The sequence below is a fragment of the Streptomyces sp. NPDC087270 genome (assembly GCF_044744625.1).
Lineage (GTDB): Bacteria > Actinomycetota > Actinomycetes > Streptomycetales > Streptomycetaceae > Actinacidiphila.
The window spans coordinates 245,766-356,708 of record NZ_JBIUYR010000003.1 but is presented as its reverse complement, the minus strand read 5'-3'; the positions used below and the strand labels follow the sequence as shown (position 1 = coordinate 356,708).

Here is a 110,943-nt window from a genome sequence, read left to right as displayed (position 1 = left end):
GCTGGCCCGGGCCGGCTTCGTGGCCCTCGCCTTCGACGCGGCCCACTGGGGCGACAGCCAGGGCCTGCCCCGCTTCCTGGAGGACCCCGCGCAGCGGGTCGAGGACATCAAGAGCGCCGTCACCTTCCTCAGCGTCCGCGACGAGGTCGACCCCGAGCGGATCGGCGCGCTCGGCATCTGCGCCTCGGGCGGGTACGTCGCCGCGGCGGCCGCGACCGATCACCGGATCAGGGCCGTCGGCACGGTCAGCGCGGCCGACGAGGGGAGCTGGTTCCGCGACGGACTCGGCGGCACCCAGACACCCGGCGAACTCGCGGCGATGCTGGACCTGTCCGCCGCCGCCCGTACCGGCGAGGCACGCGACGGCGAGGTCCGCAGGCAGCAGATCCACCCCGAGGACGAGCCCGAGCGCGGCGCGGTGAAGAAGAGCATCACCCGCCACATCCACGAGGGCTGGGACTACTACCGCACCGAGCGGGCTCATCACCCCCGCACCGAGAACTGGTTCGCGGCGCGCAGCCTGGACCTGCTCACCCAGTTCGACGCGTTCCGGCTGATCGCGCTCATCGCGCCGCGCCCGCTGCTGATGATCGCCGGCACCGAGGCCGTCTCCGACTACTTCACCGTCGGAGCGATCGAGAAGGCGCGCGAGCCCAAGGAGCTGTTCTGGATCGACGGCGCCGACCACGTCGACCTCTACGACCGCGACGAGTACGTCACCCCGGCCGTCGAGAAGCTCACCGGGTTCTTCGCCGAGGCGCTCAAGGCGCCCGGGACCGTGGCGGCGTGACGGCGCCCCCGGAAGGCGGCGGGGTGCGGGCGTGGAGATCGGTGTGGTGGTCGTGGACGGCGCGGTGTTCGTGCGCGCCTCCCGGGGGCCCTCGTCCCGCTGGTTCCGGGCCACCCAGGAAAGGCACCGCGGCGCCGTCCGCGTGGACGGCACCGTACGGCAGGTCGCCTTCGACGTCCCCGCGCGGACGGACGCGCGGCTGACGCGGGCGATCGACGACGCGTACACGCGCAAGTACGGGGACGTCGGCGCGATGAGCGACCGGATGCGGGCGGCCACCGTCCGGATCGCGCCCCTCGGGGACGGGCGGGCCGGCGCGGACGCGGTAGCCGCGGGCTGACGGGCGGTCGGTGCGGGTCGACGGGCTGGCGGGCGGTCGGGCGGGAGTGGGCGGTGCGGGTCGACGGGCTGACGGGCGGTCGGGCGGGAGCGGGCATCGGTCCGCTCCCGCCCGTGGCACGGGCCTCAGAGCTGGGAGCCGCCGCCGTCCACCGCGAGTTCGGCGCCGGTGGTGTACGTGGCGTCGAAGGCGAGGAAGGCGACCGCCCTGGCGACCTCCGCCGGGGTGCCCACGCGCAGCATCGGGATGTCCGCGGCCATCTGGGCCACGGTCGCCTCCACCGCTTCCTTGGGCATCGTCTTCTCCAGGATGCCGGTGTCGATCGGGCCGGGGCTCACCGCGTTGACCCGGACCTTCCGCGGCAGCAGCTCACGGGCCAGGCTGCGGGTCATCGAGCGCAGCGCCGCCTTGCTCGCCGCGTAGGCGCTCAGCGCGGGAAGTCCCAGCACGTTGGCCACGGAGGTGGTCAGCACCACGCCGCTCCCCTCGGCCAGCAGCGGGGCGAGCTTCTGCACCGTGAAGTACGGCCCCTTGGCGTTGATCGTCAGCAACTCATCGAAGAGCTGCTCGCTCGTCGCCTCGAACGGTGCGAAGCCGCTGACCCCGGCATTGGCGAACAGCGCGTCCACCGTGCCGAGTTCGGCCTTCACGCGGTCGGCCAGCGCGTCGATGTCGGACAGCGACGACGCGTCGCTGCGCACCGCGACCGCGTCGCCGCCGAGCTGCTCGCGGGCCGCGTCCAGGGCGTCCTGGCCGCGTCCGGTGACGAGGACCCGGGCGCCCTCACCCACCAGGAGACGGGCGGTGGCCAGCCCCAGCCCGCTGCTGCCCCCGGTGATCACGACGTTCTTTCCTTCGTACCTGCCCATGGCGGACACCCTCTGTTCCAGGAGTCGGTTTCCGGTTCACGTCCCTCCGGGCCGGCCTCGGTGGGGACACGTTCGAGTCAACAGCCGCCCGGGCAGGGGCGTCCAAGACCCGTTTCGCACCACGTCATGCGGAATCCGCATCACGAGTAGGCTGGCGGCATGCCCGACGACGCCCCGCCCGCGGCGGCACCCGGTCCGGACGCCGCCTCCGACCCCGGACCGGACCTCGACCTGCGGCTGGTGCGGTACTTCGTGGTCGTCGCCGAGCATCTGCACTTCGCCAGGGCCGCGCAGGCGCTGCACGTCGCCCAGCCCTCGCTGAGCCGGCAGATCCAGCGGCTGGAGGACACCCTCGGCGTGCGGCTGCTGGACCGCACCACGCAGGGCAGTGCCCTCACCCCGGCCGGAGCGGCTTTCCTGCCGCAGGCGCAGGGGCTCCTCCAGGCCGCGGGCCAGGCGACGCGCACCGCCCGCTCCGCCGCGCGGGCCCACACCATCACCGTCGGATACGTCGAGGACCTCGTCGTCACCGCCGCGGTGCGCGAGCTGCGCCGCCGCTACCCCGAGGCCCACGTCCGCACCCGGCACCTGGACTGGAACGAGACGCGCGCCCTGCCCGACCGCGAGGTCGACGTGCTCGTCGCCCGCACCCCGCTGCCCATCCCGGACGACGGCCTGAGCGTGGGCGTGCTCTACGACGAGCCGCGCGCGCTGCTGGTGCCCGCGGACCACCGCCTGGCCGGCAAGGAGTCGGTCGGCCCGGACGACTTCGCGGGGGAGCCCCTCATCGCCTGCGCCGGAATGGCCGCGGTCTGGACCGCGTTCTGGCGGCTGAACCCGCATCCGGACGGCGGTTCCGCCCCGCTCGGCCCGCTGCTCGCCGAGACCTTCGAGGACAAGCTCGAAGGCGTCGCGGACGGGCGCTCCATCGCCCTGGTGCCCGCCTACGACCGCCGCTGCGCCGACCGGGACGACCTCGCCGTGGTGCCGGTCGACGGGATCGAGCCGTGCCAGGTGGTCGTCGCCACCCGGGCCGGCGACCGTAACCCGCTGGTGGCCGGGTTCCGGGAGGCGGCGGGTCGCCTGATGCGGCCTCCGCGGGGGGAGTTCAGCCGCTCCTGAGCCGGGCGCCGGGCGCCACCGCCGCAGCGGAGCCCGCGTCCGTGTCCGGGGCCGGGGCCGTGCCCGTCGGGTTCTCGGCGAAGGCCGCCACGCGAAGCCGGGCGAACTCCTCGGCCAGGGCCGCCGGCGTCCAGTGCGCGTTCAGGCCGCTGGGGCTGGGCAGCACCCAGACCCGGGTGGTGCCCAGCGTGCGCTCCTGCGGCCCGACCACGGAGTGCTTGTCGGCGAACGCGATCCGGTACGCGGTGACGCCGAGTACCGCGAGCCACCGCGGCCGGTGCCGGGCCACCTTCGCGGTCAGCGCCCGGCCGCCCGCGACCAGTTCCTCCGCGGTCAGCTCGTCGGCCCGCGCGGTCGCCCGCGGCGCCACGTTCGTGAGCCCGAAGCCGAGCGCGAGCACGTCCTCCTGCTCGGCGGGCGCGTACCGGCGCGGGGTGAAACCGGAGGCGTGCAGCGCCGGCCAGAACCGGTTGCCCGGCCGGGCGAAGTGCTCGCCCCGGTACGCCGACATCAACCCCGGGTTGATCCCGCAGAACAGCACGTTGAGCCCCGGCCCGACCACGTCCCGCAGGGTGCGGGTGCGGGCCTGTGCCAGTTCCTCCGGCGTCAGAGGATCGCCCCCGGCCGGTACGCCGCCGCGCGCGGGTACGCCTTGACGACCTCCTCGACCCGGCGCGCGACCTCCGCGACCTGATCGCCCGCGGCGCCGGTGAACGACAGCCGGTCGGCCATCAGCGCGTCCAGCGCGGCCCGGTCCAGCGGGATACGCGGGTCGGCGGCGAGCCGGTCCAGCAGTTCGTTGCGCTCGGTGCCCTGCTCGCGCATGGCCAGCGCCGACGCGACCGCGTTCTCCTTGATCGCCTCGTGCGCGGCCTCCCGGCCCACCCCGGCCCGCACCGCGCCCATCAGCACCTTCGTGGTGGCCAGGAACGGCAGGTAGCGGTCCAGCTCGCGCGAGACGACCGCCGGGAACGCCCCGAACTCGTCGAGCACCGTCAAGAACGTCTCCAGCAGCCCGTCGAACGCGAAGAACGCGTCCGGCAGCGCCACCCGGCGCACCACCGAGCAGGACACGTCGCCTTCGTTCCACTGGTCGCCGGAGAGCTCACCGGTCATCGAGGCGTAGCCGCGCAGCACCACCATCAGGCCGTTGACCCGCTCGCAGGAGCGGGTGTTCATCTTGTGCGGCATCGCCGAGGAGCCGACCTGCCCGGGCTTGAAGCCCTCGGTGACCAGTTCGTGCCCGGCCATCAGCCGGATCGTCTTGGCCAGCGACGAGGGCGCCGCGGCCAGTTGCACCAGCGCGGTCACCGCCTCGTAGTCCAGCGAGCGCGGGTAGACCTGGCCGACGGAGCTGAACGTCCGCGAGAAGCCCAGGTGTTCGGCGACCCGGTGCTCCAGCTCGGCGAGCCGGCCGCTGTCCCCGCCGAGCAGGTCCAGCATGTCCTGCGCGGTGCCGACCGGGCCCTTCACGCCGCGCAGCGGATACCGCGCCAGCAGCTCCTCGACCCGCCCGAACGCCACCAGCAGCTCGTCGGCCGCGGTGGCGAACCGCTTGCCGAGCGTGGTCGCCTGCGCCGCGACGTTGTGCGAGCGGCCCGCCATCACCAGCTCGCCGTACTGCCCGGCGAGCTGGCCGAGCCGGGCGAGCACCGCGACCGTGCGGTCCCGCGCGTGCTCAAGGGACAGCCGGATCTGCAACTGCTCGACGTTCTCGGTCAGGTCGCGCGAGGTCATGCCCTTGTGCACCTGCTCGTGCCCGGCAAGCGCGTTGAACTCCTCGATCCGGGCCTTCACGTCGTGCCGGGTGACCTTCTCGCGCTCCGCGATCGAGTCGAGGTCGACCTGCTCCAGCACCCGCTCGTAGTCCTCGACGGCCCCCGCCGGCACCTCGATGCCCAGGTCCGCCTGGGCGCGCAGCACCGCCAGCCACAGCCGGCGCTCCAGCACCACTTTCTGCTCGGGCGACCACAGCGCGGCCAGCTCCGCGGAGGCATAGCGACCGGCGAGGACATTCGGGATACGCGGCTTGGCTGTCACGTGGGGAGATTCTACTGGTCGCGCGGGGTGTCCCGTACGGTCAGCCCTCGCCGCTCGGGACCGTGCGCGCGGCACCCCGGGCGTAGGACGGAGTGGGCGGCGGGTCGCCGGGCAGGTCGTACGGCAGCAACTCGGCGCGCTTGGGGCTGCGGCCGTCGCCGCTGGACCGCCCGGTCAGGCGGCGGCCGATCCACGGCAGCAGGTGGGCGCGGGTGAAGCGCAGGTCGGACACGCGGCGGGCGGCCCAGCCGGCGCGCACCTCCGGCGGCAGCGGGCTGGTCCACTCCGCCTGCTCGGGCAGGCCGAGCGCCTGCCAGACCGCCTCGGCGACCCGTTCGTGGCCCTCCGCGGTCAGATGCAGCCGGTCCTCGGCCCACATCCGTGCGTCGCCCAGCACCTGTGCCCCGTACAGGTCGACGACGACCGCGCCGTGCGCGGCCGCCAGCGACTCCACGAAGTCGAACAGCTCCACCATCCGCGGCAGGAACCGCGTCGCCACCGGGCCCCGCCTGATCGGGCTGCGCATCAGCACCAGGCGGTCGCAGGCCGGGGCGAGGCGCTGCACGCAGCTCTCCAGCACCTCGCACACCGCCGCCACGTCGCAGCCGGGCCGCAGGACGTCGTTGAGCCCGCCGACCAGCGTGATCACGTCCGGGCGCATCGCGGCCGCCGCGTCCACCTGCTCGTCGGAGATCTGCCGGATCAGCTTGCCGCGCACCGCGAGGTTGGCGTACCGCACGCCCTCGCCGCCCGCTTCCCGGGACGCGGCCGCCAGCCGCGCCGCGAGCAGGTCCGCCCACCCGCGGTACGAACCGTCGGGCAGCAGGTCCGACATGCCCTCGGTGAAGGAGTCCCCGACGGCGACGAGGCTGGAGTACGTGGCTGGCGTCTGCATGGCACGCAGATCCTACCGGCGGGAAACGCGGTGGTGGCGGCGCCCCCGGCGCCGCCGGCGTGTGCCGTCAGCGGATCAGGTACGCGGCGGCGCCCAGCGCGCCGGCCGTCGCCCCGGCGCCGACCACGGCGGCCGCCACGCAGCGCCTTCTGAGGTACTCGTAGCGCTCGCCGTACTCGCCGCGCAGCTCCGCGGCGCGGTCGATGACGCGCCGCAGCGTCTCGCGGGACAGCCGCACCCGGTCGGCGACATAGACCCGTTCGACCTCCTCGCGCTGCGCGGTGGTCAGCCAGGGCAGATGGGCGGTGAAACCGGCAGCCTCGCGGCGCGCCTGCGCCAGCTCCGCGTTCCACAGCAGGTAGCCCTCGATCCGGTCGAGCCCTGAGTGGTCGTTCCTGTCCGCGCCCACGCGTGGGTCCCGTCCGGTCGTCGGCAGCTACTGGTGGGTGTCGCCCCGCGGCACGGTGATGGAGCGGTCGGGCCGGTGCGAGGCGTCGTCGAGGGTCGAGATCTCCGGGTGGTGCAGGTCGAACGCGGGGGACTCGGACCGAATCCGGGGCAGCGTGACGAAGTTGTGCCGCGGCGGCGGGCAGGAGGTCGCCCACTCCAGCGAACGGCCGTAGCCCCACGGGTCGTCGACCCCGACCTTCCTGCCGTACTTCGCGGTCTTCCACACGTTGTAGAGGAACGGCAGCATCGACATGCCGAGCAGGAAGGAACTGATGGTGGAGACCGTGTTGAGCGTGGTGAAGCCGTCGGCCGCGAGGTAGTCCGGGTAGCGGCGCGGCATTCCGATGACGCCCAGCCAGTGCTGGACCAGGAAAGTCCCGTGGAAGCCGAAGAACAGCGTCCAGAAGGTGATTTTGCCGAGCCGCTCGTCGAGCATCTTGCCGGTCATCTTCGGCCACCAGAAATGGAATCCGGCGAACATCGAGAACACCACGGTGCCGAAGACCACGTAGTGGAAGTGCGCGACCACGAAATAGGAGTCCGAGACGTGGAAGTCCAGTGGTGGCGATGCCAGGATGACACCGGTCAGCCCGCCGAAGAGAAACGTGATCAGGAAGCCGATCGACCACAGCATCGGCGTCTCGAAACTCAGTGAGCCCTTCCACATCGTGCCGATCCAGTTGAAGAACTTCACCCCGGTCGGTACCGCGATCAGGAAGGTCATGAACGAGAAGAACGGCAGCAGCACCGAGTCGGTGACGTACATGTGGTGCGCCCACACCGTCACCGAGAGGCCGGCGATGGCGATCGTCGCCGCGACCAGCCCCAGATATCCGAAGATCGGCTTGCGGGAGAAGACCGGGATGATCTCGGTGATGATCCCGAAGAACGGCAACGCGATGATGTAGACCTCGGGGTGGCCGAAGAACCAGAACAGGTGCTGCCACAGGATCGCGCCGCCGTTGGCCGCGTCGAAGACGTGCGCCCCGAACTTCCGGTCGGCCTCCAGGCACAGCAGCGCGGCGGCCAGCACCGGGAAGGCGAAGAGGACCAGCAGCGAGGTGAGCACCACGTTCCAGCAGAAGATCGGCATCCGGAACATGGTCATGCCCGGGGCGCGCATGCAGATGATCGTGGTGATGAAGTTGACGGCGCCGAAGATCGTGCTGAAGCCCGTCATCACCAGGCCCATGATCCACATGTCGGCGCCGATACCGGGCGAGTTGATCGCGTTGTTCAGCGGCGAGTACGCGAACCAGCCGAAGTCGGCCGCGCCCTGCGGGGTGAGGAATCCGCCGACCGCGATCAGCGAGCCGAACAGGTAGAGCCAGTAGGCGAGCATGTTCAGCCGCGGGAAAGCGACATCGGGCGCGCCGATCTGCAGCGGCATGATCCAGTTGGTGAATCCCGAGAACAGCGGTGTCGCGAACAGCAGCAGCATCACGGTGCCGTGCATCGTGAACGCCTGGTTGTACTGTTCCGCGGACAGGAACTGAAGACCGGGGCGGGCGAGTTCGGCCCGCATCAGCAACGCCATGATGCCGCCGATGAGGAAGAAGGCGAACGTCGTCACCAGGTACATCGTGCCGATGGTCTTGTGATCGGTGGTGGTCGCCCAGCTCACGAACACGCTGCCCGGGCGCTTCCGCCTGGCCGGCACCTCGTCCTCGTACGAATCGTCGACGCCGACCGGCTCCGCGGTGCTGCCAGCCGTCACTTCATCACTCCCCGAAATCGACGCCGGCCGGTCATCGGCCGTAGTGGAAGAATGGCAATCCACCAGGTCTTTTCCGAAGCGGCCTCGCCGAGAGGTCAGCCGGGTTGATCAATAATCGGGTAGATCGAAAGTCGGGAATGCGCATTGCGCGGCACGACGGAATTGCCGTGCGCGCCGGTCGGGTGCCCGAGGGTCAGGGCCGGCCCCGCCCCACCAGCTCCTTGAGGACGTCCTCCATGGTGACCAGGCCGACCCCGTGCCCGTCGGCGTCCACGACGGCGGCGAGGTGGGCGCGGCCGGCGCGCATCGCGGTGAGGACGTCGTCGAGCGGGGTGGCCGCGCCGACGCGGGTGATCCGGCGCAGCGCCGACCGGGGGAAGGGCGCGTCGCGCGGCTCGGCGTCGAGCGCGTCCTTGACGTGGAGGTAGCCGAGGACGCGCCCGTCGTCGTCGGCGACCGGGAAGCGGGAGAAGCCGGACCGGGCACTCAGGGCCTCCAGCCCCTCCGCGGTGATGCCGAGCCGGGCGCGTACCACCCGCTCCGGCGGCACCACGATCTCGCCGACCGGCCGCCGCCCCAGCTCCAGCGCGTCCCGCAGCCGCTCGGCGGCCCGTTCGTCCAGCAGCCCGGCGGCGCCCGCGTCCACCACCATCCGCGACAGCTCGTCGTCGGAGAACACCGCGGCGATCTCGGTACGCGGCTCCACCCGCGCCAGCTTCAGCCCCGCGTTGGCGAGCGCGTTGATCGCGAAGATCAGCGGACGCAGCGCCCGGGTGAGCGCGACCAGGGGCGGCCCCAGCAGCAGGGCGGACCGCACCGGGTCGGCGAGCGTGATGTTCTTCGGCACCATCTCCCCGAAGAGCATGTGCAGATAGGTCGCCACTGCCAGCGCGATCACGAACGACACCGGGCGCGCCGCGCCGTCCGGCACGTGCGCGGCATGGAAGAGCGGTTCCAGCAGGTGCTCGATGGCCGGCTCCGCGACGATGCCGAGCACCAGCGTGCAGGCGGTGACGCCGAGCTGTGCGGCGGCCAGCAGCGGCGAGACGTGTTCGAGGCCCCACAGCACCCGCCGCGCCCGCCGGTCGCCCGCCTCGGCGCGCGGCTCGATCTGGTCGCGGCGCACCGAGATCATCGAGAACTCGGCGCCGACGAAGAAGGCGTTCACCACGATGGTGAGCAGGCCCACCACCAGCTGGACGGCGGTCACCGCGCGGCCCCCGTCCCGTCGGCGGCCGTACCGGTAGCGTCGGTGCCGGGCCCGCTCGGCGGGGACACCAGCCGGGCCCGCGCCGCGCGCCGCCCGCTCGCGTCGGTCACCTCGATCCGCCAGCCCTCCACCTCGACCACGTCACCGCGCTCCGGAATCCGCCCGAGCCGCTGCGCGACCAGCCCGGCCAGCGTCTCGTACGGCCCGTCGGGCGCGTGCAGCCCGATCCGCTCCAGCCGGTCCTCGGTGCGGGCCGCGCCGTCCGCGTCGTAGATCCGGCGGCCCAGCGGGTCCTCGCGCAGGAAGAGCAGGTCGGGCGCTTCGAGCGGGTCGTGCTCGTCCCGCACCTCGCCGACCACCTCCTCCACGATGTCCTCCAGCGTGGCGACGCCCGCGGTGCCGCCGTACTCGTCGATCACCACGGCCATCGAGCGGCGGGCGGAGAACCGGTCGAGCAGCCGGTCCACGGCCAGGGAGTGCGGCACCAGCAGCGGCTCGCGCAACAGCTCGGTGACCGGCACCCGGGGCCTGCGGTCGGCGGGGACCGCCAGCACGTCCTTGATGTGCACGGTGCCGATCACCGCGTCGAGGGTGCCGCGGTAGACCGGGAAGCGGGACAGTCCGGTGGCGCGGGTGGCGTTCGCGACGTCCTCGGCGGTGGCGCGCGCCTCCAGGGCGGTCACCTGGACCCGGGGCGTCATCACGTTCTGGGCGGTCAGGTCGGCCAGGCCGATGGTCCGGACGAACAGCTCGGCGGTGTCCGGCTCCAGGGCGCCCGCCTTCGCGGAGTGCCGGGCCAGCGCGCGCAGCTCCTGCGGGCCGCGCGCGGAGGCCAGCTCCTCGGCCGGCTCCAGGCCCATCCGGCGCAGCACCCGGTTGGCGGTGTTGTTCAGGTGCCGGATCAGCGGCCCGAACGCCGTGCTGAACGCGCGCTGCGGGGTCGCGACCGCCTTCGCCACTTCCAGCGGCCGCGAGATCGCCCAGTTCTTCGGCACCAGCTCGCCGATGACCATCAGCGCCACCGTGGACAGCGCGGTGCCCAGCACCAGCGCCAGCGACGCCGCCCCGGACGCGGGCAGCCCCGCGGCCCGCAGCGGCCCGCGCAGCAGCTTCGCGACCGACGACTCGGCCAGCATGCCGATGATCAGCCCGGTGACGGTGATCCCGAGCTGCGCGCCGGACAGCTGCACGGTCAGCGAACGGACCGCGGCCAGCGCGGCCGCCGCCCCGCGCTCCCCGCCCGCCGCCGCGCGCTCCAGCTCGCCGCGCTCGACGGTCGTCAACGAGAACTCCGCGGCGACGAACACACCGCACACGAACGTGAGCAGCAGCGCCACCGCCACCAGGAGCGTTTCGATCATCGGAACACCTCACCCCCCATGATCAACCAGCCCCCGCCCACCCGCACCCACACGAACCCGGCGAAGTGCGCCCGGGTGCCCGATCAAGGGGCGCGGGGAACCGCGCGACAAGCCCCCCTCCGGGGGATCGGTCCGGAACCGACAGTACGGGGCACCCTGGGGGGCCCGCCCACGCCGGGCGCTAGCCCAACCACTTCGTCCAGCGCCGCCACTGCTCCTCCGGCAGGTAGCCGCCGGCCCGCCACGCGTGCTGCGCCCGTTCGTTCGCCTCCAGCACCATCGCGTCGCCGCGCCGCCCCCCGAGCGCGAGGAACCGTTCCTCCGCTGCCTCCAGGAGCGCCCGGGCCACACCCTGCCGGCGGGCATCCGGGTGAACGGCCAGCCGGTACAGATGGCACCGCCACCCGTCGAACCCCGCGATCACCGTCCCCACCAGGGCCCCGTCACGCTCGGCGAGCAGCAGGGCCTCGGGGTCCCGCGTGACCAGCCCGGCCACGCCCGTCTCGTCGTCACTGATGCTGGTGCCCTCCGCGGCCACCTGCCAGAAGGCCAGTACGGCGCCGGCGTCCGCGACCGCTGCCGGCCGTATCCGAAGATCGCTCATGCGCCCCAGCCAACCAGCCCCGCTCGCCGCGCCCCGGAGGATTTCGCGATCCGAGACACGCGGGGGACACGCCGACGGCGCGCCACGGGCCGCGCGGCCCGGGCGATCCCGCAGAGCGCTCTTGCCGCTACTAGCACCCGAGCGCTAGCGTGGACGCATGGCGAAAACCCAGTTGAACGTGCGGGTGGAAGAAGCCACCGCGGAGACGGCGCGGGAACGCGCCTCGCAGCGCGGCATCAGCGTGAACCGCTACATCGAGGAACTCGTCCAGCAGGACGAGGGGGAGAACGGCCGGGCCTTCGTCCAGGCCGCGGCCGACTTCATGAAGCGGTACGAAGCGGTCTTCGACGAGGAGTTCGGCAGCACGCCCCCCACCGGTGAAGGCGCCCGTTGACCCTGCGGATCGACCTCGCCTGGCTGCTGATGGTCGCCGAACACAACACGCCGGGGGACCCGCAGGTCACCGACTGGGGCGCGCTCGTCGCCGCCGTGAGCCGGCACCGCGCCGAGATATTCGGCCGCCCCGTCTACGGAGACGAGCACCTGCGGGCGGCCGCGCTGCTCCAGTTGCTGCTGCACGTCCCGGCCCTGGAGCGGTCCAACGCGCTGTTCGCCACCGCCGTGGCCTACGCCTACCTCGTCGCGGAGGGGCTGAAGGTCACCACCTCGCCCGAGCAGGTCCGCGATCTGGCCCGCCTGGTCAAGGACGGCGGGGTCGGCGTCGACCGGATCGCCCGCGAGCTGCGCGCCTGGACCGGCTGAGGGTGTCGCCGGGGCGCCGATCCGGACCGGGCCGCCAACCCCCGCCCCGCCCTTGCCCCCTACCCCTGCGCGGCGGGCTGCGGAGGCCCGTAGACGTGCGCGAAGGCGGCCGGGTCCCACACGCCGCCCAGCTGCGGCGCGAGCCAGTCACGGGCCGCGGCGCGGAACGCCGTCGGCGACAGGGACGCGGCAGCCTGCGGCAACGCACCCAGCAGCGGCGCCCCCGCCGACTCCGGCAGATCCAGCACGTTGCAGCGCTCGGCCAGGCCCGGCTCGCTCGCCCAACTGCCGATGATCACACCGAGGCAGGTGAGCTTGCGGGCCCGCATCGCCTCCGCGGTCAGCGCCGTCGCGTTCAACGTGCCCAGCCCCGCGGGTGCGACCAGCAGCACGCCCGCGTGCAGCAGCGACGCCGTGTCCGCCAGCGTGGAGCCCTTCTCGTCGTACCGCACCAGCAACCCCCCGGCGCCCTCCACCAGCACCACGTCGTGCACGGCCGAGAGCTTCGCCGCGGCCTCGGCGATCTCCTCCGGGGTCACCGCCGGCCGCCCCGACCGCCGCGCCGCCGTGGCCGGCGCCAACGGCTCCGGGTAGCGCGCCAGTTCCACCGCCGTCACCTCACCGGCCAGCCGCGCGACCTCCGCGGCGTCCCCGGGCTCGCCCTCAAGCACCCCCGTCTGCGCGGGTTTCAGCACCGCCACGCTCAGCCCCTGCGCCAGCGAAGCAGCCGCGACCGCCGCCGTCGCCACCGTCTTGCCCACCTCGGTGCCCGTCCCGGTCACCACAACGATCGCCATACCCGCACTCCCCTCGGAAAGCCCCCAGCATGCCCGCCCACCCCCCACCTCGCACAAACCGAGCCCCCTGTCCCGGGCCCTGGCGACCGGCGCGAAGGCGGCGCGCGCCGGCCCGTAAGCAGCCGGGTGGAGCCGGTCGAGCGGGCCGCGCGCGCTGCTTGCCCGGCAGTTGCGGCTCGTGTTGGATGGCGGCGGTGCGATTCCAAGGTGCGGCGGTGAGAGCCCGCCGGTTCCACCCGTCGCGGTGGGACGAGCCGGTGTGATTCCGGCGCCAAGCGGTGACACCCCGCCACCTCTCGGGCCCGACGCGGGCCCCTGCGCGGTTCTCCCCGCGGCCGGTTGTCGTCCGGCCGCTGACGAGAGGTGGTACGAGTTGTTCACCGGACACATTCACGAGGTCGGCACCGTGGTGGCCGAGGGCCCGGACTTCATCATGGTGCGGGCGCCCGAAGCGGCCAGGTCCGCGACCTGTTCGATCTGCGTGAACGGCGTGGGGCTGACGGTGGCGCCGGTCGCCGGGCAGGACGGTGTCCTGGCGGCGGCCGTGTCGGCCGACACCCGGCGCAGGTCGACGCTCGGCCGTATCCCGCCCCAGACGCGCGTCAACGTCGAGACGCCGTTGCGGCTCGGCGATCCCAGCGGCGGGCACCTGGTCCAGGGCGACGTCGAGGCCGTCGGCAAGGTCGTACGGATCGATGACGACGGCCCGATGCGGCGGATGTGGATCAAGCCGCCCGAGCGGTTCCACGCGCTGGTCACGGCCAAGGTCCAGGTGGCGGTCGACGGGGTCAGCCTCACCGTCGCCGAGGTGGCCCGGGACCGGTTCGCGGTGGCGCTGGTCCCGTTGACGCTCCAGGCCACCACGCTGGCGGACCTGTCCGTGGGGGACCAGGTCAACCTGGAGCCCGACCTGGTCACCCGACTGGCGCGGCGCTGGCCGCAGGACCCGCATCGGGCGGTGTCCGAGGTGGTCGCGGCGCTGCCGTGGGCGGGACGGGTCACCGGCGCCCGGGGCGTGCAGCAGGCAGTGGCGCAACTCGCGGCCGGCGGTGGGGTAGTGATCTGGGACCCGGAACGGGAGTGCGAGGGCGACGTGGTGTTCGCGGGGGCGCGGCTGCGCCCCGAGGCGTTCACCTTCCTGCTCACCCAGGTCTGCGGCCACTCCACGGTGCCGTGCGCGCCCGAGGTGCTGGAGCTCGGCCCGGTGCCGGGCCCCGGCGACCGGCACGGCACCCGGCCGCACGTCCCGGTGGACCTGGCGGCGGCGACCGGCACCGGTGTCTCGGCGGCGGAACGTGCCGCGACCGTACGGCGGTTGGCCGATCCGGAGGCCCGGCCGGCGGACTTCCTGCGGCCCGGGCACGTCTTCCCCCTGGCCGCTCGCCCGGGCGGCCTCGCGGAGCGTGCCGGCCACACGGAAGCCACCGTCGCGCTGTGCACGGCGGCCGGACTGCCGCCGGTGGGCGTCTGCTGCGAGGTCATGAACCACGACGGCACCATGGCCAAGGCCGCCGATCTGGAGATCGCCGCGCTGCGCTGGGGCCTGCCGCTGGTGGACATGGCCGACCTGGCCCGGCACCTGTGAGGCCGGTCAGCGGCCGTGGACTCCACGACGACCCGCGCTTCTTCGCCGGGTGCCGCTCCCTGCGGGAGGCCGGCGCGGGGGCACCCCGGGCGGCCGGGGTGCCCCGGGTTCAGCCGGCGGCGGACGCCGCGACGATGGCCGCACTGATCCGGGCGACGTCCTCGTCCCCGGTGACGTAAGGGGGCATCGCGTAGACGAGGTCGCGGAAGGGCCGCAGCCATACACCCGAGCCGACCGCGGCGCGGGTGGCCGCGTCGATGTCGACGGGGTGGTCGAGCTGGACCACCCCGATCGCGCCGAGCACGCGGACATCGCGCACCCCGGGCAACTCGGCGGCGGGCGCGAGCCCTTCCCGCAGCCCGGCCTCGATCCGTTTGACCTCGGTCGCCCAGTCCTGGGCGAGCAGGACGTCAAGCGACGCGTTCGCCACGGCCGCGGCGAACGGGTTCCCCATGAACGTGGGGCCGTGCGCGAGCACGGGCACCTCGCCGCGCGAGATCCCCTCGGCCACCCGGGAGGTGCACAGGGCCGCGGCGAGGGAGACGTACCCCCCGGTGAGCGCCTTGCCGACGCACATCACGTCGGGCGCGATCCCCGCGTGCTCGGCCGCGAACAGCCGTCCGGTGCGGCCGAACCCGGTGGCGATCTCGTCGAGGACGAGCAGGACGTCGTACTCGTCGCACGCCTCCCGCAGCACCCGCAGGTACGCGGGGGAGTGGAACGCCATCCCGCCCGCGCCCTGGACGACGGGTTCCACCACGACCGCGGCCAGCTCGTCGGCGTGACGCCCGATCAGCTCGCGCAGGTGGGCGGCGTACGCGGCCGACGGCTCCGCGTCGAATCCGGGCGGCGGCGCGTCCGCGAAGACCTGCTCCTGTAGCACACCGGACCATAGATGGTGCATACCGCCATCCGGGTCACATACCGACATCGGCTGCCAGGTGTCGCCGTGGTACCCGCCACGCCAGGTGAGCAGCCGCCGCTTGCCCGGCCGCCCCAGCGAACGCCAGTACTGCAGGCACATCTTGAGCGCCACCTCGACCGACACCGAGCCGGAGTCCGCGAGGAAGACGTGCCGCAACGGCTCCGGAGTGATCTCGACCAGCCGCGCGGCCAGCCGCACCGCAGGCTCGTGGGTGAGCCCGCCGAACATGACGTGGCTCATCCGGTCCAGTTGGGCGTGGGCGGCCTCGTCGAGCACCGGGTGCCGGTAGCCGTGGATCGCCGACCACCAGGACGACATGCCGTCCACGAGCTCGGTCCTGCCCTGGGCGGGCGCGGCGAGCCGCAGTCGTACGCCCGAGGCCGACTCCACCACCAGGGGTTCCTGGCGGCCGGGCATCGGGCCGTAAGGGTGCCAGACGTGCCGCCGGTCCAGGTCCAGCAGCACGTCCACCGGCAGCGGTTCAGGCATTGGGCGGCAGGTCCGTCCCCGCGCCTCGCCGGCGCACGGCGACCAGGTCCGTACGGGGACCCGTGCCCGAACCCGAACCCGAACCCGACGCCGTGCCGGCAGGCTGGCCCGTAGCCGTAGCCGTAGCCGTAGCCGTAGCCGTAGCCGTAGCCGGCTCGCCGTGCTCGCACGATCCGCACGCCGTGTCGTGGGACCCGCAGCCCGAACCGGCCGCCGTGCGCGCCTCGTCGGACCGCCGGTGCGCGGGCAGCGTGGTGGTGTCGGCGCCCTCCACCTCGAAGCCGGCGTCCGCGATCATGTCGAGGTCGGTCTGCCCGGCCTGCCCCTCGCTCGTCAGGTAGTCGCCGAGGAAGATCGAGTTGACCAGGTGCAGCGCGAGCGGCTGCATGCTGCGCAGGTGCACCTCGCGCCCGCCGGCCAGCCGTACCTCCACGTCCGGGCAGACGAACCGCACCATCGCCAGAATCCGCAGGCACCGCTGCGGGGTGAGGTTCCACTCCTTGGCCAGCGGGGTGCCCTCGAACGGGATCAGGAAGTTGACCGGCACCGAGTCCGGGTCAAGCGCCCGCAGCGAGAACACCACGTCCACCAGGTCGGCGTCGCTCTCGCCCATCCCCGCGATCAGCCCCGAACACGCCGACAGCCCCGCCGCCTGGGCCTGCCGCACCGTGTCCACCCGGTCGGCGTAGGTGTGCGTCGTGGTGATGTCCGCGTAGGTGCCCTCGGACGTGTTGAGGTTGTGGTTGTACGCGTCCGCGCCCGCGGCCCGCAGCCGCTCCGCCTGGTCGCCGGAGAGCAGCCCGAGGCAGGCGCAGACCTCCACGCCCTCGTTGCCGTCCTTGATCGCCTCGATGGTCTTCGAGACCCGGTCCACGTCCCGGTCGGTCGGCCCGCGCCCGCTGGCCACCAGGCACACCCGCTTCGCGCCCCCGGACACCCCCGCCGTGGCCGCCGCGACCGCCTCGTCCGGCTTCAGCCAGGTGTACTTGAGGATGTCGGCCTGCGAGCCGAGCCGCTGCGAGCAGTACGAGCAGTCCTCCGGGCAGAGACCGGACTTGAGGTTCACCAGGTAGTTGAGCTTGACCCGGCGACCGAACCACTGCCGGCGCACCCGGCCCGCCGCGGCCACCACGTCCAGCAGTTCGTCGTCGGAGGTCGCGAGCACCGCCAGCGCCTCGTCCCGCGTCGGCGGCTCGCGCCGCAGACCCTTGCCCACCAGTGCCGTCAGCAGATCCATGCCCGCAATCCTCGCGTACGGCGGCGGGCCCGGCCAATGGCGCACCGCACAACATCAGCGGCCGGGTATGTGTGCATCACCACACCCGGTATCGGGCCGCTCACCCAGTACGTTGCTGGCGTGGACAGCACTTCTCAGCAGCACGGACGCGCCGACGGCCCCTTCGGATGGCTCACCGCCCAGGACCGGGTGCGGCGGGCCGCCGGCCTGCGCCGCGAACTGCGGCCCCGGGCGGCCGACTCGCCGCTGCTGGACCTGGCGGGCAACGACTACCTCGGCCTGACCCGGCACCCGGAGGTGGTCCGGGCCGGCGCCGACGCCTGCCTGCGCTGGGGCGCCGGCTCCACCGGCTCCCGGCTGGTCACCGGCAGCACCGCGCTGCACGCCGAACTCGAGGCGGAGCTCGCCGCGTTCACCGGGTTCGAGGCCGCCCTGGTCTTCGCCTCCGGCTACGCCGCCAACCTCGCCGCCATCACCGCGCTCACCGGCCCCGGCACCCTGCTGGTCTCCGACGCGGCCAACCACGCCTCCCTGATCGACGGCTGCCGGCTGTCCAAGGCCAGGACCGAGGTGGTCCGCCACGCCGACCCCGAAGCGGTCCGCAAGGCGCTCGGCGCACGCGACAGCGGCGAGCCGCCCGCCGACGGCGCGGGCGGGAACGCTTTCGTCGTCAGCGACGCGGTCTTCTCCGTCGACGGCGACGCGGCGCCGCTGCCCGAACTGGCCGCCGCCTGCCGCGCGTACGGCGCGGCGCTGCTGCTCGACGACGCGCACGGCCTGGGCGTCATGGGTGACGGCGGCCGGGGCAGCGCCCACGCCGCCGGGCTGGCTGGAGCGCCCGACGTGGTGTGCACCGCCACCCTCTCGAAGTCCTTCGGTGCCCAGGGCGGGGTGGTGCTCGGGCCGGCCGCCGTGATCGAGCACCTCGTCAACGCGGCCCGCACCTTCATCTTCGACACCGGACTGGCCCCCGCCGCCGCGGGCGCCGCGCTGGCCGCGCTGCGGCTGCTGCGACGCGAGCCGGACCGGGCCGCCCGCGCCCGCCAGGTGGCCCGGGACTTCCACCGGTTGCTGACCGGGCGCGACCTGGACGCCACCGCGCCCGACGCGTGCGTGGTGTCCGTGCGCGCACCCTCGCCCGACGACGCCCTCGCCTGGGCCGCGCGCTGCCGGGAGGAGGGCCTGGCGGTCGGCTGCTTCCGCCCGCCGTCCGTGCCGGACGGGGTCTCCCGGCTGCGGCTGACCGCGCGGTGCGACCTGACCGGCCCTCAGGTCCACCGCGCGGTCGACGTCATCGCCCGGGCCGCTCCACCGCGCTGAGCGGCCCGCCGTCGGCCAGATCCCGGACGAAGTCGCTCCACGCCTGCGGGGCGAAGAGCAGCGCGGGCCCGCGTACGTCCTTGGAGTCACGGACCGCGGTCAGACCCGAGGGGAGCCTGGCGGCCTCCACGCAGTTGTTCGCCGCGGTGCTGTGACTGCTGCGCCGCCAACTAGCGCCGCCGAGCGTCTCGCTGGAGGAAATAAAACGGGGCAGCGTTGTCATGAAACCTCCTTACGAATGCTGTTGATCATTTCAGCCGACTCCTCCCGGTGAAGAGCGCGGCCACTCAATCGGGCGAACGCTGCTCCGTACGCCGCGATGTCCTCTTTCCGATCGACGTAGAGACTACTCGTCAAATGGTCGACAACCACCACGTCGAGATCGGCAATGCGCGGAAATGAGAAGATGACGAAAGAATTCGTCACTCCTTGGTGTCCGCCGGCCGCGAACGGGAGCACTTGCAGACGCACCTGGGGCAGCTCCATCGCCTCGCGCAGCCGCAGCAGTTGCTCGGCCATCACCTCCGGGCCGCCCACCCACCGCCGCAGCACCGACTCGTCGAGCACCGCCCACAGCTCCAGCGGCCGGTCCTGGCGCAGGACCGCCTGCCTGGCTATCCGGACGTCAACGAGCGCGTCCACCTCGCGCTCGGTGAGCTGGGGCATCACGTCGCGGGTCAGCGCGCGGGCGTACGCCGGGGTCTGGAGCAGTCCGGGCACCACGCTGTTCTCCATCGAGCGGGCCCGGCTGGCACCCGTCTCCAGGGTGATGAAGTCGCGGTACTCCGGCGGCAGCACGTCGCGGAAGTCGTGCCACCAGCCGCGCTGGTAGCCGCGGCCGGCGAGCGTCGCCAGCAGGTCGCGCAGGTCGCCGTCGCGTACCGCGTACACGCTCAGCAGCACATCCACGTCCTCGGGGCGCACGCTGCTGCGGCCGGTCTCGATCCGGCTGACCTTCGACTGGTGCCAGCCGGCCAGCCGGGCCGCTTCCCCGCTGGTCAGTCCGGCCAGATCGCGCAGCCGGCGCAGCTCCTCGCCGAGCCGGCGCCGGCGTACGGCCGGGACTCGTTCCATGATGTTTCGCGCCTCCTGGGCTGAAGTGGTGCAGTCGTCGTCCGTCGCGAACACTGCGATACGACAGTGTGCCGACCAAATGCGTTCTCACGTAGCAGAGTTCACCGTTTTGAGCGACAGATATATGCATAGCGCGCTCTCCGGTCCTAATGGCGGCACGATGGATGACACTCTGGCGCGAATCAGCCGCATCCGGACCCGGCACGTACGGACTCCTCCGTGCGCGCCGGCGTCCGGACCCGGCGAGAAAGGGAACAGCGTCACCATGGCTGACCTTCAGGAAGCATCCGTCACCCTGCCGAGTGACCCCGTAGCGGTGTCCGCGGCGCGGGCCTACGTGTGCGCACGGCTCGCCGAGTGGGGGCTGCCGCCCGACGCGCCGACCCTGGACTCCGTACGTCTGGTCGTCTCCGAACTCGCCACCAACGCGGTGCTGCACACCTCCGGCCTGTCACCCAACTTCACCGTGGACATCCGTTTGGAGCACAGCGAGCACTTGCACATCGGCGTCACCGATTCGCACCCGCGCTGGCCGCAGCGCCTGCCCGGCGCCGTCCAGCAGGACAACGGGCGCGGCATGGCGATCGTCCGCCACCTCGTGGCCGAGTCCGGCGGCACGTTGCGGATCATCCCGACCTGCGACGGCGGCAAGACGGTCTGGATCATGATCCCCTGGGCGATCCCCGTGCTCTGACCAGCCGCCCCGGGCCGTCGGCGCGCGCCTCACGCGCCGTTCCGGTCTGCGGCCGGCGGGGCCTGCAGGTACGGGTACGGGTACGGGTCCGGCGGCAGCGGGTCCGGGGCCGGCAGCAGCAGAGCCTCGGCGCCGACCGGGGTGAAACCCGCGGCCAGGAAGGCGCGCAGGCTCGCCGCGTTGCCCGGGGCGATCTGCGCCCACACCGGGGCGCCGTCCGGCACCAGATGGCGCGCGGCCACGGCCAGCGACCGCCCGAGACCCCTGCCGCGGGCCCGGGGTTCGACCTCCACGGCCGCCTCCCATCGGCCGGCCACACCGCGGCCCAGCAGCAGCGTCGCGCCGGGGACGGTCCAGGCGCGCACGCCGTCACGGTGCCGCAGCGCGCGCACGATCCGGGGGTGCGAGCGGTCGTGGGTCTCCACGAGCGCGGGGCCGGGCGGCGGACCCGGCAGCGGACCCGCCACGGCGAGGACGTCGATGTTGTTGACCTGGCGGCCGGTGCGGGCCGTGAGCGCGCTCAGGAACGGCGGGTTGAGCGGCGCGGACAGGTCACCGGCCGGCAGCAGGTCCCGCAGGGCAACCCCGGGGTCCTCCCGGTCGTCCGGCCCGGCGTCCACGTCCGCGAACACCACGCTGTGCGCGGTGAACGCGATCACCCCGGCATCCCGGGGCGACGGCTGCGGCACGAACGCGACGGTGCCGTCGGGCGGCGGGAAGGCGCCGCGCGCGACATCGGCGAGCAGGCGGGCGAGTTCGGTGGGGCGGGCCATCCCCGCATTCTCGCCCCCGGCGGGGGAGCGGTCCCCGGCAGGTCCCCGGCAGGTCCCTGGCAGGTCCCCGGCGGGGGACCGCTCCCGCGCGGCGAGGCGCCGGGGCGTCAATGCCGCGCTGACTTCACGTCAACTCCGTTCTGAAACAGCACCGGTACGGGTTCGCCGACGTGCGGACGCGCCTACGATCGGGTGACGTTCATCGGTCCCGGCTTCCGTGACCGGCACGCTACGTCCATGATCATGAACCGAGTCCGGTCGCTCGCCGCGGCAGGCGCGCTGACCCTCACCGCCGTTCTCGCCACCCAGACGTCCTCCGGTGCGGCGACGGCGGCTCCGACCCGGGCTCCCGAAGCGCCCGCGGCCGCCGCGGACTTCTGCCCCGTCGTCCACGACCCGCTCTTCGCCGCCGCCGACCGCAGCGTCGACGTCCACCGCATCGTCCCCGACCCGCCGAGCTACCGCCGCACCTGCGGCGAGCTGTACCGCGCGGACGGGCGGGCGCCGGCCGTGGTCTTCCACGAGGGCTTCCAGCCGAAGGCCCCGCAGGACGGGCAGTACGACCTGGCCGCCTACGTCGAGGTCAACCAGCCGTCGCCGTACGTCAGCACCAGCTACGACCACGACCTCTACAAGCAGTGGAAGTCCGCGTACAACTACTACATCGACGCACCCGGCGGGATCGACGTCAACGCCACGATCGGCGACACCCACAAGTGGGCCGACCAGCACGAAGTGGCCTTCGCCGGCGGCATCGACCGCCGCTTCGTCGTCGGTGCCTGCCCGGTGGACAAGGCGACCAAGAGCGAGGTCCTCTCCGGCTGCGTGCGCAACCCCTTCTACACCCCCTGGCGTCTCGTCCCGGCCCCCGAGCCCCAGGGCCCGGAGCTCCTCCCGGCGAACTGACCGGGGCGCCCGCGCCGTATACCCCGCGTGGGTATACGGTCGGGGTGGCCGCGGCGTGGCGGCCGGTTGGTCCGGCGGCTGCGTGGCGCAGGACGTCGAGCGGGAAGGGAACTGGTGATGGCAGGCGTGGGGGTGGCCGGTCGGCGGGGTATCGCCCGGCTCCTGCTGGCCTGCGCCATTCTGGCCGGCCTGTTCCTCATGCACGGCGCCCCGTCAACCGCCGCCGAAGGGTGCCACGGTGACGTGACGTCGCCCGCCGCCATGCCCGCGGATGATGGCGGGCCGATGGCGGTTCGCGGAGCCGCGACGGCGCCGCGCTCCGGCGGTGCCGTCGACCACGGCGCGCGGGCGGCGGCGCCGGTCGCGGCACACGGGGAGAAGTGCGTGTCCACCCCTGCCCGCGCGCGCGGCCCGCTGCCGGTGAACGCGTCCGCGGCCGTTGGCACGGTGGCCGCCGTACCGGTGTTGGTCGGTCGTGCCGCACCGGTCGGCCGCAGGTGGCGGCGCGGGCCGCCGACGGGCGGGCGCGACCTGCTGCTTCGGGTGGGCGTCGCGCGGACCTGAGCAGGCCGTGCCGGAACGGCGGTTGTGCCGGTTCCGGCGACGCGTCCTGCTCGCTCCGCGCGCCCGTCGTGGCGCGCCCCTCCGGAAAGAACCTCCCGATGTCCTCCTTCCTCCGTCCCTTCGCACACCACCGCGCGCTCTTCGCGGCCGGCGCGGCCGCCGTACTCGCGCTGGCGCTCGCCGGGTGCGGCTCCTCCGGCGACGCCGCCTCGGCCCCGGCCGGATCGACGGCCCCGTCCACGGCTGCCGCGACGCCCTCGTCCGTCGGTTCCGCCCACGACGGCCCGACCATGCCCGGCATGGACCACATGGCCGGCGGCGACGGCCTGTCCGCCGCCATGGACGGCTACCAGCTGACCAGCGCGACCAGGACGCTCCCGGCGGGCCGGCCGGGCGCCTACCGGTTCACGGTCACCGGGCCGGACGGCAGGCCGGTCACCGACTTCGCGGTCGACCAGACCAAGCGCCTGCACTTCTACGCCGTCCGCTCGGACCTGACGGGCTTCCAGCACCTCCATCCGGTCATGGCGGCCGACGGGACGTGGACCGCGGACCTGGCCGAGTTGAAGCCCGGCGCCTGGCGGATGTTCGCGTCCTTCACGCCCGGCAGCGGCCCGGGCAAGGGCACGGCGTTCGTCCTGTCCCGCACTGTCGCCGTGCCGGGGCCGGCCACCATGGCGGCGCTCCCCGCGCCCGCGCCGTCGGTACGGGTGGACGGCTACACCGTCGCCGTCGCAGGCGGGTTGATGGCCGGGATGGAGCATCCGCTCACCGTCACGATCACCAAGGCGGGCAAGCCCGTCACCGACCTACAGCCGTATCTGGACTCGTACGCCCACCTGACCGCCTTCCACCAGGGCGACGGCGCGTTCGCGCACCTGCACCCGACCGCGCGGGTGGACGGTGACCACGGCGGGCCGCAGCTCTCCTTCCACGCGGAACTTCCCTCGGCCGGCGACTGGCGGCTCTTCCTGCAGTTCCGGACCGCCGGCACCCTGCACACCGCCGCACTGACGCTCGACGTCGGCTGAACCGGTGGGGGCCGCCCGGGTGGCGGCCCCCACCCGCGCCTCCGGGCCGCCCCGCGACCTCGCACCGGCCCGCCCTCCAAGGAGCACCCGGCAGGGAAGGTTTCGTCCATGCACGCCGTACTGCACGCGCTGTCCATCACGGGCTCCATGACGTGGGAGATCACCTGGGCACTGATCCTGGGCTTCGCCCTGTCCGCCGTCGTCCAGGCGATCATCCGCAAGTCCACGGTGGTCGCGCTGCTCGGCGACGACCGCCCCCGCACCCTCGCCGTCGCCACCGGCCTGGGAGTCGCCTCCTCGTCCTGCTCCTACGCGGCGGTGGCGCTGGCGCGCTCGCTGTTCCGCAAGGGCGCCGACTTCACCGCCGCGATGGCCTTCGAGATCGCCTCCACCAACCTCGTCGTCGAACTCGGCGTGATCCTCGCGCTGCTGATGGGCTGGCAGTTCACGCTGGCCGAGTTCATCGGCGGCCCCGTCATGATCATCCTGCTCGCCGTGCTGTTCCGGCTGTTCCTGCGCGACCGGCTGCTGCGCCAGGCCCGCGAGCAGGCCGAGCGCGGCGTGGCCGGGTCGATGGAGGGCCACGCCGCGATGGACATGTCCGTACGGACGGAGGGCTCGTTCGCCCGCCGGCTGCTGTCCCGCGAGGGCGTCACCGCCACCGCCCACGTGTTCGTCATGGAATGGGCGGCGATCCTGCGCGACCTGGTCGTGGGGCTGCTCATCGCCGGCGCGATCGCGGCCTGGGTGCCGGACTCCTTCTGGCGGGCCTTCTTCTTCTCCGGCCACCCGCTGGCGTCCAAGCTGTGGGGACCGCTGATCGGGCCGCTCGTCGCGGTCGCGTCGTTCGTCTGCTCCATCGGCAACGTGCCGTTGGCGGTGGTGCTGTGGAAGGGCGGCATCAGCTTCGGCGGGGTGGTCGCGTTCATCTTCGCCGACCTGCTGATCCTGCCGATCCTGAACATCTACCGGAAGTACTACGGCGCACGCATGGCCCTGTTCATCCTCGGCACCTTCTACCTCGCCATGGCCGTCGCGGGATACGTCGTCGAACTCCTCTTCGGCGGCCTCGGCCTGATCCCCGACCAGGCCGACGCGAGGATCCCCATGCAGGGCGTCAGATGGAACTACACCTCCTTCCTCAACATCGCCTTCCTCGTCCTGGCCGCCGCCCTCCTGGTGCGCTTCTTCCGGACCGGCGGCGCCGGGATGCTCCGCATGATGGGCGGCGCCCCCGACGCCGATGACGCCGAGCACGCGGATCACGCCGGGCACGGGTGACGGGGAAGGCGCTCAGAGCGGTCCGGGCACCCTGCCCGGGTGGGTCCGCGCGTCCGGCCCCGCCTCGCCGGGCTACTGGGGGGCCGACTGCCCGCGGCACGCCGCCGTCGGCGACACCGGCCGTACCCTCACCGGCATTGCGGCCCTCCTCGCCGTGGCCGTGGCCGGGGGAGCGACGGCGGCCTGGCGGGTGTCCCGCGGGTGGGGCCGGGCCACGGCGATGTGACGAGGCGTCAGCGGGTGGAGCCGTAGGGGCGCGGCGGGCAGGGGCGGGCGCGTGGTTCGGGCCCGGGCGCGGACCTGAGCGCGGACCTGGGCTCGGACGGAGCCTCGCGCCGCCGTGGAGGGTGCCCGGGGCCCGGCCCGCGTCGACCGTCGGGGGCGCGGTGCGCGTGCGGTCGAGTGCCCGGCCGCCGGGCGGCGTCAGTTCACCCGTCCGTACCAGACGCCGCTGGTCCAGATGTGTTCGAGCCGGACCGTGCTGCCGGTCTTCGGCGCGTGCCAGATGTTGCCGTCGCCCGCGTAGATCCCCACGTGGTAGACCGAGGCGCCGGACGAGCCGCTGTGGAAGAAGACCAGGTCGCCCGCCCGGCGGGAACCCGCCGAGATGTGCGTGGTGCGGTTGTACTGGGCGGCGGCGGTGCGCGGCAGTTGCTCGCCCGCCTGCTTGAACGAGTACAGCGTCAGCCCCGAGCAGTCGAAGCGGTACGGCCCGGTGGCCCCCCACTGGTAGGGCGAGCCCTTCTTCGACGCGGCGATGCTCAACGCCCTGGCGGCCATGGTGGCGGCGTCGGCCCGCTGGGCGTTGCCCGGCAGCAGGATCGGGACGGCGACGGCCGCTGCGGTGAGCAGAGAGGCGGCTCCGAGCCGCGAGAGCCGGGAAGTGGCCGGCCGAAAGCAGATGCGGTTGGGCGTGCACATGCGCGACCCTTCGTCATCAGCCTGCGAAGGATGACCTGTCGGGTTCGGGCTGGCGAAGATGCCCGGCCGCATGCAAGCGGCTTCACCCCAAGGGTGCTCCGGCGCCCGCCGGAGACCGGTGGGCGCCGGAGCGACCCGTCGTGCTGGGTCCTCCGCTCCTGCCGTTGCACTCGTGTCGACCTGGCATCCGCGCGTCGGCAGGACTGGGCATCCGCACGGACCGCCCCGCCACGGCGGCGGGGGCTTGTCGTCACCACGGATGGTTACGCACACGACGGGGCGGCGCCGGGACAGAAACGCGCGATGTGACCTTCATCACATTGCATCCAGCCGGGTGAACCGCCGCCCCCGCGAGCCGCTCACGTACCCCCGCCGTACCCCCTGAACTGCGCCGACCGGTACCGGCGAAGTCGCAGTCCAGCCGACACGCGCAATCGCGCACCCGTTTGCCACGAGAACTTCCGATACGCCAATGGGCTGATGAGACCGGCGGTCGTGTCGCGGAAAACGGTGACACGCGGTGACGGCGGGCGGGTTCGGCCGGGTGCGCGCGACCGCGCCTCCGCGGTGCGGCCCGACCGCGCCTCCGCGGTGCTGCCTCCTCCGTGGCGCCGCCGACGGTGCGGCCCGACCACGCGCCGCTGACGGCGTGCTGCCGCGGTCTACGCCGACGGGCCGCCGCTGCCACCCGGGTCCGCCGCCGGCTCGGGCGCCACCGCGACCCGCGCGGCCCGCCGCTCCCCGTCCAGTACCCGCAGGGCGCGGCCGAGGGTGGCGTGGTGCAGGTCCGTCTCGCCGCGCAGGTGCATCACCGTGAGCGCGTCCCGCATCGCCAACGCCCGGCTGACGAGTGCCTGCGCGGCCCGGAGCGCCGAGTAGGTGTCAGTGGTGCGGGAGGGGTTGATCCGGCCGAGCAGGTCGACCAGTTCCAGGTAGCAGTCGATGAGTTCGCCCTCGGAGCGCGTGAGGGCGGGCAGCGGCGGGAGTTCGGGCGCCACGCCGGTTCACCGCGGGCCGGTGCCGCGCGAACCGTTGCCGCCCTTGCGGCTGGTGGTCAGCGCGTCGGCCAGCCCGTACGCGACCGCCGCATTCGCGTCGAAGATCGTGTCGCGTTCGAGGTCGGCGGAGACCCGCTCGGCCGGCTGACCGGTGTGCCGCACCAGCAGGGCCTCCAACTGATCGCGGGTGCGCAGCATTTCGTTGGCCTGGATCTCCAGGTCCGAGGTGTCGCCCCGCACCACGTCGCCGAGCGAGGGCTGGTGGATGAGGATGCGGGCCCCCGGTGTGATCATCCGCTTGCCCGGTGCGCCCGCCGCCAGCAGCACCGCGGCCGCCGACGCGGCCTGCCCGATGCAGACCGTCGCCACGTCGCAGGTGACGAACTGCATCGTGTCGTAGATGGCGGTCATCGACGAAAAGGAGCCGCCGGGGGAGTTGATGTAGAGGTTGATGTCCTGGTCGGGCGAGGCGCTCTCCAGATGGATGAGTTGGGCCATCACGTCGTTGGCCGAGGTGTCGTCGACCTGCGTGCCCAGGAAGACGATGCGCTCCTGGAGCAGCTTGGAGTACGGGTCCATCGTGCGGACGCCGTTGCTGCTGCGCTCGGTGAACTCGGGCAGCACGTAACGGGCCGTGGGTGCCAGGGGAGAGGCGGACGCCAGGTGCGTCATGAAGCTCGGGGTCGCGGGCGTCGGGTGGTCGGTCATCGCACACCTCCGTCGGTGCCGCGTCGGCGCCCGCCGGCTCGGCCGCCGGTTCCGGGGTGGGAGCGGGGGCGGAGACCGGCGCGGACATCGGTCGCGGCATCAATCCGTCAGGTCAAAATGTACAGGACGTACATCTCGTTATGATGGGGAGCATGACCCATGACGTCCCGGTGACACAAGCCCGCGCGCAGCTCGCCGAACTGATCAACCGCGTGGTCTACGGCGGCGAGCAGGTGGTGCTGACCCGGCACGGCAAGCCCCTGGTCGGCCTGGTCTCCGCCGCTGACCTGCAACGACTGCGGGAACTCGACGAGCAGGCCGAGGAGCAGGTGATCAGTACGGTCTCCACGCTGGGCGGCCGCGCGTCCGCCACGGGCGAACGCCACCGGTTCGGCATCGCCGCCGAGCACCGCGGCCCCCAGCCGGGCGACCGCCGCCCGTAACAGCTGTTAACGCGTTCGAAACCGCGCCGAACTAGCCTCACGGGCCCGGAGACTGTGAGGTGCGGCTGTGCGGTTGACCCCCCATGAGCAGGAGCGGCTGCTGATCCATGTGGCCGCCGACGTGGCCGAGCGCAGGCGCGCCCGCGGGCTGCGGCTCAACCACCCCGAGGCGGTCGCGCTGATCACCGCGCACATCCTCGAAGGCGCCCGCGACGGGCGGCGGGTGGCCGAGCTGATGGCGTCCGGGCGGACCGTGCTCAGCCGGGCGGACGTCATGGACGGCATCGCCGAGATGATCCCCGAGGTGCAGGTCGAGGCCACCTTCCCCGACGGCACCAAGCTCGTCACCGTCCACCAGCCGATCGTCTGAGGGGCGGTGCCCGTGATCCCCGGAGAGATCCTGACTGCTGCCGGTGCCGTGCCGCTCAACGTCGGCCGCCCGGTCACCCGGCTCACCGTGCTCAACGCCGCCGACCGGCCGGTACAGGTCGGCTCCCACTACCACTTCGCCGAGGCCAACCCGGCGCTGCGCTTCGACCGCGCCGCCGCTCGCGGCCTGCGGCTGAACATCGCGGCGGGCACCGCCGTCCGGTTCGAGCCGGGCATCCCGGTCGAGGTCGAGCTGGTGCCCGTCGCCGGGCAGCGCGTCGTGGCCGGACTGCGCGGCGAGACTGCCGGGCCCTTGGACGAGCAGAGCGGAGCCGCCGGTGCCTGAACTGTCCCGGGCCGTATACGCCGACCTCTACGGACCCACCGCCGGCGACCGTATCCGCCTCGCCGACACCGACCTCCTGATCGAGGTCGAACGCGACCTCGCGGGCGGGCCCGGCACCTCCGACCACCCCGGCACCGCGGGCGACGAGGCGGTCTTCGGCGGCGGCAAGGTCATCCGCGAGTCGATGGGCCAGGGCCGTGCCACCCGCGCCGAGGGCGCCCCCGACACCGTGATCACCGGCGCCGTCGTGCTGGACCACTGGGGCGTGGTCAAGGCGGACGTCGGCATCCGCGGCGGCCGGATCACCGCGCTCGGCAAGGCGGGCAACCCGGAGACGATGGACGGGGTCCACCCCGACCTGGTCATCGGCCCCGACACCGAGATCATCGCGGGCAACGGCGCCATCCTGACCGCCGGAACCATCGACGCGCACGTCCACTTCATCTCGCCGACCCTGATCGACCAGGCACTCGCCTCTGGTGTCACCACCCTCGTCGGGGGCGGCACCGGCCCGGCCGAGGGCACCAAGGCGACCACCATCACCCCCGGCGGCTGGCACCTGGCCCGGATGTTCGCCGCTCTGGAGGCGTACCCGGTCAACATCGGGCTGCTCGGCAAGGGCAACACCGTCAACCAGCCGGCCATGCACCAGCAGTTGCGGGACGGCGCGGTCGGCTTCAAGATCCACGAGGACTGGGGCGCGACGCCGGCCGCGATCGACGCGTGCCTGCGCGTGTGCGAGCGCAGCGGCGCCCAACTCGCCATCCACACCGACACGTTGAACGAAGCGGGGTTCGTCGAGGACACCCTCGCCGCGATCGCCGGACGCGGCGTGCACGCCTACCACACGGAGGGCGCGGGCGGCGGGCACGCACCCGACATCATCACCGTCGTCTCGCAGCCGCACGTGCTGCCGTCCTCCACCAACCCGACCCGCCCGCACACCGTCAACACCGTCGAGGAGCACCTCGACATGCTGATGGTCTGCCACCACCTCAACCCGGCCGTCCCGGAGGACCTCGCGTTCGCCGAGTCCCGCATCCGACCCTCCACGATCGCCGCCGAGGACGTGCTGCACGACCTCGGCGCCATCAGCATCATCAGCTCCGACTCCCAGGCGATGGGCCGGATCGGCGAGATCGCGACGCGCACCTGGCAGACCGCACACGTGATGAAGCGCCGCCGCGGCGCCCTGCCCGGCGACGGCCCCGCCGACAACCACCGCGCGCGCCGCTACGTCGCCAAGTACACGATCAACCCCGCCATCGCCCAGGGCCTCGACGCGGAGATCGGCTCGGTGGAAGCGGGCAAGCTCGCCGACCTGGTGCTGTGGCAGCCCGCGTTCTTCGGGGTCAAGCCGCAACTGGTCATCAAGGGCGGCCAGATCGCCTACGCGCAGATGGGAGACGCCAACGCGTCGATCCCCACCCCGCAACCCGTGCTGCCCCGGCCGATGTTCGGCGGCGTCGGCGCCGCGCCCGCCGCGAACTCCGTCAACTTCGTCACCCAGGCGGCCATCGACGACGCGCTGCCCGAACGCCTCGGCCTGGCCAAGCCGTTCACCGCCACCCGCGGCACCCGCGCCGTCACCAAGGCCGACCTCCGGGAGAACGACGCGCTGCCCCGGGTCGAGGTCGACGCCGACACGTTCACGGTGCGGATCGACGGGGAGACGGTGGAACCCGCGCCCGCCGTCGAACTTCCCATGGCCCAGCGGTACTTCCTCTTCTGAGGCATGATGGCGACGGAATCCGCAACCGGCGGCTGTGACGGTCCCGACCGTTCTGACGGTCCGATCGGCGCTGACGGTCCCGGCGCGCGCGCCGCGCTGCTGCTGCTCGCCGACGGCCGCTTCCCGGCCGGCGGCCACGCCCACTCGGGCGGTGTCGAGGCGGCCGTGGCCGAGGGGAGGGTACGGGACGCGGGTACGCTCGCGGACTTCTGCAGGGGCCGGTTGCACACCACAGGACTGGTCGCCGCCGCACTGGCCGCGGCGGCGACCGCCGGGGCCGATCCGCTCGGCCTCGACGAGGCGGCCGACGCGCGGACGCCCTCCGCGGCGCTGCGGGCGGTCTCCCGGCGGCTGGGCCGCCAACTCCTGCGGGCCGTACGGGCCGTGTGGCCCGCGCCCGCGCTGGACGAACTCGCCGCGGCGCGCCCGCGCGGCGCGCACCAGCCGGTCGTGCTCGGGCTCGCCGCCGCGGCGGCGGGGCTGCGGCCGGCCGATGCCGCGCAGGCCGCCGCGTACGACTGCGTCAGCACGCCCGCGTTCGCCGCGGTGCGGTTGCTCGGGCTCGATCCGTTTCACGCGGTACGCGTTCTGGGGCGGCTCGGGAACGAGGTGGACGCGGTGGCGGGCGCCGCGGAGGAGGCCGCCCGCCGAGCCTTGCGGGAGGGGCTCGGCGCCCTTCCCGCCGCTTCCTCGCCCCTCCTGGACCTCGGCGCGGAGGCGCATGTCACGTGGCCCGTGCGGCTCTTCGCGTCATGAGAGCGACGGTGGGGGTGCCGGGTCCGCCCGGGCTGCCCGGTGCCGCGGGTACCCGGACCTTTCGCCGGCGGGTGGCTGGTCGCGCGGTTCCCCGCGCTCCCGCGTCGCCGCACCGCGGGGGCGGATGGGTGTGCGGTGGTGCTCGTTCCTCTCGGGGCGGGCCGGTGACGAGTGGAGGAGAGGTCGGCATGCACGTGGATCATCCTGAGGTGTTTCCGGAGCGGTATACGGCGTCGGTGGAGGCGGGAGCGGGGGAGCGGGCGCTGCGGGTGGGGTTCGGAGGGCCGGTGGGGTCGGGGAAGACGGCGACCGTGGCGGCGTTGTGCCGGGCACTGCGCGACTTCGTGGCGATCGGGGTGGTGACGAACGACATCTACACCCGGGAGGACGCGGAGTTCCTGGTGCGGGAGGCGGTGCTGCCCGCCGAGCGCATCGTGGCGGTGGAGACGGGGGCGTGTCCGCACACCGCGATCAGGGACGACATCTCGGCGAACCTTGAGGCGGTCGAGGAGTTGGAGGAGGCGGTCGGCCCACTGGATCTGGTGCTGGTGGAGTCGGGCGGCGACAACCTGACGGCGACCTTCTCGCGCGGCCTGGTGGACGCGCAGGTGTTCGTGATCGACGTGGCGGGTGGCGACGACATCCCCAGGAAGGGCGGTCCGGGGTTGACCACCGCCGACCTGCTGGTGGTGAACAAGACGGACCTGGCCCCGTACGTCGGCGCGGACCTGGACCGGATGGCGGCCGACGCGGCGGCGCAACGCGGGGAACTGCCGGTGGTGTTCACCTCCGTGAAGAAGCCCGGCGGCGTGGACCCGATCGCCGCGTGGGTCGGCGAGCGCCTGGCCGCGTGGGCGGCGGTCCGTACGTGACGGCGGCGCCGACGGCGGTGGCGGACACGGCGGATTCGGCAGCCCCGGCGGACACGGCAGGCACCACGGATACGGCCGCGCGCGGAGTGACCGCCGTCGCGCGGATGCGGGCGGTGCCGGACGGGCGCGGCGGCACCGTGCTGCCGCTGCTGGCCGGGGACGGGCCGCTGGCGCTGCGCAGGACCGGGCCGCCCGGGGGAACCGGCGCCCACGTCACCGTGGTGGGGGCGATGACGGCTCCGCTCGGCGGCGACCGGCTGCGGATCGAGGCCGAGGCGGCGGCGGGCGCGCGGCTGACCGTCGGCGCGTCGGCGGCCACCGTGTCGCTGCCCGGCCGGGGCGGCGAACAGGCCCGCTACGACGTACGGCTCACGGTCGGCGCGGGCGCCGAACTGCGCTGGCTGCCGGAGCCGTTGATCGCCGCCCGCGGCAGCGACCTGACGATGACCACCCGGGCCCGACTCGCCCCGGGCGCACGGCTGGTGCTGCGGGAGGAACAGGTCCTCGGCCGCCACGACGAGCCGAGCGGCCGCCTCGCCGCCCGCCTCACCGTCGAGTACGAAGGGCGCCCGCTGCTCGACCAGGAACTGTCCTTCGGCCCGGGCACCGCACCCGGATGGGACGGCCCCGCCGTGCTCGGCGGCCACCGCGCGGTCGGCCAACTCCTCCTGGTGGCACCGGACCTGGGCGACCACGCGGCCGAACTCGCCGATGTGCCGGCGGAGTACGGCCGCGCCGCCCTCACCGCGCTGGCCGGACCCGCCCTGCTCGTCACCGCGATCGCCCCGGACGGCCGGCACCTGCGCACCCTGCTCGACGGCTACCTGCGGCGGTTCAGCGCCACGTGAACGCCACTCGAGCCCCGGTCGACCGCGGGCGGACCGTAGCCGCGCCGCGCGTCGCGACCGTCAGCCCGCGGCGGGCTGCTCGGCCGCCGGCTCCCCCGCGATCGGCTCGGTACGCGGCGCGGCCACCCGGACGTAGTCCTTCGTGCTCAGCGCCAGCGAGCAGTCCAGCCGGGCCGCGTTGAAGTAGATCTCGTCGTGGACCAACAGCCCGGGATCGACGACCAGTTCGAGCTTCTCGTCGAAGGAGAACGGCAGCACGGTGCCGCTCACGCTCCCGGCCAGCCGCTCGGCGATGTCCCGCGACGCGAACGACACGTACGTGCCCGACAGCAGCGCCTTCACCGCGCCCAGGTCCACCCGCCGGTCGCCCGGCACCACGGCGAGGACATAACGCGTCACCTTCTTGCCCACCTTGACCATCACCACGATGCACTTCGCCGCCTGCGCAAGGGAGTTGCCGCGCAGCGCGCTCACCACCTCGGTGGCGCCCTCCGGTTCGTGGTCGATGGTGCGGTACTGCGCGCCCTGCTCGTCCAGCAGCGCGATCAACCGGTCGTAGGTCTCGTGGGTTTCGAGGGTCCCGGACCCGTCGCCCGCCTCGTGGGTATCCTGCCGCTGCGTGTCCTGCTCGCTCATGTCCCCGCTCGCTGTGCTCGTGGTGTGGTGGTGCTCGTGATGGTGGTGCGGGCGCGTCGTCACGCGAACTCGGCCGTGAACGCCGCCCGGGTGGGGGAGTCCTCGCGCCGGTCCAGCACGGCGAAGACCGCCTCGTCGACGGAGTCGGCGAACCGCCCGCCCGGACCGAGCAGCGCCGCGAAGGCACCGGCGACCACGGCCGGGTCGTTCCGGAACACCCCGCAGCCCCACGCCCCGAGCACCAGACGCCGGTAGCCGTTCGCGACGGCCACCTCCAGCACCCGCTCGGCACGTGCCGCCAGCGCCGGCCCGACCTCCCGCACCCGCTCGGGCATCGTACGCGCGATCACGCCCGCGTTCGGCGCGGGGCAGGTGAGGAAACCCGCGAGGTACGGCCGGGCGAGCAGCGCGCCCGAGTCGGCGCGGAAGACCGGCACACCGGGGGAGTGGATGACCCGGTCGCTGTAGAAGGTGTCGCGGACCTCGCGGTGGTGGGCGTAGAACTCCGGGGCGCGCAGCAGGCAGTGGTACAGCGCGGAGGCGCGGCACAGCGCCTCCTCCTGCGCCTGGGCGCCGTTGACGTAGCCGCCGCCGGGGTTGCGGGCGGACGCGAAGTTGAGCACCGCGACCGCGCCGCCGCCCTCGGCCACCAGCCGCCGGGTCGCCTGGGTGCTGCCCTCCGACGTGACCGTGCAGCGGGTGCCGGTGCCTGTGCCGGTGCCGCGGGCCGCCGTGTCCGGCACCTCGACCGGCTCGGGCCCGTACATCCTGGTGCCGTCGGCGGCCCGCGCCACCGGCTCGGCCAGGTCCACCCATCGGCCGTCCGGCCCGGGGTAACCGCCCTCGGTCACGATCCGTTCGTTCTCGTGGGCGATGTTCCGCAGTCGTGCGCTCATGCCCCGGCACGGTACGGTCAAAGCCCGCTCCCGCGCGATCCGTTATCGGGTGTCCCGGGACCAGGGCGAGGACGCGGGGGGCGAGCGTTTCGGCCGTCACGCGATACGGCGGGCCGCCGCCTTGCACCCTTCGCAAGACGCGATATAGCGTGAGTGGTGTTCCGTTCCGTCCCCCAGGAGGTCCCTCGTGTCCGAACGGTCGCCACGGCAGTCGCACGGGTCGGACGGTGCGGCTGACGACGCGCACCTGCGGGTCTCGGACGACGAGCGGGACCACACGGCCGCCCTGCTCGGCGACGCGCTGGCCGCCGGCCGGATCGACGTCGGCGAGCACGCCGAGCGGCTGGAGGCGGTGTACGCCGCGCGCACCCGCGGCGAACTCGTCCCGATCACCGCGGACCTGCCCGCCCTCACGCCCGGCGTGTCCCCGACCGAACCCGGCGACAGCGCGCCCATCGAGGCGCTGTTCGCCAAGGTGCGGCGCTCGGGGCCGTGGCCCGTGCCGCCGTACACCGTCGCCCGCGCCCGCTTCGGCGCGATCGTGATCGACCTGCGGCAGGCGATGTTCACCCGCCGTGAGGTGGTGATCGAGGCCGGGTCGTTCTTCGGCAAGGTCGAGATCCTGGTCCCGGACAACGCCAACGTCTACGACACCGGGTCGGCGCTGTTCGGGAAGCGGTCCCAGGTCGGGAGCCGCGAGGGCAAGGAGGACGACGGTCCGGTGGTGCGGATCACCGGGCGCTCGGTGTTCGGCCATGTCCGGGTGATGCGCGGCTCGAAGTGGGCCTGGTGGATCGGCCACCAGATGGGCGGTCACGTGGAGGAGCGCATGGAGCACATGACCCGGCACATGGAGGCGCGGATGGAGCACATGAGCCGCCATATGGAGCGTATGGGGAACATGGGCCGCCACATGGACGGTCGGAGGGGTCGTGGCAGCGGCCGCGACCGCGACGCGTGAGCGCCTGAACCCGTGAGCGCCTGAACGTGCGGCCGCCGGTGCCCCGGGTGTCCCGGGCCACCGGCCAAGGCGGAGGGCCCACCCGCCGCACAGCCTCGCCGCCGCACCACACGACCGCGCCCCACCGATCCCCGCCGCTGACCTACGCGCTCAACTCCGCTGCGCCAGCCAGGCGTTCTCCGCCGCGTAGTCGAACCACTCGTCGCCCTCGTCCGACAGCCGTGCGGGCAGCGGGAACCGCTCCTTCCAGTCGTGCTCCTCCAACTCCCGGGCGAGCCAGGCCACCGTCTCCGGCAGCGAGTCCTCGTACGTGGTGACGGCGCGGTAGCCCAACTCCCGTTCTGCGGCGGACATGTCCAGCACCATCGGGTGCGGCAGCCCCCACGGGTGGTTGCCCACGGTCGGCGCCGGAGGCGGGCCGTCGACCAGCACCGTCTCGGTGGTACGGCCCAGCACCGCGTCGATCGCGGCACCGATCTCCGCGACCGTCGGCACCCGCGGGTCACCCGCGTTCAGCACCCGGGAGCCGGGCGTGCGCGCGGCCAGCCGGACCAGCTCGGTGATGTTCGACGCGTGCACCGGGTGGAAGCGGCTGCTGCCCCCGTACGGCAGCACCCGCACCGTGCGCCCGTCCAACGCCCGCTTCACGAAGTACAGTTCGCGCGGCAGCGGGCTGTGGGTGCCGTGGATCGCGCCGGCCCGCAGCAGCGTGCTGGGCAGTTCGCCGCCGGCCGCGAGCAGCGTCTGCTCCAGCTCCACCTTGCGGGTGCCGTACGTCGCCGGACCGGCGTCGACCGTCGTCCACGTCTCGGGCAGCGGCACCGGAAAGCGCGGCGAGCCGTCCGGCTCGTCCTGGGTGTCGAAGCTGCGGTCCTGCTCGTCCTTGTACACGGCGGCGCTGGAGATCACCACCGCCGACCCGATCCGGTCGGCGAGGGAGAGCAACTGCCGTGCGTGGTGCGCGTCGTAGGCGACGCAGTCCAGCAGCACGTCGCAACCGTCACCCAGCGCGGCGGCCAGCGCGGCCGTGTCGGCGCGGTCCACCCGGACCGTGCGGACACCGGGCGGCCACCCCGCGTCGGTGCCGCCGCCGCGCGAGGCCGCCGTCACCTGCCAGCCGTCCGAGGCGAGCGCCTGTACCGCCTGCCGGCCGATCTGCCCTGATGCTCCGAGGACGAACGCAGTTCCTGTCATGCCGCGACGCTACGGCCGCCGGGCCCGGGCGGACCAGGGCGTTTCGCCGTACGCGGATTCGCCCTCGGCGCAACCCGCCCGGACCGGCCCGCACCGGCCCGCACCCGCTCGCGCCCGCACGCGACGCACCGGCGGGCGTCCGGTCGGATGCCCGCCCCGGCATCGCCCCGGCATCGGAACCGGCATCCGCCCCCGCATCCGCGCCGGCGTCCAGGCCGTCACCCGGTCGCGCGCCGTGGAAATCGCGGTGCGCCGGCCCGCTGGGCTGCCTACAGTGGAAAGCGCCGCGAAGCGCAGCACGGGCATACTTCCGCTCATAACGGGGAGGTCGCGGGTTCGACTCCCGCCCGGCCCACCATCCAGGGCCGGTAGCTCAGTGGTAGAGCACCACAGAACGCCCGTGCGACAGGAACTCGCGGCACCCGTCCGGGTCCACCCGCCGGTCCGTCGTACGCCCCCACCCGCACCGCCCTCGGCGGCTTCGTGCTGCCCGGCCGCGGTCGCGCCGGGGGACCGTCACGACATCACGACACCATGCGATGACATCACGTCAGGAGACGCGCACCATGAGCAAGTTCGCCGCGCGCCGCCGCGCGCCCACCGGCCCGGTGGCCACCACCGGCCGCACCCGCACGCACGAAGGCGGCGCCGGCTTCACCCGGGACGCCAAGAGCGACCTCTTCCTCCTCGCTGCGGCCAACATGGTCGGCGAGGACAGCTTCTACGAGTCCGCGGGCGACCGCGACGACCGCTTCCGCCGGCTGGTCCATGCCGCCACCAGGACCGACCCCGACTGGGTGGCTCGCTTCGTGCCCTACCTGCGCCGGGAGTTGAACATGCGCTCGGCCGCCGTCGTGGTCGCCGCCGAGTCCGCGCTGGCCCGCCGGGCCGGCACCGACGTCGAACCGACCGTGTCCGTACGGACCTTGGTCGACTCCGCGCTGCTGCGCGCCGACGAGCCCGCCGAGTTCCTCGCGTACTGGAAGGCCCGCACCGGCAAGGTCACCCTGCCCGGCGGTGTGCAGCGCGGTCTCGCCGACGCCGTCGCCCGCCTCTACACCGAGCGGGCCGCCCTGAAGTACGACGGGGTGGCCGCGGCCTGGCGGATGGCCGACGTGGTGGCGCTCGCCAAGCCGCGCCCGGCCGGCCCCTGGCAGGCCGACCTGTTCGACTACCTCGCCGACCGGCGCTGGAAGCGCGACAGCGTCCGGGTCACGGACCGGCTGCCGGTGCTCACCGCCTACCGGGCGGCCATGGCGATGCCGGTGGCCGAGCGGCGCGCGTACTTCCTCGCGGACCCGGCGCGGCTGGGGGCGGCCGGGATGACGTGGGAGCAGCTCTCCTCGCTCGGCGCGATGGACGCCGCCGCCTGGACCGCGATCCTGCCGCGGATGGGGCTGATGGCGCTCACCCGCAACCTGCGCAACCTCGACGAGGCCGGCGTGCCCGACCACGTCGCCGAGCAGGTCGCGGCGCGGCTCGCCGACCCCGTGCAGGTGCGCCGCTCCCGGCAGTTCCCGTACCGCTTCCTGTCCGCGTACCGCACCGCGCCGTCGCTGCGGTGGGGCCCGGCGCTGGAGCGGGCGCTGCTCGCCTCGACCGCGAACGTGCCGGCGCTGCCCGGCCGCACGCTGGTGCTGGTCGACACGTCGGCGTCGATGCGGCAGCCGGTCGCGGAACGCAGCCTGGTCCGGCACGTGGACGTGGGCGCGCTGTTCGCGGTCGCGCTCGCCGCGCGGGGCTGCGAGGTCGACCTGGCCGGTTTCGCCACCGGCGTGTTCGGCCACCGGCTGCGGCGCGGAGGCAGCGTGCTGCGGCAGGCCGACGAGTTCTGCGCGCGGGTCGGCGAGGTCGGGCACGGCACCGAGACGGTCACCGCGCTCAAGACCGCGTACCGGCGGCACGACCGGGTGGTGCTCTTCTCGGACATGCAGGCGTTCGCCCATCCCGGCACCGGCGCGTGCGGCGTGACCGTGTCGACGGCGGTGCCCGCCGCGGTGCCTGTGTTCGGCGTGAACACCGCGGGGTACGCCCCCGCGGCGCTGGACACGGCGACGCCGAACCGGTACGAGATCGGGGGGTTCTCGGACAAGCTGTTCACGATGGTCGACCTGCTCAGCCGCGGCCGCGACGCCACGTGGCCGTGGGAGCGGTAAGGAGGGCCCCTGACCCGCCCGGGTGGCCCGTTCCGCCGGTTCAGGGACCACCTGTCCGTGTGGGCTGGTCGCGCGGTTCCCCGCGCCCCTGTGCCGGTGCGGCTCTCTCCGAGGGAGGACGCCGAGCCGGGAGGGTCAGGGGTGCCCTGGTCCGTGGGCGGTGCGGCGGGGCGTGAGGATGGCGGCGGCCGGCTACCGCTCCCGGTCCGCCGCCTGCCCCTGCCCGTCCCCGAGGCGAGCGGTCCGCCCGGGGTCGGGCGCCGCCATGTCCGCCGCGTCCGCGTCGTAGTGCTCGAACCACGGCAGTCCCGCCGAGGCGTAGGCCGCCCGGTCCACCGGCGAGGCGGGCGCCGGCTCCCCGGTGATCCGCCGCCATTGCGCCGCCGTCGCCAGATGTACGAACACCCGGCCGGAGGGCTCGCGTTCCCAGTCGTCCAGCGGTCGAGGGTCCCGGTAGACCTCCTGCCGCATCCGGCCGCCCGCGCCCAGGCCCGGCGCGGTCACGGCAGGCCCCGCCGGCTCGCCGGGCCCGGCCTCCGCCGCGAGCGGCACCCCCGGCGCCGGCCCGAACCGGCCCGGCCGCGCCCCGCCGACCTCGCCCCACCCCGCCACATCGCGCCCGCGCACCGCTCGCGCCCGCTGCGCGGCCTGCCACCGTGCCCGCACCCGGGCCCGTAGCTCGAAGACCTGCAACTGCACGCCGACCCAGTCCTCCGAGGCGGGTCCGCGGGGCGCTGTGACCGTCCCCGGCTCCGGCGGCACCGCGACGAGCTGGCGGATCGTGCCCCGCCCGGAGTTGATCCCGTCCAGCCACGGCTGGCGCGGCAGCACCACGTAGTTCTGCGGGTCCTGCGCCAGCTGGTCGCTCCACGGCCGCCCCGACACCGCGCACACCTGGCCCACCCCCACCTGGAGGGCGACCGGCGCCGACGCGGAGAAACTCAGCCACACCGCCTCGCGCTGGAAGACCGGCAGCAGCACCCCGCCGTGGCCGAGCCACTGGTCAGGCGCCTGATCCGGGTAGTCCGCGACCCACCTCAGCGGGAAGCCGCCGAGCCCCGGCGGCAGTGGATGGGTACCGGTCTCCGGCAGCCGCAGCGTCCGCATGAACCGTACGGTGGCCCCGCCGGGCAGCTCGAGCGCCCCCTCCGAGACCCGCACCTGTCCGCCCATCCACGGGCCCCCCTTCGGTCAACCGCGACTGCGCGCCTGCAGTGACGCCAGGTAGGCGTTGTACGCGACGAGCTCCGCATCCCCGTTGCGGTCGGCGGCCCGGTCGGTGCGGCGCGCCTGCCGTTTCTCGGAGGTGTACCACTGGAACAGCAGGGCCACCAGCACGACCACCGACGGGATCTCGCTGAACGCCCAGGCGATACCACCAGCGGCGGTCTGGTCGCTGAGCGGGTGCACGCCCAGCGAGGCCGGCGGGTGCTTGAAGGTGGTGACCATCGGCTGGCTCGCCATCATCAGCGCGATCCCGAAGAACGCGTGGAACGGCATCCCCGCGAACAGCTCCAGCATCCGCATCACATAGCCCGGCCGGTGCGGCCCGGGGTCGACACCCATGATCGGCCAGAAGAACACCAGGCCGACCGCGAGGAAGTGCACCATCATCGCGATGTGCCCGGTCTGGCTGCGCATCAGGCTGTCGAAGATCGGCGTGAAGTACAGCCCGTACAGGCTCGCCACGAAAAGCGGGATGGTGAACGCCGGGTGGGTGACCACCCGCATCAGGCGGCTGTGCAGCAGCTTCACCAGCAGCTCGCGCGGGCCGGTGCGGCCGTTCCCGGCGGTCGGCAGCGCCCGCAGCGCCAGGGTCACCGGCGCGCCCAGCAGCAGCAGGATCGGCGAGAGCATGCTGAGCACCATGTGCTGCACCATGTGCACGCTGAACATCGCCATGCCGTAGTCGTTGAGCTTGGTGCACATCGTGAGGCCGACGGTCAGCACGCCGACCACGAAGGAGATCGTGCGGCTCGGTGCCCACCGGTCGCCGCGCGCCCGCAGCCGGATCACCCCCCAGCCGTACAGCGCGAGCAGCACCACGCACAGCACCAGGAAGAACGGGTCACCGCCGAAGGCCAGCCCGCGGCCGAGCGTGAACGGCGGAAGGTCCGCGTCCATGCCCGGCATTCCCGGCATGGCCAGCAAGGCCGAACCGCCGTGATCCATCTGTCACTCCTTCACCCGATGTGCCCGCACCAGACTAGAACCGCCCCCGGTCGTCGATCCGACCGGGGGCGTCAACAGCGGGTCGCGGCGGGCGGCCGCGGCGTGTTCAGGAGGACAGGCGGGGCGTACGGCTCACAGCACGCACTCGGCCTCGGTGTACCGCTCGGCCGGCACCGTCTTGAGGTGCTCGACCGCCTCCGACAGCGGCACCAGGTTGATGTCGGTGCCGCGCAGCGCCGTCATCATGCCGAACCGGCCGTGGTGCACCGCTTCCACCGCGTGCCAGCCGAAGCGGGTGGCGAGCACCCGGTCGTACGCCGTGGGGGTGCCACCGCGCTGCACGTGGCCGAGGATCACCGGGCGCGCCTCCTTGCCCAGCCGCTCCTCCAACTCCACCGAGAGCTGGTTGGCCACACCGGTGAACCGCTCGTGTCCGTAGACGTCGGTCGCGCCGGAGGTGAAGTCCATCGTGCCCTCGCGGGGCTTGGCGCCCTCGGAGACCACCACGATCGCGAACTTCTTGCCCGCCTCGAACCGCTTGCCGACCACGTCGGTCAGCTCCTGCACGTCGAACGGCCGCTCCGGCACCACGATCGCGTGCGCGCCGGCCGCCATGCCCGAGTGCAGCGCGATCCACCCGGTGTGCCGGCCCATGACCTCCACGATCAGCACCCGCTGGTGCGACTCCGCGGTGGTCTTCAGCCGGTCCAGCGCCTCGGTGGCGACGGTCACGGCGGTGTCGAAGCCGAAGGTGACGTCGGTGGAGGAGATGTCGTTGTCGATCGTCTTCGGCACGCCCACGATCGGCAGGCCCGCGTCCGACAGCAGCCGGGCCGCCTTGAGGGTGCCCTCACCACCTATCGGGATGATCGCGTCCAGGCCGAGGTCGGCGACATGGCCGCGGGCCTGCTCCACCCCGCCGCGCAGATGCGCCGGCTGCACCCGGGACGAGCCCAGGATGGTGCCGCCGCGGGCCAGGATGCCGCTGACGGCGTCGAGGTCGAGCTTGCGGTAGTCGCATTCGAGCAGGCCCTTCCACCCGTCGTGGAAGCCGATGACCTCGTCACCGTGGTCGACCACGGCGCGGTGCACCACGGACCGGATGACGGCGTTCAGCCCGGGGCAGTCGCCGCCGCTGGTCAGGACACCAATACGCATCGCTCGCTACTCCTGCAACTCAACCGGACGGCCGGACCCCGTCGTCCGGATGGATCGGGCCCAGCTTACCGATCGCGCCGTCCACGCCTCCACGGCGACCGCACTTCGGACACCTGACGATTACCCCAACAGCAGGTCACCTCCGCACAGCGTGACGGTGCCGGACCGCTGCCGGCTCCGGCACCGCCCGCGGTACGGGTCAGGCGGGTTGCACGGCCGCGGCGATCCGCTCCTCGCGGAGCGCGTCGTACCACTGGTCGTCGACCGGCGGCAGCGCGTTGACGTCCAGCGCCAGCTTGATCAGCAGATCGGCGATGTGCGGGTTGCGGGCCATCACCGGGCCGTGCATGTACGTGCCGAACACCGTGTCGTTGAACGCCCCTTCGGTGCCGTCGCCGGTGCCGTTGCCGCGGCCGACCCGGGTGCGGGCGAACGGGCGGGCGGCCGGGCCGAGGTGCGTGACGCCCTGGTGGTTCTCGAACCCGGTCAGCGGCGGCAGCCCCAACTGCGGGTCGATGTCCGCCAGCACGTCGCCGACGCAGCGCTCGCCCTCGCCACGCGTGCTCACCACGTCCAGCAGTCCCAGGCCCGCCTCGGGCCGGCCCAGGTCGTTGACGAACTCGTGGCCGAGGATCTGGTAGCCCGCGCACACCGAGAAGACGATCGCGCCGTTGGCCACCGCCCGGTTCAGCCCGCCGTCACGGCGCAGCCGCTCGGCCGCCAGCCGCTGCGGGCGGTCCTCACCCCCGCCGATCAGGTAGATGTCGCCGGAGGTCGGGATCGGCTGGTCGGAGCGGACGTCGACCCGGGTGACCGGCACCCGGCGCTGCTGCGCCCGCCGCTCCACCACCAGCGCGTTGCCCTGGTCGCCGTAGGTGCTGAGCAGGTCGGGGTAGACCCACACCAGGCGCAGGCTGGAATCACTCATGCGTGCTTCTCCTCGGGTCCGTCGGGATCGGGCCTGGGGCCGGGCCTGCGGCGACCACGGGTCGTCCGCGGGGCCCGCCTGCCCGTTCAGTTTCCGACCTTGCGGCGCAGGTCCTGGAACGCGGTGTAGTTGGCGATCGCCTCGATCCGGCCGGGCGGCGCGTTGCGCACCGCCTCGTCCAGGTCGGCGCAGACCCGGAACTGCAGTCCGGCCACCTCCAGCCGCACCGCCAGGTCCAGCCGGCGGTCACCGAGCACCATGATCGGGTGCCCGGCCAGCCGGGTGTAGTCCACGTCCCACAGCCAGGAGGTGTCGGTGCCGTCGGCGCCGCGCGCGTTCACCGACAGGATCACCGGCGCCGGCGGCTGGTCGATCAGCGAGAACGTCTCCAGCCAGCCCGCCGGGTTCTTCGCCAGCAGCAGCCGCACCTGGCGCTGCTGGTAGGTGACCACGTCGTAGCGCCCGGCGACCGCCTGCACCTTGTACATCCGCTCCAGCGCGACCTTGGGGTCGATGCCGAAGGCCGCGGCGACCGCGGTGGACACCGCCGCGTTGGACTTGTTGGCGCGGCCGGGCAGCTGGAGGTGGATCGGCCACGCGACGCCGTACGGATCGACCACGTGGTCGCCGGACAGCCCCCACGTCGGGGTCGGGCGGCGGAAACCGCACTCGGAGCAGAACCAGTCGTCGGAGGGGCGCTGGAGCACCCCGCCGCAGGACGGGCACGACCAGGCGTCGTCCTTCCACTCCTGGCCGGCGGCCACCCACACCACGGTCGGGCTCGACGACGCGGCCCACACGATCAGCGGGTCGTCGGCGTTGGCGACGACGATCGCCTCGGAACCGGCCAGCCCCTCGCGCCACTTCTCGGCGAGCATCCGGGTCTCGGCGGCCCGGTCCAGCTGGTCCCGGGAGAGGTTGAGCAGCGCGATCGCCTTCGGGGTGGTGTCCCGCGCCACGCCCGCGAGGTACTTCTCGTCCACCTCGATCACGCCGAACCTGGCGTCGGAGCCGCCGGCCAGCGCCGACGTGATGCCGGCGGGCATGTTCGCGCCCAGCGCGTTCGAGACCACGGGGCCGCCCGCGCGCAGCGCCTCGGCGAGCAACCGGGTCGTCGTGGTCTTGCCGTTGGTGGCCGACACCAGTACGACGTCCAGGTGGCGGGCGAGGCGCGCGAGCAGGTCGGGGTCGAACCTCAGCGCGACCTTGCCGCCGATCACCGATCCACTGCCCTTGCCTGCGGCGCGGGAGACCGCCGCCGCGGCCCTGCCCGCCGTCACGGCGAGCTTCGCCCGCGGCGTCAGCGGCTCAGAGTTGCCTGCCATCGTGGGTGCTTCCTCCTCGACTTCGGCCGAGCTGGCCAGGCCCAGCCTATCGACTTCCGGATGGGGGAGACGACCGCCGCGACGGTCGACGCCGCAGCCCGGCCGCGGGCCGGCGTGCGCTGGCCACGGAAGGCGTGCACCCGTAAGTGGGTGCTGAGGGCGCCTCCCAGGCGAAGCGTTGGGGGCGGAACCGCGCGCTGGCCCACCACCGCGAGGTGGTCCCTGGACGGACGGGACCGGGCGGCCCGGGGGCAGGGGCGCGAGGAACGGCGCGCTGGCCCACCCGCCGGCGGGTGGTCCCTGGACGGACGGGACCGGGTAGCCCGGGGGGTCAGGGGCGCCCTACAGTCCGCGGCTGCCGGCGCGGTCACCCGCGAGGGTGAGCCGACCCCACAGCAAATCCGCCAGGGTCCGCACGAGTTCGTCCCGGGAGCAGGGCCGCTCGCCCAGCCACCAGTCGCCGGCGGCGTACATCATCCCGACGATCCCGTGCCCCCACACGCGCGCGACCTGCCGGGTGTCGGGCCCGAGGTCGAGCCGCTCGGCGATCACGTCGCCGAGGTCCTCGCCCATCCGCCGCAGCAGCGGCACCTGGTGGCGGCCGACGTCGAACCCCTTCTCTCCGTCGGCCGCGGGCGTCTCCGCCGGGTGCATGAGGAACCGGTAGACCTGCGGCCGGGTCTCGATCGCGGACAGGTACGCGTGCAAGGTGGCCTCGACCCGGTCGCGACGGTCCCCGGGGGAGTCCAGCGCAGTGCGCAACGTCGCCAGCAGCGCGTCGGTGTGCCGCTTGGCCAGTGCCCGGTACAGCCCGGACTTGTCACCGAAGTGCCGGTAGAGGATCGGCTTGGTGATGCCCGCCTCCGCGGCGATCGCGTTCATCGACGCCTCGGGGCCCTCGCGCAGCACCACGCGTTCGGCGGCCTCCAGCAGTTCGGTACGGCGGCGCTCGGTGGCGGTCCGCTGATCCTGCCGATGCCCGGTGTCCACCGTGCGCCTCCCGGTCGTTCGCCGCGCTCGTGTGTCACCGGGCGCCATGGGTCAACTGCTCGTCTGCACTGCTCGTGTACTGCAGCTTTATGCGCGCAACGTAACACCCCCGGGGCACTCCACGGCTCGGCGCTCGGTGAGTTGACATTCCCTACCGCACGGTAACAGACTGCTGTTACCGCAAGTAACCAGTACGTGGAGGGGACCATGGGCGACTTCACGCTCGAACTCAACGACGAACAGCAGTCCGTGCGCGAATGGATTCACGGTTTCGCCGCCGACGTGATGCGCCCGGCCGCCGCCGAGTGGGACGAGCGCGAGGAGACGCCCTGGCCCATCATCCAGGAGGCCGCCAAGATAGGGCTGTACTCGCTGGATTTCTACGCCCAGCAGTTCTTCGACCCGACCGGCCTGGGCATCCCCATGACCATGGAGGAGCTGTTCTGGGGTGACGCGGGCATCGCGCTGTCCATCGTCGGCACCGGCCTGGCCGCCGTCGGGGTGCTCGCCAACGGCACCGAGGAGCAGATCGGCACCTGGGTGCCGCAGATGTACGGGGACGCCGCCGACGTGAAGGTGGCCGCCTTCTGCTCCTCCGAGCCGGACGCCGGCTCCGACGTCGGCTCGATGCGCACCCGCGCGGTCTACGACCAGGCCACCGACGAGTGGGTGCTCAACGGCACCAAGACCTGGGCCACCAACGGCGGCATCGCCAACGTGCACGTGGTGGTGGCCGTGGTCGACCCGGAACTCGGCACCAAGGGCCACGCCTCCTTCATCGTGCCGCCCGGCACCCCCGGCCTGTCCCAGGGGCAGAAGTTCAAGAAGCACGGCATCCGCGCCTCGCACACCGCCGAGGTCGTACTGGAGGACGTCCGCGTGCCCGGCGACTGCCTGCTCGGCGGCAAGGAGAAGCTCGACGAGCGGCTGGCCCGCGCCCGTCAGCGGGCGAAGTCCGGCGACGGTGCGGAGAGGGTGAAGAACGCGGCGATGGCCACGTTCGAGGCGTCCCGCCCGGCGGTCGGCGCGATGGCGGTCGGCACCGCGCGCGCTGCCTACGACTACGCCCTCGAATACGCCAAGACCCGCGAGCAGTTCGGCCGCCCGATCATCGACAACCAGGGCGTCGCGTTCCAACTCGCCGATATGCGCACGCAGATCGACGCGGCGCGGCTGCTGGTGTGGCGGGCGTCCTGGATGGCCACCGCCGGCCGCCCGTTCACCTCGGCGGAGGGCTCCATGTCCAAGCTGTTCGCCAGCGAGACCGCGAAGAAGGTCACGGCGCAGGCGATCCAGATCCTCGGGGGCAACGGCTACACCCGGGAGTACCCGGTGGAGCGGATGCACCGGGACAGCGCGATCTACACGATTTTCGAGGGGACCAGCGAGATCCAGCGGCTCGTCATAGCCCGCACCCTCGCAGGGGTGCCGATCCGCTGAGGGCGCTGCCTGGGGTGCGGGACCCCCCGGGCTGGGCGGTACTGAGAGCAGAGGGACCTTGCGGTCCGCGGTGGCTGGTCGCGCAGTTCCCCGCGCCCCTTGGAGTACTGCGGCTCCCTCCGCGTCAACCACGGGGGAGCCGCACATATCAAGGGGCGCGGGGAACTGCGCGACCAGCCACCCACCGACCGCAAGGTCCCTTGGCACACGGACCGGGGGCACCCCGGTGGGACAGGGCCCGGCCGCCCGCAGGGGCTAGTCGCGGTAGCCGCGGAGGAGGAACCAGCCCAGGAACGCGGCGCCGACGACCGACACCACGATGAACGTGCGCATCACCGGCCCGGGTCCGGGGGACTGGTTGACCGCCAGGGTGGTGAGCACGTGGTGGATCTGCATGGCGACTCCTTCAGCTCGACGCCTCAGCGTAGCCCCGGGCGGTGCCGCGACCGCCGAGTGGGGTGCGGACGGCGGGGCGTGGCGCCGGGAGCGTGACCGCGGACACGTCGCGGACCCTGCCGGACCCTCACACCGGGGGCGCGGGGTCTGGTTCAATAGGGGCATGGCCAGCATCACTGACCCCGGGACAGGTCGCGACGACCTCGAGCCCTTCTGGCCGTCCCGGCAGGAGCACCACTTCGACCGCTGGTGTTGCCGCGCGATCCCCGCGCGGAACCACGTCGCCCGCTGACCTCGCACCGCTTCCGGCCCCAGCGCCGGTTGCCGTCGGCAGCACGTTTCCGGTCCCGCGCACGACGGAGTCCTCCCGACCCATCGCGCGAAAGAGCCGAAACCATGTCGAACGTCTCGCACATCCCGTCCGCACCCGCCGCCGTACCCGCGCCGCCCGCCTCCCGGCAGCGGCTGCGCGCGGTGCGGCCCGACGAGGTCCCGCCCGCCCCCGACTTCCTTCCGCCCGGCGCCACTTGGCTGCCCGCGCCCGGGCATGTGCTGCCCGCGGTGGCCGGTGGTGCCCCGATGGTCGGCTACCTGGTGCTGGTCCCGGCCGACCGGGCCCGCGCCGATCAGCCGGTGCCGGCCGCCGACCCGTACCAGTACGCCGTCGAGCCGGTCGTCGAGACCGTGGTGGAGCAGCAGCGGGGCGGGCCGGCGCTGCCCGTCGCGCCGGTGCTCATAGACGGCGAGCGCCGCACCGCCGCCGTCGACGGCCGCCCGCTGGACCTGACCTACCTGGAGTTCGAGTTGCTCGCCCACCTGGTCGCGCACCCGCACCGGGTGCACTCCCGCGACCAGCTCGTCACCACCGTGTGGGGATACGGCCACGTCGGGGACGGCCGCACCGTGGACGTCCACATCGCCCGGCTGCGGCGGAAGTTGGGCGCCGAGCACCGCGGCAGCATCGTGACCGTCCGCCGGGTCGGCTACAAGTACGCGCCCGCCCAGGCCGCCCGCTGAGGGAGGCCGAGGGGGCGGACCGGGCATGCCGGTCGGGTCCCGGTCGCACGCCCGCGTGCGACCGGGGTCATGGCGAGGGGGCTACGGCACGACCGTGACCGGCCAGCGGCCGGACTTCACCAGGCGCACCGCGACCGAGCCGACCAGCCGGTGCCCGGCCCGCTCCGAGGCGCCGACCACGACCGCGTCGGCGGTGAGCTGGTCGGCGGCCATCGCCAGGCCGTTGTAGGGGTCGCCGCGGAAGGTGTGGAACTCCCAGCGCACCGTGAAGGTCCCGCGCATCCGCTCCACCGAGTCGCGGATGTCGGCGAGGAGCTGCTCCGCGATCCCGGTGTCCGCCTCCGACACCGGCACGCCGAGCGCGGCGCCGCCGGCGATGTAGGGCTGCACGTACACGAGTGCGAGCAGGGCGTGCTGCCGGCGGGCCAGACCACCGGCGTACGCCGCGGCCCGCCAGGAGGAATCCGAGCCGTCGAGCCCGGCGACGATCACTTTCGGTCCGTCGGTGCCGCGCTCGAAACGTGCCGGCAACTTCTGCTCTTCCACCAGGTCAGGCTATCGGTCCTCGGCACCGCTTGATCACCCCCGTGCACGCAGCGTTCTCACTCGATTGGTCCCATTGCCACGACATGGGCGGTTTTGCGGGGCACGCTGTGGAAGAGGAGTGAAGCAGGCGACCGCCCGTCCGGCGCACGAACCGTCCATCGGTCCGCGCCCGCGCACGGCAGCCGCCCACGCCGCTACCGGGGAGGTTTTGCGATGCCTTGCGTGTCCACGAACGTGTTCGTGCGGCGTACACCGACGGAGGTCTTCGACTTTCTCGCCGACGCCCGCAACCTCGCCCTGTGGAGCTCGGGGGTGTCCTCGGTCGCGTCGGCGTACGTACAGCCGGGGGTCAACGCGGTCTACCGCTACCGATTCCCGGGCCGGCGCCGGTTCCACCGGCTGGTCTGCGCCGACTACGAGCCCGGTCGCCGGATAGCGTTCCGCGGTCAGCGGATGTGGGGCCCGCTGGGCACCCAGGTCCCGCTCTACGGCTTCGACCTGCTGCCGCACGCCGACGGCACGCTGGTGCGGCTGTCGGTGACCAGCTCGCTGAGTGCGGGGCTCGCCCTGTTCGCGCCCCTGGTGGCGATGGCGTGGCGGCGCGACCTGCCCGCCGACGGTCTGAAGTTCCGGGACCTGCTGGGCGAGGACCGCCCCGCCGCCGAGGCGCTGCCCACGGCCGCGGCCGGAGCGGGTGCGGCCGGAGCGGGCGCGGAGGCCGGTGCGGGCGCGGAGGCCGGTGCGGGCGCCGGGGCCGAGGTGGCCGCCGACGCGCAGGCCGACGACGCCTCGGTGCCGGCCGCGACCCCCATGCGGACCTCGCCGACCCCCCGTGGATTCGACTACGCTCATTGAGTGTTAAACTAAGTTTGTGATCGGGAGCGCCTGACGTGCGCGCCGGATCACCTCGTGACTGCCCCGGCCTGGTCCCCCCGTCCCGGCCGGGGCGCTTTCATGTCCGGCGTTCCACCGGCCGGCCCGCCGCCGTCAGCGCCGTGAACGCCTGCGCGACCACCATCAGCCAGGCCACGTCCCCGTCGATGGTCCCGGTGCGCGGCAGGGCGGCCGCCGTCAACGCCGCCCGCCGCGGCGGCGGTTGGAGCCCCGCGCGGCGCGCCTCCACGGCCGCCGCCAGCGCCGCCGCCTCGGTCACCGCGTCCGACGACGCACAGCCGGGCGGCAGCGCCGCCACCGCGGCCTGACCCGACACGGCAGGCGCCCCGGCCGCGCCCCGCTCGGCCAGCCAGGCCCGGACGTCGGCCGGATAGTAAGGCCGCAGCGACAGCCGGCCGTCGTGGATCTCGATCACCCGCCGGTACAGCGCGAACTGCATGTCCCGCAGCGCCGGCTTCCCGGTGCGGCGCCGACCCGCCTTCGACGGCCGCAGCGCGATTCCCGGGTGCGCCTCGTACAGCGCCGACCACAGCGGCTCCAGCGCCCGGTACGCACGCGCGGCGCGCACCAGCCGCACCGGCGCGGCCAGCACCCGGCGCCACGTGGTGGCGGTCGCCCCGCCCACCGCGAGCAGCACGCAGGCCACCGCGAGCGCCGCCGACCCGAAGTCCTCCGCGGTGTCCTGCCGGCCCCAGCGCAGGACGTGCGCGGCGTCCGGGAGCAGCAGCAGCGTCCACAGCGCCCCGACCGCGCCGCTCGCCTGCATCAGCCGCAGCCCGGTGCGCAGCGCGCTGGGCGGCATCCGGCGGGCGTGGCGGCCCAGCAGCGTGGTGAACAGCGCCAGGCAGCGCAGCGAGTACACCACGAACAGCAGGTCGTAGCCGGCCAGCAGCCAGCGGTCCGAGGTGCCGTCCACGAACCCGGTGCCGCCCTGGTCGCGCAGGCCCGCCGGGAGGAAGAGCGCGGCCATGGCGACGGCCGTGGCCAGCGCCTGCCAGGTCAGCCGCCGCTGCGTGCCGTGTCCCGGCTCGCCCAGCGCCCGGGCGATCAGCGCCAGCGCGGTCAGCGCGCACATCTTCAGCTCGGCGCCGAGCAGCACCCCCGCCCTCGGCACCGGCGCGAACCGGTCCAGCGCCGCCACCGAGGCCGGGGCCAGCACCAGCAGCGCCGCGCCCATCGACATCGCGAACCAGCCGATGTACCGCATCGCGGGGTCGGGCTCGCCGCGCCGGGCGACCACCATCCGGTAGCAGGCGAACGCGATCAGCAGGCCGCCTGCGCCGTACGTCCCGGTGTCAACCACGCGCCCCGCCCCGGGCGGGCGGCGCGCCGAACATCGACCCCAGCCGGCGCTGCTGGCCCTCCGCGAGCTGCGGCGTGTCCGCCTCGCGCGCGACGCGCGAGCAGATCAGCGACGCCAGTAACTCCGCCTCGTGCTCCTGCGGCTCGCTGTAGACGGTCCGGCCCAGCACCCGGCGGACCAGGGCGTCGGGCAGGTGGGGGAGCAGCGCCCGCGACCCCGGCGGGACATCGCGGCCCCCGGCCCCGGGGACGGGCTCGACCCGGTCGTGCCCGCACACCAGGTGGGCCGCCTCGTGCAGCAGGATGTGCCGCTGGTGCAGCGTGCTGGTGTCCGTGGCGTAGACGATGCAGTCGGCCTGGTCGGTGACCATCAGCAGCCCGCACGGCAGGTTCGGCAACGCGTCGACCGGGATCAGCTCGATCGGCCGGCCGCGCCGCGCGGCGAGCCGGGCGATCAGCGCCAGCTCGTCGAACGGTCTGGGCAGCACGGTGTCGCCCATGGCCTGCCGGTACTTGTCCCACAGCACGCCGTGTGTGGTTGCCCGCGCTCTCACGTGCATCACCCCCATCGCCACCGGCGACCGCCGCTCGCGCGACGCCGATGCCCGACGCCGCGCACTGACCGGAACTCCGGGACCCCCGGCGCCGGTGCCGGGACCCCCGCGTCCCGGCACCGAACGGTCCCGCCTGTCCGGAACCCTGCTTCCCTCGGGTCCCGTCTCGCTCGGTTTCCTTCGAACCCCTGTTGCCTCGGGCCCCGGAACCCCCGCGTCCCGGACCCCGCCCGCCGCACTCCCTGACGATGCGGAACGGCCCCGCGCTACGGCGAGTTCCGCTCGGCCTCGCGTTTGGCGATCAGATCGATCATGTCGCTGATGGTGCCCATGCCTTCCGGCGAGAGGTTCACCGCCCGCAGGGCGACACTGCGCACTCCGGCGTCCCGCAGGGCGCCGAGCAGCTCCAGTTCGGCGGCGATCCGCGCGCCCTGCTCGTCGTCGAAGAAGTACGCGACCGGAATCTGGAAGAACTGCGCGAGCGCCTCCAGATGGCGCTTGGTCGGATTGGTCCGCCGCCCGGTGCGCAACTGCCACAGGTAGGTGGTCGAGAAGCTCTCCCCGGTCGCCTCCCGGCAGGCCCGCGCGACTTCCTCGTGGGTGTACGCCTCGCGGTCCGGCCTGCGCACCACGCGGAAGAGCGCGTCGATCTTCTCCGCCAGGGTCGCCGCCCCGGGCGCCGCCCCGTCCCCGTCAACCATGTGTTGATTCCACCGCCCCCGCCGTGAACCGGAACCTCATCGTATAGGTGTGGAGCGGCAGTTGGCACTGCCGAGCGGACTCCTTCCGGAGCCGTGGGACCGGCACCCGTCGGCGCCCGCGCCCGGCTCGGTCAGTACCGCAGTACCGCCGCGATGTGACCGGAGTCCGCGAGGTGCCCGTCGGGGACGAACCGCACCCGCGCCCCGGTGTCCAGCGCCTGCTCGGCGATCTCGTCCACGATGTCGTCGCGCGCGCCGTGCTCCTCCGCAGCGGCCGGCACCAGGTGCTCACCGTCGTCCCTGACCGTGGTCCGGTAGCCGTCCTCGATCGCCACCAGCGAGGCGCGGCCCTCGGTCACCGACTGCCACACCTCGTCCACGCCGCCGGCGAACTCCTTGCGGCCGCGGGCCCGGTCCAGGTCGTCCAGCACGGCCGCCACCGCCCGCTCGTCGCGCTCCCGGTCGGCGTCGGCGACCGCCCTGGCCAGCGCCTCGCCCGGGCCCTGGGCCAGACCGCCGTGTCCGACGTGCGCCACCGCGTCCCTGGCCACCGGCCCGACCTCGTCCAGCGCGCTGATCGCCTCCGGCTCGCCGACCAGGTACAGCGGCCGCGGGTCGGCCGCCTGCGCCGCCGCCACGGCCTCGGTGACCTCCCGCAGGAAGACCCGGGTGTCCTCGTCGTTGAAGATGCTCGGGGTGTCCCCGATCCGCTCCTGCCGCTCCGGGTCGAAGTCGATCGGGGCCCGCCGCACCGGGAAGGGCCCCTTCTCCTGCCGCGGCGTGTGCTGCCGCCCGCCGCTCCACATCGTGGCCACGTCCGCGGACAGCGCCAGCACCCGGAACGGCTGGTTCGCCGCGTAGGCCGCCACCAGGTTGCGGGTCAGGAACGTCTGCGCCAGCAGCACCCGCTCCGGCACCGACCGCTCCAGCGACCACACGTGGTGCTCGCCGGGCGCGGCGAAGATCGCCAGCCCCTCCTCCGCGTACACCAGGTCCACCTCGGCCAGCGCCTGGTCGAGCTGGCCGATCACGTCGATCCGGTCCGCCCTGGCCACCTCCGGGTCGCTGTGCACCGCGTTCTTCGCCTCCTCCAGGAGGTTGCGCAGCCGTACGGCGTCCTGCGCGTTGTCCGGCTCGCGCCGGTGGGTGGGCAGCAGCACCGAGACCGCCGGGTACTTGCGGGGCCGGCGCAGTTCGGCGAGCGCGGCAGGAGTCAGCGGCTGGTGCATGGAGGGCATGGGCGGACCTTTCCGGCGGCTGGCGAAGACGCGGGCGGCGACGGAGCGCGTGGGACGCGCGCGGGGCCGGAGCGGGCGGACACGTACGGCTGGGGGCGTGCGGTCGCGCCGTCAGCCGCGGACGCGGCCCCCGAACCGTCTGGTCGTCTTGCGGTTGTCTTCCACTTCTGTCCTTTCCTGGATATATCAATCAGTCGACTTCCGCAGCCCAGCGGACTCGCCGACCAGCCCGTCCTCGGCCCAGGCCACCGCGTCCGCCCGGCTCCCGCGCACTTCCGCGCCCGTCGTCAGCTCGCCGTGCCCGTACGGCTCCGCGCCGGTCACCACGCACACCCGGTGCCCGGCGGCGGTGACCCGCGCCAGCGCCGCCGTCAGCATCGTCCGGGCCGTCGGCCGTACCCACATCACCTCGGCGAGGTCCAGCACCAGCCACCCCGGGCGGTCCGGCGCCACCGACGCCAGCGCGTACAGCACCCGCTCCACCGCCGTGAAGTCCAGCTCGCCGCGCGCGGCCACCAGCGCGATCCGCCGCGCCTCGCGCGCCAGCAGCTCCCGCTCCTGCGGCGGGCGGTCCGTGGCGGGGGGCCAGTGCTCCGCCGTCGTGCACGCCGTGACCGTGGCCGGGCCCGGCGCGGGTGGTTGCATCAGGTGCAGCCCGAGCCGCCGGGACACCTCGCGCAGCGCCGCCACCGCCCGCACCGGGCTGCCGGTGGGGTCCAGCGGCGGGCTGTAGCAGGCGAGCCCGAACCGGCCCGGACTCGCCGCCGCCAGCCCGCCCGACACGCCGCTCTTGGCCGGCAGCCCGACCCGTACCAGCCAGTCGCCGGCCGCGTCGTACATCCCGCAGGTCGCCATCACCGCCAGCACCTGCACCGCGACCCGCTCGGGCACCACGGTCCTTCCGGTCACCGGGTTGACGCCGCCGGTGGCCAGCGTCGCCGCCATCACGGCCAGGTCCACGGTGTTCACCCGGACCGCGCACTGCCGGAAGTACGTCTCCACCGCGGCGCGCGGCTCGGTGCGCAGCGAGCCGGCGGCGTGCATCAGGTAGGCCAGGGCGCGGTTGCGGTCGCCGGTCGCGGACTCCGAGCGGTACACCTCCTCGTCGACCTCCAGCCGGTGCCCGGCGAACGCGCTCAGGCCCTCCAGCACCCGCGCGAACCGCTCCTCCGGGCTGTCCGCCGGGACCAGGTCGGTGGTCGCGATCGCACCCGCGTTGATCATCGGGTTCGCCGGGCGCCCGGTGCCGCGCTCCAGGCTGATCGCGTTGAACGCGTCGCCGCTCGGCTCGTTGCCCACCCAGCGGTGGATCTCGTCGAGCCCCAGCTCCGCCAGCGCCAGCGCGTACACGAAGGGCTTGGCGACCGACTGGATCGAGAACGGCACCTGGGAGCGCCCGGCCTGGTAGCGGTGTCCGTCCATGCTCACCAGCGCCAGCCCGAAGTCGTCCGGATCGGCGAGCGCGAGCTTGGGGATGTACGACGCGACCTCGCCGTCCGTGACCGGCAGGAACTGCCCGTGCACCTCGGCGAGGCCCGCGCTGATCACGTCGAACGGAGCCGTGTCGACCATGCGTCCATGCTTGGCGCGGCGTGGGCGGTCCGCAACGCGGGAGAGCGGGCACCGGGGGAGCGGCGGCCGACCCCTGCCCGTGACGCCCACAGCGCGGTGTGCCAAGCTGCCCAGCGCGAGGGGGAGGCGTTGCGATTGACGGGGCGGGAACCGGGAACAGGCGCGAGCGGCACGGGATCGGGCGGGGGCCGAGTGGCCCTGGCCGTCATCGTGGTGGCGGGCATCGGCGTGGCGGCCCTGCTGCTGCGCCCCGACAGCCTGACGGACAGCCGGGGCCGCGGGCCGCTGGGCGGCAACGCAGCCGCGTTCGGCGTCGCGGTCCTGTGGCTGGTGGCCGCGATCGCGGCCAACAGGCGCTACCGCGAGCGGTTCAGCCCGTACGACGAGCACCGCACCGCCACCCAGCAGCGGCTGGCGGACGTCGTCCGCCACACCCTGATGATCGCGCCGGCCGCCGTGCCCGTGCTGCTGCTCGCCCTGCACGACTTCCGGACCGGCCCCGGTCTGGACTACCGGCCCGGGCGGCCGCGCTCGTTCCAGACCGTGCCGCCCCGCACGGTGAAGCCCTCCCACGTCTCGTCCGACAAGGGGTCGCTGCACATCCCTGGCTGGCTGCTGCACCTCGCGGTCGGCCTGCTGATCGCCGTCGCCGTCGCCGCGGTCGCCTATGCCGTCCGGTACCTGCTGCGGATGCTGCGGCGGGTCGAACACACGGCGCCCAGCGGCGTCTTCAGCGTCGTGGCGGACGACGAGGAACTCCTCGCCCAGGCCGTGCGCTCCGGCCGACGCGCGCTGCTCGACAACGACGACGCCCGGGCCGCGGTGATCGCCTGCTACGTGGCGATGGAGACCTCGCTCGCCGCGTCCGGGGTCGCCCGGCGCGCCTCGGACAGCCCGCAGGACCTGCTGGAGCGGGCCGCGGCGGGCGGTCTGCCGGCCGGCCCGGCCGCAGGCGAGCTGACCGAACTGTTCCGCGAGGCCCGCTACTCCACCCACCCCATGGACGACGGCCACCGCCGGAGGGCCTCCGACGCGCTGTCCGAGATCGCCGCACAGCTCGAACGGCGGGCCGACGGCACGGACGGCACCGAAGGGTCGGCCGAGGCCGCCGGGGCGGGGGCCGCCTCGTGACCCGCGCACCCGACGCCCGGTCGGCCCCCCATGCCCCCGAGGCCGACCCCTCCGACCGGCCGGCGTCCTCGCGCACCGTGGTCGGTGCCCTCGTCGCGGGCAGTGTCCTCGCGGTCGCGCTGGTCGCCCTCACGGACGGCGTCGCGGCGGCCGGCACCGCGCTGGTGCTGCTCGCCGTCGTCGCGCTCGTCGCCGCCCGCTACGTCGCCGGCGGCGACGCCCAGGACAGCGGCTACCGCAGGGCCGTCCGGCTGCTGAACAGCCGCGCCCCCGCGCTCGGCGAGTGGCAGCGGATCGTGGACCACTCGCTCGGCGAGAAGGGGGCCGTGCACTTCGCCACCACGCTGCGGCCGCAACTCCAGCGGGTCTTCGCGGCCCGGCTGGCCGAGAAGCACGGCATCGACCCGGAGCGCGCCCCGCAGCGGGCCGCCGCGCTGGTCGGCGCCGACCTGTGGCCGTGGATCGACCTGAACCAGCCGCCGCCGGAGCCCGAACTGCCGGAGCCCGTGCTCGCCGCGCTGCTGGACCGGCTCGAAGCGCTGTGACCTGCCGCCGCGGTCCACACGTTCCCGCCCGCCGCCCCCGGCCCCGCCCGCTCGCCCCCGAGCGGGCCGCCCCGTCCGCCGAGTCCACCCCCGTCCGCCCTGTTCGCCCAGCCTTCGCGAAGTGAGGAATGTCGTTGTGAGTAGTGAGAAATCGTCCGTCCAGGACGCTGTGACGCTGTCGCCGCAACAGGCCGGGGCACGGGCGGCCGAGGTGCTGGACGAGGTGCGGGGCGCGGTGGTGGGCAAGCCGGAGCCGCTGGCGCTGGTGATGCTGGGCATCCTGGCCGGCGGGCACGTGCTGATCGAGGACCTGCCGGGCCTGGGCAAGACGCTGCTGGCACGCTCCTTCGCGACCGTGCTGGGGCTGGACTTCCGGCGTATCCAGTTCACCCCCGACCTGCTGCCGTCCGACGTGACCGGGGCGCCGTTCTACGACCAGCGGTCGGGCGAGATGGTGTTCCGGGCCGGGCCGGTCTTCACCCACCTGCTGCTGGCCGACGAGGTGAACCGGACCCCGCCGAAGACGCAGGCGGCGCTGCTGGAGGCGATGGCCGAGTCGCAGGTCTCCGTGGACGGCAGCACCCGGGCGCTGCCCGACCCGTTCGTGGTGGTGGCGACCGCGAACCCGATCGAGTACGAGGGGACGTACACCCTCCCCGAGGCGCAGCTGGACCGCTTCCTGCTGCGGGTGCGGATGGGATACCTGCCCGCGGACGACGAGGTCGGCATGCTGCGGGCCCGGGTGGCGCGCGCGGCGCCGGAGGCCCGGCTGCGGCCGCTGTCGGGTCCGGCCGAGGTGCTGGCGATGCGGACCGCGGTGGAGCACGTCGAGGTCGACGACGACCTGCTGGAGTACGTGGTGGCGCTGGTGGGCGCGACCCGGGCGCACCAGCACGTGCAGGTGGGCGCGTCGCCGCGTGGCGGCCTGGCACTGGTGCAACTGGCGCGCGCCCGCGCGGTGATGGCGCTGCGGGACTACGCGACGCCGGAGGACGTGAAGTCGGTCGCGGTGGCGGCGCTGGCACACCGCGTGACGCTGAAGCCCGAGCTGTGGGTGCGGCAGATCGACGCGGACGAGGTGATCCGGGAGATCGTCGCGACCGTGCCCGCGCCGCAGACGCTGCCCCGAGCCACCGCCTCGTCATGACCGGGTCGGCGCCGCCCGGCGGCCCGCCCGCGCCCGGCCCCACCCGCACCACCGGCACCGGGGCCCGTATGGACCCGTCGGACCGGCGCGCGCGGGCCGTCGAACGCGCCCTGGGCGGCAGGGCGCAGGCAGGGGAGGGCGCCGCCACCCACGCGCCGCCCGAGCCGCCGCACGGCTGGCGGGTCGGCGAACGCGCCCTGGGCTGGAGCACCGTGGCCGTGGTCGGCCTGGCGGCCGCCCTGGTCAGCGGGCACGCGTGGGTGCTCGCGCTCGCCGCGATCCCGCTGACGCTGCTCGCGTTGTCCCTGCCGCTCGGCCCCCGCCCGGGGCGGGTCGAGACCACCGTGCGGGTGGCCGCGCGGCGCTGCTTCGAGGGCGAGCAGGTCGTCGCCAGGATCGCGGTGGCCCATGACGGCACCGTCGGCCGGCTCGACCCCGGGGTCATGCTCGGCCCGGGGGTGCGGTTGGACGCGCTTGTCGTGGGTGGGGCCCATCTGGAACTGCGGTTCACCGCTGAGCGGTGGGGGCGGTGGACGTTGGGCACGGTGGATGTCGATCTCTATGACGCGGGGGGTGTGGCGCGGCGGACGGTGCGGGTGGATCTGGGTGAGGTGGCGGTCTTTCCGTTGCCGGCGGCGGCGGGGCTGACGCCGATTCCGGTGCGGTTGCCGACCCGGCTGGGGGAGCACGCGTCGCCGCAGCGGGGGGAGGGGATCGAGGTGATCGGGGTGCATCCGTATGTGCGTGGGGAGCGGCAGCGGCGGATCAACTGGCCGGCGACGACGCGGCGCGGGTCGCTGCAACTGCATCAGTTCGCGGCGGAGCGGGCCGCTGACACCGTGGTGATGCTCGATGTGCTGGGTGACATCCGTGATCCGGTGACGGGTCTGTCGTCGTTGGACGAGACGTTCCGTGCGGCGGCCGGGCTGGTCCGGGCGTATTTGCGGACGCACGACCGGGTCGGGGTGGTCGCGGTCGGCGGGACCACGCGGTGGCTGCAACCCGGCAGCGGCGACGCCTACTTCTACCGGATCGTGGAGAGCGTGCTGGAGGTCCGCAAGGACTTCGCCCACCGGGGCGCGGGACCGATCCGGCTGGCCCCGCGCGCGCTGCCCGAGGGCGCGCTGGTCTACGTCTTCACCCCGCTCACCGACCAGCGCATCCTCGACGCGCTGCACCAGATCCGGGCCGGCGCCAACCCGATGGTCGTCGTGGAGATCCCCTCCGGCGACCCGCAGGTCGAACCCGGCGACGACCACGCGGCCATGGCGCTGCGGCTGTGGCGGGCCAACCGCCAGGCGATCCGGTTCGCGCTGATCGAGCGCGGCATCGCGCTGATCGCCCACCAGCCGGGCCAGACCCTCGACCTGGCGCTGGCGCCGCTGCTGCGCACCCGCATCCACGGAGGTTCCCGATGAGCCGTATGGCGGGCGGCCCGCGTGTCGCCCGGCTCGCCGTCCGCTGCGTGGGCACCGCGCTCGTGGTGGCCGCCTGCAACCCGCCGGCCGCCGTGCACGGTTCCAAGCTGATGGTGGCGCTGGTGGTGGCGGCCGCGGTCCTGGGCTGGTGGGCGAGCCCGATGGTCGACGAGCGGCCCGCGCAGACCTCGATGCGCTGGCCGGCGCTCGCGGCCCGACGCCGCTGCACCATCCTGGCCGCCGCCTCGATCGTCATCGCCGCCATGACCGACCCGCCGGTGTGGCTCGGCGCGTGCGTCGGCGCCCTGCTGCTGGCCTACCTGCTGCTCACCGACGCCTGGACCACCGGCGCCACCGCCCCCACCGGGCGCCCCGAGCCCGGTACCGCGCTGGTGACGGCGGCCGCCTGCGCGCTGGTCTTCCTCGCCGCGGAAGCGCCGCTGGCGCACACCTCGTGGGCCCGGCTGGTCGCCGCGCCGGCCGTCGCCGCGACCACCACCTGCCTGGCGCTGGCCCTGCGCCACCGCGGCGCGGCGGCCGACCGCGCCGGAGCGGCCGAGCACGACGGGGCAGGCGGTCCGGGCAGTCCGGGCAGTCCGGGCCGTACGGGTGGGGCGGGCGGGGGCCCGGTCGCCGGCCGGTAGCAGGGCCGGCGCGGCCGCCGCGACTGGAGCGGTTCAGCGCGCGGCCCCCCGCTCGTCAAGTGCCCCCTCTGTCATGTCGTGTTCGGCGTGCTTTACCGTTTGATCCGCGCCGTCCTTTGGCGCCGACGGACCAGCAGGCAGGGGAGTACGCATGAAGGACATCACGCCGGTCGCCGACGGCTGGGAGCTGCGCCTTCCCGACCGCGGCAGCGTGCCCGCGCAGGTGCCCGGCTGCGTGCACACCGACCTGATGGCCGCCGGGGTGATCCCCGACCCGTATCTCGACCGCAACGAGACCGAGGTGGCCTGGGTCGGCCGCGCGGACTGGACGTACGAAACGGCGCTGCCGCCGCTCGACGGGCCCGGCCACGAGCGCACCGACCTGGTCTTCGACGGGCTCGACACCGTCGCCGAGGTGCGGCTCGGCGGGCGCGTGCTCGGCACCACCCGCAACATGCACCGCGGCTACCGCTTCGACGTCACCGGCCGGCCGGACGCCACCGGCGGCACCCCGCTGGCCGTCGCCTTCACCTCCGCCTACACCGAGGCCGAACGGGTCCGCGCCCTGGTCGGCGACCGGCCGAACGCCTACCCCGAGCCGTTCCAGTACCTGCGCAAGATGGCCTGCTCGTTCGGCTGGGACTGGGGGCCGACGCTGGTCACCGCCGGGATCTGGAAGCAGGTGCGCGTCGAGCGCTGGTCCACCGCCCGGCTCGCCCGGGTGATCCCGCTGGCCACCGTCGACGCGGGCACCGGCCGGGTCGAGGCGCGGATCGACCTGGAACGCACCCCCTCCGGTACGGCCCGGCCGCTGACCGTACGGCTGCGGGTCGGCGACACCGTCACCGAGACCACCGCCGCGCCCGGCACCGACCACCTCACGGTCGCCTGCGACGTGCCCGACGCCCGGCTGTGGTGGCCGCGCGGCTACGGCGAACAGCCGCTGTACGACTGCGAGGTGACCGTCCTGGACGGCGTCGACCCGCTCGACGCGTGGCAGCGGCGGATCGGCTTCCGCACCGTCGAGCTGGACACCGCGCCCGACGCGCACGGATCGGCGTTCACCCTGGTGGTGAACGGCACCGCGCTCTTCGCGCGCGGCGTGAACTGGATTCCCGACGACGTCTTCCCCAGCCGGATCGACGCGCGGCGCTACCGGACCCGGCTGGAGCAGGCCGTCGACGCGGGCGTGGACCTGGTCCGGGTGTGGGGCGGCGGGATCTACGAGAGCGACGACTTCTACGACGCCTGCGACGAGTTGGGGCTGCTGGTCTGGCAGGACTTCCTCTTCGCGTGCGCGGCCTACCCCGAGGAGCAGCCGCTGCGCGCCGAGGTCGAGGCGGAGGCGCGGGAGAACGTGGCCCGGCTCGCCCCGCACCCCTCGCTGGTGCTGTGGAACGGCAACAACGAGAACCTGTGGGGCTTCCGCGACTGGGAGTGGGAGCCGGAACTGGCCACCGACTCCTGGGGCGAGGGCTACTACCTCGGCGTGCTGCCGCGGATCGTGGCCGAGACCGACCCGACCCGCCCGTACTGGCCCGGCAGCCCCTGGTCCGGCTCCTGGCAGCACCACCCCAACGACCCCGACCACGGCACCGCCCACTCCTGGGACGTGTGGAACCGCACCGACTACACCGAATACCGCGACAGCGTCCCGCGCTTCGTCGCCGAGTTCGGCTGGCAGGCCCCGCCCGCCCACGCCACCGTCCGCCGCGCGATCGGCGACGAGCCGCTCGCACCCGACTCGCCCGGCATGCTGCACCACCAGAAGGCCGGCGACGGCAACGGCAAGCTCGAACGGGGCCTGGCCCGCCACTTCCCGGTCCCGGCCGACTTCGACACCTGGCACTACCTCACCCAGGTCAACCAGGCCAGGGCCGTCGCCACCGGCGTCGAGCACTGGCGCTCGCACTGGCCGCGCTGCGCCGGCACGATCGTCTGGCAGCTCAACGACTGCTGGCCGGTGACCTCGTGGGCCGCGATCGACGGCGACGGCCGGCCCAAGCCGCTCCACCACGAGCTGAAGCGGCTCTACGCCGACCGGCTGCTGACCTTCCAGGAGCGGGACGGCGCCCTGGTGCTCGCCGTGGTCAACCAGGCCGGGCAGGGGTGGTCCGGCGCAGTGCTGCTGCGCCGCGTCTCGGTCGACGGCGAGGTGCTCGCCGAGGCCCGGCTGCCGTTCACCGCGGCCGCCCGCACCGTTACCGAGCTCCCGGTCCCCGAGCAGCTCCGGCCCGCGGCCGGCAGCACGACGCAACTCCTCACCGCCGATGCCGATGCGGATGCGGGCTCCGGCGCCGACGGGCTGCGCGCGTACTGGTTCCCCGCCCGCGACAAGGACTTCGCGTACCCGCGGCCGCGCTGGGACCTGGAGTTGGCCGTCCGCGGGGACGGCGCCGGCGGCCCGGAGGGGGCCGCGCCCGCGGTCGAGATCACCGTCACCGCCCGCACGCTGCTGCGCGACCTGCTGCTGCAAGCAGACCGGCTCGGCCCGGCCGCGACCGCCGACCGCGGCCTGACCACGCTGCTGCCCGGCGAGCGCGCCACCATCACCGTGCACGGCTGGCCGCACCCCACCGCCGAGGCCGCGACCGCCGCCCTGCACACCGTCAACGCGGCGGTCGTACGGTAGACGGTCGTACGGCAGGCGGTCGTACGGTAAGTTGAGCGCGGCGCCGCAGCGCGCCCCGCGACGAGCCGAGGAGGTGGGACCGATCAACCGCAGCACCGCACACCGGTCGCTCCCACCGTACGGCCGCGCGCACTGACGTCGACGTCACGCGGCGCCGGCACGGCCGGGGGAGCGCAGCACGCTTCCCGAAAGGCACCCCACGCATGTCGGAACCCCTCGCCCGCTCCCCGCGACCGCTGTGGCCGCACACCGACGACGTCGTCACCGCACTGCGCACCGCCGGGTGCGTCTTCGCCGAGGAAGAGGCGAGCCTGCTCCTTGCGGCCGCCCGGACCCCGGACGAGCTGACCGCGATGGTGGCGCGGCGCGCCGGCGGGCTGCCCCTCGAACACGTCGTCGGCTGGGCCGAGTTCGCGGGGCTGCGGATCGAGGTCGACGCCGGCGTGTTCGTGCCGCGCCGGCGTACCGAGTTCCTCGTCACCCGCGCCGCCGCCCTCCTGCGCCCGGGCGCGGTGGTGCTGGACCTGTGCTGCGGGTCCGGGGCGGTCGGCGCCGCGCTCGCCGCGGCCGTGCCCGGGGTGGAACTGCACGCGGCCGACCTCGACCCCGCGGCCGTACGGTGCGCCCGCCGCAACCTCGCGGGCGCGGGCGGGCGGGTGTACGAAGGCGACCTCTTCGCGCCGCTCCCCGCCGGCCTGCGCGGGCGGGTGGACGTGCTCGCCGCCAACGTCCCCTACGTCCCCACCGGCGACATCCCCCTCCTCCCGTCCGAGGCGCGCGACCACGAGGCGCCGCTCGCGCTCGACGGCGGCGCCGACGGGCTCGACCTCCTGCGCCGCGTCGCCCGCTCCGCCCGCGCCTGGCTCGCCCCCGGCGGCACGCTGCTCTCCGAGACCAGCGAGCCGCAGGTTCCCCCCGCCCTGCGGGCCCTGCGCGGCGCCGGCTTCACCGCGACCACGGCCCACGACCCCGACCTGGACGCCACGGTCCTGATGGCGACCCGGGAGTAGCCCCGCGGGGCGCCTTCGTGCGGTCCACGCCTCCCCCGGCAGGACACCACGCGGAAGGCGGAGGGCCCGGCCGGCAGCTTCTCACGGGACGGCGCGGCCGCGTGGCGGCAGCGCGTTCACCCCTCCAGATCCTTGCGCAGCCGAGCGAGCCCGTCCCGGATACGGGGCTTCACGGTGCCGACGGGGACACCCAGGCGTTCCGCCACTTCCGGATGCCGCTCGCCGCCGCTCGTCCAGCTTGAGAAGGGCGGCGGGACACCTGGCCCCGGCGAGTCCCTACGGGCGTGCGCTTGCGCCGGCTTCGACGGTCTCGGGTCGGGGGAGGCGGCCGGCGGGGTGGCCGGGGATGCCGATCAGGGCGTCGCGCGTGTCAGGGTGCTGTGCCAGGTGGGTGGTCGTAGCGGGGTCGGTGCGGCTGAGGAACGCGAGGTGCCTGATCGCGTGGGTCGCGACATGGTCGGTGGCAAGGCGTGGGGGAGTGGGACGGCCAGGTCGGGCCGCGTGAGCGATCGTGTCGGGCGGGGCCACCGCTGTCGCGGGGCGGCTCGGCTCGGGGTCCGGGTGGACGAGGTAGGTCAGGACGATGTGTCCTTCGTCGGTGGCCCGCCAACTGGTGGAGTGCACGAGGTGGTTGTCGTCGTCCTCGTCGAGACACGCGAGTCCGCGGGCGGTGTCGTCGGGATCGGCCCGATGTTCGAGGCGGCCGAGGAGTCGGCGGTAGACGAGTCCTTCGACCGGGTCGTGCCGCAGCACGAGGGCCTCGACGAGGACCGGTGGCGATGCAACGTGAGGAGCGGGCGCGTCCCGTCTGACAGGACCTTTGGTGTCGTGCATGAGGAGCTCCGCCTTCGCGTTCGGGCGACGCAGTGGTGCCGGGTGTCGCGGCCGTGCGCAGTTCGACGGGGCGCGCTGAGGCCGCGACATGACCTTATTGCGCAGTATGTGCAGTGGCATGTCGAGAGCCCCGGGACGTCACCCGTACGACGGCGGAGTGGAGTGGGGAGAGGCGGGTCTCGGCCGTTCGTCCTCGGTGAGCCGCCACGTGGTGAGTTCGGCGCCGTCGCGGATCTCGACGCCTCCGGCGGCAAAAGCCGCGCGCAGGCGGTCGGCGAGTTCGTAGGCGCCCTGGGATCGCAGGGATCGGCGCAGCTCCAGAAGGGGGCCGAGGACCCGGGCCAGGGTGCGGCCGGGTTCGCTCATGCCCTGCTGGGCGGCCGGGCCGAGCTGCCGGATCATGCCGCGAAGAACGGTCCGGGCCCACTGCGTGCCGCCCTCGTCCTCCTCGGTGTCGGCGGACCACTCGGCGATCACCGCGTCCAGGTCGAGCACCGCCTCGATCATGCCTGCGGCGTCTCCGACCCCGTGCGCGGTGTCGAAGCGGGCCTCGGCCGCGCCGACGGCTTCCTGGAGGGTCACGGGCGAGGGTACGGGTTGCGCCGACGGTCGATCGCCGGCCTCGTGCGGGCCGGGTACGGATATGGGCACGGCCGTGCCGCCGGCAACGAGTTCACGCAGGTCGTCCAGCGTGAAGTTCGTGCCGGCGGGGACCGTGGTGCTGATGCCGCCGCGGCGTACGGTCAGGACGCCGTGTCCCCATACGCGCGCTCGGCGGTGCGCCAGGTCGATGACGAGCGCGGTGTGCTCGTCGATGCCGAGGACGGCGCTGCCGTCGGGGAGTTGGCGTTCCATCGCGGTGAGGCGGGTCTCGCTCAGATAGCAGTAGCGGGTGTCGTGGGTGCGGCCCTCGGCGTTGTCGTAGTGCGGGATCACGGTGACCGGAAGGCCGAGAGGGCCGAGCAGGTCGAGTCCGCTCAGCCACCGCGGCGGGTGCCCGGCCTTGTAGATCTCGTACACCGGCAACGCGGCGAGCCCCACGGTGCAGGCTGCCGCGGATGCCATCACCGTGACGCCGTGGCCCCGGCGTACCCGTTCGACGAAGACCTCGGCGAGACCCTGCGCCTCCCATCGGCCGAGTGCGTAGGAGGGACTGCCGGGACCGCTGAAGACCCAGTCGGCCCTGCGCACGTGGTCGCGAGCGGCGTCCGGGCCTGCATGCGCCGAGGCGCCCGCCGGGGCGTCGTCGGGAAGCACGACGGTGGCCAGGCCCACGCTGCGCTGGAAGTACTCGCGGGCGCGGGCGGAGATGTCGTCGCGGTTGACCTGGAACCCGTAGGGCGTCTCCAGGATCAGGGCGTCCGGGTCGGCGGGCAGCAGGGCGGCGAGTTCCCGATGCAGCGTCACCATCGTGGGGCTGGTCTCGCCGGAGCCCATCAGCGCGAGAATCCCGTGTCCGGTCGTCGGCATGACCTCACCCCCTGGACGATGCGGGAACGCGGTCTCGGGACATCGATGCCGGACCTCACGCTCCCGCGGCGCCGCTATGCGTACCCCCGGTGCGCCGTGTCCATCCGTTGAGGGCCGCATACGGCCGGAACCGGACTGCGGCCGGGCGCCGCAGCGGTCGGGAAGGCGCTTGGGGGCTTACGGAGTTCAGGGGGTGCGAACGGTCCGGGCGGACAGGTGAGCGGGCGCGCCACCGAGCCTGGTGTAGAGGTCCGTCCACTGGCGGTCGGCGTCGGTGGGGGGTTTGCCGTCGCAGAACGCCTTGGTGCCGTTGGCGGTGTAGTAGTGCATGAGTTGGAGGACGGAGATGGTGTCGGCGTGGGCGCCCGCCGTGTAGGGGAGCGCGGGTTGCTTGGTCTGGTGCACCCGGCAGGTGGGGGAGGGGGTGGCGGTCTGGGCGTCCAGCGGTCCGGTCGTGGGGCCTGCGCAGGCGCTGAGGGCGGCCGCGGCGAAGACGGTGGTGAGAGCGGCGGCGAGCGGGCGGCGGATCATGTCGTGCTCCCGTTTGGTCAGAGGACGGTCGGCAGGCTGCGTGCCATCAGTCCGAGGCCGACGACAAGGACGAGTGCGGCGGTCAGCACCGCGGTGTGCGGGGCGATACGGCGGGCAAGGGCGAATATCGGCCGGTCACTGAGGCCGCCCAACCGGCCGCCGAGCCGTACGAGGAGGAGGCCGACGCCGGTGAGGGTGGCTGCCATGCCGAGGCCGTAGGCCACGACGAGTCCGGCGCCGAAGGCCGTCCGGCCCAGCGCGATGGCACCCAGGAGGACGACCAGGGCCGAGGGGCTCGGAACGAGTCCGCCGGCGATGCCGAGACCGACCAGGCCGCGGGTGGTGAAGGGTTGGGCGCCGGAGGGGGTCGGTGCGTGGCTGTGGTGGTGTCCGAACAGGCCATGCCGGTGCGGTTTTCCGTGTCCGTGATCGTGGGCGTGGCCCACACCGTGGTCGTGGTCCTGCTCATGATGGTCGTGGTCGTGGTCGTGGTCGTGGTCGTGGGGACGGTCGTGTGCGTGGTGGCCCGCGGTGCCGTGCACGTGGTCGTGGCTGTGAGGCGGGGCGTCCTGGGCAGTGGTGGCGACCGCGGCCGGACCGCTCGCGCCGACGAGCGCGGGTTGGGGCAGGTCCGTTGCCGCCGCGTCGTCGAGTGAGGAGCGGGCCTGGTTGCGGGCGCGCTTCGTCGCGTCGAGGAGGAGGCCCGCGCCGACGACGGCGACCAGCGCGCCGCTGGCGACGCCGAGCCAGTTCAGGACGGTGTCGCCTGCCAGTGAGGAGAAGGTGGTGAGGCACAGGCCGATGATGAGGACGCCGGCGGTGTGGGTGGCGGTCACGGTCGCGCCGACGGTGATGGCGTCGCGGGTCCGCCCGCGCTTGCCGGCGAGGTAGGCGGCCATGACGGTCTTGCCGTGTCCGGGCAGCAGGGCATGTCCCGCGCCCAGGACGATGGAGAGCAGGACGGCCAGGAGACCGACGGGGACGGTGAGGCGCCGGGCCCCTGTCAGTGCGGTGAGGTGCTGGGAGAGTGCCTCGACCCGTGCGGTCAGGCCACCGCTGTGGACGGAGGGGCCGCTTCCGGCGGTGGTCGACGTGCCCTCTCCGTTGACCGCCGTGAACTGTGCGGTGATGTCGCCGCGGGGGGTGGCGAGCAGGTCGCGCGGATAGTGTCGCAGTTCGTCGGAGTCCGACTTCCGGGGGACGGTGGACTGCCGCAGGTGGGTGCCGGCGCCTGTCGCGGTGATCTCGTTCCACCCGACGCGGCTGGTGTCGGCGCCGGTGGCGACGCGCAGTGTGACCGGACCGGCCGTCAGGTTCAACGGGGCGTGCAGGCGGCATTCGAGCCGGCTGGTATGCAGACCTGCCTGGCCCGGACGGTAGGCGAACGTGGCGGAGGCCGCCGTCCAGTTCAAGCGCGTCGGGGCGGTGACCTTGAGCTTGCGTGCGGTCTCGGCGCAGCGGGCGGCTGCCCACGCCGAACGCTCCGCCGCGCTCTGCTTTCCGTCGCCGTTGCTGTCGACGCTCGGGGCGGCCTGGAGCGTGGGGATCTCGGCGGTGTCGGTCACCGCGAGGACGTCGACGCGGTCGGGGCGCAGCGTGAACCCGGTGTAGTGGTTGATCGAGAAGTTCCCCAGCGGGTGGGCCTGAGCGGCGGGCGCGGCTGCCGCGAGCAGCCACGTGACGCCGGCAGCGGTGGCCGCCACCCGGCAGGCGAGCGGGCGCTTCGTCATGAGATGGCCTCCTGGAGCAGCGGGGGAGCTCAGTGCGTGCGGCCTGTCACCGTGCTCAGGGCGTGGCCGGACATTCGGCCTGGTCCGCTGGCACCGTGGGCGTCGCCATCGGACGCCGACCGTCGAGGGCAGGGGACAACGCAGTGAGTGATGACCGGATGCGGGGTTCCCACGCCGTGGCATCGCACTCCGATCACCCACGCGGCCCTGCCGGACGACCCGGTCGGCCCCATGCATGGCCTGTTCGCGCCGACCGCACGGCTCTCGGACGCCGCCCGCGGGGCCCTGGCCCGTGGGCCACGGGCGCCGCCCGAGCGCGCGGGGCTCGGCCGGGCTCTCCCCCCGTGTGCGCTAACACCGCCTGCCTGGTGGTCGTATCTGCCTCTACCTTGCAACAAGGAGCTTCGTGCCCTGACACCAGCGCGCCCCTGCGGACGAAAGACGAGCGCCGATGGCCGCCACCGCACCCCCCGCCCCGCCCACCGCAGCTTCTCCCTCGCGTCTCGCCCGCTTGGCGCGCCTGATGACCCGCCCCGAGTGGGGACGTCTGGCCGCGATGGGAAGCTTCATCGCGGGCCTGCACATCGTGGGCTGGTTCACGCTCGTCGCGGTGGTGGCGCCCGGGCACTACAGCGCGGGCGGGCAGTCCTTCGGTCTGGGCATCGGTGTCACCGCCTACGCGCTCGGTATGCGGCACGCCTTCGACGCCGACCACATCGCGGCCATCGACAACACCACCCGCAAGCTGATGGGTCAGGGCCGGCGCCCGCTGTCGGTGGGCTTCTGGTTCTCCCTCGGCCACTCCAGCATCGTCTTCGGCCTCACCCTCCTGCTCTCCTTCGGGGTGAAATCCCTGGCCGGGCCGCTGCAGGACGACTCATCGACGCTCCACACGGTCACCGGCCTGGTCGGGACCGCGGTCTCGGGAACGTTCCTGTATGCCATCGCCGCGGTGAACCTCGTGGTGCTGGTGGGGATCTGGAAGGTCCTGCGGAGGATGCGGGCGGGGCAACTGGACGAGCAGGCGCTGGAAGAGCAACTCGACAAGCGGGGCCTGCTGAACCGGCTGCTCGGCCGGGTGATGAGGTCGATCGACAAGCCCTGGCAGATGTACCCCGTCGGGCTCCTCTTCGGCCTCGGCTTCGACACCGCCACCGAAGTCGCGCTGCTGGTCCTGGCCGGCTCGGGCGCGGCCACCGGCCTGCCCTGGTACGCCATCCTGTGCCTGCCCGTGCTGTTCGCCGCAGGTATGAGCCTGCTGGACACCATCGACGGATCGTTCATGAACTTCGCCTACGGCTGGGCGTTCTCCCAACCGGTCCGCAAGATCTACTACAACCTCACCATCACCGGGCTGTCGGTGGCCGTCGCCCTGGTGATCGGCACCATCGAACTCCTCGCGCTGCTCGCCGACAAGCTGGCCCTGCACGGCGGCTTCTGGTCCTGGGTCTCCTCGCTGAATCTCAACACGGTCGGTTTCGTCGTGGTCGGCCTGTTCGCCGTGGCGTGGGCCGGCGCGCTGCTGGTGTGGAGGTTCGCGCACATCGAGAAGCGATGGACCGCCGCGATCCCGGTGACCGCACCGCAGGCGCAGGATGCCGAGTGAACGCCGGCCCACCGAGGCCGCGTGCTCGGTCGGTGCCGGCGCCACCCGCATGGACCCGATACCGCGGGGAACGCCCCCCCGTTCGGCGGCGACGGATTGCGACCCCCGATCGCCCGTGGTGCCTTTACATGGAGCTTAAGCCGCACAACGAGCGGGTCCTCGAGTAGCCGCCGCCCACGGGCGGCGCGGCCGTGAGGGTTTCCGTGTGGGGCTTCGAGCGTCTCTGCTCTCCGCCGCCGCGCTCCGGGAAGGGGCACGGCCTGCCCCGAACGGATGACCCATGCATCGTCCCCGCCTGCCGCGCCGCAGAATATTCGCCCGGCCCGCTGAGCGTGTGCTCGCGACCATCGGCTCCCTGACCCTGCTGAGCGCCGCTGCCGTCGCCGGTCTCACCCCGGGCGTCAGCTCCGCCTCCAGCCACCGCGAGGCGCCGCTGATCGCCGGTGACCCGAAGGCCGACAACACCGACGTGTACGCGTTCACCAGCCCGGACAACCCCGACACGGTGACCATGGTGGCGAACTGGATTCCGTTCGAGGAGCCCAACGGCGGCCCGAACTTCTACCCGTTCGCGAACGACGCCCACTACAACATCAAGATCGACAGTGACGGCGACGGCAAGGCCGACACCACCTACACCTGGTCCTTCACCGACCACCTGCGCGACGGCCAGAACCAGTTCCTCTACAACACCGGCGTCGTCAACAACCTCGACGACCCGACGCTGAACTTCCGCCAGACGTACACCCTGACGGAGACCGACGCCCACGGCGACACCCGCACGATCCTGAAGGACGCGCCCGCGGCACCGTCGAACGTCGGCAAGGCGTCGATGCCCGACTATGCGTCGCTGCGCAAGCAGGCCACCGTCGCGCTGCCGGGCGGCGGCCGGACCTACGCCGGCCAGGCGGCCGACCCGTTCTTCCTCGACCTGCGGATCTTCGACCTGCTGTACGGCGGCAACCTCAAGGAGACCGGCCACAACACGCTCGCCGGCTACAACGTCAACACCATCGCGCTCCAGGTCCCCAAGAAGGACCTGGCGCTGAACCACAACGCCACCCGCAATCCGGTGATCGGCGTCTGGTCCACCACCGACCGGCAGGGCGCGGAAGTCGCCTCGTCGGCGGGCAAGGGCAGCGAAGGCACCGCCTCCCACGGCAGCGCCTCCCAACGCACCGCCAACTCCGGCGCGGACGACGCCGTCAACGCCGACGCGCCGGCCAAGGCGCTGCCCGGCAAGGACGGTGCGACGGGCTGGCACCAGGTCTCCCGGCTCGGCAACCCGCTGGTCAACGAGGTGGTCGTCCCGCTGAACTACAAGGACGCCTTCAACACCCTCAACCCTGACCAGGACCACACGGTGACGCCGGTCGTGAACGCGGTGAAGAACCCGATCGTGCCGAAGCTCATCCAGAGCATCTACGGCATCCCGGCGCCCGCCACCCCCCGCAACGACCTGGTGGAGATCTTCCTGACCGGTGTCTGCAAGGCGTGCGGGCCGATCAAGGCCGACCTCAACTCGCAGCTGCTCAACGCCGACGTGAACAAGGCCAATTTCACCCCGTCCGAGGAACTGCGGCTGAACATGTCCGTCCCGCCGACCGCCGCGCCCAACCGGCTCGGCGTGCTCGGCCAGGACCTCGGCGGTTTCCCCAACGGCCGTCGGCTGAACGACGACGTCGTCGACATCGAGTTGCAGGCCCTCGAAGGCGCTGCGCAGACCGGCAAGATCGTTCCCGGACTGGCCTCCGGTGACGGGGTCAACACCCCCTACCGTCAGCCCGGGTCCACCTTCCCGTACGTGGCGCTGCCCAACACTGCTGCGGTGAACCAGGCTGACTCCGTGCAGCCCGGTGGCGGCGTCGGCGCCGGCTTCGGCGGCACCGCCTTCAAGGGCGGCTTCCCGATCGTGCCCGTGACCGCCCTGGGCGGCGGCTCCCTGCTGGCCGCGGCCGGCGTCCTGGCCCTGCGCCGGCGGCGTACGAGCCGGGTGTGACCAGCCCCGCCGACACCGGCCGTCCGTCCTCCGCACCGGAGGGCGGACGGCCCCGGCGCGGGCTGACCCTGCCGCTGACCGCCGCCGCGCTGGCGGTGACCGCCGGACTGGTCCTGACCGCGGTCGGTACCTGGGGGCTCGTCTCCCGGCCCCGTCCGCGGGCCGCGCCGGACATAGGAGCACTGCCCGCCCTGCCGACCGCGGGCGCGGCCGCACCGGCACCGTCCGCCGCGCCGCCCACCCGTATCCGGATCGCCGAGATAGCCCTCGACGACCCGCTCACCCGGCTCGACGTCCAGCAGGACGGCCACCTCGCCGCACCCCAGCAGCCCAGCCAGGTCGGATGGTGGAGTGACGGGCCCCGGCCCGGCGACCAGGGCGCCGCGGTGATCGTCGGCCACGTCGACTCCACGACCGGCCCGGCCGCCTTCTACAACATCTCCTCGCTGCGCCCCGGGGACGCGATCACCGTCGACCGCGCGGACCACACCCGCGTCGCGTTCACCGTCCGTGCCCTGCGGCTCTACGACAAGGACCACTTCCCCGACAGCCAGGTCTACGCACTGACCGGCGCCCCCGCCCTGCGCCTGATCACCTGCGGCGGCTCCTACGACCACGCGCAGGGCGGATACCGCGACAACGTCGTCGTCTACGCCACCCTCGCCGGCCGCGCCGCCACTTCCTCGCCCCACCCGACGGCCCCCACCACACCCACCCGGAGCAGGAATTGACCACGTCGCCTCGCAGGCGCCCCTCGCGGCGCCGCACCGTACTGGCCGCCGGATTCACCACCGCCCTGGGAGTCGGGCTGTTCCTCGCCGGTGGCGTGGGACTGGCCCCCTGGCCCGCCGCGCCGACCGGTCACGGAGCGGCCCCCGCCGCCGAGGCAGGGGCGGCAGCCTCTCCGGCCGATCCCCTCGCCGCCGACATCACCGGCATCCAGACCCACCTGCGCCAGACCCCGGACGACGCCGTCGCGCTCGCCACTCTCGGCCTCGACTACGTCCAGCAGGCCAAGGCCACCGCCGACCCGACGTACTACCCCAAGGCCGAAGGCGTCCTCAAACGGTCACTGGCCCTGCAGTCCGCGGGGAACTTCACCGCGATGGGTGGCATGGCCGCCCTCGAAGCCGGCCGCCACCACTTCACCCAGGCACTGACCTGGTCACAACGGGCTCTCGCCGCCAACCCGTACAACTCCTCGCTCTACGGCACACTCGCCGACGCCTACACCCAACTCGGCCGGTACTCCGACGCCGCGGACGCCGTCCAGCACATGGTCGACATCCGGCCCGGATCGCCCTCCCTGTCCCGCGCCTCCTACGTCGCGGAACTGAACGGCGACATCCCCACCGCCCGGACCGACATGCAACGTGCCCTCGACGACTCCGCAGGCCCCGCCGACCAGGCATTCGCCTACTACTATTTGGGCGAACTCGCCTTCAACAACGGTGACCCGGCCACCGAACTCCACCAGGCGGAGACCGGCCTGCGGATCGCCCCCACCTACACCGCCCTCCTCCAGGCCAAAGCCCGAGCCGAAACCGCTCTCGGCAAGACCGGCGCGGCCATCACCGACCTCACCGAGGCCGTGGGACGGGTTCCCCAGCCCGAGTACATCCTCCAACTCGGCGAGCTCTACCAGTCCCTCGGCCGCACCCGGCAGGCCGAACAGCAGTACCAGGTCTTCCGTGCCGAACAGAAACTCTTCAGCACCAACGGCGTCGCCCTCGACTCCGACGCCGCCCTCTTCGAAGCCGACCACGGCAACGCCGCGCAAGCCCTCACCATCGCCCGACAAGGCATCAAGACCCGCCCCTTCATGGATACCTACGACGCCCTGGCCTGGGCCCTGCACGTCAACGGCCAGGACACCGAAGCCCTCGCAGAATCCGACCAGGCCCTCGCCCAAGGCACCCGCAACGCCCTCTTCCACTACCACCGCGCGATGATCCACCGATCCCTCGGAGACAACGCCTCAGCCCGCGACGACCTCACCCAAGCCCTCGCCATCAACTCCCACTTCAGCCCCCTGCTCGCCCCCAAAGCACGGGCCGCCCTCGCAACCCTGAAGTGACCGGAGCGGCAAAGCCGGAGTCCCGCAGCGGTAGGCGACACGTGGAAGGCGCAGTCGGGGGCAGCTCCGGAGGCACGCGCCGGACGGGTGGGGCCGCACCCGCTCGGAGCGGACGGCTGCGCCGGGACGGCAGCACGCCGTACTGGTCGGAGCTCGTGCATCCGGCGGCGCCACGTTGCTGATCGCCGCAGCGATGTAGGCGCGTGGGACGTGGGCGGGACGGCCGAGCGGCGTCGAGGACATCGAAGCGGAGGCGGAGGAGTCGGCGGGCGCGCCGATCGCGGTGGCATTGCGGCCAGGTCGGCTCCGGCGGACAGGGCCCACCCCGTCACACGGGCGATGACACCGGTCTCGATCAGCCCGCCGACGCGAGCCCGGGTGGCTCGTCGTAGTCAGAGTGCAGGGGAGCGAGGTACGCGGAACCGCCGGACGTGGCGGGCCGGCTCGGGGCTACGGCAGGATCTTGATCGCGCTGGACCAGTTCAGGCCGAGCCGGTCCTGGAGCGTCATGTGCAGGAACTGGAACGCCTCCAGTTCCTGGGCCCGGCGCAGGGGGCCGGCGTCGACGGGGCGCAGGCCGCCGCTGCTGACGAGTTCGGTGACGGCGGACCGCGCCGCGTCGTCGTCCGTCGCGATGAAGACGTCCAGGGGCAGCCCGCCCACCTCGCCCGCCACCAGCGCGGTCGAGAAGGTCGTGTTGAACGCCTTGACGAAGCGGGCCCGCGGCGCCTCGGCCGCGATCAGGGAGACGGCGGCCTCGCCGGGCGGGGTGACGAGCGAGTCGAAGGTGGAGAAGTCCACGGGGTTGCAGATGTCCACCACGACCTTGCCCGCGAGGGCCTGTGCGTGCTCGCGGGCCACGCTCTTCGCCGCCTCGAACGGCACGGCGAGCACGACGATGTCGGCGCCGTCCAGCGCGTCGAAGTCGGCGCCGCTCGCACCCCCGCCGAGGTCGGCGGCGAGAGCGTCCGCCTTGGCCCGGGTGTTGTCCACGAGGCGGACCCGATGGCCGCCCGCCAGGGCGCGCGTGCCGATGCCGCGGGCCATCTTGCCCGCGCCGACGATCGTGATCTCCATGGGTGCCTCTTTCCTTGTGAAGGGCGCCGGGCCGCGGCCGGTCCGGTCAGCGCGGGCGGCGCCGCGCCGCGGGTCGATCGGGGAGCGGTACGGTCCGGTGACGCTGCCCGGGTACTCGACTCCCCGTCCGCGGAGGGGCGTTCAGGTCGCTGCGCGGCCCTCGGGCGGCGCCGGCAGCAGGTCGATACCGCCGGGCACGGCCAAGACGCGCCGGGCGATGCGCGTACCACCGGCGCCGGGTGGTGCCGCGCTGCTCCGGCGCCGGCCCGGTGGGTCGTGCTCCGGAAGGCCGAGGCCGGGGTGTCGGGGCGGGGATTTCGCGGACGCGACCTGGGACGTCGGCGCCCCTGCCATCCTGCGGGAGGCCGCGGACGCCCGCATCCGGAGCGGCGACTCGGCGTGACCGGCGGAGCGCCGTATCCAGGGCGGCGAGTGTGTGCGCCCGGGGCCTGGGGCCTGGGGCCGCGACAGGGCCGACGCCCTCCGGTTCGCGTCAGCCTCGGCAGGTCGGGATCGGCCGTCGCTCCCACCGGTCACCAGCGGTCACTCGGTCACCAGCGGTCACGCGCGGGCCCTCTGTCACGCGCGTGGGTCGGACGGACGGTGGCGGGTCAGTAGATCATCCGGAGGATCACCCCGGCCAGGTCGTCCAGGGCGCGTTCCCGTTCGGCCTCGGGCAGTTCGACGATCTCCGCGAGCCTGTGGTCGCGCACGACCGACACCATGCGTGCGAGTACGGCGGCGTCGATGCCTTCGGGGGCGTGCCCGGCAGTCCGGTCGCGCCGGATCTTCTCCGCGACGCCGTCCACGAACCGCTGCTTCGCGCGGCCCATGAGCTCTTCCATCGGGGGGTAGCCGCCGGCGAACCCGCTGGGCATGGCGCAGGCGAGGACCCTGCTGTTCTCCTGCCATATCCCGGCCACTCGCCGGAGCTGTTCGCCCAGCTCGTCCGGGCTGGGACCCCCGCTGCCGAACCACACGTGGGTCTGGCCGAGGCGTTCCCACACCTGGTCCATCAGCGCGGCGAGCACCGCCTGCTTGGTCGGGAAGTAGAAGTAGAAGCTGGTCCGGGAGATGCCGGCCGCGGCGGCGATCTCGTCGATGGTGATGTCGGCCATCGAGCGCTCGCCGACCAGGCGCCGCGTCGCGTCGAGAATCCGCTCCTCGCGCAACTCGCCCTTGCTCGGCCGGCCGCGCCGCCTGGCCGGACGGACGCCGGTGTCTGATGCCATGCCCCGATCCTAGCCTCCCGTCCTGTGTTGTCGACGGGCGTCGGCAATAATCGACATCCGTCGAGTCCGCGCGTTACTGTGCTCCCCATGCCTGATGAACGAACCTCGGCCGGAGTCGAACCCGCGGTCCCGGCGCGCCTTGTCGTCGTGACCATGGCGGCGGCGGTCTTCCTTCTCTCCATGATCCAGACGCTCGTGGTCCCGGTGCTGCCGGAGATCGGTACGCAACTGGGCGCGTCGGCCACCGCCGTCGGGTGGGTCACCACCTCGACCATGCTCACCGCCTCCGCCGTGACGCCCCTGCTGGGCCGGCTCGGCGACGTCTTCGGGCACCGCCGGGTGATCCTCGCGGCGCTGGTCGTGACGCTGGCCGGCAGCATCCTGGCGGCGGTCACGCACAGCATCGAGCTGCTGATCGCCGGGCGCGTCCTGCAGGGCGCGAGCTTCGGGCTCTTCCCCCTCGCGATCAGCGTCCTGCGCCAGGCGCTGCCGAAGGAGAAGCTGACCGGCGCGATGGCCGTCACCGCCTCCGCGCTGGGCGTCGGCAGTGGGATCGCCCTCGTCGCGACCGGCCTGCTGACACAAGGCGGCGCCGACTACCGGCGGATCTTCTGGCTCTGCGTCGGCATGACCGTGGTGGTGCTCGTCCTCTCCGCGATCGCGATCCCGAGGCTGCCCGGCCAGGGCGGCCGGGTCGACTACCGCGGGGCCGCGGTCCTGGGCGTCGGGCTCGTCTGCCTGCTCCTGCCGCTGTCCCAGGGGCACGCGTGGGGCTGGGGCTCGGCAAAGGTCATCGGGCTCTTCGTCGCCGCGGTCGTCATCCTGGCCGGCTTCATCGTCCTGCAGCGCCGTACCCGCGAACCCCTCGTCGCGTTCGCCCTGCTGGTCCGCCGGCCCGTCCTCGCGACCAACCTGGCCGCGCTGTGCATCGGCTTCGCGATGTTCAGCGTCTTCCTCGGGATCACCTACTTCGTGGAGACCCCGGACGCGGTCGCCGGGTACGGCTTCACCGCGTCGATCCTGCGCACCAGCGTCGTCTTCATGCTCCCCGGCGCGATCGTCTCGATGTTCACCGGACCGCTGGCCGGCCGTCTCGTCGCCCGAATAGGCCCGCGACTGGTCCTGCTGCTGGCCTGCGTCATCGGACTGGTCGGCATGGCGCTGCTGGCCGTGCTCCACGACACGACCGCCGAGGTCATCGTCGGAGTCATCATCTGCAACGCGGCCATCGCCGTCGCGTACGCGTCGATGCCGACGCTCCTGGTCGTGAACGTGGGCCCGCACGAGACCGGGGTCGCCAACTCGATCAACTCCATCATGCGCACCGTGGGCGGCGCCATCGGCAGCGCGCTCGTCGTCACGATCCTCGCGAGCCAGGTCGCCACCCACCGCCTGCCCACCGGGCCGGTCTCGCTCCCCACCGAGAGCGCCTTCGTCTGGACCTTCGGCCTGGGCGGTGCCTTCTTCCTGCTCGCCGCGCTGCTGGCCCTCTTCGGCATCCCCCGCACCAGCAGCAGCCGGCTCACCCCCACCGAGGAACGCGAGGAGGAGGCGCTGAGCCTCGCCGGCGAGTTCGCGTCCTCCTCGATCGACCTGCGCGAGGCATCCCCCGAGCGCGGCTGATCCGTCGATCGGCGGCGCCCGCGCGTCCCGACGGTCCCCCTCTCCTCCCCGGGGCCGCTGAGCCGGATCGACCGCTTCTTCGTGTTCCGGGAGCAGCGCTCCGCGCGCGGGATCGTCCGGCGGTTCGGGGCGGCGGTCGACTCGCCGATCGACCCGTTCAACCGGCACCCACACCGCCGTGACTTCGTCCTGTGGGTGCCGCCGTCGACGCGGGCGGTCGGCGGGTTCTTCGCCGCCGCTGGCGGCGGGAGCCGGCGCACGCCCGCAAGGAGGCGGTGGCGTGCGGGGACCACGTGATGTCGACGTTGATCTACATCGTCGGGGTGCGGGCCTCGGAGCTGTGCCTGATGCGGATGAAGGACCTGCGCCGCCGGTTGGGCCCTCGGAGCGCCTGGCCCGGGATCTGGCGGCGGGCCGAGTCCGGCGCGGCCGGCGGTGACGACCTCGACGCCGCGGAAGGCGCTGCACACCGCGGCCGCGCACTACCTGTCGGGGCCGGTGGCTGGGCTCAAGGCACGCCTGGTCGCGTCGCAGAACGCGAACGGGGACCTGCCCGAGTTCCGCGCCCCGGCACTCGCCCGGCACTCGCCCGGCACTCGCCCGGCACTCGCCCGGCACTCGCCCGGCTCTCGGCCCGGCACGAGGAGATCGTCCATCTTCGAGCCACGCTCACTCAGGCCCGGCCGGTGACGCGACCACCAGCCGCCCGGACCACCGTGATCGGCTCGTGCGGCTGACGTCCGGCGCGGTCACCGAGCAGACACACCGCGCGGCAGCGCGAGCACTCGCGCGCTCGGGTCCGGCGCGTCCGGGTCCCGAACTCGATCAGTGATCAGGAAGTCGGCGAGCTCGAATGCTGCGGCGTGCTCGTTCTCGGTCAGCAGGAACGTCCCTCCGACCTCGTCAGCCTCCCATCCGTGGGCCAGCGCGTATTCGACGACCGCCCGCACATCGCGGGAGGTCGGATGGGCGCCGTCCGTCGCGCAGGCGCCCCAGGGCCCCGACGGGGTCTTCGACAGCAGGTCCACCTGCAGCACTCGGCCGTTCTTCCCGGAGCCCCACACACGCAAGCGGATGACCCGGTGGCAGTCGCCATCGCCCGGCACATGGCCGATCGTGGCTGTCCACGCGCATCTGCGGTTGCCGACACGCAACACGCGCAGTCTCGTCTTCACGCCGTCCTCCCCGCCTCGGAATACCCAAGGACGCACGATGCATCCAGGCACACGGGCAGCGCCAGCGAATATCCCCACGGCACCGGCGACGGTTGCGTCTCCGGAAGTGGTGTGGCGGGTCGGACCCGATCCGGGGGTTTGTCCCGGTGTTCGGGTTGGCGTCCGCATGGAAAGGCGGCCACCGGCTGATCTTCGAGGTGTGTCCAAGTTCCTCACCCTTGGAGTCGTTGCGGACATCCATGACAGCCATGGCCGCACCCTGGCCATGGCCGCACCCTGGCCACGCCGCACCCTGGCCACGCCGCACCCTGGCCACGCCGCACCCTGGTCGCGCCGACGATTCAGCCGGCCTTCGCCGGCACGGCCCCGACAGCCCGAGGGGCGAGCCCGTCGCCCGTCCCCGCGCTTCGGTCGCTCTGCCCGGCCTTCACCGAGGGAGGCTTGCGCGCGGTATCGCGCGGTGCAGGACGCGTCGGCGGTGGCCGGGGCGTGGTGCGGGCGCCGCCGTGACCCCCGCGGTGGGGTCGGAAGCGGGCGGCGAGGGGCGGGCACATGGGCGGGCTCGCTCCAGCATGCGTGCCCGTTACGTCCGTTCTAGCCTGGGAACGGCTGCGCGGGGTCTCCGGGTGCCGGGCTGAAGCCCACCGTGAAGGGCCCGAGGAGCGCCGAGGAGCGCCGAGGAGCGGCGCGGAGTATCGCGGGCCGGCGGACTGGCTCGATCTCTGGAGGACTTGATGCGTGCCGCTGTTGCGACAGGAGTTCACGAACCGCTCGCCCTCACCACGCGTGACGTCCCCGAACCCGGACCCGGCGAGCTGCTGGTGAAGGTCACCGCGTGCGGCATCTGCTACTCGGATCTGAACCTGCTCAAGGGCGAGTACCCGTTCGCCGCGTTCCCGGTCGTCCCCGGGCACGAGATCAGCGGGGTGGTGGCGGAGCTCGGCCCGGGGGTGAGCTGGCCCGAGGTCGGGACCGCCGTGGGGGGCCAGTTCCTCCACGACTCGGACGGCCACTGCGACTACTGTGCGCGCGGCGAGCCGATCCTGTGCCCGCGCAAGCGGATCACGGGGGTGGTGGTCGACGGCGGGTACGCCGAGTACACCGTCCTCAAGGAGAGGTTCGCCACGCCCCTTCCGGCCGGCCTCGACCCGATCGCCGCCGCACCCCTGATGTGCGCGGGTCTGACCGCCTTCAACGGCCTGCGGCAGGGCGGGGCGACCGCCTCGTCGAGGGTCGCCGTGGTCGGTGCCGGCGGCATCGGCGCCCTGGCGATCCGCTACGCCGTGGCGATGGGCGCCCGCGTCGCGGTGGTCGCACGATCGCGGCGCGGTGAGGACGCCGCCAAGGCACTGGGCGCGGAGCTGTTCGTCGCCACCGACGACCAGGACCCCGGCGAGACCCTGCGGGCGTGGGACGGCGGCGCGGACGTCGTCCTGAACGCGGCTCCCTCCAACGCGCCCGCCGTCGCGGCGATGAGCGGGCTGGCGCCCGACGGCACGCTCGTGCTGTGCGGCTACAACACGGAACCCTTCTCCCCGCCCGCCCAGTTGATGATCCTCAACCGGCTGCACATCGTGGCGAACCCGTCCGGCTCGCCCCACGACCTGCGGGACACCCTGGCGTTCTCCGTACAGCACGGCATCCTCCCCGAGATCAGCACCGTCGACCTCGAACAGGCGCCGTCCGTGCTCGACGCGATGGACGCGGGCACCGCCCACGGGCGCGGCGTCATCACCTTCGCCTGACCGCGCTCTCGACATTCGTATCGGCCGCACCGACGTCCTGGCGGGCGGGCCCCGAAATCGCTTCGCCCGCGCTCGGCCCGTCCGGTACGGTCGCGGGGTTGATTTCCGCCGGGCGCCCACGGGTGGGCGAGAGGGTTCCCCGGCGTTTCCCCCGCGGTTCCCTGGCTGAGAGCAGGTTGCGTGATGGCGTGTCGTATCGGTGAACTCGTGCTGGGTTGCCGCGACCCCGAGGTGCTGGCGCGGTTCTGGTGCGAGGTCCTGGACTTCGTCGTGCTCGACCGCGAGGACGACGGCTCGGTGGAGATCGGGCCGCGCGAAGGGTTCGGCGGTCCGCAGCCGACGATCTTCCTCAGCCGCAGGGACGAGCCGGAGCCGGGGAAGTCCCGGCTGCACATCGACGTCAACGCCACCGACCGGGACCAGGACGCCGAGCTCGAACGCCTGCTGGGGCTGGGCGCGCGCCCGGCCGACATCGGCCAGACGGGGGAGGAGTCGTGGCATGTCCTGACCGACCCCGAGGGCAATGAGTTCTGCCTGCTCAAGGCTCGCCTCAACCCCCTGTGAGGCTCGTGGGTCCCGCCCCGGCACCAGGTGCCCGGCGCCCGCACGTCAGCCGGGGAGCCGCCGAGACGAGGGACGGACCTGGACCCCTGCCGCGCGTGCCCGGTCGGTCCAGCTCCCGGGCGGGCCGCCGACGACGGTGACCGGCACACCTTGCCGCAGGAACTGAAGGATCAGCGGCCATGCCAGGCCCGCCAGGATCGGCGCGCTGCCTTCGAGCGTGCGGGCCCACGCGTCGAGATCGATCGTGACCCCGCCCTGCGCGGGGGCGTCGGCATGGCCCGGATCGGCCTGGTCCGGATCGGCCTGGTCCGGTTCGGTGGGGCTCGGATCGGTGGGGCTCGGTTCGGCCGCGCTCGGTTCGGCCGCGTGGCCGCTCTCCAGCAGAAGGCGCCGGTTGGCCGCAAGGAAGTCGACGGGACGCCGCGAGCCACTTCCCGTGCCGCCGGCGAGGGCTCCGGCAACGGCTCGGCCGGCGCTGTGGGTGACGCGCGCCAGGTCGTCGAGGGTCGGTGCCATGAAGTACCCGTCGATGTCGCTGTCGAGGATGTGGCTGATGGGGCCCCGGAAGTCGGCGCCGTAGCTGTCGTCGGTGAACTCGGTGGCGAGGATGCGCGCTTGGGGGAACTGCCGGCGCAGGTGGCCGAGGAGCTGGGCGCTTGCGGGTGGGATGAGCACGATGTCGGCATCCGGTCCGGCGTGGCGGATGTCCAGGAGGATGTGACCGGGACCGAGGCGCTGGGCGAGGGCGTCGCGGACGCGCGGCTTGAGCGCGATGGCGGTGACGACGATGATCGGCCCGCCTTCCGTGGCCTCTCCGACCAACTCCTCGCCCCGGGTGTCCGCTCGGCTCTTGGGGACGGGAAGGGCGGGCTCGCCGGGCGCGGCGAGGGTGGTGGGCGTGGCGGGCGACTTCGGCCGGACGCTTTCGGACCCGCCCGCGTGGTCCTGCTGCCGGTCGGAAGCCATGGCACACAAGACGCGTGGAGCGACAGGGCCGGTTCCGTGAGTGAGCGCCCGGCGACGGCCCGGCCGGGGACGGTCAACCGGTCCGGGGTACCGGTACGGGTCCCGGCTGGGCGGTCGCGCCGGCGAGCAGGGCCTGGTGCGGGAGGGCGAGCCGGCCGTCGGGAGTGGTGAACCCCGCACTGAGCAGATCGAAGTGCCGTTTGATCTCCGCCCGGGTCGCGGCCGGTTGGGCGGCGATGAGGTGACCGGTGAAGCCGACGCCCGACGCCGCGCCCTGCCACCACTGCCCGGCGGAGGTCAGATGATCCCAGGCGAGGGTGCGGCAGGACGGGTGGGCGAGGCCGGCGGCCGGCAGGAGGTCCAGCAGGCCCCGCTCGGTGCGCGGGAAGTCGGTCTCGGGCGGCAGCACCGCTCGGTGGGGTGGGCGCCGCACGCCGGCGGCCTCGGTCGCCCGTCCCAGCAGGGCCTGCCCGCTCCCGGCCGGCACGCACCACACCGTCACCGCGATCCGGCCGCCCGGCCGGGTCACCCGGTTCAGCTCGGCCAGCGCGCGCCGCGGCCGGCCGACGTGGTCCAGCACGAAGTTGGCGGTCACCGCGTCGAAGGTGCCGTCGGCGAAGGGCAGGACCGGCAGTTCGGCGACACGGACGTCGGCCGCCGGCACCGCCTGCGCGGTGAGCTCGACCATGCCCGGTTCGGCGTCGACGGCCGTGATCCGCGCGCCCCTTGCGTACGCCGCCGCGGCGACGTTCCCCGACCCGGTGCCGACATCCAGCAGATGGACGCCGGGACCGGCCCCGACGGCGTCGAGCAGGTCCCCGATCGGATACGCGCACACCGCCGCGAAGGACTCCGCGTACGCGACGGCCCGCCCCGACCAGATCGAGCGCCCGCTCTCGTCGAACCCGCTCCCGTCGAACCCGGTCACCGCGGCATCAACCCCCCTGGGACCCGGCACCTCGCGGCCGGGATCTGACCGTAGCGGACCTGCCGGTCCGGCTGCCACGCCCTATTCCGCGGGGGTGTCCGTGGCACGCAGCCCGGTGGACCACTTCTCCTCGATGTTGCCGAACTTCCAGACGGTCAGGGCGACGGCCCAGGTGAGGAAGAACAGGCCGACGATGACATAGCCGACGATGTTGAGGTCGAGCCCGCCGACCCAGTCCCAGAAGGCGCCGTGGAGGTTCGCCTTGTCGGCGACGAGGCCGAGGAGTTCGACGGTGCCGATGATGAGGGCGACGGCGACGGACAGGCCGGTGATGGTGAGGTTGTAGTAGACCTTGCGGACCGGCTTGGAGAACGCCCACTCGTAGGCGAAGTTCATGAACGAGCCGTCGATGGTGTCGAGCAGGCACATCCCGGCGGCGAAGAGGACGGGCAGGCAGAGGATCGCGTACCAGGGCAGGCCCGAGGCGGCGCCGGAGCCGGCCAGCACGAGCAGCGCGATCTCGGTGGCGGTGTCGAAGCCCAGGCCGAAGAGCAGGCCGATCGGGTACATCTGCCAGGGGCTGGTGACCGACTTCATCAGGCGGCCGAGCAGGCGGTTCATGAAGCCGCGGTTGTTGAGCTGGTCCTCCAGCGCGGCCTCGTCGAACTCGCCGTGCCGCATCCGCCGGAAGACCTTCCAGATCCCGGCCAGGATCAGCAGGTTGACCAGCGCGATGGCGTACAGGAACGTGCCCGAGACGGTGGTGCCGACCCAGCCGGTGACGTTGTGCAGGCCGGAGTTGTCCTGCTCGACCGGGTTGGCGAGCGACTTGATGCCGATGGAGAGCAGGAAGGCCAGCGCGAAGACGATCGAGGAGTGGCCGAGGGAGAACCAGAAGCCCACCGACAGCGGCCGCTTGCCCTCGCCCATCAGCTTGCGGGTGGTGTTGTCGATGGCCGCGATGTGGTCGGCGTCGAAGGCGTGCCGCATCCCGAGCGTGTAGGCGGTCACCCCGATGCCGACACCGAACACCCCGGTGCCGGTCTTGTAGTGGTGCGGTGCGACGATCACGGCGAGGGTGAACCAGCCGATGACGTGGAGCGCCACGATGAACGCGGCCATGCCGCCCAACCGGGTCCATTCGGCGCGCGACATCGACGCCGATATCCGGTGCAGGCGGGACACCGGAGCGGAGGGGGCCTCGATGGTGGAACTCAACGTGGGGTCCTTTGCGAGGGGACGGGGACTTCTCAACGCGACACGTTACTTGTTGCGACTCGCTTGCAACAAGCGGGCGTCGGCGTCCTCCCATCGCTCCGACCAGGCTCATCCCGGGCGCACGGGGACACGCGAGAGCGCACAGTCCCCGCACAACGCGCCCGCGTGCCCGGGCGCCGCCCGGTAGATCAGGCAGCAGCTGTTGCGCCGGAACCCGCCACCGGGGGTACGCCGTCCGCTCCCGCGCAAGCGTCCGCGCTCCAGCAGCAGCCCGGTCAGCGCCTCGGCCCGCGCGGCGGCGTCCGGGCGCGCGGCGGCGATCATCCGCGCCGCGCCGTTCACCGCGGACGCGGTGTTGCCGCGCAGGACGTGCGGCGACACGCGGAACCCCGCGCACGCCGACTCGACCTCGCGCACGGCGCCCTCGCACACCGCGGCGGAGAACCGGTCGGCGAGCGCCGCGAGGTCCGCGCCCGTACCGACGTCCGGGACCGTACCGAGGTCAGCGCCCGTACCGAGGGCCGCGACGCCCGTACGATCCGCGGCCGTCCCGGGCATGTGGTCCGTCCCGGGCGGCAGCGGCAACGGCAACGCCAGCGGGTACGGTCCGCCGAGCGCGGGCCGCCAGCGCAGATCGGCCAGCCGCACCCGCCCGGGCGCCCGCCCGTACAGCACCGCCAGCGCCAGGTACGGGGACAGCAGCCGCGCCACCAGGCCGAGATGGACCACCGACGCGGCCACCCGTTCCTCGACCGCCTCCGCCGGCTGCCCGCCGCCCGCCGCCAGCACCCCCCGTACGGCGGCCACCCGCGCGGCCAGCGCCCCGCTTCCGTCGGCCGGGTCGGCCGGGTCGGCGAGTTCGGCCATCGACCGCCACGGGCCGGGGCCCTCGCCGGCCGCCTCGGCCCTCCCAGCCGCCTGGACCGGCTCGACCGCCTTGATCGCCTCGACCGCGAAGAACGGCCCCAGCTCCGCCAGGGCCGCCCTCACGTCATCGTCGTTCACCGCGCCACCATGTCACCGAAGGGCCGGGTGGCCGTGCGCGGCGCGCGCCGTCACGCCTCCACCGGGTCGGTCCGGGGCGCCCGGACGGCCCGGCCGGCCGGCGCCGGGCTCAGCACCCGCTCCGCCAGCGGCCCGAAGACCAGCCCGATCGCCGACCAGAGCAGCAACTGCGCGGCCACCGAGTAGAACCGGAACTTGAACAGCACGTCCGCCGGGAAGCCCGGGTAGACGATCCGGCCGTGCGGGTCGGTGAGCGGCACCGGTGTCTCGGTGCCGTGGTTGCCGTACTGCTCGCGGTTGGTGGCGAGATGGCCCAGCGCCGGCAGCAGGCCGATCACCACGCCGATCACGACCAGGAAGGCCGCGCCGGCGAGCAGCGTGGCGTTCCACGTGCCGAACCGCTCCTGGAGCCGCCGTCCCAGCCACACCGCCAGGGCGAGCAGCGTGATCGAGCAGACCACCATGATCAGGTAGAGCCCGGTGCGGGCCTTGATGGTGTCCTCGTGCCCGATCGCCGGCGGGTTCGCCGGGTACTTCACGAACGGCACCAGGTAGAAGCCGAGGAAGCCGCCGCCGGCCACCAGCAGTGCCAGGGTGCGCGGCCGGACGTTGCCGACCCGGCCCAGGCACACCGTGTACACCACCGCGAAGATGGCGCCCATCGCGGCGCCGAAGAGGATCAGCCCCACGCCGATACCGACGTCGGCCTGCACGGTGCGGCTGAACAGGTCGGGGCCGGCCGGGGAGACCGGCAGGCCCGCGGCCTTGTCGAGGGCGTTCTGCGCCGCGTCCCGCCCGCTCTCGTAGTCGATCGCCTTGTTGATCTGCGGTTCGGCGAAGATCCGGGCGAAGACGAACGCGAGCAGCCCCGCGATCGCGCCGGCGAGCACGCCGCGCAGTATGAGTCGCTTCTCCATGTCGAGTTGTCCGCCTGCCGTGAGGGCCGTCAGTGGCAGGGGAAACCGAGGAAGTGCCGCGCGTCGTGCACGAACTCGTGGATGTGCATGTCCCTGCCGAACACGGAGACCGCGCCCTGGTCGACGCCGATGAAGTAGTACACGGCGAGCGCGAGGATCGTGGTGCCGGCCAGCCAGAGCACGGCCTTGGAGACGGGCAGGACGACCGGCGTGGCGTCGGACGACGTGTGGGTGGACAGAGAACTCACGGTGGTGCCTCCTTCGGGGATGCTGCGTCCCTCGGTCATATGGGGCTTCGTGACGGCGAAGTGTCTGACTTCCCGGAACGCCCCTGGAGGCGACCGGGTACACAGTGGCGCGACCGCGCCGGATTCCCACCGGCTTCCTCACACCTTCACGAACCATCAGCGTACGGGCGTAGGAATGTGCACGTCAACGCATGTCACGTGCCCTTCGCCACACCGCGGTCCGGCTGCTCCCGGTCCGGATACGGCAGCCGGGGACCCGCCGTCAGCTCGCCGACCAGCGACGCCACTTGATCGACTTCGATCAGGAAGCCGTCGTGCCCGTACGGCGAGCGGACCGTCCGCATCCGGTCCGCGCCCGCGATGCCCGCCGCCAACTCCCGCTGCTGCGCGAGCGGATAGAGCCGGTCGGAGTCCACCCCGGCCACCAGCGTCGGCGCCGTCACGCGGCGCAGCGCCGCCGCGGTGCCGCCCCGCCCCCGCCCGACGTCGTGCGCGTTCATCGCCTCGGTCAGCACCACGTAGCTGCCCGCGTCGAACCTGCGGACCAGCTTGTCCGCGTGGTGGTCGAGATACGACTCGACCGCGTACCGGCCGCCGTGCCAGGGGCGTTCGGCGTGCTGCGCGGCGCGGCCGAACCGCTCCCGCAGCTCGGGCTCGCTGCGGTAGGTCAGGTGCGCCAGCCGCCGGGCCTGCCCGAGCCCGGCGTGCGGGCCGCCGCCGGGGGCCGCGTCGTGGTAGTCGCCGCCGTGCCAGCCCGGGTCCGCCCTGATCGCCCGGAGCTGCACCGACGCCCACCCGATCTGCTCGGCGCTCGCCGCCGCCGGGCAGGCGAGCAGCAGCAGCGACCCGACCCGCTCCGGCCGGCCCACCGCCCACTCCAGCGCCCGCATCCCGCCCATCGACCCGCCGACCACCAGCGCCCACCGCTCGACGCCCAGCGCGTCCGCCAGGGACGTCTCCGCCGCGACCTGGTCGCGCTGGGTCAGGAACGGGAAGGCACTGCCCCACCGGCGGCCGTCCGGCCGCGCGGACGCCGGTCCGGTGCTGCCCTGGCAGCCGCCCAGGACGTTCGGCGCCACCACGAAGAAGCGGTCGGTGTCCAGCGCGAGGCCGGGCCCGACCAGCCCGTCCCACCACCCGGCGGTCGGATGGCCGGGTCCGGCCGGACCCGCGACATGGCTGTCACCGGTCAGCGCGTGCAGCACCAGCACCGCGTTCGACGCGTCGGGCGCGAGGCGCCCCCACGTCTCGTACGCCAGTCGCACGCCCGGCAGTTCACCGCCCGCCTCCAGCGGCAGCGGGTCGGAGAGCGGGTGCCAGCGGCGCCGCCCGGGCGGGTCCCCCGGCCGCCACGCCCCGGAGGCGGGCGGCAGGGGGACCTCCGCGGCCGTGCGCCCCGGCACGGTCAGGACGCGGCCTTGGCCGCGCGGAACCCGGCGTCCAGATCCGCCTTGAGGTCCGCGACGTTCTCGATGCCGACCGACAGCCGGACCAGGCCGGCCGAGGTGCCGGTGGCCGCCAACTGCTCCTCGTCCAGCTGGCTGTGCGTGGTGGAGGCCGGGTGGATGATCAGGCTGCGCACGTCGCCGATGTTCGCCAGATGGCTGAAGAGCCGCACCGCGTCCACGAAGCGCTTGCCTGCCTCCGCTCCGTCGCGCAGCTCGAAGGCGAGGACCGCGCCCGCGCCGCGCGGCAGGTAGCGCTGCCCGGCTTCGTACCAGGCGCTGGACGGCAGGCCCGGGTAGTGCACCACCGCGACCTCGTCGCGTGCCTGGAGCCACTCCGCGAGCTCCTGCGCGTTCGCGGAGTGCCGCTCCAGCCGCAGCGACAGCGTCTCGACGCCCTGGAGCAGCAGGAACGCCGAGTGCGGCGACAGCGCGGGACCCAGGTCGCGCAGCAACTGCACGCGCAGCTTGATCGCGTACGCCCCCGGGCCGAGCGCCGGCCAGTACTCCAACCCGTGGTAGCTCGGGTCGGGCGTGCTGAAGTCGGGGAAGCGGTCGGCGTGCGCCCCGAAGTCGAAGGTGCCGCCGTCGACGACCACCCCGGCGATGGTGGTGCCGTGGCCGCCGAGGAACTTCGTCGCGGAGTGCACCACGATGTCCGCGCCGTGCCGCAGCGGCTGGAGCAGGTACGGCGTCGGCACCGTGTTGTCCACGATCAGCGGCACCCCCTCGGCGTGCGCCGCGTCCGCCACCGCCCGCACGTCCAGCACGTTCCCGCGCGGGTTGCCCAGCGTCTCGGCGAAGAACGCCTTCGTGTTCGGCCGCACCGCCGCACGCCACGCCTCGACGTCGTCCGGGTCGACGAACGACACCTCGATCCCGAACCGCGGCAGCGTGTGCTTGAACAGGTTGTACGTCCCGCCGTAGAGCGACGCGCCCGCCACCACGTGGTCGCCGGCACTCGCCAGCGTCAGGATCGCCAGCGTCTCCGCGGCCTGCCCCGACGCCAGCGCCACCGCGGCGACCCCGCCCTCCAGCGCGGCGATCCGCTGCTCGAACACGTCCTGGGTGGGGTTGTGGATGCGGGTGTAGATGTTCCCCGGCTCCGCCAGCGCGAACAGGTCCGCGGCATGTCGGGTGTCGCGGAACACGAACGACGACGTCTGGTAGATCGGCACCGCCCGCGCCCCCGTCGTCGGGTCGGGAACGGCCCCCGAGTGCACCTGCTTCGTCTCGAACGACCAGTTCGGCTCCTCCTGCGCCGTGGCGGCCGCGGTCTCGGGCGTGTGCCCGGCGGTGACGGAGTCGACGGGCTGTTGCTCGGTCATGGCTCTCCCAGGTGCTGTCGTGCGTGCGGTGTCACTGCGGGTGTGGCGTGTGGTGCGTGGTGTGAGACGTGCGGCGTGGGTGTGGCGCGGTCGATGGTGCGGGGCGCGGGGGCGGCCTTGCGCGGCGGCGGTGACGGCCGGCCGCTGGACGTACGCGGCTCCTCGCGGGCGCCCCGGGTGCGTACCGAGGGCGGGGGAGGGGCGCGGAAGAAGGACGCGGTCGGCTGCCGGGCGGCGGCGCGGAGGCGTCAGTGCGCGCCGGGACAGCCCGTGCTCGTGACACGCGCGTAGTCCACGTGGCGGCGCCTCACCAACGGGGTCATGGCGCCATGGAAGCACGGCCCCACCCGGGTGTCCCGGCCCCGGCGAAGGCTTAACACGCCGTTGGTATTCGCCGCGCCGGGGCCGTGGCACGATGTCCGGATCTGTGGGGAGCAGGTCGCCACGGCCATGGCGGGCGGACGGGTTCGAGCCGATCCTGGAGGAGTGGCGGCCGGGACCCCGGCCGTATCCGGAGGACCGGCGAACCGGCAGGCCGGCCGATCGAAGAACTGCGCAGGTGACACCGATGACGACCGAGGCTCTCGAGCAGACAGGCGTCCGCTTCCCCGACACCGCCCTGGCCCGCGAGGCCACCGAACTGGTCCGCGACACCGCGACCGAGCTGATCTACCACCACTCCCGGCGGGTCTACTGCTTCGGCAGTCTCCAGGGCCGCCGCCGCGACCTGAGCTTCGACCCCGAACTGCTCTACGTCGCCGCGATGTTCCACGACCTCGGCCTCGGCGAGCGGTTCCACGACAGCGGCCGCCGCTTCGAGGTCGACAGCGCCGACGAGGCCCGCCGGTTCCTGCACGCCCACGGCGTCCCCGAGGACAGCGTCCGCCGGGTGTGGACCGCGATCGCCCTGCACACCACGCCCGGCATCCCGGAGCACATGGAGCCCGAAGTCGCGCTGACCACCGCGGGCGTGGAGTACGACGTGCTCGGCATCGGCTACCGCGACATCAGCGACGCCGACCGCGCCGCGATCGTCGCGCTGCACCCCCGCCCCGACTTCAAGCGCCGCATCCTCGCCGCCTTCACCGAGGGCATCCGCCCCAAGCCGGAGACCACCTTCGGCAACGTCAAGGCCGACGTGCTGGCCGCGTACGTCCCCGGTTTCGAGCGCGGCGACTTCGTCACCACGATCCTCGACTCGCCGTGGCCGGAGTGAGGCCGATGACGCGAATCCCGGGGGCGCCCGGAACCCCGGGTGCGCCCGGAACGGCGGGGACTACGGGCCGGGCCGCCGCGCGCCCCCGCCACCTGGTCGCCGTGCTCGCCTTCGACCAGGTGCAACTCCTCGACGTCACCGGCCCGGTCGAGGTCTTCACCACCGCCAACGCCCACGGCGCCCGCTACGACGTACGGATCGTCAGCGCGGCGGGCGCCGACGTACGCACCTCCGCGGGCGTGCGGATCGGCGCCGACAGCGCGGCCGACACGCTCCCCGGCCGGCTCGGCACCCTCGTCGTCCCCGGCCGCGCCGACTGGCGGCAGGCCGTCGGCGACCCCGCGCTGACCGGCACCGTCGAGGCGCTCGCGGCCCGCTCCGGCCGGGTCGCCTCGGTCTGCGCGGGCGCGTTCCTGCTCGCCGAGGCGGGCCTGCTCGACGGCCGGCGCGCGGCGACCCACTGGCAGCTCGCGGCCGAACTGGCCGCCGCCTACCCGCGGGTGTCCGTCGAGCCCGACCCGCTCTTCGTCCGCGACGGGCGGGTGACCACGTCGGCGGGCGTCACCGCTGGCATCGACCTCGCGCTCGCGCTGGTCGAGGAGGACCACGGCGCCGACCTGGCCAGGGCCGTCGCCCGGCAGCTCGTGGTGTTCATGGCCAGGCCGGCCGGGCAGTCCCAGTTCAGCGCCCGGCTGGTGCCGCGCGAGGCCCGGCACCCGGCGCTGTGCCAGGTCATGGACGCGGTGGGCGCCGACCCCGCCGCGGCCCACCGCATGGACGACCTCGCCCGCGCCGCCGGGGTCAGCCCCCGCCACCTCGGCCGGCTCTTCCGCGCGGAGACCGGACTGAGCCCCGGGCAGTACGCGGAGTCCGTCCGCCTGGAAGCGGCCCAGGCCCTGCTGGAGGCGGGCAACGACGCCGTGGACACCGTTGCCGAGCAGGCCGGGTTCGGCTCGGCGGAGTCCATGCGCCGTGCGTTCCAGCAGTCCCTGGGGGTGGCCCCGACGACCTACCGGGCGCGCTTCCGCAGCACCGCCCGCGTCCTCGACCCCGCGCCCTGAGCCGTACCGCCCCCGACGGCCGTACGGCTCAGGGCGCGGGGCATCAACCGATCGGTGGACGGCCGCGTCCACCCATCGCGCCCGCGCCCCGCCCCGGTGGTCGATCCGCCCGCCCGCGCCGCGGCGGGAGGCTTCTCCACGACGGCGAACACGCGCCGTCCACCGGGGAAGAACCCGACGGGAAGAGGCGCACGGCATGACGGTCATCGAGGTCGACGGGCTCCACAAGCGCTACGGCGACGTCACCGCCGTGCACGACGTCTCGTTCACGGTCGAACAGGGCGAGATCTTCGGCATTCTCGGCCCGAACGGCGCCGGCAAGACCACCACCGTCGAGTGCCTGTCGGGCCTGCGGGTCCCGGACGGCGGCACCGTGTCCGTACTCGGCCACGACCCGGCCCGCGCGCGCGACGCGCTCCGCCAGGTGCTCGGCGTCCAACTCCAGGAGAGCGGGCTGCCGGAGAGGCTCACCGTCCGCGAGATCCTCGACCTGTTCGCGTCGTTCCACCGGCGGCCCGCCGACATCGGCGAGCTGCTGGACCGGCTCGGCCTGCGCGCCAAGGCGGACGCCCGCTACAAGAAGCTCTCCGGCGGCCAGAAGCAGCGCCTCGCGATCGCGCTGGCGATGGTCGGCAGCCCCCGGGCGGTCATCCTCGACGAGCTGACCACCGGCCTGGACCCGCACGCCCGCCGCACCACCTGGGACCTGGTCGAGCAGGTCCGGGCGTCCGGCGTCACCGTCGTCCTGGTCACCCACTTCATGGAGGAGGCCGAGCGGCTGTGCGACCGGGTCGCACTGATCGACGCCGGCCGGGTCGTGGCCGTCGACACCCCGGCGGGGCTGGCCGCGCGCGGCGACCGGACCCAGCGGATGCGCTTCCGGCCCTCGACGGGCTTCGACGAGGCCCTGGTGCGTGAACTGCCCGAGGTGAGCACCCTGACCTGGCACGGCTCGCAGGTCGAGATCACCGGCGACGGCAATCTCGTGCTCGCCGTCACCTCGCTGCTCGCCCGGCGGCACATCATCGCCGCGGACCTGCGGGTGGAGCAGGCGACCCTCGATGACGCGTTCATCGCGCTCACCGGTGACGACAGCGGGGCGTAGGCCCGTATCCGCCCGGCCCCTCCCGCGCCGGGCCGCCCTGGCCCGTAGGCCGCCGTCCCGCATCCCCGTATCCTCCGCGCCGCCACAGACAAGGACACCCCGATGAGCGCCAGCGCACCCACCGCACCGTCCGCACCCGCCGTTCCGCGCATGACCCGCCAGGGCTTCCGCGCGCTGACCGCCACCCAGGCCAGGCTGCTGCTCCGCGAGCCGGCCGCCGTGTTCTGGCTGCTCTTCCCGCTGGGCATGGTGATCCTCTTCGGCAACATCCCCGCCTTCAGGACCGACTCCGACTCCCTGGGCGGCAGGAGCGTCATCGACGTCTACGTGCCGACCATCGCCGCGATGGTGCCCCTCTTCCTCGGCTGCGTCATGCTGCCGATGAACATGGCGAGCCTGCGCGAGAAGGGCATCCTGCGGCGGCTGTCGGTCAGCCCGGTGCCGGTCGCCGGGATGCTCGCCGCGCTGCTCACGGTCATGGCCGCGCTGATCACGGTCGGCGTCGCGCTGATCATCGCCGTCGGCCGGCTCGCCTTCCACGTCAGGCCGCCGTCCGACATCGGCGCCGTGATCGCGTCCTTCGTCCTCGGCAGCACCGCGGTCCTCGCCCTCGGCCTGGTGGTCGCCGCGCTGGCGCCCACCGCCGGCGCCGCCAGCGGCTCGGGCGTGCCCGTCATGGTGCTGAACTTCTTCTTCAGCGGCCTGTACTTCCCCGTCGCGCAGATGCCGCACGCGCTGCGGGAGATCGGCGGCTACGTCCCCTTCGGCGCGGTGATGGCGGCGTGGTCCGGTGAAGGGGCCCTGTGGCAGCACCTGTTGGTGCTGGCCGGGTACACCGTGGCCGGCAGCGCGGTGGCGGTCCGCGCCTTCCGTTGGGAATGATGAGCCGGTGAACGCGGAGCGGACAGCGCGCAGTACCGGCTCGGAGCCGCCCCACGGCATCCCGCGGGCGCCCGCCCCCGTGCGGGTGCGCCCGCCGGCCGCACCCGGCGGCGAGCAGGCGAAGGACGAGCGCTTCCAGCAGCTCCAGCACTACCTGCCCTACGGCGGGCTCGCGGTCTCGCTGGTGCTGGCGGTCGGCCTGGGGCCCTACCGCGCGCTGTACATCGGGGTGGCGGTGGTCCTGTCGGCGGGCGCCGCGCTGTGGCTGCGGTTCATGGACGTGCCGTACCCGACGCCCGCCGCGCGCCAGGGCCGGGCGATCGTCTTCTACGCCGGACTGATGGCCTTCATCGTGGGCCTGATCCTGCTCAACCCGTTCTTCGGCTTCTTCGGCTTCACCGGCTATCTCCAAGCGGCCCTGCTGCCCCGGTGGTTGCGGCCGCCGGCCATCGCGGTCAACGCGGCGGCGATGGCCCTCAGCCAGGTCGGCGGCGTCCGCAACCTGCACGGCGAGGGCGTCGCCGCGTACGTCGGGCTGGTCCTGGTCAACATGCTCGTCGCCGGTGCCATCACCTACCAGGGCATCGAGGAGGACCAGCGCAGCCGGCGGCGGGCCAGGATGATCGACGAGCTGGCCGAGGCCAACCGGCGGCTGCGCGAGACGATGGCCGAGAACGCCGGTCTGCACGCCCAACTGGTCACCCAGGCGCGGGAGGCCGGCATCCTCGACGAGCGGCAGCGGATGGCCGGCGAGATCCACGACACCATCGCGCAGGGCCTGACCGGCATCGTCACCCAGCTGGAGGCCGCCGACCGGTTCGACGCCGACCCGCAGCGCCGCACCCGGCACCTGGAACTGGCCCGGCGGCTGGCCCGGGAGTCGCTGGCCGAGGCCCGCCGCTCGGTGCAGGCGCTGCGGCCCGGTCCGCTGGACACCGCCGCCCACCTGCCCGGCGCCCTCGGCGACCTCGCCGAGCAGTGGACCCAGACCTCCGGGATCGCGGTCCGCTTCGAGGTCACCGGCGACGCCGTACCGCTGCCGCCCGCGCTGGAGGTCGCGCTGTTCCGCACCGCCCAGGAGGGCCTGGCGAACATCGCCAAGCACGCCGGAGCGTCCCGGGCCGGGATGACCCTCTCCTACACCCACGAGGTCGTCGTCCTCGACGTCCTCGACGACGGCACCGGTTTCGACGCCGCCGCGTGCGAGCGGGCCGAGCCGCGCGCCGACGGCCACGGCTTCGGGCTCACCGCGATGCGGCAGCGGCTGCGCCAGGTCGGCGGCTCCCTGGCGATCGAGAGCGCGCCGGGCGACGGGACGGTGCTCAGCGCCGGCGTGCCGGCGGTGCCCCTGGCGCCCGGCTCCGCCGACCGTGCTGCCGGCTCCGCCGACCCCGCCCCGGGCTCCGCCGACCGTGCCCCGGGCTCCGCCGACTCCGCCCCGGGCCCCGCCGACCGGGCCCCCGGCTCCGCCGACCGTGCGACGCCGGACAGCCACACGGTCCCCGAGCGGCCCGGCCCGACCGGCCCGACCAGTCCCAACGGCCCGTCCCGTACCGGCGCCGGACGCCCGGCGATCATGGAGAATGGCGTGTGACCATTCGCCTGCTCGTCGCCGACGACCACCCCGTCGTACGTGACGGCCTGCGCGGTGTCTTCGACGGTGACCCGGACTTCGAGGTCGCCGGCGAGGCCGCGGACGGGGCCGAGGCCGTGGACCGGGCGCTCGCGCTCGGCGTGGACGTGGTGCTGATGGACCTGCGGATGCCGCGGATGGGCGGCGTCGAGGCGATCGGGCTGCTGCGCGAGCGCGCCCCCGCCGTCCACGTGCTGGTGCTCACCACGTACGACAGCGACGCCGACGTGCTGCCCGCGATCGAGGCGGGCGCCACCGGCTACCTGCTCAAGGACGCGCCGCGGGACGAACTCGTCCGTGCCGTGCGCGCCGCCCACCAGGGCCATCCCGTGCTCGCCCCCACCGTCGCGCAGAAGCTCATCGGCCGGGTCCGCGAACCCGCCACGCCCGCCGGGACGCTCACCGACCGCGAGCTGGAGGTGCTGCGCCTGGTCGCCGCGGGCACGACCAACCGGGAGGCGGCCCGGCAGCTGTTCATCAGCGAGGCCACCGTCAAGACGCACCTGCTGCACCTCTACGCGAAGCTCGGCGTGCGCGATCGCGCCGCCGCGGTCGCAGCCGCCTACCGGACCGGGCTGCTCAGCTGATCCGACGACGCCCGGCGGACGACACCCGGCGGAGCGCTCACCCGCCGAGGCGGTCGGTGAGCTGGTCGGCGAGGGCGGTGAGGGCCGGCCCGAGCGGGAGGTCGAGCCGCAGCGCCGCCAGGTCGTCACCCCGGGTGGGGCCTTGGTTGACGATGGCCACCGGCGTGCCGTGCTTCGCCGCGTGGCGGGCGAACCGCAGGCCCGACATCACCGTGAGCGAGGAGCCGACGACGAGCAGGAGCGAGGCGGCGTCGACCAGGCCGTAGCAGCGCTCCACCCGGGGCAGCGGCACCTTCTCCCCGAAGAACACCACGTCGGGCTTGAGGACGCCGCTGCCGCACGCGGTGCAGGCCACCGTGCGGAACGCGTCGATGTGCTCGGCCGGCAGCTCGGCGTCGCCGTCGGCGACGATCCGCGCGGACATCGCCCGGAACCCGGGGTTCGCCGCGTCCAGCCGCCCCGCCAGCTCCTCCCGCGAGCCGCGGGCGCCGCAGTCCAGGCAGACCACCGCGTGCAGAGTGCCGTGCAGCTCCACCGCGTCCGGTGTACCCGCGGCGGCGTGCAGCCCGTCGACGTTCTGCGTGATCACGCCCGACACCAGCCCGGCGGCCACCAGGCGGGTCACCGCCCGATGGCCCGCGTTGGGCCGGGCCCCGGAGATCGAGGGCCAGCCGAGATGGCTGCGCGCCCAGTAACGGCGGCGGCTGCCGGCGCTGCCGGTGAACTCCTGGTACGTCATCGGGTCGCCGCGCCGGCGCCGGCCGGTCTCGCCGCGGTAGTCGGGGATGCCCGACTCCGTGGACAGGCCGGCGCCGCTCAGCACCACGACCCGGCCGGGCCCGACCAGCGGAAGGAGCGCGTCGGCGAGCGCCGCCGGGCCGGACGCGGCTCCCGCGGTGCCGGGGGAGCCGGGCCGGTCCGCCGCGCTCCGTTCCAGGGGGCCGGCGCCGATGTCCACGCCAGCAGGGTACGTCCCCCGGGAGGCGGAACCGGACGATCCGCGGGAGAATGGAGTAATGCCCCTGGGGAGGTGTGTGCCCATGGACGAATATCCCGCTGTTTACGAACTGGTCTTCCAGGCCCCGGCCGTCGAGGACGACGTCGTCGTCGTACACCGCACCGACGCCTCGGGCGCGGGTGGCTACCCCGTCTACGAGGACGACACCGGCATCGTCCGCGCCGAGATCAGCGGCGAGGGCGAGGTCCGGATGATGGCCAGCGGCGGCCACCAGCAACCGGTGCCGCCGCACGCGGTCCGAGCGGCCTGAGCCGCCACGGGACGGCCGGGCGGGACGCGGCGACGGCGCCGCGCCCCACCCGGCCGTCGATCGTGCGGCGGCCGATCGCGAGCCCGTGGCCGCGGGGCAGCTCTCCCGCCCGGGGAGCCCGCCGCCCGCCGCCCGATGTGCCCCGCCGGGAACCCGCGCTCAGGAGCCGGGGCCGGCGCCGTCCACCAGGACCGCGCGGTCGCGCGCGGCCACCACGGCCGCGGACAGGCTCTCGATGTCGTAGGCGCCGTGGTGCCGGCGGCCGTTGATGAAGAACGTCGGCGTGCCCGACACCCCGCTGAGGTCGGCCGACTCCACGTCCCGCGCGACCCGGGCCGCACCCTTGCGGGCCTTGAGCGCGTGCCGGAACTTCTCCAGGTCCAGGCCGAGCCCGTCGGCGTGCCGGATCAGATCCTTGACGCCCAGCTCGTCCTGAGTGGTGATCAGCAGGTCGCGCATCTGCCAGAACCCGCCCTGAAGCGCGGCCGCTTCGGAGGCCTCCGCGGCGAGTTGGGCGTGCGGGTGCACATCGGTCAGCGGCAGGTGGCGCCAGACGTAGCGCACGTCGCCGAAGTCGGCGAGCAGCTCGCGCACCACGCTCTCGGCCTGCCCGCAGTAGGGGCACTCGAAGTCGCCGTACTCCACCACGGTCACCGGGGAGTCCAGCGGGCCGCGGACGTGGTCGTGGTCGGGATCGACCGGCTCGGCCAGGTCGACCACCGACTGCGCGGTGCCCAGCAGCGCCCGGGCCCGCCGCGCCTCGGGCAGCCGGGAGGTCACCAGCGCCACCATGGAGGTGCTCAGCATCGCGAAGACCACGGCGCTCAGCACGCCGATCTTCGCCTCGTCCAGTTCCCGCCCGGAGAACGCCAGCGTCGCGATCAGCAGGGACACCGTGAAGCCGATGCCGGCGATCGTGCCGCCGCCGGTCACCGCCGCCCAGCCGACCGGCGGGCGCATCCGGCCGCGGCTGAGCCGGGTGGCCAGCGCCGTGGAACCCACGATGCCGATCGGCTTGCCGATGCCGTAGCCGAGCAGGATGCCCAGCGTGATCGGGGAGGTGTACGCCTGCGACAGCAGCGAGCCGTTGATCTCGATGCCGGCGTTGGCGAGGGCGAAGAGCGGCACGATCGCGTAGCTGGACCAGGGGTGCCACAGCCGCTGCAGGCGGTCGTTGGGGGACAGCGCCGAGGCCAGGCCCAGCCGCGCCTCCCGCTCCAGCTCGGGCGTGGGCTGCTCGCGGAAGGACCGGAACAGGCCGCTGGCCCGCTCCAGGGCGTCGCGGGGCGCCGGGTACGCGAACGCCAGCAGGCCGATGATCAGACCGACGACCACCGGGTCCACTCCGGAGTGCACGAACGCCGTCCACGCCGCGATCCCGAGCACCGCGTACGGCCCGCCGCGCCGTACCCCGGCCCGCCGGATCGCCGCCGTCAGCAGCAGGAACCCGATGCCGACCGCCAGCGGCGTCCACGAGATGTGCTCGCTGTAGGCGACCGCGATCACCGCCAGCGCCACGAAGTCGTCGACCACGGCGACGGTCAGGATGAAGGTGTGCAGCCGGCGCGGGAAGCGCGAACCGAGCAGGGCGAGCATGCCCAGCGCGAACGCGGTGTCGGTGGACATCGCGGTGCCCCAGCCGTGCCCGGAGTGGCCGCCGGAGTTCACCGCGAGGTAGATCGCCACCGGCACGATCATGCCGCTGACCCCGGCCAGCAGCGGCAGGGCGATCCTGCGCCGGTCGCGCAGCTCGCCCATGTCGAACTCGCGCCGCGCCTCCAGCCCCACCACCAGGAAGAACAGCGTCATCAGGCCGCTGTTGACCCACTCGCGCAGGTCCAGGTCGACGCCGTGGCCGCCCCACTGCACCGACAGCCGGGTCGCCCACGCCGACGCGTAGTCGCCCGGCGCCACGTTCACCCACACCAGCGCCGCGACCGTCGCCGCCAGCAGGACCGCGGCGCTGCCGGTCTCGGTGCGGATGTACGCCCAGGGCGATGCCGTGCTGTCGCGGTCCCGCTCGCTCTGGTCCTCTTCGGTCCGGTCCGACGAGGGAGCCGTGAAGCCCCGGAACATCCAGCCTCCTACCGTGTGCGCTGCTCTTCCCCGCTGCCTGCCCTCACCCTGGCATGGCTGGGTGCCGCCGGGCACGCCGAAACCGCGGACCTTGCCGCGCCGTCGCGTCCTGTGTCGTAGTCTCCCGAACCGGGAGGGTGCGCCGATCATTCCAGCCGCCCGCCCGGCGCGGGACCTGTACGGCGGGCACGGCGGAGGGGACGGGCATGACGACGGGGACGGGCATGACGACGGGGACCGGTACGGCGGACGAGCAGCACACCGTCGAACTCAGCGCGGGCACGCTGGCCTACGGGGACACCGGCGGTGACGGGCCGGTGGTGGTCCTGCTGCACGGCCTCGCCCAGGACGGCAGCGTGTGGCGGAAGGTCGTCGACGACCTGCGCACCGACCACCGCTGCCTGACCCCGACGCTGCCCGAGGGGAGTCACCGCACTGCGATGCGCCCGGACGCGGACCTGTCGCCGCGGGCGGTCGCCGCGCTCGCCGCGGAGTTCCTGGACCGGCTCGACCTGCGCGACGTCACCCTCGCCGAGGTCGACTCCGGCCGCGCCCAGCAGGTGGCCGCCTTCCACGGCGAACGGATCGCCCGGCTGGTGCTGGTCTCCTGCGAGGCGTTCGAGAACTACCCGCCCGGCCTACCCGGCAAGATGATCACTCTTGCGGCGCACATCCCCGGCGCCCTGCACGCCGTGGTGCGGATGATGGCGGCCCGGCCGCTGCGCCGCTCCACCGCGGGTCTGGGGGTGCTGAGCAAGTACCCGGTGCCGGACGAGATCATCGACGGCTGGATGCGCCCGCTGCTGACCGATCCGGCCATCCGCGCGGACCTGCGCCGCTACCTGCTCGGGGCGCGCCGCGGGGAGATGGCGGAGGCCGCCGAGGCGCTGCGCGGCTTCGACCGGCCGGCGCTGGTGGTGTGGGCGGCCGAGGACCGGATGATGCCGCTCGCGCACGGCCGCCGACTGGCCGAACTCCTGCCGCAGGGCAGCCTGTTGGAGGTCGCCGACGCCCGCACGCTGGTCCCCGAGGACCAGCCCGGGCTGCTCGCCGGCGCGCTGCGCGACTTCGTGGCGACGACCGGCTGACGGCTGCGGCCGAACGGCGTACGAACGGGACGGAAGACGGCGCCGGGAAGCCCGTCTGCGGCTGGAACCGCGGGGGCGCGGCACGCGTATTCCGTAACGACCATCGGTGATCCCGGGAGGGCCCCAGGTGGGAGGATGGTCACGGTCGGAATTCGCACAACCACGACGACAAGGGGGCGGCCGGAGATGGCACCGGACGATGCCGTGATCGGCTGCACGGGGGAACTGCTGATCGGCACGCGCGGACCCGCCGGTCCCGGCGAGGTCCTGGTGCGGGTCAGAGGCGGCTCCGAAGCCTTTCTCGCCTGGTCGGACGAACCCTTGCCCAAGGGTGCGACCGTGCTTGTGGTGGAATCCCGCGGCAGCCGCCAGGTCGATGTCATCGAGTGGCTCGACGGGCTCGACGGATCGGCCGGCTGACCGCGCTCATGAAGGACCGGCTGAGCCGCGCGACATGAAGGAGACTATGGATGTTGGGATACCGCGTACCCGCGCCGGATGAGGCGATGCTGATCTCGGGTGGTCGCCGAGGGCTGGGAGGTGCGCCCTTCCGTGTCGTGACCGGGCACGGGAAGTTCGTGTTGCCGGTTTTCCGCAAGACCCGGTTCCTGACCCTCGCGCTGTGCGAGGCGGAGGTCGCCGAGACCTGCGTGACCCGGCAGGGCATCGCGCTGACGGTGAAGGCGGTCATCGCGTTCAAGGTCGGCAACGACCACGAGAGCATCGTCAACGCCGGCCAGCGCTTCCTGTCCGACCAGGACCAGATGTCGGTCCTCACCGGGCGGATCTTCGCCGGCCATCTGCGGTCGATCATCGGGTCGATGACGGTCGAGGAGATCGTCACCGAGCGGCAGAAGCTCGCCAAGGAGGTACTGGAGACCTCCAAGTCGGAGATGGGCAAGATCGGCCTCACCGTCGACTCGCTCCAGATCCAGTCGATCGACGACGGCGCGACCGGGTACATCGACGCGATGTCGGCGCCGCACAAGGCCGCCATCCAGCGGCAGGCGCAGATCGCCCAGGCGCAGGCCACCCAGGCGTCGGTCGAGGCGCAGCAGGTCGCGGCGCGGAACCAGGCGGAGTACGCCCGGCAGACCGCGGTCGTGCAGGCCGAGTACAGCGCCGAGGTGGACCGGGCCCAGGCCCAGGCCGCCCAGGCGGGGCCGCTGGCCCAGGCGCACGCCCAGCAGGAGGTGCTCGCCGCGCAGACCGAACTGGCGCTGCGCGCGGCCGAACTGCGCCAGCAGCAGCTGGTCGCGGAGATCGTCAAGCCGGCCGAGGCCGAGGCCGAGCGGATCAGGGTGCTGGCGGTGGCCGACGCCGAGCGGATGCGTATCCAGGCCGCCGCGGCGGCGTCGCACGACCGGGTCGCGCTGGACCGGATGCTCATCGACCAGCTCCCGCAGATCGTCAAGGAGGCGTCGGCGGGTCTGTCGGGCGCGAACGTCAACGTGCTCAACGGCGCCGACGGCCTCAGCGAGATCGCGGCGGGCCTGGTCAGCCAGGGCCTCACCATCCTCGACTCGGTCCGCAAGAACCTCGGCGGCGAGCAGAACGGCGAGGCGCCCGGCACCGGGCTGACCCTGCGCGGGCACGTCGGCGGCAAGGACAGGCGCGACAGCTCCTCCGACGGGCCGGTCGACATCGACTGACCGCGTTCTTGAGGCAGCGCCCGTCCGGCCCTTCTCCGTGGGGGCGGGCGGGCGCTGCGCTGTCCGGGCGCGCGGTGTCGTCCGGCTGCGCGGTGCCATTTGGGTGCGCGGTGCCTTCCGGGCGCCCGGCGTGGGGGTTAGGAGGTTTGTGCGGGTTTCACGGGGTATGCGGCTGACGTACGGATCTTCCCGTGAACCGCGCGATCGGATGGAGCGCCGCCATGGCGACCGCTACCCACACCAACCCGCACGTGGCCGACGAGGGGCTGAGCATCGCCGGGGACGCCCGGCCCCGGCCCGGCGAGACGCCACCGGCGGAGTCCGGGGTCTCGGACCTGGACGGCCCGGAGCGCGAACCGCTCAGCCGCGGCTGGGGCGCGCTGCCGATCACCCTGATCATGGTGGTGGTGGCACTGTTCGTGGCCGGGCTGCTCGGGTGGGCCGTGCAGATGATCTTCTGGCCGTCGAGCTGAGGTCGAGCTGACGTCGCGCTGAGGTTCCGACCGGGTCAGTCCGCGAGCGGCGACCGGCGCTGCGACGGGGGCAGCAGCAGCACTTCGAGCGCCGCGGCGCAGGCCCGGGCGCGGGCGACGAACCAGGGCAGCCGGGCGTCGGTGAGCACGTCGGGCGTCGAGCGCACCGCCAGCGCGGCGTGCGCGTGGCCGCCCGCGTCCAGGACGGGCACCGCCGCGGTGCGCACCCCGTAGGCCGACTCGCCGTCGTTGAGCGCGTATCCGGCCGTCCGCGCCCGCTCCAACTCGGCCCGCAGCGCGTCCAGTCCGGTGATCGTCCGGTCGGTGTGCGCACGCAGCGGGGGCAGGGCGGCCAGGTCGCGTTCGCCCGGACGCGCCCACGCCAGGAGCACCTTGCCGAGCGCGGTGGAGTGCAGCGGGCGGCGCAGGCCCAGGCCCGCCGCCGGGTTCACCGAGCCGCCGACCAGGATCACCGCGTGGTCGCCGCTGCGGATCGCCAGGTCCGCCGTGGTGCCCGTGGCCCTTGCCAGCGCGTCGAGTTCGGGCACCGCGCGGTGCATGCCCCGCTGGTGCAGGGAGAGTTGGCCGAGTTCGGCGACGGAGGGACCGAGCCGGTAGCGGGCGGTGTGCTCGTCCTGCTCCAGGAAGCCGGCCGCGACCAGGGTGCGGGCCAGCCGGTGGGCGGTGGACGCCGACAGCTCCATCCGGCGGGCGAGTTGGGAGGCGCTGAGTTCCCCCGCGTTGTCCCGGAAGCAGTGCAGCAGCCGGAGTGCGCGGGTGACCGCCTGCGCTCCCGGGGGCGCGTCGGCAGGCTTCGTGCGCGCATCCGTCGTCATGGCCCTAAGCATGCGGAGGCTGCCACCATCTGGCAACTGTTGCCAGAACATTGCGCCACGTCTCCGGCTGTGAACTCTCGCCCACAAGCGCGTCCCACATCATGGGAAGTGTTGCCCGCGGCCGAGGGTGTGTGCCAGCCTCCGTTGCAGACCGCACGCCACGCACCAGGAACGGAAGGGAGCACCCCGTGATGACCACGTCCGGCCTGCTCAGCCCCTTCCACCAGACCCTGTGCGCACGGCTTTACCTGGACCTCGGCCGGTCCCGCGGCGCCAGCTGTCGCTGACCGCACCGACACCGCCGCACCGGCGGGACGTCCCGCGTTGCGGTGTCCCCTCCGCGTACGGCCACCGGCCGCACCACCACCATCCCGGCACCGCCGCCCGCGGTCCGCACCCCGCGTCCCCCGCCCCGCCCCCGCACGCCGCATCCCCGCGCCCAACTGCCGCCTGGAGCACCCATGTCCGAGCCGGACGAGATCTGGTTCACCCGCTGCCCCGTCCCCACCGCCACCGGCATCGCCGCCGACCGCGGCACCCTGGCCGCCGAGTTCGCCCCCGACGGTATCGCCGTGCGCTCGCTGCGCGACGCCGCCGACGACGAGCGCAGCGACGGCCTGCCCCGCAGCCACTTCACCCACGAACTGACCGCGCTGTTCCGCGAGGGCGGCAACGTCCCGGCGCTGTGGGCGCGTTCACGCGGCGAGGCGACCAGGGTGATCGCGCTGACCTGGATCGAGGAGCGGCAGTCCATCCTGGTCCGCGCGGACAGCGACCTGCGCACCCCCGAGCAGTTGCGCGGCCGGCGGCTGGCCGTCCCGCGCCATGACATCGCGATCGACTTCTGGCGGGCCATGGCGCTGCACGGCCACGCCGGAGCCCTCGGACTGGCCGGGCTGACCCTGGACGACGCGCGGCTCGTCGAGGTGCCCGGGGTCCGGCAGGGCCAGTGGGAGGGGGAGCTGGCGGCGCTGCGGGACGGCCGGGTCGACGCGGTCTACGTCAAGGGCGCGGTGGCCGTCGAGACCGCCCGCCGCTACGGCGCCGAGGTCGCGATCGACCTGGACGCGGTCCCCGACCGCCGCAGCCGGGTGAACAACGGCACACCCCGGCCGATCACCGTCCACCAACGGCTGTTGGACGAGCGGCCCGAGCTCGTGACGCGCTTCCTCGCCGTGCTGCTCGACGCCGCCGAGTGGGCCGCGGCCCACCCCGGCGACCTGGCCCGCATCCTCGGCGCCGAGACCGGGGCCGGCCCCGACGGGGTGGCCGACGCCTACCGCGCGGGCACCGCCGGCAGCCTCGGACTCGACCTGAGCGAGGAGCGGCTGACGCTGCTGGCCGAGCAGGAGCGGTTCCTTTACGCGCACGGCTTCCTGCCCGAACCGGTCGACGTCGCCGGCTGGGCGGACCACGAACCCCTGCGCCGGGCCCGCGAGTTGCGCGCCGCCCGGGCCGCGACCGCCGCCGAAACCACTGCCGTGGAAACCACTGCCACCGCGCCCACCCCCGGCACCTCGCACGCACCCGCCGCCCCGCAGCCGTCCGGCACGCGGAGCCCGGCCGCCGGGTCCCATGCCGTCGCGCCGGCCGCCGGCACCGCCTCCGCCACCCCCTGAACCCGCGCCGACCACGGCCCGCCACTTCCTGGAGACCTTCCGTGAACGTCCGTCAACTAGCCCTCGCCACCACCTCCCTGTTCGCCGCGCTGGCCCTGGCCGCCTGCTCCTCGTCCTCCACCGGCTCGGCCCGCGCCGACGCCGGCGGCAGCGGCGCGACCATCACCGTCCGCATCCCCGACGGCGGCAACTCCGGAGTGCTCGCCCTCGGACGCAAGGACGGCTCGCTCGCCAAGGCCCTGGCCAAGGTGCACGCCAAGGTGGCCTGGACCGGCACCGCCGGCGCGTTCGCCCCCGCCGCACAGGAACTCGACGCCAACGCCCTGGACTTCGCCGAGGGCTCCATCACCTCCGCGATCGCCGCACTGGCCCAGACACCCGGCTTCAAGCTCTTCTCCGCCGTCGACCCCGACGAGCTGGGCGAAGGCATCCTGGTGAAGAAGAACTCCGACATCAAGAGCGTCAGCGACCTGGTCGGCAAGAAGGTCGCCGTCTGGCACGGCGGTACCAGCGAGTACCTGCTGCTCAAGGCCCTCCAGCAGGCGCACATCCCGGCCGACAAGGTCAAGCGGGTCTACCTCCAGCCCAACCAGATCGGCCCGGTCTTCAACTCCGGCCAGGTGGACGCCTGGTCGACGTGGGCGACGTACTCCATCCCGGCCCTCGCCAACTCCGGCGCGCGCTTCCTGACCACCGGCGGCCAGGTCGGCTCGGACAACTACGCCGTCTGGGCGGTCCGCAACAGCTTCGCCACCCAGCACCCGGAGGTCGTCAAGGCGCTCTACGACTACCTGCACGACGCCGGACTGAAGCAGCAGCAGAACCCCGAGGCGTACCTCAACGTCAAGACCGACTCCGGCCCGGAGGCCGTCACCCCCGCCCAGCGGGCGGTCGAACTGCCCATCGACAAGGCGCTCGGCACCGCGCAGCCGATCGGCGCGACCCAGCTGGCGCACTTCGCCACCGTCGCGCAGTTCTTCGCCGACCAGAAGATCACCAAGGGTGTCTTCGACGTCAAGCCGTACGTGATCGACATCGACAAGACCGCTGCGAGCGCCAAGTGAGCGGCGTGGCCATCGGCACGTCCACGGACCCGGCGGCACCCGGGCTGGTCGCACCGCGCCCGAAGGTGGTCCGGCCGCGGCCGCGCGCACTGAGCCTGGGGCTGCGGCTGCTCGGCCCGGTGGCACTGGTGCTGGTCTGGATCTGGGCCTCCGCCTCGGGCACGCTCAGCCCGTCGCTGCTGGCCTCACCGCGCCAGGTGCTCTCCGCGTTCAAGGAGTTGTGGACCAGCGGCCAACTCGGCGACGCGCTGTCCGTCTCGCTGACCCGGGCCGGCCTCGGCCTGCTGATCGGCGCGTCGGCCGGGCTGGTGCTCGGCGTGCTGACCGGGTTCTCCCGGCTCGGCGAGGAACTGCTCGACTCCTCCATGCAGTTGCTGCGCACCATCCCGTTCCTGTCCCTGGTCCCGCTGTTCATGGTCTGGTTCGGCATCGGCGAGACCGCCCGGGTGGTGCTGATCGCGGTGGCGACCAGCTTCCCGATGTACGTCTCGGCCGCCGGCGGGGTGCGCAACACCGACCGGAAGCTGGTGGAGGCCATGCGCAGCTTCGGCATGGGCCGGCTGGCGCTGGTCCGCGAGGTGGTGCTCCCCGGCGCGCTGCCCGCGCTGCTGTCCGGGCTGCGGCTGTCGATGACCCTCAGCGTGATCGCCCTGATCGCGGCCGAGGAGATCAACTCCACCGCCGGCATCGGCTACCTCATGTCGACGGCGCAGGAGTACAGCCGCACCGACATCCTCACCGTCTGCATCCTCATCTACGCCCTGATCGGGCTGGTCGCGGACGGCAGCGCCCGGCTGCTGGAACGGCTGCTCATGCCCTGGCGCACTCAGGGGGCCGCACGATGAGCGAGACCCTCGCGGGCGCCGTCGGCGCCCACGCAAACCACGACCGCAGCCACGACCGCAGCCAGGACCCCGGCCACGCCCAGGTCCAGGCCGACGCCGACACCGAGGCGCAGGACCGTACCGGCGCCCAGGACCGCACCGGCGGTCGGGCCGCCGTCCGCATCCGCGGGCTGCGCCGCACCTTCGGCACCCGGCATGTGCTCGACGGCCTCGATCTGGACATCGCCCAGGGCGAGTTCCTGGCCCTGCTCGGCGCCAGCGGCACCGGGAAGACCACCCTGCTGCGGATCATCGGCGCCCTGGACCGGCACGACGAGGGCACCGTGCTGGTCCCGGAGTCGCGGACCGTCGTCTTCCAGGAGCCGCGCCTGGTGCCGTCCAAGAAGGTGCTGGCCAACGTCACCGTCGCCCTGCCGCGCGGCACCCGCACCAAGGAGACCGGCCGGCGCGCCCTTGCCGAGGTCGGCCTTGACCGGCACGCCGACGCCTGGCCGGCCACCCTGTCCGGTGGCGAGGCCCAACGCGTGGCGCTGGCAAGGGCGTTGATCCGCGAGCCGGAACTCCTGCTGCTGGACGAGCCGTTCGCGGCCCTGGACGCGCTGACCCGGCTGCGGATGCACGACCTGGTCGGCGAGTTGTGCCGCCGTCACCAGCCCGCCGTGCTGCTCGTCACCCACGACGTCGACGAGGCGATCCGCCTGGCCGACCGGGTGGCCGTCCTGCGCGACGGCCGGCTGGCGTCCGACGAGCGGATCGCCATCGACCACCCGCGCGACAGCGCCGACCCGCGGTTCGCCGCCCTGCGCACCCGGCTGCTCGCCGAACTCGGCGTGGGGCACGGCCGGTCCGCCGCCGGGCCCGGCGCGCCGGCCACGGGGGAGCACCCCGCCGGCAAGCACCTCGACCCCGGCGCCGACCCGGGCGCCACTTCCGGCCCGGCCCCCGTGACAGGCCCCGCCGACGCCCGCACCACCGCACCCACGACCGGTTCCACCACCCCCGAGGAGTCCTCCGCATGACCGTCAACATCGGCGTCCACCAGGCCAATCCGTCGCTGTACCACCTCTCCCGGCTCGGCCTGCTCGAAGAGGCGCTGCGCCCGTCGGGCGAGACCGTCGCCTGGCACCGGATCGGCGGCCTGGACACCGCGGCCGCGCTGGCCGACGGCACCATCGACTTCGGCGGCACCGGCTCCACCCCGCCGCTGTCGGCCCAGGCGGCGGGCCACGACCTCGTCTACGCCGCCGTGTCGGCGCCGCGTCCGGGCCACGGTGCCCTGCTGGTCCGCGCGGACGGCGACATCGCCTCCCTGGCCGACCTCAAGGGCCGCACCGTACACCTGGCGATCGGCTCGTGGCAGACCCACTTCGTCGCCAAGTCCCTTGCCCAGCACGGCCTTTCCTATGGCGCCGACATCACCGCGCAGCGGTCCGGCGCCGGCTCCTACGCGCGGCTGCTGGACGGTGGCATCGACGCCTGGGTGGGCCAGGGCGCCGAACTGGCCGCCGCGCGCCGCGACGGCCGGGTGCGCACCCTGGCCGAGGCGGGCGACCTGATCGCCGACCGCTCGGTGTTCTTCACCCGCCGTGAACTCGCCGACAGCCGCCCCGATCTGGTCGGCCTGATCGTCCGGGCGCTCCAGGCCGCGGACACCTGGGCGGCCGGCCACCTGGACGAGGCCGCCGAGATCGCCGCGGCCGACCAGGGCGGCAGCGCGGCGGACTGGCGCGAGGCACTGGCCGCGCTGCCCTGGCAGCTCGAACCGGTCTCCGCCGGCTTCGTCGCCGAGCAGCAGGAGGCCGCCGACATCCTCGCCGCGGCCGGCTTCCTGCCCCGCCCGATCACCGTCGCGGACGCCCGCCACCCGGGCCTCGACGCCGTCGCCGCGCGATCCCTCACCCCCGCCCCGTCGGAAACCGCCCCGTCCGAAACGTCCGCAGCGGTCGCCGCAGCCGCCGCCGAGACCCGCGAAGCCCCGGAGAAGTGACCGTGCCCAGCCCCGAGATCCTCTGGTACATCATCCCGCGCGAGGGCGCCTACCCCTGGGAGCCCGCCGGCCGCCGCAGCATCGACCTGGCCTACCTCCAGCAACTGGGCGTCGCCGTCGACCGGTTGGGCTACGACGGCGCGCTGTTCGCCACCGACCTGTACGACGTGTGGCCGCTGGCCAGCGCGGTCGCCGCACAGACCCGGCCGAGTTTCAAGCCGCTGCTGGCGGTCCACCCCGGCCTCATCTCCCCGACCATGCTCGCCAAGATGGCACTGAGCTTCGCCCACCTCTTCGGCCCCGACCGGCTGCGCTTCAACGTCGTCAACGGCTCGACCGAAGCGCTGCGCCAGGCCGGCCTGCAACTCGAACACGACGAGCGGTACGAACTCAGCGCCGAGTACTGGGACATCGTCAAACGGCTCACCGCAGGCGAGGTCTTCGACCACAAGGGCCGCTTCTACGAGCTGACCGGCGCCGGCGCGGGCCTGCGCGAACTGGCCCCGATCCAGGGCGGCGTGCACACCCCGCTGTGGTTCGGCGGCTCCTCCGCCCCCGGCATCGAGATGGCCGCCCAGCATGTCGACGTCTACCTCACCTGGGGAGAACCGCCGCACCTGCTGAAGGAGAAGCTGGACCGGGTGCGCGAGCGCGCCGCCCACTACGGCCGCGAACTGCGGCTCGGCCTGCGGCTGCACCTCATCGTGCGCGACACCGAGGAGCAGGCGTGGGCCGCCGCCGACCGGCTGCTCGACGTCACCAGCCAGGCGACGTACACCCGGATGCTCGGCGACCCGGAGAGCAAGGACGGCGAGGGCTGGGCCCGGCAGTTCCGCCAGCACGGCGGCCGAGTGCCCAAGCACGCACGGGAGTTGGAGAAGCACGCCAACCTGTGGCCGGGCATGAGCCTGTTCCGCCCGGGCCCGGGCACCGCCGTCGTCGGCAGCACCGCCCAAGTCGTGGACCGGCTGCGGGAGTTCCAGGACCTGGGCGTGGACACCTTCATCCTGTCCGGCAACCCGCTGCTGGAGGAGTCCTACCGCATCGCCGAGACCGTACTGCCCGCACTGCGGGGCACCGCCTGATGAACGACCTGGTGGAGCAGGCCCGTTCGCTCGGCCTCGACCGGTTGCGGCACGCCGTCCGCGAGCACCCGGAGACCGGCCTGCACCTGCCCCGTACCCAGGAGACCGTACTCGCCGCCCTCGACGGGCTGGGCCTGAGCACCCGTACCGGCACGGCGCTCAGCTCCGTGGTGGCGGTGGTCTCCGGTACGGGGCCGGGGCCCACGGTGCTGTTGCGTGCCGACCTGGACGCGCTCCCCTTCGCCGACGGCCCCCGGCACGCGTGCGGCCACGACCAGCACGCCGCGATGCTGGCCGGGGCCGCGCACCTGCTCGCCGCCCGGCGCGACCGGTTCGCGGGCGACGTGCTGCTGATGTTCCAGCCGGGGGAGGAGGGCCACGACGGCGCGCGGCTCATGCTGGAAGAGGGGCTGCTGGAGACCACCGGGAGCCGTCCGGTGGCGGCCTACGCCCTGCACTCCAGCGCGTCCGCGCCCGCGGGTCACTTCAGCAACACGGCCGGGCCCGCGCTGGCCGCCAACGGCACGCTGGCGGTCACCCTGCACGGCGCCGGCGGCCACGGAGCGTGGCCGCACCGCAGCCGCGACCCGATCCCCGCGCTGGCCGAACTCGTCACCGCGCTCGGCGCGTTGCCGGCCCGGCGGTTCGACCCGTTCGACCCGGTGGTGCTCACCGTCGGCACCGTGCACGCGGGCACCCGGCCCAACATCATCCCCGCGACGGCCACGATCGAGGCGACGCTGCGCGCGCTGTCCGACGCCACGCTCGCCCGGCTCGCCGAGGAGGCCGAGCGCACCGCCCGCGGCATCGGCGCGGCCCACGGCCTGGAGGTGTCGGTCACGTACGCCCCCGGCTATCCGGCGACCGTGAACGACACCGCCGAGGCCGACCTGGTGGGCCGGGCCGTGGCCGACCTCTTCGGCGCCGAACGCTTCACCCGCACCACCCGTCCGGCGCTGGTCTCCGACGACATCGGCCGGGTGCTGGCGGAGGTCCCTGGGGTGATGACGAGCCTCGGCGCCTGCCCGCCCGGCCGGGACCCGGCCACCGCGCCGGGCAACCACGCGCCCGAAGCGCTCTTCGACGACGCGGTCCTCGCCGACGGCGCGGCCCTGCTCGCCGAGGTCGCCCTGCGCCGCCTCGCCCCGCCCGCACCTCCGGCGGACGGATGACCGTATGACCCGCGTCACCCGTATGACCGCACGACCCCAGGACCGCCCGGCCCCGAGCCCGCGTACGCCCCCGGCCCCACGCCACCGCCCCGCGCCCCCGGCCCCGCGCGCCCGGGGGCGTGCGGTCAGGGACGGTCGCGCAGG

The 110,943-nt window shown here is 73.7% G+C and carries 110 protein-coding genes and 2 riboswitches (2 of these 112 running past the window's edge); of the genes, 56 read left to right on the top strand and 54 right to left on the bottom strand.

The genetic code is table 11. The features are described from left to right. Both ACIPAE_RS08415 and ACIPAE_RS08410 read left to right on the top strand, forming a co-directional pair. Window positions 1-790, top strand: partial view of an alpha/beta hydrolase gene (locus ACIPAE_RS08415; protein ID WP_402443753.1) — the 3' portion only. Its footprint begins 155 nt before the window's first position; only the last 790 of its 945 coding nucleotides appear in the window; its start codon lies beyond the left edge, outside the window; the stop codon is at window positions 788-790. A 31-nt stretch (window positions 791-821) separates the two neighbouring features. Next, entirely contained in the window at window positions 822-1,130 is a 309-nt protein-coding gene (locus ACIPAE_RS08410; protein WP_402443751.1) for a DUF2255 family protein, read from the top strand. A 125-nt stretch (window positions 1,131-1,255) separates the two neighbouring features. Here ACIPAE_RS08410 and ACIPAE_RS08405 read toward each other — a convergent pair whose 3' ends face one another. Continuing rightward, a complete protein-coding gene (locus ACIPAE_RS08405; RefSeq protein WP_366410334.1) occupies window positions 1,256-1,999 on the bottom strand; it encodes an SDR family oxidoreductase in 744 nt (247 codons plus the stop codon). Between the two features lie 159 nt (window positions 2,000-2,158). On the opposite strand from ACIPAE_RS08405, the gene ACIPAE_RS08400 reads away from it, so the two are divergent. Further along, window positions 2,159-3,121: a LysR family transcriptional regulator gene (locus tag ACIPAE_RS08400; RefSeq protein ID WP_402443749.1), complete on the top strand. Its 963-nt coding sequence runs from the start codon at window positions 2,159-2,161 to the stop codon at window positions 3,119-3,121. On the opposite strand, the gene mug is transcribed toward ACIPAE_RS08400, so the two are convergent. The 8 genes from mug to ACIPAE_RS08360 all read right to left on the bottom strand — a co-directional run bounded on the left by mug (window position 3,108) and on the right by ACIPAE_RS08360 (window position 11,398). Continuing rightward, a complete protein-coding gene (gene mug / locus ACIPAE_RS08395) occupies window positions 3,108-3,731 on the bottom strand; it encodes a G/U mismatch-specific DNA glycosylase (RefSeq protein ID WP_402443959.1) in 624 nt (207 codons plus the stop codon). The two genes, ACIPAE_RS08400 and mug, sit on opposite strands and share 14 nt — an antisense overlap. Continuing rightward, window positions 3,728-5,161 carry an adenylosuccinate lyase gene (purB, locus tag ACIPAE_RS08390; protein ID WP_329373008.1) on the bottom strand — a complete coding sequence of 478 codons (1,434 nt, stop codon included), beginning with the start codon at window positions 5,159-5,161 and terminating at the stop codon, window positions 3,728-3,730. Before purB ends, mug begins: the two co-directional genes overlap by 4 nt. Before the next feature lie 40 nt (window positions 5,162-5,201). Next, window positions 5,202-6,056, bottom strand: a complete 855-nt coding sequence (locus ACIPAE_RS08385; protein ID WP_402443746.1) for a GDSL-type esterase/lipase family protein — start codon at window positions 6,054-6,056, stop codon at window positions 5,202-5,204. 67 nt (window positions 6,057-6,123) lie between these two features. After that, window positions 6,124-6,465: a hypothetical protein gene (locus ACIPAE_RS08380; RefSeq protein WP_402443745.1), complete on the bottom strand. Its 342-nt coding sequence runs from the start codon at window positions 6,463-6,465 to the stop codon at window positions 6,124-6,126. A 27-nt stretch (window positions 6,466-6,492) separates the two neighbouring features. Next, window positions 6,493-8,223 carry a cytochrome c oxidase subunit I gene (gene ctaD / locus ACIPAE_RS08375; protein ID WP_402443743.1) on the bottom strand — a complete coding sequence of 577 codons (1,731 nt, stop codon included), beginning with the start codon at window positions 8,221-8,223 and terminating at the stop codon, window positions 6,493-6,495. A gap of 193 nt (window positions 8,224-8,416) precedes the next feature. Further along, window positions 8,417-9,433 carry a hemolysin family protein gene (locus tag ACIPAE_RS08370; RefSeq protein WP_329373016.1) on the bottom strand — a complete coding sequence of 339 codons (1,017 nt, stop codon included), beginning with the start codon at window positions 9,431-9,433 and terminating at the stop codon, window positions 8,417-8,419. Then, the gene (locus ACIPAE_RS08365) at window positions 9,430-10,794 is read right to left on the bottom strand and encodes a hemolysin family protein (protein WP_329373018.1); all 1,365 of its coding nucleotides are present in this window, start codon (window positions 10,792-10,794) and stop codon (window positions 9,430-9,432) included. The genes ACIPAE_RS08370 and ACIPAE_RS08365 overlap by 4 nt, the downstream gene beginning before the upstream one ends. 181 nt (window positions 10,795-10,975) lie before the next feature. Further along, complete coding sequence (locus ACIPAE_RS08360) at window positions 10,976-11,398, bottom strand: GNAT family N-acetyltransferase (RefSeq protein WP_329373020.1); 423 nt, start codon at window positions 11,396-11,398, stop codon at window positions 10,976-10,978. A 157-nt stretch (window positions 11,399-11,555) separates the two neighbouring features. Between ACIPAE_RS08360 and ACIPAE_RS08355 the strand changes: the two genes are divergently transcribed. Together ACIPAE_RS08355 and ACIPAE_RS08350 are read left to right on the top strand one after the other, a co-directional pair. Continuing rightward, complete coding sequence (locus ACIPAE_RS08355) at window positions 11,556-11,792, top strand: antitoxin (protein ID WP_328459941.1); 237 nt, start codon at window positions 11,556-11,558, stop codon at window positions 11,790-11,792. Continuing rightward, complete coding sequence (locus tag ACIPAE_RS08350; RefSeq protein ID WP_328459940.1) at window positions 11,789-12,160, top strand: fic family toxin-antitoxin system, toxin component; 372 nt, start codon at window positions 11,789-11,791, stop codon at window positions 12,158-12,160. Before ACIPAE_RS08355 ends, ACIPAE_RS08350 begins: the two co-directional genes overlap by 4 nt. Window positions 12,161-12,219: 59 nt before the next feature. Here ACIPAE_RS08350 and bioD read toward each other — a convergent pair whose 3' ends face one another. Then, window positions 12,220-12,957, bottom strand: a complete 738-nt coding sequence (bioD, locus tag ACIPAE_RS08345) for a dethiobiotin synthase (RefSeq protein WP_366410327.1) — start codon at window positions 12,955-12,957, stop codon at window positions 12,220-12,222. Between the two features lie 373 nt (window positions 12,958-13,330). Between bioD and ACIPAE_RS08340 the strand changes: the two genes are divergently transcribed. Continuing rightward, window positions 13,331-14,542, top strand: a complete 1,212-nt coding sequence (locus ACIPAE_RS08340; protein ID WP_402443740.1) for a 3,4-dihydroxy-2-butanone-4-phosphate synthase — start codon at window positions 13,331-13,333, stop codon at window positions 14,540-14,542. 109 nt (window positions 14,543-14,651) lie between these two features. Here ACIPAE_RS08340 and ACIPAE_RS08335 read toward each other — a convergent pair whose 3' ends face one another. Both ACIPAE_RS08335 and bioB read right to left on the bottom strand, forming a co-directional pair. Continuing rightward, a complete protein-coding gene (locus ACIPAE_RS08335) occupies window positions 14,652-15,956 on the bottom strand; it encodes an adenosylmethionine--8-amino-7-oxononanoate transaminase (protein ID WP_402443738.1) in 1,305 nt (434 codons plus the stop codon). Beyond that, window positions 15,949-17,193 carry a biotin synthase BioB gene (gene bioB, locus ACIPAE_RS08330; protein WP_402443736.1) on the bottom strand — a complete coding sequence of 415 codons (1,245 nt, stop codon included), beginning with the start codon at window positions 17,191-17,193 and terminating at the stop codon, window positions 15,949-15,951. Before bioB ends, ACIPAE_RS08335 begins: the two co-directional genes overlap by 8 nt. A 120-nt stretch (window positions 17,194-17,313) precedes the next feature. On the opposite strand from bioB, the gene ACIPAE_RS08325 reads away from it, so the two are divergent. Next, complete coding sequence (locus tag ACIPAE_RS08325) at window positions 17,314-18,513, top strand: 8-amino-7-oxononanoate synthase (protein WP_329373031.1); 1,200 nt, start codon at window positions 17,314-17,316, stop codon at window positions 18,511-18,513. Here ACIPAE_RS08325 and ACIPAE_RS08320 read toward each other — a convergent pair. Together ACIPAE_RS08320 and ACIPAE_RS08315 are read right to left on the bottom strand one after the other, a co-directional pair. Beyond that, on the bottom strand, window positions 18,485-18,736 hold the full coding sequence (locus ACIPAE_RS08320) for a DUF397 domain-containing protein (RefSeq protein ID WP_328459929.1): 252 nt from the start codon (window positions 18,734-18,736) through the stop codon (window positions 18,485-18,487). The genes ACIPAE_RS08325 and ACIPAE_RS08320 overlap by 29 nt on opposite strands. Next, complete coding sequence (locus ACIPAE_RS08315; protein ID WP_402443734.1) at window positions 18,733-19,587, bottom strand: helix-turn-helix domain-containing protein; 855 nt, start codon at window positions 19,585-19,587, stop codon at window positions 18,733-18,735. The genes ACIPAE_RS08320 and ACIPAE_RS08315 overlap by 4 nt, the downstream gene beginning before the upstream one ends. 265 nt (window positions 19,588-19,852) lie before the next feature. On the opposite strand from ACIPAE_RS08315, the gene ACIPAE_RS08310 reads away from it, so the two are divergent. After that, entirely contained in the window at window positions 19,853-20,281 is a 429-nt protein-coding gene (locus ACIPAE_RS08310) for an ATP-binding protein (RefSeq protein WP_329373036.1), read from the top strand. A 29-nt stretch (window positions 20,282-20,310) separates the two neighbouring features. Here ACIPAE_RS08310 and ACIPAE_RS08305 read toward each other — a convergent pair whose 3' ends face one another. Beyond that, window positions 20,311-21,054 carry a GNAT family N-acetyltransferase gene (locus tag ACIPAE_RS08305; RefSeq protein WP_402443732.1) on the bottom strand — a complete coding sequence of 248 codons (744 nt, stop codon included), beginning with the start codon at window positions 21,052-21,054 and terminating at the stop codon, window positions 20,311-20,313. Window positions 21,055-21,291: 237 nt separating this feature from the next. Between ACIPAE_RS08305 and ACIPAE_RS08300 the strand changes: the two genes are divergently transcribed. The 3 genes from ACIPAE_RS08300 (at window position 21,292) to ACIPAE_RS08290 (ending at window position 24,836) form a co-directional block, all read left to right on the top strand. Continuing rightward, complete coding sequence (locus ACIPAE_RS08300; protein ID WP_402443730.1) at window positions 21,292-21,960, top strand: ADP-ribosyltransferase; 669 nt, start codon at window positions 21,292-21,294, stop codon at window positions 21,958-21,960. Between the two features lie 662 nt (window positions 21,961-22,622). Continuing rightward, window positions 22,623-23,555, top strand: a complete 933-nt coding sequence (locus tag ACIPAE_RS08295) for a hypothetical protein (protein WP_402443728.1) — start codon at window positions 22,623-22,625, stop codon at window positions 23,553-23,555. 108 nt (window positions 23,556-23,663) lie between these two features. Next, a complete protein-coding gene (locus ACIPAE_RS08290) occupies window positions 23,664-24,836 on the top strand; it encodes a permease (RefSeq protein WP_402443726.1) in 1,173 nt (390 codons plus the stop codon). A 423-nt stretch (window positions 24,837-25,259) separates the two neighbouring features. Here ACIPAE_RS08290 and ACIPAE_RS08285 read toward each other — a convergent pair whose 3' ends face one another. From ACIPAE_RS08285 to ACIPAE_RS08275, 3 genes are all read right to left on the bottom strand, one after another. Then, complete coding sequence (locus tag ACIPAE_RS08285; RefSeq protein WP_329373049.1) at window positions 25,260-25,757, bottom strand: NlpC/P60 family protein; 498 nt, start codon at window positions 25,755-25,757, stop codon at window positions 25,260-25,262. A gap of 3 nt (window positions 25,758-25,760) precedes the next feature. Beyond that, window positions 25,761-25,943, bottom strand: a riboswitch (cyclic di-AMP (ydaO/yuaA leader). Window positions 25,944-26,419: 476 nt separating this feature from the next. Beyond that, window positions 26,420-26,755, bottom strand: coding sequence for a hypothetical protein (locus tag ACIPAE_RS08280; RefSeq protein WP_328459909.1), 336 nt, complete (start codon window positions 26,753-26,755; stop codon window positions 26,420-26,422). Window positions 26,756-26,761: 6 nt separating this feature from the next. After that, a complete protein-coding gene (locus ACIPAE_RS08275; RefSeq protein ID WP_329374560.1) occupies window positions 26,762-27,427 on the bottom strand; it encodes an ATP-dependent Clp protease proteolytic subunit in 666 nt (221 codons plus the stop codon). Window positions 27,428-27,615: 188 nt separating this feature from the next. Here ACIPAE_RS08275 and ACIPAE_RS08270 point away from each other — a divergent pair, with 188 nt between their 5' ends. The 7 genes from ACIPAE_RS08270 (at window position 27,616) to ACIPAE_RS08240 (ending at window position 32,829) form a co-directional block, all read left to right on the top strand. Continuing rightward, complete coding sequence (locus ACIPAE_RS08270) at window positions 27,616-27,906, top strand: type II toxin-antitoxin system Phd/YefM family antitoxin (protein ID WP_329373053.1); 291 nt, start codon at window positions 27,616-27,618, stop codon at window positions 27,904-27,906. A gap of 67 nt (window positions 27,907-27,973) precedes the next feature. Next, entirely contained in the window at window positions 27,974-28,276 is a 303-nt protein-coding gene (locus ACIPAE_RS08265; RefSeq protein ID WP_329373055.1) for an urease subunit gamma, read from the top strand. A 12-nt stretch (window positions 28,277-28,288) separates the two neighbouring features. Then, complete coding sequence (locus ACIPAE_RS08260; RefSeq protein WP_329373056.1) at window positions 28,289-28,621, top strand: urease subunit beta; 333 nt, start codon at window positions 28,289-28,291, stop codon at window positions 28,619-28,621. After that, complete coding sequence (locus ACIPAE_RS08255; RefSeq protein ID WP_329373058.1) at window positions 28,614-30,353, top strand: urease subunit alpha; 1,740 nt, start codon at window positions 28,614-28,616, stop codon at window positions 30,351-30,353. The genes ACIPAE_RS08260 and ACIPAE_RS08255 overlap by 8 nt, the downstream gene beginning before the upstream one ends. A gap of 6 nt (window positions 30,354-30,359) precedes the next feature. Further along, window positions 30,360-31,109: an urease accessory protein UreF gene (locus ACIPAE_RS08250; RefSeq protein WP_402443957.1), complete on the top strand. Its 750-nt coding sequence runs from the start codon at window positions 30,360-30,362 to the stop codon at window positions 31,107-31,109. 188 nt (window positions 31,110-31,297) lie between these two features. Then, complete coding sequence (gene ureG, locus ACIPAE_RS08245; RefSeq protein ID WP_402443722.1) at window positions 31,298-31,981, top strand: urease accessory protein UreG; 684 nt, start codon at window positions 31,298-31,300, stop codon at window positions 31,979-31,981. A 104-nt stretch (window positions 31,982-32,085) separates the two neighbouring features. Beyond that, window positions 32,086-32,829 (top strand): urease accessory protein UreD, encoded by a 744-nt coding sequence (locus tag ACIPAE_RS08240; RefSeq protein WP_402443954.1) that lies wholly within the window; start codon window positions 32,086-32,088, stop codon window positions 32,827-32,829. A gap of 60 nt (window positions 32,830-32,889) precedes the next feature. Here ACIPAE_RS08240 and ACIPAE_RS08235 read toward each other — a convergent pair whose 3' ends face one another. Then, window positions 32,890-33,465, bottom strand: coding sequence for a YbaK/EbsC family protein (locus ACIPAE_RS08235; protein ID WP_402443720.1), 576 nt, complete (start codon window positions 33,463-33,465; stop codon window positions 32,890-32,892). 59 nt (window positions 33,466-33,524) lie between these two features. After that, window positions 33,525-34,361: a TIGR02452 family protein gene (locus tag ACIPAE_RS08230; RefSeq protein WP_402443718.1), complete on the bottom strand. Its 837-nt coding sequence runs from the start codon at window positions 34,359-34,361 to the stop codon at window positions 33,525-33,527. Window positions 34,362-34,548: 187 nt separating this feature from the next. Between ACIPAE_RS08230 and ACIPAE_RS08225 the strand changes: the two genes are divergently transcribed. Continuing rightward, window positions 34,549-35,322, top strand: coding sequence for a DUF1707 domain-containing protein (locus ACIPAE_RS08225; protein WP_329373068.1), 774 nt, complete (start codon window positions 34,549-34,551; stop codon window positions 35,320-35,322). Window positions 35,323-35,472: 150 nt separating this feature from the next. On the opposite strand, the gene ACIPAE_RS08220 is transcribed toward ACIPAE_RS08225, so the two are convergent. Beyond that, window positions 35,473-36,516, bottom strand: coding sequence for an NAD-dependent epimerase/dehydratase family protein (locus ACIPAE_RS08220; protein WP_402443716.1), 1,044 nt, complete (start codon window positions 36,514-36,516; stop codon window positions 35,473-35,475). A 566-nt stretch (window positions 36,517-37,082) separates the two neighbouring features. Between ACIPAE_RS08220 and ACIPAE_RS08215 the strand changes: the two genes are divergently transcribed. After that, window positions 37,083-38,672 (top strand): TROVE domain-containing protein, encoded by a 1,590-nt coding sequence (locus ACIPAE_RS08215; RefSeq protein WP_402443714.1) that lies wholly within the window; start codon window positions 37,083-37,085, stop codon window positions 38,670-38,672. 192 nt (window positions 38,673-38,864) lie between these two features. Here ACIPAE_RS08215 and ACIPAE_RS08210 read toward each other — a convergent pair whose 3' ends face one another. The 6 genes from ACIPAE_RS08210 to ACIPAE_RS08185 all read right to left on the bottom strand — a co-directional run bounded on the left by ACIPAE_RS08210 (window position 38,865) and on the right by ACIPAE_RS08185 (window position 45,245). Then, on the bottom strand, window positions 38,865-39,845 hold the full coding sequence (locus tag ACIPAE_RS08210) for a hypothetical protein (protein ID WP_402443712.1): 981 nt from the start codon (window positions 39,843-39,845) through the stop codon (window positions 38,865-38,867). A gap of 18 nt (window positions 39,846-39,863) precedes the next feature. After that, on the bottom strand, window positions 39,864-40,844 hold the full coding sequence (locus ACIPAE_RS08205) for a cytochrome c oxidase assembly protein (RefSeq protein WP_402443710.1): 981 nt from the start codon (window positions 40,842-40,844) through the stop codon (window positions 39,864-39,866). Between the two features lie 132 nt (window positions 40,845-40,976). Next, the gene (locus ACIPAE_RS08200) at window positions 40,977-42,002 is read right to left on the bottom strand and encodes a 6-phosphofructokinase (protein WP_328459880.1); all 1,026 of its coding nucleotides are present in this window, start codon (window positions 42,000-42,002) and stop codon (window positions 40,977-40,979) included. A 199-nt stretch (window positions 42,003-42,201) separates the two neighbouring features. After that, a complete protein-coding gene (locus ACIPAE_RS08195; RefSeq protein ID WP_329373079.1) occupies window positions 42,202-42,930 on the bottom strand; it encodes a glutamine amidotransferase in 729 nt (242 codons plus the stop codon). 86 nt (window positions 42,931-43,016) lie between these two features. Beyond that, window positions 43,017-44,255 (bottom strand): MurT ligase domain-containing protein, encoded by a 1,239-nt coding sequence (locus ACIPAE_RS08190; protein ID WP_328459876.1) that lies wholly within the window; start codon window positions 44,253-44,255, stop codon window positions 43,017-43,019. Between the two features lie 342 nt (window positions 44,256-44,597). Then, window positions 44,598-45,245 (bottom strand): TetR family transcriptional regulator, encoded by a 648-nt coding sequence (locus tag ACIPAE_RS08185; protein WP_328459874.1) that lies wholly within the window; start codon window positions 45,243-45,245, stop codon window positions 44,598-44,600. A 207-nt stretch (window positions 45,246-45,452) separates the two neighbouring features. Between ACIPAE_RS08185 and ACIPAE_RS08180 the strand changes: the two genes are divergently transcribed. Continuing rightward, window positions 45,453-46,685, top strand: coding sequence for an acyl-CoA dehydrogenase family protein (locus ACIPAE_RS08180; RefSeq protein WP_329373081.1), 1,233 nt, complete (start codon window positions 45,453-45,455; stop codon window positions 46,683-46,685). A 255-nt stretch (window positions 46,686-46,940) separates the two neighbouring features. On the opposite strand, the gene ACIPAE_RS08175 is transcribed toward ACIPAE_RS08180, so the two are convergent. Further along, the gene (locus ACIPAE_RS08175; RefSeq protein WP_328459869.1) at window positions 46,941-47,081 is read right to left on the bottom strand and encodes a hypothetical protein; all 141 of its coding nucleotides are present in this window, start codon (window positions 47,079-47,081) and stop codon (window positions 46,941-46,943) included. Between the two features lie 163 nt (window positions 47,082-47,244). Between ACIPAE_RS08175 and ACIPAE_RS08170 the strand changes: the two genes are divergently transcribed. Together ACIPAE_RS08170 and ACIPAE_RS08165 are read left to right on the top strand one after the other, a co-directional pair. Then, window positions 47,245-47,373, top strand: coding sequence for a hypothetical protein (locus ACIPAE_RS08170; protein WP_328459867.1), 129 nt, complete (start codon window positions 47,245-47,247; stop codon window positions 47,371-47,373). A gap of 104 nt (window positions 47,374-47,477) precedes the next feature. After that, entirely contained in the window at window positions 47,478-48,098 is a 621-nt protein-coding gene (locus ACIPAE_RS08165) for a winged helix-turn-helix domain-containing protein (RefSeq protein WP_402443706.1), read from the top strand. Between the two features lie 81 nt (window positions 48,099-48,179). On the opposite strand, the gene ACIPAE_RS08160 is transcribed toward ACIPAE_RS08165, so the two are convergent. Beyond that, window positions 48,180-48,644 carry a universal stress protein gene (locus tag ACIPAE_RS08160; protein WP_328459863.1) on the bottom strand — a complete coding sequence of 155 codons (465 nt, stop codon included), beginning with the start codon at window positions 48,642-48,644 and terminating at the stop codon, window positions 48,180-48,182. Between the two features lie 222 nt (window positions 48,645-48,866). Here ACIPAE_RS08160 and ACIPAE_RS08155 point away from each other — a divergent pair, with 222 nt between their 5' ends. Then, window positions 48,867-49,499 (top strand): SRPBCC family protein, encoded by a 633-nt coding sequence (locus tag ACIPAE_RS08155; RefSeq protein WP_402443704.1) that lies wholly within the window; start codon window positions 48,867-48,869, stop codon window positions 49,497-49,499. Window positions 49,500-49,596: 97 nt separating this feature from the next. Here ACIPAE_RS08155 and ACIPAE_RS08150 read toward each other — a convergent pair whose 3' ends face one another. The 5 genes from ACIPAE_RS08150 to glsA all read right to left on the bottom strand — a co-directional run bounded on the left by ACIPAE_RS08150 (window position 49,597) and on the right by glsA (window position 54,905). Continuing rightward, the gene (locus tag ACIPAE_RS08150; RefSeq protein WP_402443703.1) at window positions 49,597-50,841 is read right to left on the bottom strand and encodes an MAB_1171c family putative transporter; all 1,245 of its coding nucleotides are present in this window, start codon (window positions 50,839-50,841) and stop codon (window positions 49,597-49,599) included. Then, window positions 50,834-51,394 carry a ParH-like protein gene (locus ACIPAE_RS08145; protein WP_329373091.1) on the bottom strand — a complete coding sequence of 187 codons (561 nt, stop codon included), beginning with the start codon at window positions 51,392-51,394 and terminating at the stop codon, window positions 50,834-50,836. The genes ACIPAE_RS08150 and ACIPAE_RS08145 overlap by 8 nt, the downstream gene beginning before the upstream one ends. 266 nt (window positions 51,395-51,660) lie before the next feature. Next, window positions 51,661-52,095, bottom strand: a complete 435-nt coding sequence (locus tag ACIPAE_RS08140) for an XRE family transcriptional regulator (protein ID WP_328459855.1) — start codon at window positions 52,093-52,095, stop codon at window positions 51,661-51,663. A 131-nt stretch (window positions 52,096-52,226) separates the two neighbouring features. Beyond that, entirely contained in the window at window positions 52,227-53,324 is a 1,098-nt protein-coding gene (locus tag ACIPAE_RS08135) for a chemotaxis protein (protein ID WP_329374564.1), read from the bottom strand. A 195-nt stretch (window positions 53,325-53,519) separates the two neighbouring features. Continuing rightward, entirely contained in the window at window positions 53,520-54,905 is a 1,386-nt protein-coding gene (gene glsA / locus ACIPAE_RS08130; protein WP_402443701.1) for a glutaminase A, read from the bottom strand. A gap of 192 nt (window positions 54,906-55,097) precedes the next feature. On the opposite strand from glsA, the gene ACIPAE_RS08125 reads away from it, so the two are divergent. From ACIPAE_RS08125 to ACIPAE_RS08095, 7 genes are all read left to right on the top strand, one after another. Then, complete coding sequence (locus ACIPAE_RS08125) at window positions 55,098-56,036, top strand: DUF4129 domain-containing protein (protein WP_329373095.1); 939 nt, start codon at window positions 55,098-55,100, stop codon at window positions 56,034-56,036. Next, window positions 56,033-56,581 carry a hypothetical protein gene (locus ACIPAE_RS08120; protein ID WP_402443699.1) on the top strand — a complete coding sequence of 183 codons (549 nt, stop codon included), beginning with the start codon at window positions 56,033-56,035 and terminating at the stop codon, window positions 56,579-56,581. Before ACIPAE_RS08125 ends, ACIPAE_RS08120 begins: the two co-directional genes overlap by 4 nt. Window positions 56,582-56,717: 136 nt before the next feature. Beyond that, window positions 56,718-57,728, top strand: coding sequence for an AAA family ATPase (locus ACIPAE_RS08115; RefSeq protein ID WP_402443697.1), 1,011 nt, complete (start codon window positions 56,718-56,720; stop codon window positions 57,726-57,728). Then, complete coding sequence (locus ACIPAE_RS08110) at window positions 57,725-59,146, top strand: DUF58 domain-containing protein (protein WP_402443695.1); 1,422 nt, start codon at window positions 57,725-57,727, stop codon at window positions 59,144-59,146. The genes ACIPAE_RS08115 and ACIPAE_RS08110 overlap by 4 nt, the downstream gene beginning before the upstream one ends. Then, a complete protein-coding gene (locus ACIPAE_RS08105) occupies window positions 59,143-59,790 on the top strand; it encodes a hypothetical protein (protein WP_402443693.1) in 648 nt (215 codons plus the stop codon). Before ACIPAE_RS08110 ends, ACIPAE_RS08105 begins: the two co-directional genes overlap by 4 nt. A gap of 151 nt (window positions 59,791-59,941) precedes the next feature. Next, window positions 59,942-62,422: a glycoside hydrolase family 2 protein gene (locus ACIPAE_RS08100; RefSeq protein ID WP_402443691.1), complete on the top strand. Its 2,481-nt coding sequence runs from the start codon at window positions 59,942-59,944 to the stop codon at window positions 62,420-62,422. 203 nt (window positions 62,423-62,625) lie between these two features. Then, window positions 62,626-63,432 (top strand): putative protein N(5)-glutamine methyltransferase, encoded by an 807-nt coding sequence (locus ACIPAE_RS08095; RefSeq protein WP_402443689.1) that lies wholly within the window; start codon window positions 62,626-62,628, stop codon window positions 63,430-63,432. A gap of 116 nt (window positions 63,433-63,548) precedes the next feature. Here ACIPAE_RS08095 and ACIPAE_RS08090 read toward each other — a convergent pair whose 3' ends face one another. The 5 genes from ACIPAE_RS08090 to ACIPAE_RS08070 form a co-directional block, all read right to left on the bottom strand. Continuing rightward, on the bottom strand, window positions 63,549-63,638 hold the full coding sequence (locus ACIPAE_RS08090; RefSeq protein WP_402443687.1) for a sigma factor-like helix-turn-helix DNA-binding protein: 90 nt from the start codon (window positions 63,636-63,638) through the stop codon (window positions 63,549-63,551). Between the two features lie 70 nt (window positions 63,639-63,708). After that, window positions 63,709-64,185, bottom strand: a complete 477-nt coding sequence (locus ACIPAE_RS08085; protein ID WP_329373109.1) for a hypothetical protein — start codon at window positions 64,183-64,185, stop codon at window positions 63,709-63,711. A gap of 219 nt (window positions 64,186-64,404) precedes the next feature. Beyond that, entirely contained in the window at window positions 64,405-65,736 is a 1,332-nt protein-coding gene (locus tag ACIPAE_RS08080) for a hypothetical protein (protein ID WP_402443685.1), read from the bottom strand. A 186-nt stretch (window positions 65,737-65,922) separates the two neighbouring features. Next, window positions 65,923-66,267, bottom strand: coding sequence for a hypothetical protein (locus tag ACIPAE_RS08075; protein WP_366410302.1), 345 nt, complete (start codon window positions 66,265-66,267; stop codon window positions 65,923-65,925). A gap of 17 nt (window positions 66,268-66,284) precedes the next feature. Continuing rightward, on the bottom strand, window positions 66,285-67,997 hold the full coding sequence (locus ACIPAE_RS08070) for a nickel/cobalt transporter (RefSeq protein WP_402443683.1): 1,713 nt from the start codon (window positions 67,995-67,997) through the stop codon (window positions 66,285-66,287). A gap of 523 nt (window positions 67,998-68,520) precedes the next feature. Between ACIPAE_RS08070 and ACIPAE_RS08065 the strand changes: the two genes are divergently transcribed. The 4 genes from ACIPAE_RS08065 (at window position 68,521) to ACIPAE_RS08050 (ending at window position 73,679) form a co-directional block, all read left to right on the top strand. Continuing rightward, window positions 68,521-69,603, top strand: a complete 1,083-nt coding sequence (locus tag ACIPAE_RS08065; RefSeq protein ID WP_402443681.1) for a HoxN/HupN/NixA family nickel/cobalt transporter — start codon at window positions 68,521-68,523, stop codon at window positions 69,601-69,603. A gap of 280 nt (window positions 69,604-69,883) precedes the next feature. After that, window positions 69,884-71,602 (top strand): DUF4331 domain-containing protein, encoded by a 1,719-nt coding sequence (locus tag ACIPAE_RS08060; protein ID WP_402443679.1) that lies wholly within the window; start codon window positions 69,884-69,886, stop codon window positions 71,600-71,602. Then, window positions 71,599-72,333, top strand: a complete 735-nt coding sequence (locus ACIPAE_RS08055; RefSeq protein ID WP_402443677.1) for a class F sortase — start codon at window positions 71,599-71,601, stop codon at window positions 72,331-72,333. Before ACIPAE_RS08060 ends, ACIPAE_RS08055 begins: the two co-directional genes overlap by 4 nt. After that, the gene (locus ACIPAE_RS08050; protein WP_402443675.1) at window positions 72,330-73,679 is read left to right on the top strand and encodes a tetratricopeptide repeat protein; all 1,350 of its coding nucleotides are present in this window, start codon (window positions 72,330-72,332) and stop codon (window positions 73,677-73,679) included. The genes ACIPAE_RS08055 and ACIPAE_RS08050 overlap by 4 nt, the downstream gene beginning before the upstream one ends. A gap of 450 nt (window positions 73,680-74,129) precedes the next feature. Here ACIPAE_RS08050 and ACIPAE_RS08045 read toward each other — a convergent pair whose 3' ends face one another. Together ACIPAE_RS08045 and ACIPAE_RS08040 are read right to left on the bottom strand one after the other, a co-directional pair. Further along, window positions 74,130-74,756: an NAD(P)-binding domain-containing protein gene (locus ACIPAE_RS08045; protein WP_366410296.1), complete on the bottom strand. Its 627-nt coding sequence runs from the start codon at window positions 74,754-74,756 to the stop codon at window positions 74,130-74,132. Between the two features lie 611 nt (window positions 74,757-75,367). Continuing rightward, on the bottom strand, window positions 75,368-75,988 hold the full coding sequence (locus tag ACIPAE_RS08040; RefSeq protein WP_329373127.1) for a TetR/AcrR family transcriptional regulator: 621 nt from the start codon (window positions 75,986-75,988) through the stop codon (window positions 75,368-75,370). Window positions 75,989-76,075: 87 nt separating this feature from the next. Between ACIPAE_RS08040 and ACIPAE_RS08035 the strand changes: the two genes are divergently transcribed. Continuing rightward, complete coding sequence (locus ACIPAE_RS08035; protein WP_402443672.1) at window positions 76,076-77,611, top strand: MFS transporter; 1,536 nt, start codon at window positions 76,076-76,078, stop codon at window positions 77,609-77,611. Window positions 77,612-78,360: 749 nt separating this feature from the next. Here the strand turns inward: ACIPAE_RS08035 and ACIPAE_RS08030 are convergent. Further along, window positions 78,361-78,786, bottom strand: coding sequence for a hypothetical protein (locus ACIPAE_RS08030; RefSeq protein WP_366410293.1), 426 nt, complete (start codon window positions 78,784-78,786; stop codon window positions 78,361-78,363). A 734-nt stretch (window positions 78,787-79,520) separates the two neighbouring features. Between ACIPAE_RS08030 and ACIPAE_RS08025 the strand changes: the two genes are divergently transcribed. Next, window positions 79,521-80,531, top strand: coding sequence for an alcohol dehydrogenase catalytic domain-containing protein (locus tag ACIPAE_RS08025; RefSeq protein ID WP_402443670.1), 1,011 nt, complete (start codon window positions 79,521-79,523; stop codon window positions 80,529-80,531). Between the two features lie 183 nt (window positions 80,532-80,714). Then, the gene (locus ACIPAE_RS08020) at window positions 80,715-81,095 is read left to right on the top strand and encodes a VOC family protein (RefSeq protein WP_328459825.1); all 381 of its coding nucleotides are present in this window, start codon (window positions 80,715-80,717) and stop codon (window positions 81,093-81,095) included. A gap of 45 nt (window positions 81,096-81,140) precedes the next feature. Here the strand turns inward: ACIPAE_RS08020 and ACIPAE_RS08015 are convergent, their stop codons facing one another. From ACIPAE_RS08015 to ACIPAE_RS07980, 8 genes are all read right to left on the bottom strand, one after another. Then, window positions 81,141-82,061 (bottom strand): hypothetical protein, encoded by a 921-nt coding sequence (locus ACIPAE_RS08015; RefSeq protein ID WP_402443667.1) that lies wholly within the window; start codon window positions 82,059-82,061, stop codon window positions 81,141-81,143. Window positions 82,062-82,134: 73 nt separating this feature from the next. After that, window positions 82,135-82,989 (bottom strand): methyltransferase domain-containing protein, encoded by an 855-nt coding sequence (locus ACIPAE_RS08010; RefSeq protein ID WP_402443665.1) that lies wholly within the window; start codon window positions 82,987-82,989, stop codon window positions 82,135-82,137. Between the two features lie 81 nt (window positions 82,990-83,070). After that, on the bottom strand, window positions 83,071-84,144 hold the full coding sequence (locus ACIPAE_RS08005; RefSeq protein WP_402443952.1) for a HoxN/HupN/NixA family nickel/cobalt transporter: 1,074 nt from the start codon (window positions 84,142-84,144) through the stop codon (window positions 83,071-83,073). Between the two features lie 171 nt (window positions 84,145-84,315). Continuing rightward, window positions 84,316-85,212 (bottom strand): (2Fe-2S)-binding protein, encoded by an 897-nt coding sequence (locus ACIPAE_RS08000; RefSeq protein WP_402443663.1) that lies wholly within the window; start codon window positions 85,210-85,212, stop codon window positions 84,316-84,318. Between the two features lie 50 nt (window positions 85,213-85,262). Next, a complete protein-coding gene (locus ACIPAE_RS07995) occupies window positions 85,263-86,129 on the bottom strand; it encodes a CbtA family protein (RefSeq protein ID WP_366410289.1) in 867 nt (288 codons plus the stop codon). A gap of 29 nt (window positions 86,130-86,158) precedes the next feature. Continuing rightward, the gene (locus ACIPAE_RS07990; RefSeq protein WP_402443661.1) at window positions 86,159-86,377 is read right to left on the bottom strand and encodes a CbtB-domain containing protein; all 219 of its coding nucleotides are present in this window, start codon (window positions 86,375-86,377) and stop codon (window positions 86,159-86,161) included. 36 nt (window positions 86,378-86,413) lie between these two features. After that, window positions 86,414-86,550, bottom strand: a riboswitch (cobalamin riboswitch). A gap of 21 nt (window positions 86,551-86,571) precedes the next feature. Beyond that, entirely contained in the window at window positions 86,572-87,786 is a 1,215-nt protein-coding gene (locus ACIPAE_RS07985; RefSeq protein ID WP_402443951.1) for a homoserine O-acetyltransferase, read from the bottom strand. After that, window positions 87,783-89,150 (bottom strand): bifunctional o-acetylhomoserine/o-acetylserine sulfhydrylase, encoded by a 1,368-nt coding sequence (locus tag ACIPAE_RS07980; RefSeq protein WP_402443659.1) that lies wholly within the window; start codon window positions 89,148-89,150, stop codon window positions 87,783-87,785. Before ACIPAE_RS07980 ends, ACIPAE_RS07985 begins: the two co-directional genes overlap by 4 nt. A 568-nt stretch (window positions 89,151-89,718) precedes the next feature. Between ACIPAE_RS07980 and ACIPAE_RS07975 the strand changes: the two genes are divergently transcribed. From ACIPAE_RS07975 to ACIPAE_RS07950, 6 genes are all read left to right on the top strand, one after another. Further along, window positions 89,719-90,366: an HD domain-containing protein gene (locus tag ACIPAE_RS07975; RefSeq protein WP_402443657.1), complete on the top strand. Its 648-nt coding sequence runs from the start codon at window positions 89,719-89,721 to the stop codon at window positions 90,364-90,366. Between the two features lie 5 nt (window positions 90,367-90,371). Beyond that, complete coding sequence (locus ACIPAE_RS07970) at window positions 90,372-91,427, top strand: GlxA family transcriptional regulator (RefSeq protein ID WP_402443655.1); 1,056 nt, start codon at window positions 90,372-90,374, stop codon at window positions 91,425-91,427. 196 nt (window positions 91,428-91,623) lie between these two features. Further along, the gene (locus ACIPAE_RS07965) at window positions 91,624-92,532 is read left to right on the top strand and encodes an ABC transporter ATP-binding protein (protein ID WP_402443653.1); all 909 of its coding nucleotides are present in this window, start codon (window positions 91,624-91,626) and stop codon (window positions 92,530-92,532) included. 102 nt (window positions 92,533-92,634) lie between these two features. Further along, window positions 92,635-93,414 (top strand): ABC transporter permease, encoded by a 780-nt coding sequence (locus ACIPAE_RS07960; protein WP_402443651.1) that lies wholly within the window; start codon window positions 92,635-92,637, stop codon window positions 93,412-93,414. A 7-nt stretch (window positions 93,415-93,421) separates the two neighbouring features. Beyond that, complete coding sequence (locus tag ACIPAE_RS07955; RefSeq protein WP_402443649.1) at window positions 93,422-95,008, top strand: histidine kinase; 1,587 nt, start codon at window positions 93,422-93,424, stop codon at window positions 95,006-95,008. After that, window positions 95,005-95,634 (top strand): response regulator, encoded by a 630-nt coding sequence (locus ACIPAE_RS07950; protein WP_402443647.1) that lies wholly within the window; start codon window positions 95,005-95,007, stop codon window positions 95,632-95,634. The genes ACIPAE_RS07955 and ACIPAE_RS07950 overlap by 4 nt, the downstream gene beginning before the upstream one ends. A 37-nt stretch (window positions 95,635-95,671) precedes the next feature. On the opposite strand, the gene ACIPAE_RS07945 is transcribed toward ACIPAE_RS07950, so the two are convergent. Next, window positions 95,672-96,586 (bottom strand): NAD-dependent protein deacetylase, encoded by a 915-nt coding sequence (locus ACIPAE_RS07945; RefSeq protein WP_402443949.1) that lies wholly within the window; start codon window positions 96,584-96,586, stop codon window positions 95,672-95,674. Window positions 96,587-96,674: 88 nt separating this feature from the next. Between ACIPAE_RS07945 and ACIPAE_RS07940 the strand changes: the two genes are divergently transcribed. Next, window positions 96,675-96,902 (top strand): DUF6296 family protein, encoded by a 228-nt coding sequence (locus ACIPAE_RS07940; RefSeq protein WP_329373160.1) that lies wholly within the window; start codon window positions 96,675-96,677, stop codon window positions 96,900-96,902. Window positions 96,903-97,061: 159 nt separating this feature from the next. Here the strand turns inward: ACIPAE_RS07940 and nhaA are convergent, their stop codons facing one another. Then, a complete protein-coding gene (nhaA, locus tag ACIPAE_RS07935) occupies window positions 97,062-98,978 on the bottom strand; it encodes a Na+/H+ antiporter NhaA (RefSeq protein WP_329373162.1) in 1,917 nt (638 codons plus the stop codon). Window positions 98,979-99,184: 206 nt separating this feature from the next. Between nhaA and ACIPAE_RS07930 the strand changes: the two genes are divergently transcribed. From ACIPAE_RS07930 to ACIPAE_RS07915, 4 genes are all read left to right on the top strand, one after another. Then, complete coding sequence (locus ACIPAE_RS07930; RefSeq protein WP_366410282.1) at window positions 99,185-100,066, top strand: alpha/beta hydrolase; 882 nt, start codon at window positions 99,185-99,187, stop codon at window positions 100,064-100,066. A gap of 186 nt (window positions 100,067-100,252) precedes the next feature. Then, window positions 100,253-100,486, top strand: coding sequence for a hypothetical protein (locus ACIPAE_RS07925; RefSeq protein WP_328459791.1), 234 nt, complete (start codon window positions 100,253-100,255; stop codon window positions 100,484-100,486). A gap of 50 nt (window positions 100,487-100,536) precedes the next feature. Then, window positions 100,537-101,718: an SPFH domain-containing protein gene (locus ACIPAE_RS07920; RefSeq protein ID WP_328459789.1), complete on the top strand. Its 1,182-nt coding sequence runs from the start codon at window positions 100,537-100,539 to the stop codon at window positions 101,716-101,718. Window positions 101,719-101,939: 221 nt separating this feature from the next. Continuing rightward, window positions 101,940-102,191 (top strand): DUF6480 family protein, encoded by a 252-nt coding sequence (locus ACIPAE_RS07915; protein WP_328459787.1) that lies wholly within the window; start codon window positions 101,940-101,942, stop codon window positions 102,189-102,191. Between the two features lie 35 nt (window positions 102,192-102,226). On the opposite strand, the gene ACIPAE_RS07910 is transcribed toward ACIPAE_RS07915, so the two are convergent. Then, window positions 102,227-103,027 (bottom strand): IclR family transcriptional regulator, encoded by an 801-nt coding sequence (locus ACIPAE_RS07910; RefSeq protein WP_329373169.1) that lies wholly within the window; start codon window positions 103,025-103,027, stop codon window positions 102,227-102,229. Window positions 103,028-103,488: 461 nt separating this feature from the next. Here ACIPAE_RS07910 and ACIPAE_RS07905 point away from each other — a divergent pair, with 461 nt between their 5' ends. Genes ACIPAE_RS07905 through ACIPAE_RS07875 form a run of 7 tightly spaced genes read left to right on the top strand, consistent with a single transcriptional unit; the run spans window position 103,489 to window position 110,799 of the window. After that, window positions 103,489-104,646, top strand: coding sequence for an ABC transporter substrate-binding protein (locus ACIPAE_RS07905; protein ID WP_402443643.1), 1,158 nt, complete (start codon window positions 103,489-103,491; stop codon window positions 104,644-104,646). A 41-nt stretch (window positions 104,647-104,687) separates the two neighbouring features. Continuing rightward, window positions 104,688-105,710, top strand: a complete 1,023-nt coding sequence (locus ACIPAE_RS07900) for an NrtA/SsuA/CpmA family ABC transporter substrate-binding protein (RefSeq protein WP_329373173.1) — start codon at window positions 104,688-104,690, stop codon at window positions 105,708-105,710. An 11-nt stretch (window positions 105,711-105,721) separates the two neighbouring features. Next, window positions 105,722-106,555: an ABC transporter permease gene (locus tag ACIPAE_RS07895; RefSeq protein WP_328473711.1), complete on the top strand. Its 834-nt coding sequence runs from the start codon at window positions 105,722-105,724 to the stop codon at window positions 106,553-106,555. Next, entirely contained in the window at window positions 106,552-107,574 is a 1,023-nt protein-coding gene (locus tag ACIPAE_RS07890; protein ID WP_402443641.1) for an ABC transporter ATP-binding protein, read from the top strand. The genes ACIPAE_RS07895 and ACIPAE_RS07890 overlap by 4 nt, the downstream gene beginning before the upstream one ends. Beyond that, the gene (locus ACIPAE_RS07885) at window positions 107,571-108,542 is read left to right on the top strand and encodes an ABC transporter substrate-binding protein (protein ID WP_329373175.1); all 972 of its coding nucleotides are present in this window, start codon (window positions 107,571-107,573) and stop codon (window positions 108,540-108,542) included. Before ACIPAE_RS07890 ends, ACIPAE_RS07885 begins: the two co-directional genes overlap by 4 nt. Then, window positions 108,539-109,627: an LLM class flavin-dependent oxidoreductase gene (locus ACIPAE_RS07880; RefSeq protein ID WP_328459777.1), complete on the top strand. Its 1,089-nt coding sequence runs from the start codon at window positions 108,539-108,541 to the stop codon at window positions 109,625-109,627. Before ACIPAE_RS07885 ends, ACIPAE_RS07880 begins: the two co-directional genes overlap by 4 nt. Next, complete coding sequence (locus ACIPAE_RS07875; RefSeq protein ID WP_402443638.1) at window positions 109,627-110,799, top strand: M20 family metallopeptidase; 1,173 nt, start codon at window positions 109,627-109,629, stop codon at window positions 110,797-110,799. The genes ACIPAE_RS07880 and ACIPAE_RS07875 overlap by 1 nt, the downstream gene beginning before the upstream one ends. A gap of 125 nt (window positions 110,800-110,924) precedes the next feature. Here the strand turns inward: ACIPAE_RS07875 and paaK are convergent, their stop codons facing one another. After that, window positions 110,925-110,943, bottom strand: partial view of a phenylacetate--CoA ligase PaaK gene (gene paaK, locus ACIPAE_RS07870; RefSeq protein WP_402443637.1) — the end only. It continues 1,298 nt past the right edge of the window; the window shows 19 of its 1,317 coding nt (coding positions 1,299-1,317); its start codon lies off the right edge, out of view — the gene reads right to left on this strand; its stop codon occupies window positions 110,925-110,927.

Bases quoted from the DNA above. Each gene is read 5' to 3' on its own strand.
- ACIPAE_RS08405 (WP_366410334.1), bottom strand. From the start codon at position 1,999: ATGGGCAGGTACGAAGGAAAGAACGTCGTGATCACCGGGGGCAGCAGC.
- ACIPAE_RS08400 (WP_402443749.1), top strand. From the start codon at position 2,159: ATGCCCGACGACGCCCCGCCCGCGGCGGCACCCGGTCCGGACGCCGCC.
- ACIPAE_RS08385 (WP_402443746.1), bottom strand. From the start codon at position 6,056: ATGCAGACGCCAGCCACGTACTCCAGCCTCGTCGCCGTCGGGGACTCC.
- ACIPAE_RS08365 (WP_329373018.1), bottom strand. From the start codon at position 10,794: ATGATCGAAACGCTCCTGGTGGCGGTGGCGCTGCTGCTCACGTTCGTG.
- ACIPAE_RS08360 (WP_329373020.1), bottom strand. From the start codon at position 11,398: ATGAGCGATCTTCGGATACGGCCGGCAGCGGTCGCGGACGCCGGCGCC.
- ACIPAE_RS08355 (WP_328459941.1), top strand. From the start codon at position 11,556: ATGGCGAAAACCCAGTTGAACGTGCGGGTGGAAGAAGCCACCGCGGAG.
- bioD (WP_366410327.1), bottom strand. From the start codon at position 12,957: ATGGCGATCGTTGTGGTGACCGGGACGGGCACCGAGGTGGGCAAGACG.
- ACIPAE_RS08335 (WP_402443738.1), bottom strand. From the start codon at position 15,956: ATGCCTGAACCGCTGCCGGTGGACGTGCTGCTGGACCTGGACCGGCGG.
- bioB (WP_402443736.1), bottom strand. From the start codon at position 17,193: ATGGATCTGCTGACGGCACTGGTGGGCAAGGGTCTGCGGCGCGAGCCG.
- ACIPAE_RS08320 (WP_328459929.1), bottom strand. From the start codon at position 18,736: ATGACAACGCTGCCCCGTTTTATTTCCTCCAGCGAGACGCTCGGCGGC.
- ACIPAE_RS08315 (WP_402443734.1), bottom strand. From the start codon at position 19,587: ATGGAACGAGTCCCGGCCGTACGCCGGCGCCGGCTCGGCGAGGAGCTG.
- ACIPAE_RS08310 (WP_329373036.1), top strand. From the start codon at position 19,853: ATGGCTGACCTTCAGGAAGCATCCGTCACCCTGCCGAGTGACCCCGTA.
- ACIPAE_RS08305 (WP_402443732.1), bottom strand. From the start codon at position 21,054: ATGGCCCGCCCCACCGAACTCGCCCGCCTGCTCGCCGATGTCGCGCGC.
- ACIPAE_RS08300 (WP_402443730.1), top strand. From the start codon at position 21,292: ATGATCATGAACCGAGTCCGGTCGCTCGCCGCGGCAGGCGCGCTGACC.
- ACIPAE_RS08295 (WP_402443728.1), top strand. From the start codon at position 22,623: ATGTCCTCCTTCCTCCGTCCCTTCGCACACCACCGCGCGCTCTTCGCG.
- ACIPAE_RS08290 (WP_402443726.1), top strand. From the start codon at position 23,664: ATGCACGCCGTACTGCACGCGCTGTCCATCACGGGCTCCATGACGTGG.
- ACIPAE_RS08285 (WP_329373049.1), bottom strand. From the start codon at position 25,757: ATGTGCACGCCCAACCGCATCTGCTTTCGGCCGGCCACTTCCCGGCTC.
- ACIPAE_RS08275 (WP_329374560.1), bottom strand. From the start codon at position 27,427: ATGACGCACCTGGCGTCCGCCTCTCCCCTGGCACCCACGGCCCGTTAC.
- ACIPAE_RS08270 (WP_329373053.1), top strand. From the start codon at position 27,616: ATGACCCATGACGTCCCGGTGACACAAGCCCGCGCGCAGCTCGCCGAA.
- ACIPAE_RS08250 (WP_402443957.1), top strand. From the start codon at position 30,360: ATGGCGACGGAATCCGCAACCGGCGGCTGTGACGGTCCCGACCGTTCT.
- ureG (WP_402443722.1), top strand. From the start codon at position 31,298: ATGCACGTGGATCATCCTGAGGTGTTTCCGGAGCGGTATACGGCGTCG.
- ACIPAE_RS08240 (WP_402443954.1), top strand. From the start codon at position 32,086: ATGCGGGCGGTGCCGGACGGGCGCGGCGGCACCGTGCTGCCGCTGCTG.
- ACIPAE_RS08235 (WP_402443720.1), bottom strand. From the start codon at position 33,465: ATGAGCGAGCAGGACACGCAGCGGCAGGATACCCACGAGGCGGGCGAC.
- ACIPAE_RS08230 (WP_402443718.1), bottom strand. From the start codon at position 34,361: ATGAGCGCACGACTGCGGAACATCGCCCACGAGAACGAACGGATCGTG.
- ACIPAE_RS08220 (WP_402443716.1), bottom strand. From the start codon at position 36,516: ATGACAGGAACTGCGTTCGTCCTCGGAGCATCAGGGCAGATCGGCCGG.
- ACIPAE_RS08215 (WP_402443714.1), top strand. From the start codon at position 37,083: ATGAGCAAGTTCGCCGCGCGCCGCCGCGCGCCCACCGGCCCGGTGGCC.
- ACIPAE_RS08210 (WP_402443712.1), bottom strand. From the start codon at position 39,845: ATGGGCGGACAGGTGCGGGTCTCGGAGGGGGCGCTCGAGCTGCCCGGC.
- ACIPAE_RS08205 (WP_402443710.1), bottom strand. From the start codon at position 40,844: ATGGATCACGGCGGTTCGGCCTTGCTGGCCATGCCGGGAATGCCGGGC.
- ACIPAE_RS08200 (WP_328459880.1), bottom strand. From the start codon at position 42,002: ATGCGTATTGGTGTCCTGACCAGCGGCGGCGACTGCCCCGGGCTGAAC.
- ACIPAE_RS08195 (WP_329373079.1), bottom strand. From the start codon at position 42,930: ATGAGTGATTCCAGCCTGCGCCTGGTGTGGGTCTACCCCGACCTGCTC.
- ACIPAE_RS08190 (WP_328459876.1), bottom strand. From the start codon at position 44,255: ATGGCAGGCAACTCTGAGCCGCTGACGCCGCGGGCGAAGCTCGCCGTG.
- ACIPAE_RS08180 (WP_329373081.1), top strand. From the start codon at position 45,453: ATGGGCGACTTCACGCTCGAACTCAACGACGAACAGCAGTCCGTGCGC.
- ACIPAE_RS08175 (WP_328459869.1), bottom strand. From the start codon at position 47,081: ATGCAGATCCACCACGTGCTCACCACCCTGGCGGTCAACCAGTCCCCC.
- ACIPAE_RS08170 (WP_328459867.1), top strand. From the start codon at position 47,245: ATGGCCAGCATCACTGACCCCGGGACAGGTCGCGACGACCTCGAGCCC.
- ACIPAE_RS08165 (WP_402443706.1), top strand. From the start codon at position 47,478: ATGTCGAACGTCTCGCACATCCCGTCCGCACCCGCCGCCGTACCCGCG.
- ACIPAE_RS08140 (WP_328459855.1), bottom strand. From the start codon at position 52,095: ATGGTTGACGGGGACGGGGCGGCGCCCGGGGCGGCGACCCTGGCGGAG.
- ACIPAE_RS08135 (WP_329374564.1), bottom strand. From the start codon at position 53,324: ATGCACCAGCCGCTGACTCCTGCCGCGCTCGCCGAACTGCGCCGGCCC.
- glsA (WP_402443701.1), bottom strand. From the start codon at position 54,905: ATGGTCGACACGGCTCCGTTCGACGTGATCAGCGCGGGCCTCGCCGAG.
- ACIPAE_RS08110 (WP_402443695.1), top strand. From the start codon at position 57,725: ATGACCGGGTCGGCGCCGCCCGGCGGCCCGCCCGCGCCCGGCCCCACC.
- ACIPAE_RS08105 (WP_402443693.1), top strand. From the start codon at position 59,143: ATGAGCCGTATGGCGGGCGGCCCGCGTGTCGCCCGGCTCGCCGTCCGC.
- ACIPAE_RS08100 (WP_402443691.1), top strand. From the start codon at position 59,942: ATGAAGGACATCACGCCGGTCGCCGACGGCTGGGAGCTGCGCCTTCCC.
- ACIPAE_RS08095 (WP_402443689.1), top strand. From the start codon at position 62,626: ATGTCGGAACCCCTCGCCCGCTCCCCGCGACCGCTGTGGCCGCACACC.
- ACIPAE_RS08080 (WP_402443685.1), bottom strand. From the start codon at position 65,736: ATGCCGACGACCGGACACGGGATTCTCGCGCTGATGGGCTCCGGCGAG.
- ACIPAE_RS08075 (WP_366410302.1), bottom strand. From the start codon at position 66,267: ATGATCCGCCGCCCGCTCGCCGCCGCTCTCACCACCGTCTTCGCCGCG.
- ACIPAE_RS08070 (WP_402443683.1), bottom strand. From the start codon at position 67,997: ATGACGAAGCGCCCGCTCGCCTGCCGGGTGGCGGCCACCGCTGCCGGC.
- ACIPAE_RS08065 (WP_402443681.1), top strand. From the start codon at position 68,521: ATGACCCGCCCCGAGTGGGGACGTCTGGCCGCGATGGGAAGCTTCATC.
- ACIPAE_RS08060 (WP_402443679.1), top strand. From the start codon at position 69,884: ATGCATCGTCCCCGCCTGCCGCGCCGCAGAATATTCGCCCGGCCCGCT.
- ACIPAE_RS08045 (WP_366410296.1), bottom strand. From the start codon at position 74,756: ATGGAGATCACGATCGTCGGCGCGGGCAAGATGGCCCGCGGCATCGGC.
- ACIPAE_RS08040 (WP_329373127.1), bottom strand. From the start codon at position 75,988: ATGGCATCAGACACCGGCGTCCGTCCGGCCAGGCGGCGCGGCCGGCCG.
- ACIPAE_RS08035 (WP_402443672.1), top strand. From the start codon at position 76,076: ATGCCTGATGAACGAACCTCGGCCGGAGTCGAACCCGCGGTCCCGGCG.
- ACIPAE_RS08025 (WP_402443670.1), top strand. From the start codon at position 79,521: ATGCGTGCCGCTGTTGCGACAGGAGTTCACGAACCGCTCGCCCTCACC.
- ACIPAE_RS08020 (WP_328459825.1), top strand. From the start codon at position 80,715: ATGGCGTGTCGTATCGGTGAACTCGTGCTGGGTTGCCGCGACCCCGAG.
- ACIPAE_RS08015 (WP_402443667.1), bottom strand. From the start codon at position 82,061: ATGGCTTCCGACCGGCAGCAGGACCACGCGGGCGGGTCCGAAAGCGTC.
- ACIPAE_RS08005 (WP_402443952.1), bottom strand. From the start codon at position 84,144: ATGTCGCGCGCCGAATGGACCCGGTTGGGCGGCATGGCCGCGTTCATC.
- ACIPAE_RS07995 (WP_366410289.1), bottom strand. From the start codon at position 86,129: ATGGAGAAGCGACTCATACTGCGCGGCGTGCTCGCCGGCGCGATCGCG.
- ACIPAE_RS07980 (WP_402443659.1), bottom strand. From the start codon at position 89,150: ATGACCGAGCAACAGCCCGTCGACTCCGTCACCGCCGGGCACACGCCC.
- ACIPAE_RS07975 (WP_402443657.1), top strand. From the start codon at position 89,719: ATGACGACCGAGGCTCTCGAGCAGACAGGCGTCCGCTTCCCCGACACC.
- ACIPAE_RS07970 (WP_402443655.1), top strand. From the start codon at position 90,372: ATGACGCGAATCCCGGGGGCGCCCGGAACCCCGGGTGCGCCCGGAACG.
- ACIPAE_RS07965 (WP_402443653.1), top strand. From the start codon at position 91,624: ATGACGGTCATCGAGGTCGACGGGCTCCACAAGCGCTACGGCGACGTC.
- ACIPAE_RS07960 (WP_402443651.1), top strand. From the start codon at position 92,635: ATGAGCGCCAGCGCACCCACCGCACCGTCCGCACCCGCCGTTCCGCGC.
- ACIPAE_RS07940 (WP_329373160.1), top strand. From the start codon at position 96,675: ATGGACGAATATCCCGCTGTTTACGAACTGGTCTTCCAGGCCCCGGCC.
- nhaA (WP_329373162.1), bottom strand. From the start codon at position 98,978: ATGTTCCGGGGCTTCACGGCTCCCTCGTCGGACCGGACCGAAGAGGAC.
- ACIPAE_RS07930 (WP_366410282.1), top strand. From the start codon at position 99,185: ATGACGACGGGGACGGGCATGACGACGGGGACCGGTACGGCGGACGAG.
- ACIPAE_RS07925 (WP_328459791.1), top strand. From the start codon at position 100,253: ATGGCACCGGACGATGCCGTGATCGGCTGCACGGGGGAACTGCTGATC.
- ACIPAE_RS07920 (WP_328459789.1), top strand. From the start codon at position 100,537: ATGTTGGGATACCGCGTACCCGCGCCGGATGAGGCGATGCTGATCTCG.
- ACIPAE_RS07915 (WP_328459787.1), top strand. From the start codon at position 101,940: ATGGCGACCGCTACCCACACCAACCCGCACGTGGCCGACGAGGGGCTG.
- ACIPAE_RS07910 (WP_329373169.1), bottom strand. From the start codon at position 103,027: ATGACGACGGATGCGCGCACGAAGCCTGCCGACGCGCCCCCGGGAGCG.
- ACIPAE_RS07905 (WP_402443643.1), top strand. From the start codon at position 103,489: ATGTCCGAGCCGGACGAGATCTGGTTCACCCGCTGCCCCGTCCCCACC.
- ACIPAE_RS07890 (WP_402443641.1), top strand. From the start codon at position 106,552: ATGAGCGAGACCCTCGCGGGCGCCGTCGGCGCCCACGCAAACCACGAC.
- ACIPAE_RS07885 (WP_329373175.1), top strand. From the start codon at position 107,571: ATGACCGTCAACATCGGCGTCCACCAGGCCAATCCGTCGCTGTACCAC.
- ACIPAE_RS07875 (WP_402443638.1), top strand. From the start codon at position 109,627: ATGAACGACCTGGTGGAGCAGGCCCGTTCGCTCGGCCTCGACCGGTTG.